The organism is Halobellus sp. MBLA0158 (assembly GCF_041477585.1).
GTDB classification, from domain to species: domain Archaea; phylum Halobacteriota; class Halobacteria; order Halobacteriales; family Haloferacaceae; genus Haloquadratum; species Haloquadratum rubicundus.
The window spans coordinates 443,932-555,806 of sequence record NZ_JBGNYA010000001.1; the positions used below are offsets into that span (position 1 = coordinate 443,932).

Consider the following 111,875-nt stretch of genomic DNA (forward strand, 5'->3'; position numbering starts at 1 on the left):
GGTTCTCCGAGCGTATCCTCGTCACGAGCGGTATGTACCACCCACCCTCGGTTTCGGAGACCGTCGGCAACCGGGATCCAGATACTCTCGTCGCAGTAGATCGGACGCATCAGGCGGATGCTGTCTCGGACGTCGTCGGTCGGAGCTCGTCGATGTGGTCGTAGTAGTACGCCAGTGCTCGGTGTACGTCAGCCAAGTCGAGATCCGGGTACAATTGGACGATCTCGTCTGGCTCGTATCCGCTGTGTTCGTACGCGACGGCGATGTCTTTCACGCGAATCCCCGTGCCTTCAATCGTCGGCTCACCGTCGCTGTGATCCGGATCTCGTACGATGCTCATACGCGTACTAGACCGTTCTCCGACTTGAAATAACGGGTCAGGGTGACGCGCCCTTCGACGCACTCACTCCGCGTCCGCGACGTTCGCGTTCCGCATCGCCGCGAGATCGGCCGCCAGCGCCTCCGCGATGGCCTTCGAGAGCCCCGGCGGGACGGCGTTGCCGACGACCTTCAACTGCGTGCTCTTGGGGCCCTGGAACACGTAGTCGTCGGGGAACGACTGGAGGATCGCGCACTCGCGGACGGTCCCCACGCGGTTCTCGACGGGGTGGATGAACGGCGCGTTGTGGTTCTCCTTGACCGTGATCGAGGGCTCGTCGCGGGGGAGCCGCCGCCAGCTGTCGCCGTAGCTCTCGTAGAGGCTCTCGCCGGGTTCGACCTCGGCGATCCGCTCCCGCATCTCCGCGGAGTGGTCGGTCTTGTCGTGGTTCGGCAGGCCCTCGATTTCTTTCTCTAGGAGAGCCTCCTCAACGGTCACGTACGGCTTCAGTTGTCGCCCGGTCAGCGTCGCCTGCTTCGAGGGGCCGTGGGTGCGCTCGGGGTAAGTGGGAAGGGAGCCGTCGCGACGCCCCTGGAAGATCACCCGGCGGCGGTTCTGCGGGACGCCGTAGTCGGCGGCGTTGAGCGTCTCGTAGGCGGGCTTCTCGTAGCCCGCGCGCTCGAAGCCCTCCAGGATCGCCCGGAGGGTGTCCCCGCCCTCCATCGACTTGATCCCGGGGACGTTCTCCATCACGAATGCGTCAGGCTCGACGAACTCGACGAAGTCGATGAACGTACCCACCAGGTAGTTCCGCTCGTCGTCGGGGTCGCGGTGGCCGGCGATGCTGAACCCCTTGCACGGCGGGCCGCCGATCACGACGTCGATCTCGTCCGCGTCGATCGGATGCGACTCGAAGAACTCTGCGGGCTCGACCGCCGAGAGGTCCGCCTGGATCGCCAGCGCGTCCTCGTGGTTGTGCTCGAACGTCGCGAGGAAGTCGGCCTCGACGTCGACGCCGGCGACGACGTCGTAGCCGGCCTGCAGGAACCCCTCCGAGAGGCCCCCGCCGCCGCAGAAGAGATCGAGCACGCGGATCGACGATCGATCGAGGTCTGTGTCCGGCATTCGCGGGTCTCTCCGAGTCTCGTCGCCGACCGTATTTAAAAATCGCGGGCCGGGAGTCCGGCCCGGAACGCTCGACCGATCGCGCCTCCGATTACTGTTCGGCGCGCTGTGCCGCGCACCGGTACCCCTCGTCGGTCTCTGCGAGTTCGCCTCGCTCGACCAACTCCGCCAGCGCGCGCTCGACCTCGGCCTCGCTCAGGCCGCTCCCTTCGAGGGTCTGGAGGACCTGGTCCTTCGAGAGGGCCACGAGGCGCTCGCCGTCGCAGTTCAGATCGACGATCTGTTGGACCAACTCCAGGGTGTTTTCGGATAGGTGCGTGGACACGGTGCGTTCTCGCTACCGAACCATCGGGGGCAGAGGATATAAATGATCGTACAATTATGAACTCGGGTTCCGTTTGTCGGTGTTCCCGCACAGTGGTCACTCTCGCCGTTTACCGCCGAACGCCATCCCCGGTGACGGCGTTCAGCGGCGAGAGACGAGGGTAATCACTGTCAGCCCTCCAGTTCCTCGTGGAGCGCCGCCCGCCACGCCTGCGGATTGTACCACCCGCAGCCGACACAGCCGATCTCGTCGTCGTACTCCTCGTCGCCCTCGTAGTAGTACTCGATCTCCAGGAACGGCGGGCGCGTGCCGGTCTCGACGCAGGACTCGCACTTGCGGCTCTTCAGGAGATTGTGCTTCCGCGAGAGGAGCTGGAAGTGCGCTTTCACCTCCGCGTCGCTCATCGACTCGTAGTCGAAGCTCTCGGACTCCTCCCAGCGGACCTCCGGAACCCGGTGGTCGACCTCCAGGGTCGTGCTCGGCGAGGAGCCGTCGAAGGCGTCGCGGTGGTCGTAGAGGTCGCGGACGCGCCGCTTGAACGAGTCCGGCATCTCCTGGCGGGTGATCGACTGCTGGGTCGGGAAGGGGTACTTGAGCTTCCGGTGGAACGTCGTCGCCTCGCAGGTCTCGCAGTGGCGGTAGTCGCCCTGGCCCTGCCCCGTGTTCTGGACGAACTCGAATCCCTCCTTGCGGAGCATCTGGATGTCCTTCGCGGGCTGGGAACTCGGGAGTTCGCAGGCCGAGCAGTGCCACTCGCAGTCCGCGAGCGTCTCGAAGGTCGCGGCGCGTTTGGTGCCCTCGTTCGAGGGGTTCCAGTCGCGCGTGGCGTACTCGTGGACGCGCTCGCCGAACTCCGTGAGCGCGTAGGTGTCGCCGTCGCGCTCGACGATCCCCTCGGACGCGAACTCGTTGAGGATCGCTTCGAGGTCGGCCTTCGCGCCCGCGTCGCCGCCGCCCGTCACCGTCTTGGTGCCGTCGGCGAGGGAGTCGAGCACCGCGCGTCGCTTCCGGTCTTCCCTGATCGACAGGATCAGGTCCGCCGTCGCCTCGTCCATCCCGGGCATACGCCTACCGATGCTCCGGGGAGTCAAAGGACTACGGGACGGCGGTCGCCCGTCTCACAGCGCGATCAACACGACCGCGACGACGGCGAGCGCCAGGCCGGCCAGGTTCGCGGCGCTGAGCGCGACGTCCAGATACAGGACGCCGACGACCACGGGGACGACGAAGTACAGCGCGGCAATCGCCGAGATGATCGCCATATTTCCTCGCGTGAGCGCGGCGTAGAAACTGATGCTGCCCGCGGCGAGAAACGCGCCCGACGCCAGCGCGAACGCGACGTCCGTGCGCGTGCCGGTGATCGGCCGCTTGGCCCAGAGCACGTAGACCCCGGCGATGGCGATGCTCGCCACGTACGACAGGAAGACGGCGTTGACCGCCGACACCGACCGCGTCGCGAAGCCGGCGGTCACCGCCCACCCGCCGAAAAGGAGCAGCGCCCCCAGCGCCAGCGCGATGCCGGTCGAGATCATACGTCGCTTCCCGTGTCCAGCGACCCGTCGATGGTCCGGTGGGGGTACGGGATCGTGATGCCCGCCTCCTCGAAGCGCTCGGTGACCGACTGGACGAACCGCCCGCGGATCCCCAGGAAGTCCGAGCCGCCGGGATCTTCGATCCAGATCCGGCTCTGCAGGCCGAAGGAGGCCTCGTTGATCTCGACGAGGCGCACCGACGGCGCCGGGTCGTCGAGGATCCCATCCCGGGCTTCGGCCTCCTCGACGATGATGTCCATCGCCTCGTCGATGTCGTCGCCGAGGCCGATCCGGAACGTGAACTTCAGGCGGAGCGTCCCGTTCTTGTCGTAGTTCTTGATCACGCCGTCTGTGAGCTGTGAGTTCGGGACGGTGAGGTGCTCGTTGTCGAAGGTCCGGACCCGGCTCACCCGCAGGCTGATGTCCTCGACGTAGCCGGAGTTGCCCTCCCACTCGATCCAGTCGCCCGTCCGGAACGGCTCGTCCGTGTAGATGAACACGCCCGCGACGAAGTTCTTCAGCACGTCCTGCATCGCGAACCCGATCGCCAGCGTCGCGGCGGCCGTCACCGTCGAGAGCGCCACCAGGATGTTCCCGAAGCCGGCGAAGGAGAAGGCGAGCCCGACGGCGACGAACACCAGGAGGCCGTAGACCACGAGCGTGAGGGGCTTTCGGACGTGCGGCTCGATCCCTCGCCTGTCGAGGAGTTTGGCGACAAGCGGGACGACGGCGAGCTTGCTGACGGCGTAGACCCCCAGGAACACCACGACGAAGACGACCGCCGAGGCGGCTGCGTTCGCGAGCTGCGTCGGGAGCCCCAGCTCCGCGAGCAGTTGGCTGAGAAAGCTATCGGGCCTCGCCGCCGTCTGGAGCGCGGTCGGCGTCATTCTGTCCCCCGCGCCGGGCGTGTCGCTGCCGCGGTCGTGACGTCTCGTGTCCCGAACATCTCACCCGGACTTCGGCCGGGAGACGTTTATTTCGTCGGCCGGCGGACGGCTCGCCCTCGCGAGCGGCGGCGCGGTTCGGGCCTCCGTTTCCCCTGAGTCCCCAGGGACTCATAGTGATTACTCTCGTCTCTTACCGCCGAACGCCACCCCCGGTAACGGCGTTCGGCGGTAAACAGTGAGAGTAATCACTATCAGTCGCCCGCCGTCCGCGCCCGCTGGCGCGCGGCCTCGACGCTCTCGCCGTCGCGCAGGACGGCGTCGACGAACAGCTCGCCCGCCTTGTACGACGAGCGCACCATCGGGCCCGACGCGCAGTAGAGGAAGCCGAGTTCCTCCTCGGCGACCCGCCGCCACGTCTCGAAGGCGTCGGGGTGGACGTACTCGAAGACGTCCAGGTGCGACCGCGAGGGCTGGAGGTACTGGCCGAGGGTCACGATGTCGACGTCCGCCTCTCGGAGGTCCGAGAGCGTCTGGTAGATCTCGTGGTCGTACTCGCCGAGGCCGAGCATCAGGCTCGTCTTGGTGTAGACGTCCGATTCCTCGGACACCTGTTCGAGCACCGACAGCGACTGCTCGTAGCCCGCGCGGCGGTCCCGGACGGGCCACTGGAGGCGCTCTACGGTCTCGACGTTGTGCGCGATCACGTCGGGGCCGGCGTCGACGATCTTCCGTACCAATCGGGGCTCGCCCTGGAAGTCGGGGATGAGCACCTCGACGAGGATGCCGGGATCCCGGTCCTTGATCTCGCGGATGGTCTCGGCGAAGTGCCCCGCGCCCTGGTCGGGCAGGTCGTCGCGGTCGACGGAGGTGAGCACGACGTAGTCCAGACCGATCTCGGCGACGGCGTCGGCGACGTTCGCGGGCTCGTCGGGGTCGAGCGCCTCCATCCCTCCCGTTTCGACGTCGCAGAAGTTACAGCCGCGCGAGCAGCGGTCGCCCATCAGCATGAACGTCGCCGTGCCGGGGCCGTTGCGGCCGCTCCAGCACTCGCCCATATTCGGGCAGTTCGCCTCCTCGCAGACCGTGTGGAGGTCCCGGTCCCGGAGCGTCTCCTTGATGTCGGTGAACCGACGCCCCGACGGCGGTCGCATCTTCAGCCAGTCCGGCTTCCGCCTGCCCGTGCCGCTCATACGCCCACCTTTGTGCGCCCGAGCAAAAGCCTGCGGGTGACGGGCCTCGCCTCGCCGCGGGGGTCGGGTCCGCCGTCGAGTCTGCGACCGCCCGGTCAGGCCGGCAGGTCCATCGCCACCGTCGTTCCGGAGCCGTCCGCCGCGATCAGTCGCAGGTCCCCGCCGCGCGCGTCCGCGACCCACTTGACGAGCCACAGCCCCAGCCCCGAGGCGTGCTGGAGCTGTGTGATCTCCCGGTTCTCGGCGACGACGGACCACTCCGTCTCGGGGATGCCCGGCCCGTCGTCGGTGACCGCGAACCGGATCGTTCCCTCGTCGGTGTCGGTGACCGCGACCTCGACGACCGAGTCCGGCTCGGGGGTCCCGTACTCGATCGCGTTTTCGACCAGTTCCCGCAGCGCGCTCTCGACCAGTTCGTCGTACCGGACGCGCGCCGCCACGTCGACGGCGACCCGAACGTCGACCGCGTCGGATCCGACCGTCGTGGCGACGAGCCGTCGGAGCCGCGATTCGGTCTCCTCGGGCGAGAGCCGGTCGCTCTCGGCGTCGCTGTTCCGGAGCACGCGCTGTATGGCCTGGGCCGTCTCGCTCGTGTCGACGAGCGACCGGCAGGCGCTTGCGATCTCGGTCGCGTGATCGACGAGCCGGTCGTCGTCGGCCTCGGACTTGATGAGGTCCGCCCGGCCCTGGATGACGTTGGTCCGGTTCCGGAGATTGTGCCGGAGGAGCCGATGCAGCACCTGGAGGTGCGTGCCCTGCCGCTTGACCTCCGTCACGTCGGTCAGCACGACGAACGCCCGTTCGACGTCGCCGCTCCTGTAGGGGACGCTCCGGAGCAGGTAGGCGTTCACCCCGCCGTCGGTCCGGGCGCGGACCTCGCGTTCGATCCCGGTCTCGCGCTCGCTGACGTCTTCGAGCGCGTCCCGGATCTCGGCCGGGAGGACCTCGCCGGCGTCGGCGAGCGGGACGCCCTCCAGGTCGTCGTCGGTCCCGTCGGTCAGGTCGACGAACGGCTCGTTGGCGGCGTGGATCTCCGCCTCCTCGCCCCCGAACGACAGATCGACGAGCGGGTCGGTCAGCGAGCCGAACAGTTCGGAAAACCGCGTGTGCTGACGGGACGCCTCCTCCTGTGCCAGGCGGAGTTCGCGGATGTTCTGGACGGTCCCGACCACGCCGTCCCCGCTGGGTTGGGCGATCGGCGTCGCCGAGATCCGGGCGGGGACCACGCCGCCGTCGCGGGTCTCCAGGCCCGTCTCGACGGCGTCGGAGTCACCCGAAAGCGAGACCAGCCGCTCGGCGACCGCGTCGTCGTCGAGGACGTCCGCGATGTTCGTTCCGACGAGCCGCGAGCGCGTCGTCCCGAGCGTCTCCGCCAGCGACTCAGTCACCAGCGTGAACGCGCCCTCGTCGTCGATGGTGAACAGCATATCGTCGACCGTCTCGACGAGCGCCTCGTACCGCCGCCGCTCCTGGTCGCGCTCGACGCGCTCGAACACCGATTCGGCGGTCGCGGTCAGCAGTTCGAGGAAGCGCCGCTCGTCCTCGCTGAATCCGTCCTCGTCCCGGTGGCCGACGCTGAGTACCCGCGAGTCGCCGATCGGGAGGTACATGCTCGCGTCGATCGGGGTGTCCGGGAGGTGGTCCTCGTCGGCGGCGGTGACGGTTCGCCCCTCCGTGAACGCCGTCCCGACGTGGCCCTCGTCGGCGTCGTAGCGCGGCCGCTCGCCCAGCGTCCCGGCGACGCCGTCGGACGCCGCGATCGGGACGAGCTCGTCGGTCGCCGCGTCGTGTTCGCGGACGACCGCGCCGTCGGTCTCGATGGTGTTGGCCGCGACGTCGACGACCCGCTCTGCGACCGCCGTGGTCGTCTCGGCGGCGACCATGTCCTGGGTGGCCTCCAGCAGATTGTTCAGGATCCGCTGGCGCCGACGCTGGCGGCTGATGTCCCGGAGGGTGCCCACGGTCCCGGAGAAGGAGCCGTCCTCCAGCGGCCGCAGCGTCATCCGGTCGGTACACGGGATCCGCTCGCCGTCTTTCGTGATCAGTTCGACGTCGAGCTTGGCGATCGAGATCTCCCGCTCCGCCGAATCGTCGGTCCCCCGCAGCAGTTCCCTGAGGGCGTCTTCGGCCTCCTCGACGGTCCGGTCGTCCTTGATCAGGTGGACCGACGAGCCCAGGAGCTCCTCGCGGTCGTAGCCGGTGATCTCGCAGAGCGCGTCGTTGACGAAGATGAACCGCCCCTCCTCGTCGAGGATGTAGACGGCGTCGCCGACGGTCTTCACCAGGTACTCGTACAGCGTCTGATCCGTCGCGCCCCGCCGCTTTGCGGTGATCTCGCGGACGTAGGCCGCCGCCCCGTCGTCGTCCGGGTAGATCGTGACCTCGAACCACCGGTCGTCGGGCGTCGTGACCTCCACTCGCGTCACCTCGCCCGTCTCTCGGGCCTCTCGGAGTTCGCCTCTGATCTGTTCGGCCGACGCGGGCGTGAGGACGTCCCACAGCGACGCCCCGACGGCGTCGGCGCCGTCGACGTCGAGGAACCCCGCCGCCGCGCTGTTGAGGTAGGTCACGGCGTCGTCGCCGTCCACCTCGATGATCCCGTCGTCGATACGCTCTAACGCCCGGACCGGGCCGCTGTCGGTGCCCACGGCTCGGTCCGGATCGGTGCCCGCGCCGCTCCCACCGACGCTTCCGAACGCGCGTTCGGCCTTCGCCGCGAGGAGCGCGGGGTCGTCTCCCGGCGTCCAGGTCAGGGCGTCGACCGCGCCGGCGTCGAGCGCCCGCGCGGCCGCCGCGGCGTCGGCCGACACCCAGACCGTCGGGCGATCGATGCGCTCCGGGACGGCGTCGGCGGCGAACACGATGGCTCCGGCATCTTTCCGAGAGGGCGAGTCGGCGCCGAACGCCGCGGCGTCGGCGAGTTCGCCGATGGCGAGTTCGGTCCTGGCCGCGAGCGTTTCCAGCACGGATTCGAGTTCGTCTCGTGTGGCGGTGTACTCGCCGTCCACGTACGGACGGACGGACAGAGCGTGCGTTTCCGAGACGGGAGACATTCGGTTTTGGGACCATCTCGGGACCGTTACTTCAACGTTGGTGCCGGCTTATCAGATGTGATCTTCTCGGGAGTTTTCGGCCGCTGCGGGGCCCGTTCTCCGGACCGACGGCCGGTGATTGCGACCGATTGTCATTACCCAAAAATGATTATGTTTTGCTCCCGTAGCCGCCGCAAATGCTCCACGCGAAGGGACCGCTCTGCACGGTCGACCTCTCCGACCGCACAGCGACCCGCACCGACATCGACGACCTCCTCGCCGAGACGATCGGCGGCCGGGCGACGGCGACGCACCTCGCTCACGATCGGATCCCGTTCGACGCCGACCCGTTCGGCCCGGAGAACCGCGCGTACCTCTCGACGGGGCCGCTCCAGCACTCGCGGATGAGCTTCACCGGGCGGATGAATATGACGGCGCTGTCGCCGCTGACCGACGGCCTCTGCTCGTCGAACGCGGGGGGCTACCTCTCGCGGAACTTCGGCGACACGGGGATCAGCGTGCTCGAACTGGTCGGCGAGAGCGACGACCTGCTGGCGGTCCACGTCCGCGACGACGGCGTGACCTTCGAGGAAGTGCCCGAACTGGAAGGGGCGCTCGTCCCCGAGGTGAGCGATTACGCCGAGGAACACTACGACCTCGGCCCGGAACACTGCGTCGCGATCGGTCCCGCGGGGGAGAACCTCGTGCGGTTCGCCAGCGTGATGACCTTCGACTCGCGGGCGTTCGGCCGCGGCGGCTTCGGCGCGGTCCTGGGTTCGAAGAACGTGAAACTGGTCACCTTCGAGGGCGACGCCCGCCCGCCGGTCGAGGTGCCCGAGGGCGTCGCCGCCGACGTCCACCGCGCGGCCGCCACCGCCGACGACTCGATGAAGCGCCAGGGGACCGCGGGCGGCACGGAGTTCATCAACGACAACTTCTCGCTGCCGACCCGGTACTTCGATGAGTACGAGTTCGAACACGCCGCCGCCATCGGCGGCAACGCCGTCGAGGCAAAGAAGTACGAGAAGGCGGCCTGCTCGCAGTGCGCTTTCGCGTGCAAGCTGCCGACCCGCGACGAGGAGGCCGGAGTCGAGACCGAGGGCCCCGAGTTCGAGACGATCTACTCCTTCGGGTCGAGCCAGGGCGTCGGCGACCTCGTCGAGGTGATGAAGGCGAACGAGCTCTGCGACCAGTACGGGATGGACACCATCTCCGCGGGCGTCACCGTCGCGGCCTACCTCGCCAGTGAGGACGAGTTCGGGAACGCCGAGCTCGCCCAAGACGTCACCGAACGGATCGCCCGCCGGGAGGGCGTCGGCGACCTGCTCGCGGAGGGCGTCCACCGCGTCCACGACGACCTCGGCGTCGCGGACATGACGATGAAGGGGATGGAGTTCGCCGCCCACGACGGGCGCGTCCTCCACGGGCTCGGCCTCCAGTACGCCGTCGCGAACCGCGGCGGCGACCACCTCTACGGCGAGATGATGGGCCTCACCTACGGCGGCGTCATCGAGGCCGAGGGGACGACAGACAAAGTGGGGACGCTCGTCGAACAGGAGAACTACTGCGCGTTCCGCGACTCCGCGATCGTCTGTGCGTTCTCGGGGCAGTACATCGACGAGGAGACCTTCGAGGCGCTGTTCGACGCCGACTACGACGACCTCCTCGACGTCGGCGCCGGCGTGATCGAGCGCGAGCGCCACTTCAACAACCGCCGCGGGTACGACCGCGCCGACGACGAACTCCCGTACGACCTCCCCGACGTCGACGCCGCCATTCGGGACTACTACGACGCGCGCGACTGGACCGACGAGGGAGTCGTGCCGGACGCCCGGTTCGGGGCCGGCGGGGCTCAGGCGCCCGCCGACGACTGAGCGCCGCAGTCTCCTCCACTCGCTCGCGCTTCGCTATCCGCCGTAGACGGCCGTCGTCACGCGCAGCACGTCGCCCTCCGACAGCGGCGTCTTCGTCCCCTCGTCGTGCTGGACGTGTCGGCCGTTCAGCGTCACCACGACGTCGCCGGCCAGGCCCTCGCCGTCCCGGAGCTCTCCCTCCAGCCCCGCGTACCGCGCTTCGAGCTCGCCGAGGAGTTCGCCGACGGTGTCGGCGTCGGTGTCGACGACGACCGTCTTTGTCCCGACGGGCTCGCGGAACGGCCCGAAGAAGCCGCACTCGACTCGCATACCGGCGCTTCGGTAGCGGGGGTAATGAGCGGTGGGGACGCGCGGACGAGACGGCCGACAGTCTGAGGTCCCGCGACTTCCGATCGTGCGTATGGCCGAGACGGTCCCGCTCACGGTCGTCGACGGCGACGCGGAGACGGTCGTCGAGGTCGAACGCGGCGCGAACCTCCGCGAGGCGCTCCGCGAGCGCGGCTTTTCGGTCTACGGGACGGTCTCGCGGCACGCCAACTGCGGCGGTCGTGGGCTCTGTGCGACCTGCACCGTCGAGGTCGATCCCGCGCCGGAGCCGACCCACTGGCACGACGCCGCCGCGGTCCGGTTCGGCTACCCCCGGCTCTCTTGCCAGATCACGGTCACGGAGCCGATGACGGTCAGGCTCCTCGACAAACGCGTGTGGGGACAGATCCTGCCGCGGCGGCGCGACGGGAGCGAGGACGGCGGCGACACGCCCGGTGGCGACTGAGTGCGTCGCGCGCGGCCCCCTCTGTGCCGATGGAGAAACGACTTTGCCGCCGGAGTTCCCCCTCCCAACTATGACTCGTCTCGCTCCCCGTTCTCTCGCTCCCGCCCCGAGGGGTTCCCCGGCCCGACCCGCTCGGAGGTGCGGCGCGTGAAGGTCGCCGAGGTCGTCCCGGAGTTCGCCGACGCCTTCGGCTTCGATGAGTTCAATCGGATGCAGCGGGAGGCCGCGCCGGCGATCCTCGAACGCGACGAGAACGTCGTCGCGGCCGCGCCGACCGCTTCCGGCAAGACGGCGCTCGCGGAGCTGGCGATCTGTCGCACGCTCGCCGACGGCGGCACCGCGCTCTTCGTCGCGCCCCTGCGCGCGCTCACGAACGAGAAGGAATCCGAGTGGGAGCGCTTCGAGGAACTCGGCTACTCGGTCTACGTCGTCACCGGCGAGCGCGATCTCAACCCCCGCCGCGCCGAGCGCGCGGACATCCTCGTGATGACGCCCGAGAAGACCGACTCCGCGACGCGGAAACACGACTCGGCGCGTTACTCCTTCGTCGCCGACGTCGACTGCGTCGTCATCGACGAGGTCCACCTGCTGGATTCGGACACCCGCGGCGGCGTGCTCGAAGTGACCGTCTCGCGACTCCGCCGGATCTGCGATCCCCGGATCGTGGCGCTGTCGGCGACGATGCCCAACATCGAGGACGTCGCGGCGTGGCTCGACGCGGCCCCGGAGACGACATTCGAGTTCGGCGACGAGTACCGCCCGGTCGACCTCCACGCGGGCGTGAAGACCTACTCCCACGGCGACAACGCCTTCGCCGACAAGTACCGGCGGCTCTACACTGCCTTGGATCTCGCCGAAGAGCACATCCGCGAGGACGGCCAGGCGCTCGTGTTCGTCTCCTCGCGGCAGGACGCCGTCCGCGCGGCCGGCAAATCGCGGGACGTCATCGCCGAGCGCGACATCCCGATGGGCGCCCGCGGCGACTACGACTTCCACACCGAGGCCAAGGAACTCGACGACGACGCGCTCGCGAAGGGCGTCCCCGACGGCGTCGCCTTCCACCACGCGGGGCTCTCGAAGGACGACCGCGACCGCGTCGAGTCGTGGTTCAAGGAGGGCAAGATCCAACTGCTCTTCTCGACGTCGACGCTCGCGTGGGGCGTGAACCTCCCCGCGCGCTGCGTCGTCATCCGCGACACGAAGTACCACGACCCGCTGGAAGGCGAGGTCGATATCTCGCCGCTCGACATCCTCCAGATGCTCGGGCGCGCGGGGCGGCCGGGCTACGATGACGTCGGCTACGGCTGGGTCGTCTGCGACCGCGCGGACGCCGACAAGTACCGGCGCCTGCTCCGGGACGGCAAGGAGATCGAGTCCCGACTCGCGGAGGACCTCGACTCCCACCTCAACGCCGAGATCGCGATGGGCACGATACGGGACCTCGACGACGTGCTCTCGTGGCTGGAGACGACGTTCTACTACCGGCGCGCGCAGTCGAAGCCCGACGAGTACGACTTCGCGCACCTCCGCGACCGGGTGCGGGAGACGCTGGAATCGCTCGTCGACCGCGGCTTCGTCGAGATGGGCGAGGACCTCTCGGTCGGCGGGACGGCGCTCGGCCGCCTCGCCTCGAAGTACTACCTCCGGCTCGAAACCGCAGAGCGCTTCCGCGACCTCTGCGCGCGGGAGACGATCGACGCTGACGGGGTCCTGGAGACGGTCGCGGGCGCCGCGGAGTTCCGCTCGGTCTCGGCCAGGCAGTCCGAGTCCGACGCCGTCGACGCGGTGCTCTCGGACGTCGCGACCGACTTAGAGGACGGCCCCCGGAAGGTGCTGGCGATCCTCCACGCCGGGATGCAGAACAGCACCCCCGCGGACCTGCGCTCGGACGCGTGGATCATCCGGCAGAACGCCCTCAGGCTCCTCTCGGCGCTCCGGGAGTTCCTCGCCGAGTTCGCGGGCCCGCGGGCGGCCAACCTCGCGCGCCGCGTCGAGGCCCGCGTCGAACACGGCGTCCCGCGGGAGGCGGTCGGGCTCACCGCCGTCGACGGCATCGGCCCCAACCGCGCGCGGACGCTCGCGACGGGCGGGCTCCGCAGTCCCGCGGACGTCGCCGACGCCGGCACCGACGAACTCGAACGGGCCGGGCTCTCGGCGGGCGTCGCCGAGCGCGTCGTCGAGAACGCCCGCTCGCACCCCGCGATCGACGTCTCCTGGGGCGACTTCCCCGACAGCGTCGCCGCCGGCGAGAACGAGCTGTGCGAGGTCGTCGTCCGCAACCGCGGCGGCGGCGCGGCGGTCGGCGTCCGCGTGACGGTCAACGACGTCGAGATGACGACGAAGGAGGCGTACCTCTCGGAGTCGCTTTCGGTCCCGGTCGGCGTCTTCGGCGCCGACGCCGACGAACTGGAGTACGCCGTCGAGGTGACGTTCCCCGAGGCGCCGCTGTATCCGGTGCGCGCGACGCGGACCGTCGCCGTCGAGTAGGAGCTACTCGCTCCCCAGGAAGACCCGCCTGAGTCCCTCGGGGCCGTCGGCGACGACCTCCGCGCGCGAGAGATCCAACTCCGCGTTGTGCGTCGTGCGGAACGCGACGGTGTAGGCGCCCGCCCGCACGGCGGCCTCGATGCCGTTGAGCGAGTCCTCGATCACGACGCAGTCGGCGGGCTCGGCGCCGAGTTCCGCGGCCGCGCGCTCGTAGATGTGCGGTTCGGGCTTCCCCGGCTCGTCGATGTCCTCGGCGCTCAGCACCAGATCGAGCGGGCCGAGATCGAACCGCTCGCGGACGATCGCGATCCACGACTGCGGCGCCGACGAGACGATCGCGAGCGGTCGGCCCTCGGCTCTGAGAGAATCGAACAGCGCCGGGATCCCCTCGGTCAGCCTCACGTCCTCGCCGTACAGCGACTCGGCGCGGTCCTGGTAGGCCGCGACGAACTCGTCCTTCGTCACGGTCGTCCCGTACTCCCGGTCGAGGTAGTCGTAGATTTCGTAATACGGCATCCCCGTCACCTCCTCGTGGGCGGGGTCGCCGCCCTCGATCGCCGCCGCGAAGACCCACTCGTCCTCGAAGCGGTGCCAGTACGTCTCCGAGTCGACGAGCACGCCGTCCATATCGAACAACACCGGGCCGTCGGGCAGTGCCGATCGACCGCCGCCGTCGCCGTCGTCTCCGTCGTCGCCTGCGTCCATACCCCCCGTCGCACGCCTTCGGACAAAGACCTTCGCGAGTGGGTTCTTGACCGAGGACGGGACCACCCCCGCCGTATGTCCGAGACGATCCGCGTCTTCGCCGGCGATTGCACGACGACCTTCGATGGCGCCCGCGACTGCGCCCGCACGCACCGCGGCCGCGTCGCGGTCGTGGTCAAGCCCGACCGCACCGTGCTGGTCCACGACGCCGACGGCTACCAGCCCGTGGCGTGGCTGACGCGCCCCGATTCCCTGACGGTCGAGACCGACTCCGGGGGCTTCGGCCTCGTCGCCCGCGCCGACGACCAGACCCTCCGCGTCGTCGCCAACGAATCTTCGGGCTGGGTCGAGTACCCGGTCACGGAGGCGGGCGTGCCGGTCGGCTCGCACCCGGAGACGGGCGAGCCGCTGGTCCGCGCGGGCGGCGCCGTGGTCGGTCTCGATTCGGATGCCAGATTCCCGCTCCCGGCGGGCGCGACCGTCCTCGACGACACCTGCGACGAGTGCGGTCTACCGACGATCCGCGCGGAGGCCGGCGACGCCTTCGAGCTCTGTCTCGACCGCTCGTGTGCGTCGCTCGACGACGCCGTCCGCGAGCGGTTCGACCGCGCGTGGACCTGTCCGGACTGCGGCTCGGACCTCCGGATCATCCGCCGGGGCGGCCGCCTGCTCGCCGGCTGCGACGCCTACCCGGACTGCGAGACGGCCTTTTCGATCCCCGCTGGCGTCGTCGTCGACGAGTGCGCCTGCGGGCTCCCGGTCTTCGAGACGGCGCGGGGCCGGCGATGTCTCGACGGGATCTGCGACCGCTTCGCGGGGTGATCCGGCCCACCCGCCGACCGCAGGCCCTATGTCCCCGCCGCGTCCGCTCTCGGGTATGGAGGGGACACTGGCCGACGGGGTGGTCCGCGTCGGCGGCGACGCCAGACAGCGGTTCTACGACTCCCGGGGCTACGGCCGGCCGCTCGACCGGAACCGCATCGAACTGGCGCCCGTCGAGGCCGCCCACCTGCTCGCGCGCGGCGACCTCGACGCCGTCGTGGACGACGAACGCGACGGCGACGGCGGCGCCTCGCGCCGCCTCGACTTCCGCGCGTACCTCGCCCGGACGGGCGCGACGCTCCGCTTCGCGGTCTACAAGGACCTCCGCGATCGGGGCTTCTACCTCTCGCCCGCCCGCGCGGAGTGGCCGGGCGTCGGCGGCGACGCGGCCGGCTCCGACGACGTCGACTTCGTCGTCTACCCCCGCGGGGAGGGCCCCTGGGACGACGAGATCGCCTACCGGATCCGGGTCGCGGGTGAGCGCGAGCCCGTCCGCGCGGACTCCCTCGGCGGCGTCACCCTCGCGGTCGTCGACGAGGACGGCGAGCTGACGTACTTCGAGACCGACCGCGAGCCCGACCTCGTCGCCGACGCGGAGGGGGAGCCCGCCCACGACGTTCCCGCAGGCAGCGATCGGACCGTCGCTCCCGACGCGGACGCCGAGCCGTCGCTCCCCGAGGGGGTCGCCGCCGACCTCCTCGGCGACCGCGTCGTCTGCTACGGCGACGCCGACGCGCTCTACGAGCGGCGGTTCTACGGCCAGCGGCTGTTCGGCCGCAACGCCGAGGAGGGGCCGATCCAGCTCTCGCTCGTCGAGGGCGCGTACCTCGCCCAGCGCGGCGTCGTCGACGCCGACCCCGCGGCCGTGGTCGCGCTCGGCCGGGAGGTCGAGGGCGAGCGCTTCGACCGCCGCTTGCGGACCTACGCGGACCTGCGGGACCGCGGCGTCGTCCCCAAGAGCGGCTTCAAGTTCGGGGCGGACTTCCGGGTGTACGCCGAGTTCACGGACGTCGACTCGCTCTCGCACTCGACGGACCTCGTGCGCGTGGTCGCGCCGGATCACGTCTTCTACCCGCGGGACCTCTCGCTCGACGTCCGGCTCGCCGGCGGGGTCCGGAAGCGAATGGTTTTTGCGCTCACCGCGGCCAACGGCGAGATAGACTGGCTCTCGGTTGCCCGACTCACCCCGTGAGCCACTCCCGCATATGACACGAGACCACGACGCTCCCGAGCGCGAGGCGGCGGACGACGAGCAGACGCGACCGGCGCGTCCGGACGGCGGCGCGGACGCCGACAGCGCCGCCGGCGCCGACGACGTCGCGCTCGACCCGTGGGGCTCTTCGACGATCGCCGACTACCGGAAGCTCTTCGAGGAGTTCGGCATCGGCGAGTTCGACGACGTCCTCGCGGAGGTCCCGAACCCCCACTACCTGATGCGCCGGGGCGTCATCTTCGGCCACCGCGACTACGAGCCCGTCGCCGAGGCGCTGCGCGAGGGCGAGGAGGCGGCCGTCCTCTCGGGCTTCATGCCGACCGGCGACCCCCACATCGGCCACAAGCTGGTCTTCGACGAGATCATCTGGCACCAAGAGCAGGGCGCCGACGCCTACGGGCTGATCGCCGACCTGGAGGCTCACTCGGCCCGCGGGATGAGCTGGGAGGAGATCGACGAGCACGCCCGCGATTACCTCCTCAGCCTGCTCGCGCTCGGCTTCGACCCCGAGGAGGGCGAGCTCTACCGCCAATCGGAAAACCGGGAGCTTCAGGACCTCGCCTTCGAGCTCGGCTCGAAGGCGAACTTCTCGGAGTTCCAGGGCATCTACGGCTTCGACGGCGAGACCAACGTCTCGCACATGCAGTCGGTCGTGACCCAGATGGCCGACATCCTCTATCCCCAGCTCGAAGAGCCCAAGCCGACGGTCATCCCCGTGGGCCCGGACCAGGATCCCCACGTCCGCTTCGCCCGCGACCTCGCGGCGCGGATGCGCTTCTTCGGCGTGACGGAGGCGTACGCGAGCTTCGAGCTCGACGACGCCGAGCGCGCGCTCGTCGGCGCCGTCTACGAGGAGCGCGAGGCCTACGCCGAAGAGCCCGACCGCCCGCGCTGTGAGGAGGCCGGCGCGTGGCTGGCCGAACTGGACGACGCGGACCTCGACGAACTCGGCGTCGTCGTCGACGACCGAGTGCGGGAGTCCGCCGTCGACAAACTCGACAACAGCGGGATGGAGCCGCTCCGTCCCCGCGTTCGCTTCCTCGATCTCAACGCGACCGACGAGGCCTTCGAGAGTCTGGTCGAGGCCATCGACGGCGAGAAGCGCCGCTACGACGAGCACGTCGACGCCTTCGATCTCGATCCCGAAGCGGCCGAAGAATTAGCGAGGGAGGTCGAACTCGACCACGGCGGCTACGGCTTCGTCCCGCCGTCGTCGATCTACCACCGATTCATGACCGGCCTCACTGGTGGAAAAATGTCGTCGTCGATTCCGGCCTCGCACATCTCCCTCCTGGACGACCCCGAGGAGGGCTACGACAAGGTGAAGGCCGCGACGACGGGCGGCCGCGACACCGCCGAAGAGCAGCGCGAACTCGGCGGGAAGGCCGACGAGTGTCCCGTCTACGAGCTCTACGCGTACCTGCTCGCGGGCGACGACGACGAGTTCGCGAAGGAAGTCTACGACGAGTGCGTCGGCGGCGAGCGCCTCTGCGGCGGCTGCAAGGAGCAGGCCGCCGAACTGATGCGGGAGTTCCTCGAAGACCACCAGGAGAAACGCGAGGAGGTCGAAGCACTCCTTGACGACCTGGACATCTCCCTGACGTCGTCGCGGCGGGGCGTCGCGCCGGGCGACGACTGACCGCGACCGATTCCGCTACTCGACCTCGCTACTCGACCTCGCTACTCGATCGAGAGGTCGCCGCCGGCCGCCTCGCTCGCGCCTTCCTTCCACTCGATCTCGAACTCGATGGAGAGTTCGCCGTTCCCCTCTGTGGGCCCCTCGCGCTCGGCCTTCACCTCGAAGGCCGCCGTCGCGGGCGGATCCATCGTGATCGACTGCCCGCCCGCGGAGAGGGTGATCGCCCCGCCCGACTCTAGCTTCTCGGCGACCTCGCGGAGGTACGACGCGATCGCCGCTCGGTCCTGGGTGCTCTCGGACTCGAAGAGGACTTCTTCCGGCATACGTCTCCCTTCGCCGCACAGGCCCATAAACGCGCGCTCGATTCACCGTGCTAACGATCCGCACGATTTCGCAACGGTTTTGTCGGCGGCGGGTCCACCCACGCGTATGCGCCACGGACCCGACTCCGCGCGCGGCGTCGCCCGCCGATCGACCGACTCCGACGGGTCCGGCTTCTTTTTCGGGACCGCCTGACGACGGCGGACCCGGGGCCGGGGGGCGCCGACGTCCCGGCCCGGCGAAACCGTCCGATCCGGTCTCCCTGGCAGCGAAGCCCGCGGTCTTCGGAACTGCTAACTGGCGGCCGCGCAGTAGACGCGACAACGACTCCCCGATATCCAGAATGAAGCTCCCCGAATCACAGGTCGCGGCGCTGAACGCCGCGAGCGCGACGGACGAGACGCCGATCGATCGACTCGCCGAGGAGGCGGGCCTGAAGCCCGAGACCGCGACGCAGGCGGTCTTCGAGCTCCGCGACGAGGGCCTGCTTGAGGTCACAGAACGCGAGTCGGTCGAGTACGAACTGACAGACGAGGGCGCCGAGTACGTCGAGTCGGGCCTCCCAGAGGTGCGGCTGTACCGCACCGCCGTCGAGGCCGGCACCGACGACGCCCCGGCGCAGATGGGCCGAATCATCGGTGCCTCGGGCCTTGAAGGCCCTGAGATCGACATCGCCCTGGCGAACTTCGGCCGGAAGGGCTACGGCGACATCGACAGCGGCGAGCTCTCGGCCGATCCCGACGCCGACGCGGACGACGACCCCGAGGCAGCCGCGCTGGCCGCGCTCGCGGAGGGCGGGGCCGTCGACGACGTCGATGCCGACGTCCTCGATCAGCTCGTCTCCCGGAATCTGCTGGACCGCCACGAGCGCGTCGTCCGGACGATCACACTAACCGACGCGGGCGTCACCGCGCTGATGGAGGGCATAGAGACCGCCGAGACGGTCGACCGGCTCACGCCCGAGATGCTCACCTCCGGCGAGTGGCAGGACGTGGAGTTCACCGAGTACAACGTCGAGGCCGACGCGCCCGAGGTCCGGGGCGGCAAGACCCACGTCCTCCGCCAGACGGCCGAGCGCGTGAAGGACGTCCTCGTCGGGATGGGCTTCCAGGAGATGGAGGGCCCCCACGCCGACGCGGACTTCTGGATCAACGACTGCTTGTTTATGCCGCAGGACCACCCCGCGCGGACCCACTGGGACCGCTTCGCGCTCGACGTGCCGCCGATCGAGCACCTCCCCGAGGACCTGGTCGACCGCGTCGAGTCCGCCCACCGCGAGGGCGTCGGCGAGGACGGCGACGGCTATCACTCGCCGTGGTCGGAGGACTTCGCCCGCGCGGTCGCGCTCCGCGGCCACACCACGTCGCTGTCGATGCGCTACCTCTCGGGGACGGAAGTCGGCGAACTCGAACCCCCGCAGCGGTACTTCTCCGTCGAGAAGGTCTACCGCAACGACACGCTGGACGCGACCCACCTGCTGGAGTTCTTCCAGATCGAGGGCTGGGTGATGGCTGAAAATCTTTCAGTCCGGGATCTGATGGGCACCTTCGTGGAGTTCTACGAGCAGTTCGGCATCACCGACATCCAGTTCAAACCGCACTACAACCCCTACACCGAGCCCTCCTTCGAGCTGTTCGGCAAGCACCCCACCACGGGCGAACTCATCGAGATCGGCAACTCCGGGATGTTCCGCGACGAGGTGCTCGAACCGCTCGGCGTCGAACACGACGTGATGGCGTGGGGCCTCGCCCTGGAACGACTGGCGATGCTGACCACCGGCGCCGAGGACATCCGCGATCTGCACGGCACGCTAGCTGATCTGGACTTCCTCCGCGGCGCGGAGGTGACCTACTGATGCCCGTCGTCGACATCGACCCCGACGAACTCCGCGAGCTGACCGGTCACGACGAGAAGGACGACGAAGAACTGAAATCGGACCTCTTCGGCCTCGGCCTGGAGTTCGAGGGCGAGACCGAAGACGGGCTCTTGCAGTTCGAGTTCGGGCCCGACAGGCTGGATCGCCTCTCGGTCGAGGGCGTCGCGCGCTCGCTGCGGTACCACTACGGCGACGACCGCGGCGTCCGGGTGCCCGACACCAACGACCCCGACTTCACCTACGTCGTCGACGAGGACGTCCCGGACGAGCGGCCGTACGTCACGGGCGCGATCGTCCGCGGCGTCGACCTCGACGAGCGGAGTCTGGACTCGCTGATCCAGCTCCAGGAGAAGCTCCACGCCACGATGGGCCGCAAGCGCGCGAAGGGCGCGATCGGCATCCACGATCTGGTCGCGATCAAGGGCGAGGTCCTCCGCGAGGACGCGTCGGGCAACTCCATCACCTACACCGGAATCGAGCCCGACGACGACACCTTCGTCCCGCTCGACAGCGACAGGGAGCTGACGCCCGCGGAGGTCTTGGAGGAACATCCGACCGGCGAGACCTACGCCGACATCGTCGCCGACTACGACCGCTACCCCGCGATCTACGACGAGCTCGGGCTGTTCTCGTTCCCGCCGGTCATCAACGGCCGCCGGACCGAGGTCTCGACGGACTCGACGGACTTGCTCGTCGAACTCACCGGCACCGACCAGTGGACGATCGACCGGATGTGCAACATCATCTGCTACGCGCTCTCGGCGCGCGGGGCGACGATCGAGGAGGTCGAAATCGAGTATGGGGATCGTACCCTGGTCCGCCCGGACTTCGAGGTCGAGACCAAGTCGGTGAGCCACGATCGCATCGAGACGATGCTCGGCGTCGACTTCGAGCCCCGAGAGGTGATCGATCTGTTCGAGCGCTCCGGGCTGGACGCCGTCGTCGCGGACGACGAGGGCGCGAACGCGGACGAGGGCGAATCCGGCGATGGCGACGCCGCTACCACCTACGACGTGTCGATCCCGCCGTACCGCGTCGACGTGCTCCACCCGCTCGACCTCGTCGACGACGTCGGCCGCGCGTACGGCTTCGACGAGATCGAACCCCGATACCCCGACATCGGGACGGTCGGTGGGCGCCACGAGCGCTCGCGCCTGGAGGCGGCGACCCGGAACACGCTCACCGGGCTGGGCTTCGAGGACCTCCTGAACTTCCATATGACCTCGGAGGAGGAGGCCTACGACCGGATGAACGTCGAGGCCGGGACCGAGTACCTCGGCGGCGGCGAGCCCGTCGAGATCACCGAGCCCTACAGCGAGGACTACACCATCCTCCGGCAGTGGGCGCTGCCCTCGCTTGTGATGGTCTTGGAGAACAACACCCACCGCGCCTACCCGCAGGACCTCGCGGAGGTCGGGCTCGTGGCCGAGCGCGACGACGACGTGAACACTCGCGTGCGCGAGCGCCGGCACGTCGCGGGCGTGCTCGCGCGCCACGACGCGACCTACGAGGACGCCAAGGCCCGCCTGCAGGCGATCTGCCGGGACTTCGACGTCGACCTCGCGACGCCGCCGACCGACCATCCCTCGTTCATCGACGGCCGCGTGGCCGCGGTCGAGATCGACGGCGAGGCGGTGGGCGTCGTGGGCGAGCTCCACCCCCGCGTCTTGGTCGAACACGACCTCGAACTGCCGGTGGCGGCCTTCGAGTTCGAGCTCGACGCGCTGGCGGACTGACCGCCTAATCGAGCCACTTAACAGCCCGCCCGCCGGTATTTCCGCCCAGGATGCCGAGCGGAGAATACGACCCCGACACCGTCGAGGCGAAGTGGCAAGACCGGTGGGTCGACGACGAGACCTACGCCTACGAGGGCGCCGCAGACCCCGACACCGCCTTCTCGATCGACTCGCCGCCGCCGACGGTATCGGGGAGCCTCCACTGGGGCCACGTCTACGGCTTCACGCTCCAGGACTTCGTCGCGCGCTTCAACCGGATGCGCGGCAAGGAGGTCTACTTCCCGTTCGGCTACGACGACAACGGCATCGCCTCCGAGCGCCTCGCCGAGGACGAACTCGACGTGCGCCACCAGGACTACGAGCGCCGGGAGTTCCAGCGGATGACCCAGGAGGTCTGCGCCGAGTACGAGGCCGAGTTCACAGAGAAGATGCAGGACCTCGGCATCTCGATCGACTGGAACCAGACCTACCAGACCATCTCGCCGGAGGTCCGGCGCATCTCCCAGCTCTCCTTCATCGACCTCTACGAGCAGGGTCGGGAGTACCGCCAGCGCGCGCCGGCGATCTGGTGTCCCGAGTGCGAGACGGCGATCTCGCAGGTCGAGACCGAAGACGACGAGCAGCCGAGTCACTTCCACGACATCGCCTTCGAGGTCGTCGGCAGCGGTGACGAGGACGAAGAGGCGTTCACCATCTCGACGACGCGGCCCGAACTCCTCCCCGCCTGCGTCGCGGTCTTCGTCCACCCCGACGACGACGAGAATCAGTACCTCGTCGGCGAGACCGCGCGGATCCCGCTGTTCGACCAGGAGGTCCCGATCCTCGAAGACGAGCGCGTCGATATGGAGACGGGCTCGGGCGTCGTGATGTGCTGTACCTTCGGCGACCAGACCGACATCGAGTGGTACCAGGCCCACGACCTCGACCTCCGGATCGCGATCGACGAGTCGGGGACGCTGACCGACGTCGCCGGCGAGTACGAGGGGCTCTCTTCGGAGGAGGCCCGCGAGGCCATCGTCGAGGACCTCGACGACGCGGGCGCGCTCTTGGACCGCTGGGAGATCACCCACACCGTGAACGTCCACGAGCGCTGCGGCACCGGGGTCGAGTTCCTCGTCAAGGACCAGTGGTACGTCGAACTGCTGGACAAGCGCGAGGAGTACCTCCAGGCCGGCCGGGAGATGGACTGGTACCCCGAGAAGATGTTTACCCGGTACCGAAACTGGATCGAGGGCCTCCAGTGGGACTGGTCGATCTCCCGCCAGCGCTCCTCGGGTATTCCGTTCCCGGTCTGGTACTGCGCCGAGTGCGACGAGCCGGTGCTGGCCGAGAAGGAGAACCTCCCGGTCGACCCGCTGAGCGACGAGCCGCCCGTCGACGCCTGTCCCGAGTGCGGCCACGATGAGTTCGAGCCCGAGGACGACGTCTTCGACACGTGGGCGACGTCGTCGCTGACGCCGCTGATCAACGCCGGGTGGGACTGGGACGGCGAGGCCGAGGAGTTCACCTTCGAGAACCCCGAGCTCTACCAGTTCGACCTCCGGCCGCAGGGCCACGACATCATCTCCTTTTGGCTCTTCCACACCGTCGTCAAGTGCTACGAGCACACCGGCGAGGTGCCGTTCGACAGCGTGATGATAAACGGGATGGTCCTCGACGAGAACCGCGAGAAGATGTCCAAGTCGAAGGGCAACATCGTCGCGCCCGACGAGGTCGTCTCGAAGTATCCGGTCGACGCGGCGCGCTACTGGGCCGCGGGCTCGGCCGTCGGCGACGACCTCCCCTACTCGGAGAAGGGCCTGCGGGCGGGCGAGAAGCTCCTCCGGAAGCTCTGGAACGCTTCCAAACTGGTCGAGAGCCTGACCGACGAGGCCCCCGAGGACTTCGACCACGACGACCTCGCGGCGCTGGACCGCTGGCTGCTGGCCGAACTCGACCGCGAGATCGAGCGGCTGACGGAGCGCTTCGCCGACCGGGAGTTCTCGAAGGCCCGCGACGGCCTGCGGGGCTTCTTCTGGCACACCTTCTGCGACGACTACCTGGAGATCGCGAAACAGCGCGTCCGCGACGGCGGCGATCCCTCTGCGGCCTACACGCTGGAGGTCGCCCACCGGCGGTTCCTCAAGCTCTTCGCGCCCATCCTCGCGCACGCGACCGAGGAGCTGTGGCACGATATGCACGGCGACGGGAGCGTCCATCGGACCGAGTGGCCCGAGCCGCTCGGCGTCGACGCCGACTTCGCGGCCGGCGAGACGGCGATGGCCGTCGTCGGCGCGCTCCGCAAGTACAAGAGCGACGAACAGCTGCCGATGAACGCCGCGCTCGACCGCGTCGAGATCTGGGGCGACGTCTCCGGGTTCGAAGACGACATCTCCGGCGTGATGCACGTCGAGGAGCTGGCGACCTTAGACGAGCGCCCGGCGGTCGAGTCGGTCGTCACCGGCGTCGACCTCGATTACTCGCTCGTCGGCCCGGAGTTCGGCAGCCAGGTGCCGGACATCGAGGCCGCGATCGAGGCGGGCGACTACGAGGTCGTCGACGGCGAACTCCACGCTGCGGGCGCCGAGCTCGGAGCGGAAATGTTCGAGATCGAAGAGGAGCGGCAGTACCTCGGCGAGGGCGAGATGGTCGAAGCCGGCGACGCCATCGTCGTCGTCCACAACGAGGCGTAACGGTCGCGCTCGACCCGTCGTTGGCTTTTACAGGTCCGCGCCGACCGCGTCCTTGATCCGGTCGAAGCCGTCCCGGTCCAGCAGTTCGAGCAGTTCCTCGTTGATGTCGCGTGCGAGCGTCGGGCCCTCGTAGACCAGGCCGGTGTAGAGCTGGACGAGGCTCGCGCCCGCACGGATCTTCGCGTACGCGCCCGCGGCGTCGGAGACCCCACCGACGCCGACGACGGGGGCGTCCGTGCGCTCGGCGACGAACCGCACCATCTCGGTCGCACGGTCCTCGATCGGCGCGCCCGAGAGCCCGCCCTTCTCGGCCCGGTTGGGGCTCCGGAGGCCCTCGGGCCGGTCGGTCGTCGTGTTGGTGGCGATGACGCCGTCGAGGTCGAAGTCGTCGACGACCGCGAGGGCGTCCTCGATCGCCGGCTCGGGGAGGTCCGGCGAGAGCTTCACCAGGAGGGGCGCGGCGCCGGCGTCGACGAGTTCGCCGAGGATCGCCTCTAGGGAGTCGCGGTTCTGGAGTTCGCGCATCCCCTCGCTGTTCGGACAGGAGACGTTGACCGCGAGGTAGTCGGCGCTGTCGGCCACCTGTTCGTACGTGTAACGGTAGTCCTCGGGAGCGTCGTCGGCGTCGGTCGCCTCCGAGAGCGCGACGTTGACGCCGACGGGGATCCCCGGATTGGGGCCGATCCGAAGCCGCTCGCCGACGGCGTCGGCGCCCTCGTTGTTGAGGCCCATCCGGTTGACGATCGCCCGGTCTTCGACGAGGCGGAACATCCGCGGACGGGGATTGCCGGGCTGTGCGCGGGCGGTGACGCCGCCGACCTCGACGTGGCCGAAGCCGAGCGCGCCGAGGACCGCGGGGAGTTCGGCGTTCTTGTCGAAGCCGGCGGCGACGCCGACCGGATTGGGAAAGGACTCGCCGAACGCCTCGACCCGCAGGCGGTCGTCGTCGACGGCGAGTCGCCGCCGGAGCGCGTCCTCGGCCGGGGTGTGCTGGACGGCTCGCAGTCCGCGGTGGACGAGCCGGTGGGCGGTCTCGGCGGGCAGCGAGAACAGAACTGGTCCGGCCGCGCGGTAGGCCGATCGGATCACGGCGTCGCCCACCCTCGGCTGTCGTCTCGCCGGTCTCCCCCTCGCGACCGGTCGGGCCCTCGGATCATCCCTCAGAAGTCGTGTTCGACGTCGTCGGGGTCGGCCTTCTGGATGATGATCTTGCCGTCCCGGACCCGAACGAACACCTCGTCGCCGATCTCCATCCCGGCCACGGCGAGTTCGTCCTCGTGGAGGTTCACGTGGACGTTGTGGTACTCGCCGTGTTCGTCTTTCGCGCCACTCGGGCTGAGCTTCTTTTTCCGAACCATCGGAGCTGTCTAGCCGAAGGTTCGCCGCAGGATATACATAAGTGTTGTTTACGCCCTGCCCATCTGATTCGTTCGATTGGGGGACGCTCGCCGCCGGACGCCGACCCGCCGCCGAACGATCGGGCCTCCTCCGTTCGGGATCTCCGCTCGACGGAGCGAGGATTCGAGCGCGAAAACCCCCGTACCGCAGTCCATTTTGCCGGTATATTTAAGCCAGACCATGTGTTTCCTTGACATAGAGGTACGAACAATGGTACGCGAGGACGGCAAGCGGAACTTCGTGATGCTCGAAGACGGCGAAAAGACCAAGCAGTTCACCGGTCGGATGCCGCGACAGGCGGCCCTGAAGGCGGCCCGTCGGCTCGAAGGCTACGAGTCCTACGGGTCCGAGGACGAGGCCAAGGAGGATCCGACGGAGATCAGACTGCTCGAACGAGGGACCGACCGAGTCCACATCTACGACGCCTGGGCCTGGCACGACAGCGCGCCGGACGACAAACCGGGGTGGATGCAGGACAACGAGGTGTCGACAGTCACTCGGGGCAACGTCTCGAAGCAGGGGATCGAACACATCGACAAGTAGCGTCGCCGTCGCGTCCGCGCGCTGGCCGCCCGCCGACGTAGGGCCGTCTCTCGCCAGCGTCGGAGACCGTCCCACCGGGTTCGACACCGCTTTGTCCGTCCCGCAGTAACGAATTTCCGCGCGGTTATCATCCGAGTAGACCGCACGCGCGACGCGTGGGATGACGGCTCGGCCTCCGACCGCGCGATATTCTGATGTCACGCCCGCGTGCGTGTGCAGTAACCTTCGTCGAGTCGCATCGTTCGACGCTCACCCTCTCGGTGTGAAATCGCATAACGAAGCGGGGACGGTTCGACGGCCTTTTATGTAACCCCGGCATTCGGATTAGTACGCGGAAGCCCGCCCGGGACGCCCCGGACGGGACCTCGCCGGAACGCACTCGCAGGGCGCGTCGGCGCCGCCGACTCGGAGACGGGTCGGGGCGATACGACGGGCTTAAGTGTTCGAGTCGGTTCCGGTTGAATGCGAACGACACACCGCGACTGGGCGCGGTTCGATCCCGTTCCCGATCGGACACGCCGACTTCGGTCGGCAGCGAGGTGGATCGGTGCCTTTATGGCTCCGAGCGACCTACGCTTACGTCCGCAAGAGATGAGGATTCCACCCCTGCGGTCCGCCGTACAGATGGGATCTGATGTTAGCCTTGGTGGTTCGGTGACACCTGTCTGGTCGATCCGAACCACACGGACCACGCAATGATATATGGTGATTCTCCCATCATCCGATGGGAAATCCCGCCACACCCCTCTCCCCGCACGGGGAGAGACCCATTCCGGTTGATCCTGCCGGAGGCCATTGCTATCGGAGTCCGATTTAGCCATGCTAGTCGCGCGAGTTCAGACTCGCGGCAAATAGCTCAGTAACACGTGGCCAAACTACCCTCTAGACACGGACAACCTCGGGAAACTGAGGCTAACCCGTGATACCGCTCTCACGCTGGAATGCCGAGAGCTGCAAACACTACGGTGCTAGAGGATGTGGCTGCGGCCGATTAGGTAGACGGTGGGGTAACGGCCCACCGTGCCCATAATCGGTACGGGTTGTGAGAGCAAGAGCCCGGAGACGGAATCTGAGACAAGATTCCGGGCCCTACGGGGCGCAGCAGGCGCGAAACCTTTACACTGCACGCAAGTGCGATAAGGGGACTCCGAGTGCGAGGGCATATCGTCCTCGCTTTTCAGCACCGTAGGGTGGTGCTGGAACAAGGACTGGGCAAGACCGGTGCCAGCCGCCGCGGTAATACCGGCAGTCCAAGTGATGGCCGATCTTATTGGGCCTAAAGCGTCCGTAGCCGGCCTCGAAAGTCCGTCGGGAAATCCACGCGCCCAACGCGTGGGCGTCCGGCGGAAACTCCGAGGCTTGGGACCGGAAGGCTCGAGGGGTACGTCCGGGGTAGGAGTGAAATCCCGTAATCCCGGACGGACCACCGATGGCGAAAGCACCTCGAGAAGACGGATCCGACGGTGAGGGACGAAAGCTAGGGTCTCGAACCGGATTAGATACCCGGGTAGTCCTAGCCGTAAACGATGTTCGCTAGGTGTGGCACTGGCTACGCGCCAGTGCTGTGCCGTAGGGAAGCCGAGAAGCGAACCGCCTGGGAAGTACGTCTGCAAGGATGAAACTTAAAGGAATTGGCGGGGGAGCACTACAACCGGAGGAGCCTGCGGTTTAATTGGACTCAACGCCGGACATCTCACCAGCTCCGACTACAGTGATGACGGTCAGGTTGATGACCTCGCCACGACGCTGTAGAGAGGAGGTGCATGGCCGCCGTCAGCTCGTACCGTGAGGCGTCCTGTTAAGTCAGGCAACGAGCGAGACCCGCACTCCTAATTGCCAGCAGCAGTCTCGACTGGCTGGGTACATTAGGAGGACTGCCAGTGCCAAACTGGAGGAAGGAACGGGCAACGGTAGGTCAGTATGCCCCGAATGAGCTGGGCTACACGCGGGCTACAATGGCCAAGACAATGGGTCGCAACCTCGAAAGAGGACGCTAATCTCCGAAACTTGGTCGTAGTTCGGATTGAGGGCTGAAACTCGCCCTCACGAAGCTGGATTCGGTAGTAGTCGCCTTTCACAAGAAGGCGGCGAATACGTCCCTGCTCCTTGCACACACCGCCCGTCAAAGCACCCGAGTGAGGTCCGGATGAGGCCATCTCACGATGGTCGAATCTGGGCTTCGCAAGGGGGCTTAAGTCGTAACAAGGTAGCCGTAGGGGAATCTGCGGCTGGATCACCTCCTACAGACCGAGACCAGGCCGACGCGCCTGGCTCACTTTCACTCATCGCGTGGATCGTGTACCAGATCGACCGGACAGGCACCTTAGAACCACCAAGGCTAACAGGGCCCGTAGCTCAGCGGTAGAGCACCTCCTTTGCAAGGAGGACGCCCTGGGTTCAAATCCCAGCGGGTCCATACTTGGGCGCTCATCATCGCGAAACACATCCCTTAAGTGGGAGACAGCGCGAGGATGAGATCCCAACGAACTGATGCACCATCCCGTGAAAGCGCGGATGGGAAGGGTTCGACGCACGCTCCGGCCGCCACCGGACGTGCAATGACGACCGTGTGTACGCGCGCAATCCAGACGCCCACTGAACCCGTTCACACGAACGGCTCGTGGACGTCACAGATCACTGTACCAGTATACTGTCCACTACGGACAGTCCGTCTGTCGGAAGACAGACACACCGCCTATCACTACGATAGGCACCTAACAGACGGTCTCGCCTACCCAGGCGAGACTGGTTCCAACGACACTCAATACCGTTGGCTACTGTACTGGCTGGTGGATGGCTCGGCTCGAGAGCCGACGACGGACGTGCCAAGCTGCGAAAAGCCCGAGGGAGTCGCACGGAGACTAAGAACTCGGGATCTCCGAATGGGAATCCCCACCGCAATTGCCTCGCGCAATGGGGAACGCTCCGAATTGAAACATCTCAGTAGGAGCAGGAACAAAAAGCAACCGCGATGTCGCTAGTAACCGCGAGTGAACACGACACAGTCCAAACCGAAGCCCTCACGGGCAATGTGGTGTTCGGACTGACCATAATGAGACACGCTCTCACGAGAAATCTCCTGGAACGGAGTGCGATACAGGGTGACAGCCCCGTATCGTGAGAGCGAGTCTCTGGGTCAGCTCCAGAGTAGCGAGGATTGGATATTCCTCGTGAACATCGCAGGCATCAACTGCGAAGACTAAACACTCCTCGAGACCGATAGCGAACAAGTAGCGTGAGCGAACGCTGAAAAGCACCCCGAACAGGGCGGTGCAATAGGGCCTGAACTCAGTCAGTGATAGAACGACGCGGCACAAAAGGTCCTCAAGAAAACGACCGTGGGGCGACCCACCAGTAGAAACCTGAGGAAGCCGGTGTCACGTCGTGCGTTTTGAAAAACGACCCAGGGAGTGCATCCCTATGGCAAGCCTAACTGGATCATCCAGGCAGGCGCAGGGAAACCGATATGGCCGCAGCACTTTGTGCCAGGGCCACCGTGTTCAAGCGCGGGGAGTCATAGTGATGCTACCCGAAACCGAGTGATCTACGCGCGGGCAAGGTGAAGCGTGGCGAAAGCTGCGTGGAGGCCTGCAAGAGTTGGTGTCCTACAATACCCTCTCGTGACCCGTGCGTAGGGGTGAAAGGCCCATCGAACTCGGCAACAGCTGGTTCCAGCCGAAACATGTCGAAGCATGACCTCGACCGAGGTAGTCTGCGAGGTAGAGCGACCGATTGGATGACCCGCCTCCGAGAGGAGTCGGCCATCCTGTCGAACTCCGAACTTGCAGACGCCGTAGACGTCGGGAATCCGGACTGCGGGGTAAGCCTGTGGTCCGTGAGGGAGACAACCCAGAGCCGGGTTAAGGTCCCCAAGTGTGGATTAAGTGCAACCGAAGGTGGTCTCGAGCCCTAAACAGCCGGGAGGTGAGCTTAGAAGCAGCTACCCTCTAAGAAAAGCGTAACAGCTTACCGGCCGAGGTTCGAGGCGCCCAAAATGATCGGGGCTCAAATCCACCACCGAGACCTGGCAACGCCCATCACAGGGCGACTTAGTAGGCTTGGCGTACTGATCGGGCGGAAGCTCGGGCGAGAGCTCGCGTGGACCGATTAGTAACGAAAATCCTGGTCACAGTAGCAGCGAGAGTCGGGTGCGAACCCCGACGGCCTAACGAGCAAGGGTTCCTCGGCACTGCCACTCAGCCGAGGGTTAGCCGGTCCTAAGTCCTACCGTAACTCGACTAGGACAATTGGCAAACTGGTTAATATTCCAGTGCCACCGTGCATCACGCCGACGCTTTGGGAAACAGCGAGCGGGGCCTTCGCCCCGTCGAATCGTGGAAGATCGTGGACGCCGTAACGGCAAGAAGCGATCGAATCGCGAGACAGCGCAAGTCGCTGGTACCGAGAGCCCGTGAAAAGGCGCACGGTGACCGTACCGAGATCCGACACAGGTGCTCAGGCAGCGAAAGCCAAGGCCTGTCGGGACCAACCGGCGTTAGGGAATTCGGCAAGTTAGTCCCGTACCTTCGGAAGAAGGGATGCCTGCTTTTCATCGAGCAGGTCGCAGTGACTCGGACGCTCCGACTGTGTAGTAACAACATAGGTGACCGCAAATCCGCAAGGACTCGTACGGTCACTGAATCCTGCCCAGTGCGGGTATCTGAACACCTCGTACAAGAGGACGAAGGACCCGTCAACGGCGGGGGTAACTATGACCCTCTTAAGGTAGCGTAGTACCTTGCCGCTTCAGTAGCGGCTTGCATGAATGGATCAACGAGAGCGTCACTGTCCCAACGCTGGGCCCGGTGAACTGTACGTTCCAGTGCGGAGTCTGGAGACCCCCAAGGGGAAGCGAAGACCCTATAGAGCTTTACTGCAGGCTGTCGCTGGGACGTGGTCGCTAACGTGCAGGATAGGTAGGAGTCATTACACAGGTACCCGCGCTAGCGGGCCACCGAGACACTCCTGAAATACTACCCGTTAGTGACTGCGACCCTCACTCCTGGCGGAGGACACCGGTAGCCGGGCAGTTTGACTGGGGCGGTACGCGCTCGAAAAGATATCGAGCGCGCCCAAAGATTTCCTCATCCGGGTCGGAAACCCGGAGAAGAGCGCAAGAGCAAACGGAAGTCTGACAGTGATCTTCCCAACGAGGATCGCTGACGCGAAAGCGTGGTCTAGCGAACCAACGAGGCTCCTGGATGGGGCCCGTTGATGACAGAAAAGCTACCTTAGGGATAACAGAGTCGTCACCCGCAAGAGCACATATCGACCGGGTGGCTTGCTACCTCGATGTCGGTTCCCTCCATCCTGCCTGTGCAGAAGCAGGCAAGGGTGAGGTTGTTCGCCTATTAAAGGAGGTCGTGAGCTGGGTTTAGACCGTCGTGAGACAGGTCGGCTGCTATCTATTGGGGGTGTATTGGTACCTGCGAGGAACGGTCGTATAGTACGAGAGGAACTACGACTGGGTGCCGCTGGTGTATCGGTTGTCCGAGAGGGCAGATGCCGAGCAGCCACGCACCACGGGGTAAGAGCTGAACGCATCTAAGCTCGAAACCCACCTCAAAAAGAGGTACCACCGAGGACACTCGTAGAAGACGAGTTCGATAGACTCGGGGTGTACGCACCGAGGCAACGAGGTGTGAGCCCGCGAGCACTAACAGTCCAAAGCCACACTCATATCGAGACTTGAGTGTCAGACAGAACCGCAACACGACTGGTACGTGAGACGCTCACGAACCACCGTGCGAGCGGGTTCAGGCGGTAACTGGATTGCGCGCACTACACACGGTCGAATCCATCGGACCGATCAGCGAGACGCCACCGACAGTGGTCGACGAACTGTTCGATACCGAGCAGTTCAAGATGGTTCGATTCCATCAGTCGGCTTGAAGGCGGCCAGAGCGGCAGGGAAACACCCGTACCCATCCCGAACACGGAAGTTAAGCCTGCCAGCGTGTCAGCAAGTACTGGAGTGAGCGATCCTCTGGGAACACTGACTCGCCGCCTCACCACTCATACTACACTCATCACACACCGAGAGCGACACGCTCGCCCAAACGAGCGGGACGCTCTCAACCCTCGATCATCACCATCCCATAGCCGCGGCTCTTCCCGTCGATCCCACGCCCACGGTGCTGCGTCGGACCGCTAGGCTTAAACGACGAAACGGAATAGAGAATACTGCGCCAAGGTGGCAGAGTCTGGCCGAACGCGTCCGCCTGCAGAGCGGATCATCGCCGGTTCAAATCCGGCCCTTGGCTTGTCTTTTGTCTGTGGATACGCCTAACTGGAAACGGCACAGGCGCGCTTTCCGGTAACTCGACCCACGCCGACTGTTTAAGTGTCCGTACTCACACGTTTCGACAGCACCGATGATCGTCCGCCCGCGGGTCTTCGACGACGCGTGGCCGCCCGACAAGTTGCAACACCGAGACGGCGCCGTCGAAGCCCTCTCGCGGGCATTCGATCCTGCGACCGCCGGCCGGGAGGCCCAGAGCGCCGTCGTTCACGGGCCCCGGGGCGTCGGGAAGACCGCCCTCGCCCGGCACGTCATCCGTCGCCTGGAGCGGCACGCGGGCGTGTCGGTCGTGCTGGTCGGCGCCCTCGGCGCGACGACCGAGTCGATCCTCCGACGGGTGATCGCGGCCGCTCCGGGACACGCCAATCCGTCCCGGAGTGCGACCGTCCAGGACCTCCGGTGGAAGCTTCGCAAACAGGTCGATCGACCGATCGTTCTCGTCCTCGACGAGGCGGAGGGGCTGTCGTCGACCGACGCGCTGGACCACCTGCTGGCGGTCGACCGACTGTCGATCGTCGGCATCGTCCGACGGGAGAACCGCTGGCTCGGCCGCCTCAGCGGGGGCGTTCGGCGCCGGATCGACGTCTCGGTCGGCCTCGATCGCTACCGCGTCGACGAACTCGTCGCGATCCTCCGCGCCCGCGCCGACAGGGGGCTGGCCGGCGACCCCGTCACCGACCGGCAACTGGCGTACGTCGCCGACGCGGTCGCCGGTATCGCGCGCCACGGCATCCAATCGTTGCGGGCCGCGGCCGCGCTCGCCGACGAACGCGAGCACCGGGAGATCCGGGATGCGGACATCGACGATGCCTTCGCTCGCGCTCGCGCCCGCATCCGGAATCTGAACCTCCGCTCCCTGCCGGTACACCACCGCCTCGTCTACGCGGTGATCCGCGAGGCCGGCGAGATCACAGAGAGCGAACTGGACGCGCGCTACGCCGACGTCGCCGACGCGGTGTATCGCGGGACGGGCCTCGATCCGATCGACACCCGCGGCCGACGGATGGCACTCCGGCGGCTCGAAGCCTACGACCTGATCGACAGGGACGATCGGACCTACCGCGTGAGCGACGAGTCGATTTCGACGGGGCTGCCACTCCCCGCGAAGGACCGGGAGTGAGGGGCAGAGCAGCGAAGAACTACCGAAGAGCCGCGTTCGTCCCGACGGCGACGGACCTCAGCGGCCCTGATCGACGAGTACCGACGTCGCGAACGCGCCGCGCTCCGGGGCGTCGAACGTCGGAATTCCGAGGTCTTCCATCCGCTTCCGATCGGGTTCGAGGGGCTCGTAGGGGCCGGCGACGGTGAAGACGATCGGCTTGTCGACCTCCTCGGCGAGCGCTTCGAGCTCCTCGATCGGATAGCCCAGCGAGTGCTCGAAGATCTCGTAGACCGAGACGATGTCGACGTTGTCGTCGCGGGCCACGGCGTCGATGACCTCGCCGAACTGGGGCATCGGCCGGCCCGTGTCCACGGGGTTCTCGTCGTAGGTGAAGCCCAAAAGCAGGTCGTCGAGGCGCTCGCGGGTCTCGGCGGTGAGGTCGGGGAAGGTCGCGCCGCGCTCTGCAAGATAGTCCGACATCATAATCCCGGGTCCGGCCTGTGCGGTGACGAGCCCGACGTTCGGACCGTCCGGCGTGGGCGACTTCGCGAGGACGCGGCTCGCATCGAGGAGCTCCGTCACCGAGTCGGCCATCACGCCGCCGTTATCGGTAAGGATCTCCTCGTAGCGCTCGTAGGATTGGTTCGGCGCGGCCGTGTGCGCCTCGACGAAGTCGTGCATCCGGTTGCCCGACTTGAGAGCGACGATCGGGGTGCTCGCGTCGGCGACGACCTCCTCGAACGCGTCGATCTCGGTGGTCCCCTCGATGTGGAGGCCGATCGCCTTCGTCTGTGGGTCCTCGTCGAGCATCGGGATGACGTCCGCGAAGTCCGTGTTCACGCGGTTGCCCAGCCCGTACATCCCTGAGATGCCGTACCCCTCGCGTTCCAACTGGAAGGTCGCCGTCACGCCGATCCCGCCGCTCTGTGCGACGACGGCGACGTCGCCCCGCTCGATCTCGTCGAAGCCGGGGACGAACGAACTGTAGATGTTCCTGTGCGGGATGATGTGGCCGGCCGTGTTCGGGCCCAGTACCGCGAGGTCGTGTTCCTCGGCGGTCTGTCGGATCTGCTCTTGTCGCTCCTGGCCCTCCTCGCCGGCCTCGGCGAATCCGCCGGCGAAGATGACCGCGGCGCCGACGCCGGCCTCCGCGCAGTCTTCGATGACGCCCGGCGTGGCCGGGGCCGGGACACAGCAGAGCGCGAGGTCGGCGTCGGTGTCGGCCACCGAGTCGACGAACTCGTAGCCGTAGACCTCGCCGTCGCCCGACGGATTGACCGGATAGACGGGCCCGTCGAACTCCTTCGCGTTCGCCATCGCGTCGTTGCCCAGTTTGCCCGGCGTCGCCGACGCGCCGATGACCGCGATGCTCTCCGGATCGAACAGGTCCGAGATTCCCATACGAAGTTGGTCGGACAAGAAAGCATATATACTTCGATGTCGGCCGCTGTCTGCGCCAGTGCTCTCGAATCCGAATCGCGGTGTCGGCCGCCGCGTACCGGCCGTACCGGCGCCGTCACCGGACCTCGTGGTTCGCGAAAACGGTAACCGTTATACGCCACGTGGCCAAATCCGGAGATATGCAACGACGCGCCGCGGCGATCTACGCCGCACTCTTCATCGTCATCGGGGCGGCCTCGTACTCGCTCATCGCGACGGCGCAGGCGCCGCACGTCGAGTTCGAGAATCCGGAGTACGAACTCGCACAGGGCGACCAGTTCCAGGTCGGCGGACAGACCTACACGGTCTCGTCGATCTCATCGTCCGAACAGGGCGGCGGCCACGGCACCGCGGCCACGACCGTGATCGAGGGCGAACTCCAGTACACCAACGAGTCCGCGCGCTACACCGTGGCCTGGGAGAACAACACGACCCAGGAGTTCGACGGCCAGCAGTGGCGCGTGCTCGTCGAGAACGCCTCGGACCCGACAGAGTTCACGCTGCGTGAGGACATCAACGAGTCCGCCATCCTCGCCGAGGACCCAGACGCCAGCAGCGAGCTGGTGACCCAGAACGGCACCCAGTACGTCGTGCTCAACGAGAGCGAACTCGTCCCGGCCGCCGAGTACTTCCCCGAGCCGGAGACGCGGAGCTACGCCGAGGGCGACACCGTCCAGTACGAGGGCAACGCCACGTCTGTCGACGCCGTGACGACGAGCGGCGTCACGCTGGCGTGGAACGCCCCCCGGACGAACAGCATCTCGGTCGGCAACGACGCGAACGTGACGCTCAGCGGCGAGACGTACCTCGCGCACTTCGCCGACGACTCGACGCTCCAGCTCACCCAGAACTTCGAGAGCTACCGCCAGCAGAACGCCGAGATCGATCAGTTCACGCTCCACAAGAACGGCCTCTGGGGCGTCAGCATCATCTCCTTCCTCACCGTGGTCTTCCTCGCCGGCTTCGCGTACCTTCCGTCGCGGTACTGACCCGCGCTCTCGTTTTCCGGCCATTCGCCGCCAGGCCGACGTTCTCCCGTCCGACGTCGTTCCCTAACAATGATCATAAATCGGTAGAATGATGTGTGCGGCTGTGTTCCACGCCGGTATGTCGATTCAGCGGCCGTCCGGCGTCGATTCGGAGTGGTGCCCCGACTGCGGCGAGGAGATGGCGTTCAGCGGCGTCCAGCCCGCGGGCTACGCACAGTTCTTCTGCGAGCAGTGTCGCTATCGGCGGGACACCTTCGTCGGCGAGGCGGCCGACTAATCGTCGTCGGACTCGGCACCGGTGACACCGGTGTCACTTCGATACTTAAGGCCGTGGCGGTGTTACGGTGCGTATGAGCGACGAGACGCCAGTCACCGCAGACCGGCCCGACAGCCCGATCCACACGACCGGGACCGACCACATCACGATCTGGGGGAGCAACGAGGAAGACACCGTCGCGTTCTACCGCGACCTCCTGGGGATGCCGCTCGTCCTCCGCCAGCCCAACCTCGACGACCCCTCGCAGACCCACCTCTTCTTCGATACCGGCGACGGCCGCATCCTGACGGTGTTCGTCGGCGACCGCGCCTCCAACCGCGGCCCCCAGCGCGGCGGCACCGGCTCGGTCCACCACCTCTGTTTCAGCGTCGCCCCCGAGGACTTCGAGGACGTCGCGCAGGCGCTCGACGACCACAACCGTCAGTACAACGTCTTCGACCGCGGGATCTTCTTTTCGCTCTACACCCACGACAACAACGGCCTCGTGATCGAACTGTCGACCGACAAGTACGACATCCCCGACGACCGCCGCGGCGAGGTGCTCGCGAAGGCTCAAGAGCTCCGCGTCGAAGACGGCGCCGACTACGCGCAGGACGAGCACATGAAGGCCGCCCTGGAGGAACTCGGCCTCGACGCGACCGCCTACGACCTCCCCGACGCGGCCTCGGGCGTCGGCGGCGTCGAGTGAGAACGGGCCCGATCGCTCACTCGCCGACCTCGACGAGCACCTTGATCGCCTCGCGCTCGTCCATCGCGCGGTAGCCCTCGGCGACGTTCTCCAGGTCGACGGTCTTCGTGAAGATCGGCGCGGGATCGAGCGTGCCTTGGAGGACGTCGGCCATCAGGTCCTCCGCGTACGCGCGGACGGGCGCGACGCCGCCCCGGAGGCCGATATTGTCGCCGAAGAACGAGAACAGATCGAGGCCGCCGTCGAGGCCGTGGGGGACGCCCACGTAGCCGACGGTGCCGCCCGGCCGGCAGACCTCGACGGCGGTCTCCATCGAGGAGGCGGCGCCGACGCACTCGGCGACGTGGTTCGCGCCGCCGTTCGTCAGCTCCAGGACGCGCTCTGTCGCGGCCTCGCCGCGCTCTCCGACGACGTCCGTGGCGCCGAACTCCTCGGCGAGCGCGAGCCGGTCCTCGTGGTGGCCGACGGCGACGATCCGCTCGGCGCCCAGGCGGCGCGCCGCGAGCACCGCACACAGCCCGACGGCGCCGTCGCCGACGACGACGCAGGTGTCGCCCGCCTCGACGCCGGCGCTGACGACCGCGTGGTGGCCCGTCCCCATCACGTCCGTGAGGGGTAACAGCGAGCGGAGCGCGTCCTCGTCGTCGGCGTAGCGGTCCGGTACGCGGACGAGCGTCCCGTCGGCGTGGGGACAGCGGATCTTCTCGCCCTGCGCGCCGCCGTTGTCGCCGCCCCAGCCGTCGCCGTTGACACAGGAGGTATGCAGGCCCTTCCGACAGAACTCACAGGTGCCGCAGCTCGCCTTGAACGGCGCGAAGACGCGGTCGCCCGGCTCGACCGAGCGGACGTCGTCGCCGACGGCCTCGACGATCCCCATCGGCTCGTGACCGATCAGGGATCCCGTCTCGCGGTCGCTGTCGCCGCGGTAGAACCACAGGTCCGACCCGCAGACCGCCGTGTGGGTCACGCGGACGACGGCGTCGGTCGGCTCGTCGAGTTCCGGTTCGGGCACGTCCTCGACCCGGACGTCGCGGGGGCCGTGATACACTGCTGCGCGCATACCGGGGCTCGGTCCGCCCGGCGCAAAAAGCCCGGGAAGGGGGTGCCGTTCGCCGGTGCCGCTCGGCGACTCGCGAGCCGCCGCGTCCGGATCCGGGCCGAAACGGTTATACGATAGTTTAGGTATACCTAAACTATGCCCGACATCGCCGCCGCCGTCGAGGACCTGACCGCCGCGCGGCGACGCGTCCGCGACGAGCACCGCGCGACAGAGAAGCAGCGCCGCGGGTTCGAGCAGTTCCGCCGGGTCGTCGTCGAGACCGACCCCGTCTCGGTCGGGGGCGCCGAGCGCGCGCTCTCGGCCGGCGAGGCGACGGCCGCGGCCGCGACGACCGACGACCGGTGCCGCCGGGTCCGCTCGGCCTTCGAAGAGCAGGTCGCCCCGCACGTCGACGGCGAGGCGGCCGCCGACGTCCGCACCGCGCTCGCCAGCGAACTGAGCGCGGAGGTCGCGATCGCGCTCGCCAGCGAGGGCGGCGGCAACCGCTTCACCGAGCCCCTCCAGCGCGCCATCCTCACCCACGTCGAACAGCGGCTCGCCGAGAGCGACGTGATGCTGCGGACGCTGGACCGCGAGCGCGCCTCCCTCGACGACGCCGTCGAGACGCTGAAGTCGGTCCGGGGGTCGCTGCCGGCGGCGGACGCCGCGACGGTGATCCTCGCGGACGACGAGACGCTGTGGAAGCGCCGCCGGCGGATCGAGTCCCTCGAAGCCGACCTCGAAGCGGCGATCGAGGCGCGCCAGTCGACGCTGGATTCGGTGACCGCGAGCGAGGTGAAGGCCGGGATCGGCCACGACACGGTCGTCGAGTACCTCTTCGGCGACCGCGAGACGACCTATCCCGCCCTCGACGCGCTCCTCCGGGGCGTCCGCGAGTGCCAGCGTCGTCGGGATCGCTTCGACGAGGCCCTCGACGACGAGACCTCGGGCCGCTGACTCGACGCGCCGTTCGGTCTGACGCCGTCGGGTGACCGATTGCGAATCGAAATTTTTGCTTACCGAGTCACGGCGTCGGTTCGTCGACCCGACTGCCCGTCGCGTCGGCCGCGGGCCACCGCTCCTCCTGGACGATCAGGTCGTAGAACGGGAGGTGGCGGTCGTAGCGCCGGAGGGTCGCCCGATACCGCTCGGCGGCCCGGGCGGCGCGTTCGGCCCGCGTCCGACTCGCGAAGCGCCGGCCGTCGATCGGCACCGGCCGCTCGCCGGTCCGCCCGCAGACGACGACGTAGTCGCCGCGGTCGCTCGCGAGGGCGTCGATCTGGTCGCTGAGTGCCGTGAGCGAAGGGGGTGTCATCGTGCGAGTGGAGTGGAGTAGAGAACGGGCTACTCGACCACGACCGTCCCGGTCATCCCGGCGGCCTCGTGGGGGATGCAGTAGTACTCGTGGCTCCCGGTGGTCTCGAAGGTGCGGACGTACGACTGGCCCGACTGGACGGCGCCCCGGCCCTCCTCCCAGCCGGACTCGGCGGCCGACTGCGACTCGAAGCCGCCCGAAGCCCAGTAGGTCGCGCCGTCGGGCAGGTCCTCCTCGTAGGCCGTCACCGAGTGGGGTTCGCCGGCGCTGTGGGCCCACGCCACTTTGTCGCCCTGCGAGACGGTGAGTTCGGCCGGCTCGAAGGCGACCGCCTGCATATCCACGACGTGGTCGGCGTCCTCGGGGACGCCCTCGACGACGTTCGGTCCGCCCTGGAGCGACGAGTCGCCGCCGCTCTCGCCCGATTCCGACCCGCCGCCGGAGAGGTCGAGATCGAGCGGGACGTCCTCGACGGCGTCGACGAGCGCGAACTGCCCGTACTGGGCGGCGTCGGCGAACGAGCCGGCGGCCACCGCGACGTCGCCGCCCTCGTCGAGCGCCGTGAGGTAGGCGTCGAGCCGCCTCTCGAACGTCTCGTAGGCGTTGTGGTCGGCCTCCTCGATGAGCTCGTGGACGCGCGCCTCCTCGAAGTGCGCGAAGGCGTCCTGCATCACGCGCCCCGCGGCGTCCGCGTTCGAGCCGCCGCCGCTGCCGACGATGGCGTACGCCGAGGCGACGGCCTCGGCGTTGAACGTCGTCGCGGGCGCGTAGACATCTTCGCCGTTGCCGGCGGCGTCGATGAGCGCCGACAGCGCGGCCTCGAAGGACTCGTAGCGCGACTCGTCGGCCGCCTCCAGGGCCTCGTGGTAGCCGCCCGCGCCGGCCTCGAAGTGCTGGAAGGCCTCTTGGCCGACGGCCCGGGCTCGCGCGTCGTCGCCGAGGGCGTCCACGGCCGACGCGTCGAAGCCGCGCGCGGCCAGGTACGCCGCCTCGGCGCCGCTCACCGTCGGCGTCGAGCCGGCCGCGGTCGCGAACTCCAGGAGCGTCGACTGCACGCCCTCGTAGTGGGTCGCGACGGCGTCGTCGTCGCCGGCGCCGAACGCGTCGATGAGGCCGCTGAGGTGCTCCTCCTCGAAGCTCGCGTACAGCTCCTCGCTCGTCGACTCCACCGTCTCGTGGACGTCGAGTTCGTTCTCCTCGAAGCGCGAGAAGAGGTCCTCGGCCGCGGACGCGGCGACGTCGCCCTCGCCGCGGCGGTAGCGCTCGCGGGCGTCGGCGAACCGCGCCCGGAAGAACGCCGCTTCCAGCAGCGGCGCGTTCGAGCCCGCGAGCGCCTCGATCCCAGCCACGAGGTTTGAGTCGACCGTCGCGAGCGCCTCGTCGGCGCCCTCGCTGTCGCCGGACTCGATCGCGGACTGGAGCGACGAGAGCCCGGACTCGAAGCCCTCGTAGGCCTCGCCGTCGGCCTCCTCCAGGGCCTCGTGGGCCCGCGCGCCCTCGAAGTGCGCGAAGACGTCCTGGACCATCGTCGCCGCCCGCTCGACCTCGCCGACCGCCGCGAGCCACCGGGCGTCGTGGACGCGCGCCCGGTAGATCGTCAGGCCCGCGGCGTGGGCGTAGTTCGTCGAAGGACCGCCGGCGCCGGCCAGCGCGGCGGCGTCCCAGCCGCGCGCCTGGAGCGCGGCGAGGTGGCCCGTTCCGGCGTGGGTCTCGCTCGGGGCCACGGCGTAGCTCCCGTCGACGGCAGCCGTGAACGCGGCCTTCGCCTCCGTGCGGACCCCCTCGGCGTCGCCATCCTCGGCCGCCGAAACGACCCCGTCGAGAGCGCTCTCGAAGCGGTCGTACGCGTCGTCCGCGGCGGATTCCAGGGCGTCCGAGACCGACGCGGCCTCGAAGCGGTTCCGGACCGCCTCCGCGACGTCCCCGGCGGCGGCGGTCTCGCCGACCGTCGCGGCCACCGCGGCGTTCCGGGCAGTGACGCCGAGCAACTGGAGGTCGAGCGCGTCGGCGGTGGCGCCGTCGACGACCGTCCGCTGGGCCGCCGAGAGCGCGGCGTCGGCGTTCGCGGCCGCCTCGCGGGCGCGTTCGAGGTCGCCCGCGGCGAGCCCCTCGGTGCGCAGCGCGCCGAGCGCACCCTCGAAGCCCTCGTAGTTCTCCTCGCCCGTCGATTCGAGCACCTCGTGAGCGCCGTAGGCGCCCGAGGCCCCCTCGAACCGGGCGAAGGTGTTCTGGACGACCCGCGCGCCCGACCCGGGCTCGCCGGCGACGCCGAGCGCGAGCGCGTCCCACACCCGGGCGCGGTAGGCGTTCCACTCCGCGGCGACGGCGGCGTGCGCGGTGATCCCCGCCGGACTCGACGCCGACGTCGATGTCGCGTCAGCGCTCCCGGTCTCGGATGCGGCTTCCGTTCCCGCCCCGTTCGTCTCTCGGCTGTTGCACCCTGCGAGGCCGAACGTGGCCAGCGCGGCCGCGCCGGCCGACAACAGATCGCGTCTTCGTGGAGCCATATTTTTAGGCTAGCCTAAAACAACTTAGTCGCTTCGAATTTTAGGCCGACCTAATCCTCGTCGAGCGCGCGGTGCGGGGCGATGTGCGGGCCGGTCGACGCCTCGCTGTCGACGCTGGCGTCGACGCGGAACACCTCCGAGAGGAGCTCCTCGGTGACGACCTCGCGCGGCGGCCCCCAGTCGTAGGGCTCGCCGTCCTTCATCGCCACGAGGTTGTCCGCGAAGCGCGCGGCCTGGCCGATGTCGTGGAGCACGACGCCGACGGTGACGCCCTGCTCGCGGTTGAGCGTCCGGATCACCTCCATCACCCGGAGCTGGTGGTGGAGATCGAGGTACGTCGTCGGCTCGTCTAAGAGGAGGACGTCCGTCTCCTGGGCCAGCACCATCGCGATCCACGCGAGCTGTTTCTGCCCGCCGCTGAGGTTCTTCATCTCCTTGTCGCGGAGGTGGTCGACGCCCGCCAGGTCGATCGCGCGCTCGACGGCCCGGCGGTCGTCGTCGTTGACGGACTCGAAGAAGCCGCGGTGGGGGTACCGGCCGTGGTACGCGAGCTCCTCGACGGTGAGGCTCGCCGGCGAGTCGTGCTCCTGGGAGAGGAGGCCGAGCCGCCGAGCGAGCTCCTTCGAATCGAGGGTCTGCACCGCCTCGCCGTCGATCCGGACCTGCCCCGCCTCGGGGGCGAGCTGGTCGGCCATCGTCTTCAAGAGCGTGCTCTTGCCGCTGCCGTTTGGGCCGACGAGCGCCGTCACCTCGCCCGCGGGCAGGAGGACGGTCTCGCACTCGACGACCGGCTCGTCGGTCGTGGGGTAGCCGATCGCGAGGCCCTCGCCGCGCAGTTCGACGGCCGGGCGGCGACCGGTCGATTCGGCGGCGTCGGGGTCGCGGTCGCTCTCGTTTACCCCTGTTCCACTGTCGCCGCCACCGTCGTCGTCGCGGCTGCTGTCAGCCGACGGGTCGCTCCCGGCGGGCTCGGTCGCGTCGCCGTCGGCCGCTGCCTCGCTCTCGGAGGCCGATCCGTCTTTCGCCGTCTCGTCCGTCCCGTTCGTCAGTCGATCGAGCGTCTTCCGCATCAGATCTCACCCAGCGCGTCCTGGCGCTGCATCAGGTAGAGGAAGTACGGTCCGCCGACGAGTCCCGTCACGATGCCGACGGGCACCTGCGTCGAGGACCCGACGAGCACTTCCAGGCCGAGCCGCGCGCCGACGTCGGCGGCGACCATCAGCGCGGGCCCGGCGAAGAGACAGCCGACGATCAGCTTCCGGTACTCGCTGCCGACGACGTTGCGGACCAGGTGCGGCACGATCAGCCCGACGAAGCCGACGATCCCGGCGACGGCGATGCTCGCGGCGGCCGCCAGCACCGCGATCCCCGAGAGCGCAAAGCGGACCCGCTCGACGGACATCCCGAGGGACTTCGCGGTGCTCTCGCCGAGGAGCAGGACGTTCAGCTGCCGCGCGCTCCCGAGCGCGAGCACCGTGGCGAGGATCGTCCACGGGAGCGCCATCCGGACCTGGGCCCAGTCGGTGCCGGTCAGCGAGCCCGTGGTCCACGCGATCGCGGACTGGACGACGCCGATGTCGCTCGCGAAGAAGAACAGCCCCGTCTGGAGCGACTGGAAGACGGTGCCGACGATCACGCCGGCCAGCACGAGCCTGACGGGCGAGGTCCCGTTCTTCCAGGCGATCGCGTAGACGACGAGGAAGGCGAGGGCCCCGCCGGCCGCCGCGACGAGCGGCAGGACCGTCGAGAGCCCCGAGAACACCACGAGCGTGAGCAGGATCGCCAGCCCGGCGCCCGAGGAGACCCCGAGGATGAACGGGCTCGCCAGCTCGTTCCGCGTGACGGCCTGGAAGATCGCCCCGGAGACCGCGAGGTTCATCCCCACGAGGACGGCGACGAACACCCGCGGCAGGCGGATGTTCCAGACGATGAGGCTCCGGCGGTTCATCTCCGGGAGCTCGGCGCCGAAGACGAACGCCTCCCACGCCCGCGGCTCGAAGAGCACCTCGGGGTTGAACACGGCGTGCCACGCCTGGAGCGCGGACATCGAGTAGGAGCCGAAGCTCACCTGGATCAGGCCGCCCGCGGCGACGACCGCCACGCTCGCGACACAGAGACTCAGCAGGGCGCCGTTGCCGTCGGCGAGCCACCGGCAGGTCGCGGACGCTCCGGTACCGGACCCGGCCCCCGATCCGGATTCGGCCTCCGACCCCGACCCGGAGTGCGCGCGTTCGGTCACGGCTCGAAGTCCCCGGTGACGATGTCGGCGACGCGCTGTCTGTCGAACAGCTCCTCGCCCCCGAACACGTCGGGGTACAGCCCGCGCGCGGCCGTTTCGAGCTGGAAGAGGTGGATGATCGGCCCCTGGTAGGTGAGACCGCCGTAGAACACTCTCCCCTCGCGCACGGCGGTGAGTTCGCTCGCGACGTCGTGGCTCTCCAGGTGCGAGACGACGTTCTCCTCGAAGTACGCGTCGGTGATCTCGCCTTGGATCCGCACGGCGATGGCGTCGGGATCGATCTCTAAGAGCGTCTCGTAGTCGATCGTGCCGCCGCCGGCCTGCGCGTCGGTGACGCCGTGGGCCGCGAGCGCGTCGTCGACCCCGAGGTCCCGCCACTGCTTCGACTGCGTGCCCTCGCCGATCAGGTAGGGGTAGAACGACTCCGGCGGCATCCCGGCGGGGTAGAGCACCGCGAGTTCGGGGGTCGCCGACGGGAGCCGCGACCGGACGTCCGCGAGGATCTCGTCGTGGTAGGCCGCGAACGCCTCGTAGCGCTCGCGCTCGTCGAACGCCTCGGCGAGCTTCTCGAAGGCCTCGTAGAGGGAGTAGTACCGATACGAGTGCCAGTCGTACACCCGCGTGAATCCGGTGTTGCCGAGGAACGGCGCGACGTTCTCGCGGATCTCCTCGACGTCGGCCTCGCTCCAGCCGAGTCGGTGGATTATGAAGTTCGGGTCGACGACGTGGAGGTCGGCGTCGAGTTCGTAGAACACCTCCTTGCCGGTGCCATCCTGCCAGAGCTGGGTGAGCGACTCCGCGTCGACGTCGACGCCGGGGAGGCCGTCGTAGTGGTGGGTCCCGAACCGCGCGCGGACGCCGATGCCGGCCAGGCCGTCGGCCTGGCCGAGCGCGACGCCCATATCCGCGTAGTCGCCGGTGTAGGGCACCCACCGCTCGGGGACGGACTCGAAGGCGACCTCGCCGACGGGCGCCATCCGCACCGAGTAGGACCCGCCGTTCGCGGACTCGGCCGAGTCGCTCGCGGCCGTCGACGGCGCGGTCGTGTCGGCGGCCGTCTCCTCGCCCGCGTCGGTCGCCGTCGAGTCGGCCGACGACGAGCCGCCCAGACAGCCCGAGAGGAGCCCGGCGGCGCCGACGAGGCTCCCGTACTTCAGGTACTCCCGCCGGGTCCGCCGCTCTCGCGCGGGATCGGGTCGCATCTCAGAACTCCCCGTTGACGACGTCCGCGACGCGCTGCCGGTCGAACAGCGCCTCGTCGACGTCGTAGAGCGTCCGCGCGAGCCGCTCTGTCACGACGAGGTTCGTGATCGGGCCCTGGTACAGCGGCCCCGCGCGGTAGACGTCGCCGTTCGCGACGGCGGTGAGTTCGCTCGCGACGTCGTGGCCTTCCATATACTGGACGACGGTGTTTTGGAACTCCTCGCCTGTCTTGGCCTCCTGGCCGCGGACTAGGAGCACCTCGGGGTCGACCTCCAGCAGCGTCTCGTAGTCGATGGCGCCGCGGCTGGAGTAGAAGTCCTTGACGTCGCTCGTCGCCAGCGCGTCCTTCACCTTCAGGTCGTTGAGGTGCTTGAAGCTCGTGCCCTCGTCGACGACGTACGGGTAGAACGTCTCGGGCTCGTCGCCGCCGCCCCAGACGACCGCGACCTCGGGGCGCTCGCTCCGGCCGGGGACGACCGGCGCCAGCGCGGACTGGAAGTCGGCGTGGATCTCCTCGAAGGCCGCGAAGCGCTCCCGCTCTTGGAACACGTCGGCGAGCTTCTCGAAGGCCTCATAGAGGGTGTAGTACCGGTAATCCGCGTGCCAGGGGTAGCTCCGCGAGAAGATGCTGTTGCCGAAGATCGGCCCGATCTGGGTCCGGAGCTCGTCGACGTCGCTTTCGGCCCACTTGCCGCGGTTCAGGAGGAAGTTCGGATCGAAGACGTGGACGTCGGCGTCGATCGCGTAGAACTGCTCTTTGCCGACGCCGCCGTCGCCCCACAGCTTCGCGATCCCGCTCTTGTCGACGCTCACGTCCGGGATCTCGTCGTAGTAGCGCGTGTGGTAGCGGCCGGGGAGCCAGACGCCCTTCGGGGCTTCCTGCCCCAGCGCGATGCCCATATCCGCCCAGCTGCCGTTGTTCGCGACCCACGTCTCCGGGACGGACTCGAAGGTGACCTCGCCGACCGGCTCGATCTCGACGGTGTAGGGCTCTGATGCGGCTGTCTCGGTCGCCGTCTGTGTCGCCGTCGCCGTCTCGCTCTCGGTGCCTGCGTCGGTCGAGGTGGCGTCCGATTCCGACTGCCCGCTGCATCCCGCGAACAGTCCGGCCGCCGCCACCCCGGCGCCGTACCGCAGATACTCCCGCCGCGTCGCGTCCGTCTCGTCGCTCCGATCGGATACCATACGTTTTAGGCCTCCCTAAACACTAAAGGCCTTTTCGAAGTTTGGGTGTGCCTAAAACGCGGCGGGCGGGCGATCGAAGCCCAAGAAATATATAGTCTACATAGAGAAAATAGTGCTACATATGAGTATGTTCGTCGAGAAACGGCATTCGATCGACCCGCTCGGGCGGTGACCGATGGCGCCGTTCAGTCCCGAATCCCTGCCGTTGGACGTCAACGTCCTCCACCTGTTCATCGCGGGCGCGCTGGGGATGCTGCTCGGCCTGGAGCGCGAGTGGTCGAACAAGGCCGCGGGCATCCGGACGTTCACGCTCACGAGCCTCGTGGGCGTCGCGGCCGCGACGATCGGGGAGACGGTCCTCCTCGCGCTCGGCGGCGTGCTCGTCCTCGTCCAGGGGCTCCTGCTCGGTGCTCGGGGCCTGCTCGCCGAGGCGCGCGGCGTGACCGACGACGCCGACGTCTCGGAGATGGGCGGCAGCCTCGCGCTGACGACCTCCACGTCGCTGCTGGTCGCTTACGCCGTCGGCGTGCTGGTCGGCAGCGACTACGTCCTCGTGGGCGTCGTCATCGCGATCACCTCCTCGTTCCTCCTGGTGCTCCGGCGGGAACTGCACTCCTTCGCGAATCAGCTCTCCCACCAGGAAGTCCGCGGCGCGGCCGAGTTCGCGATCATCGCCTTCGTCGTCTACCCGCTCCTGCCCGCCGGGCAGTACGGCCCGTGGAACGCCATTGACCCGCAGCTGGTCTGGATGCTCGTGATCGCGGTCAGCGCGATCGGCTTCGCGAACTACGCGATTATGCAGCGCTACGGCGGTCGCGGGATGCTCATCACGGGCTTTTTCGGCGGGCTCGTGAACTCCACCGCCGTCATCGGCGAGATCGCGAACCGCGCGAAACTGAACGTCGGAATGCTGGATCTGGCGGTCGCGACGATCCTCGTCGCCGACGCCGCGATGGCCGTCCGGAACCTCGTGATCGTCGTCGCGTTCGTCCCCCAGTCGGCGCTCAGCGTCGGGCTCCCGCTCGGGCTCATCGCCGTCGGCGGCGTGTTGCTGACGGGCTACGAGCGGAACTGGCGCGAGGAGTTCGATATCGACCTGGACTCGCCGTTCAGCAGCACGAACGCCCTGACGTTCGGCCTGCTGTTCCTCGCGGTGCTCGTGCTCACCGCGGGCGCCCAGCAGATGTTCGGCACCGCGGGCTTCCTCGTGACGAGCTTCCTCAGCGGCCTGCTGTCGAGCGGCACCACCACGACGACGGCGGTCTCGCTCGCGAGCACCGGCCAGATCACGCCCGCGGTCGCCGCCCGGGGCGTGCTCGCGGGGACGCTCGCGAGCATCCTCGTGAAGATCTGGCTCGCGATCGGGATCAACCGACAGCTCCTTCGTCCGGTTGTCATTCGGTCCGCATACCTCTCGATTCTGGGGCTCGTCGGCCTGCTCGGCGTGCAGGTGTTGTGATCTGAGCCTCGGAGGTGCCGCACAGCCGCGGCCCAGTCGCTGCCCGATCGTCGACCTCTCGAAAGCCATCGCCGTCGGAAACGACCTGCCGTCCTCCCGAGGGTCAGCGCTTGCGTCGCCCCGGTACTCCACGTCGCAGACGCTCAGCAGACGTTCGCGCCGATGAACCGCTGTGCGACGGCAAGCGCTTCCTCCGGCCGTTCGCTCTCGTTCGTGGAGGGCATCGTGAAACTCGGCCACGGTGCGGCGATTATAGTAGCGTTTGCAACTGATTGCTCGTCCGATCGCACGACAGCGTGCGATCGAGCGAGTGAAGACTTGCAAACGCTACTATAGCTCTGTCGGTGCTTCGCCAATCTCCGACGAGTCCGTGCCGAGCGGCGAACGGTGGTCGCGACGGGGTCGAACGCCCGGTCTATCCCGCCCGCTTCAGTATCTGGGGGGTCACGATCACTTCCAAGACCGCGATTCCGAGCGCGACCCAACGGATCGTGCCGTCGAGGAAGAAGTACGCGATACCTGCGATTATCAGGGCGTTGCTGATGCTCAGCCCGTACCGTACTACCGGGCTCTGAAACGGGGAGGGCATACACGAAACAGATAGGAGACGAACATATATGATTTTACTAATCGATGCGTTACCAAGAGAGCTTATTCGAGATAGATGAACGGATCCGACGGGACTCCCGCGAGCGAAGCGAGCGAGAGGTCGTCGGGGGAGTGAGGCCGAAGGCCGAACGGACCCGACGGGACTTGGAACCACGGTCGCTCATTGCGTTCGCTCCCTGATTCAAATCCCGCGGCTGTCGCTATTCTCCGCTCACTTCGTTCGCAGGAAAACGGACCCGACGGGATTTGAACCCATTCGTCCTAACGGACGAATAACCGCAGCCGGACCGCACACCCGCTCCCGTCTGTCGGTGGAGATGACCACCGATGGAACGAACCCCATACGACTCGCACAAGCTCGAACCGCTATCGCCCTCAGAAGGATTGGAGATGTTCCTATCTGAGAAATGTGACGACCTCGCTCAAAGCACTCTCCAGTCTTACCGTCGGCGTATTAACCACTTCATCAGATATTGTGAGACCCGCGATATCGACAATCTGAACAACCTGACGGGGCGCGATCTATACCGATTCCGTGTCTTCAGACGGGACGAGGGTGACTTAGCAAAGCCTTCTCTGAAGAGTCAACTCACCGCTGTCCGGTCCTTCATCAAGTTCGCTGAACGTATCGATGCCTGCCCCGAAGACCTGCATCGAGACGTCGTCTTACCTTCGATGAATCCTGGTGAGGACGTGCGTGACAACATCATCGCAGTCGAAGAAGCGCAGCAAATCATAGATTATCTCGATAAGTTCCACTACGCCTCTTACCGTCACGCTCTCTTTGCAACTGCGTGGGAGACACATCTACGCACAGGAACGCTTCACTCCCTCGACGTGAGTGACCTGCTGGTCGAAGAGCAGGCTCTCAGAATTGAGCATCGCCCGGATACTGGAACTCGATTGAAGAACGGTCGTCGGGCAAACCGTGTTATCGCTATCTCTTCAGATCTTGTGAGTATCCTAACTGACCACATTGAGCACGAGCGACCATCGATCGAAGACAAGTATGGTCGGAAACCTTTATTCGCCTCACAGCAGGGTCGGATGAGTAAGTCTAATCTTCGACAGACCTGCTATGCTGTAACTCGACCGTGCTTCTATACGGACGAGTGTCCCGCCGGCAGAGATCTTGACGACTGTCAGGCTACGAAGTATGAATATGCTACAAGTTGTCCAGACTCAGAGTCGCTACACGCGGTCAGACGGGGAGGAATAACCTATCGCCTCTCTGAGGACGTCCCTATGGAAGTCGTGAGCGATAGAGGAAATGTCTCTCGCCGTGTTCTCGAAGAGCACTACGATGCACGAGATGAGATGACTCGGATGGCGCAACGTAGGAAACATCTCAACCTTGACTGACTCTTTCCCATCGTAGAGAATACCGGTGGGGTGGTCCCTCTGTCACGAGAATTCTTTCTGGACTCCACTAACACATCTCAACACAGACTTTCTCTTCAACTCAATACGAGAAAATCTGTGACAGTTGTGACTCCCCACCGGTATTCACCGGGCGCGAGTGATACTTACGAATCCATTAGAGAGAAGCCGGTATAGACACGTTTTCGCTCACCATCGGAACGCCGCTGTTCGACAGAGGCGCCTTTCTTTTTCAGAGTAGAAGTGAACTTGTGTTTCGAGAACACCTCCATACTTTCCGACTTGGCGAACGACTCATAAGCGGAATAGGCCTCATCTTTCCCAACAGAGCCATCCGGTTCTCGGTCAAGGCGACGACTGATGAACCGCTCAACCGAGTTCCCATACGTCTCCCAGATGCGTCGATTATCTGAGGGTGTCGGCTCATTCGTAAACCGGCCCTGTTCTTCGAGACGCTGGTAACCCTCAATCGCCCAATTCAGGATACCTGCTAACTCCTGGTCAGCTGTGAGCTTCTCCGATAGTTTCGGGTCCTGCTCTTGTCGCGGGATGCGCTCAGGGAAGACCACGGTGAGCCACCGATTCCAGAACCCGTCATCCTCTGACGAGCGAGAAGGTGGCTGGTTTGCTGCGAAGATGTGCTTCGTTCGAGGCTCGAATCGGAACGGGTCCTGATTCTTGCGCTCTGCTCGAACAGGATTCCCTGCGGTGAGTTCCTTGATTTTCCCTGCGTTCTTGATGTCGGTCGAGTCAAGGTCGTGCCGAATGTTCACCATTCGACCGACTAACTCGGCCTCACCCCATCGCTGGTTGGCGAGATACTGCACCGAGAGGTTGACTGTACTATCAGCTCCGAATAGCGCCTGAAGCAGGTCGAGAAACACGCTCTTGCCTGCGTCGGTCGGTCCGAGCAAGAGGAGCGCTTTCTTGTGGTTTGTCTGAGGTTGAAGACAGTAGCCGACAAACTCCTGCAACTGCGGAATCTTCTCATCGGGACAGACGTCTTCGAGGAACTCGCGGAATTGAGGGCACTCCGCTTCAGGGTCGTACTCAACGGGCAACCGTGACCGGAAGTTGTAACCCGGACTGAAGTCCGACATCTCTCCTGTCTCGATGTCTACGACTCCGTTAGCGACACAGACAGATGAACCACTTTGACCGAATTTTTCGCGGTCGAGGAATCCACCGGCCTTGAGCCGTCCAATGATTTCCCGTGCCTCGCGCCCATTGTAGTGGAGTTCCAACATCTCCTCCAAACGAGCCTTCACGGTCTGCTCAGCGTCCGATTCATATACGCCCGTCTCGGGATTGTAGCAATACATTTGCTCGTTATCTGAGATTGTGATGAAGTCGTACTCCTTTCGGAGCAGACGGACAGCCAGATCACGGGCAGAGTCAGTCTGTCCCTTCTCCGAGTACAGGTCTTTCACCTGCTTCCAACTGTGGTCTGGTCCCTCTATGCTGACAGACCACGCCTCTGGAGTCTGCCAGAATTTGCTGAAGGCATCGGCATACTCATCGTCCAATTCAGTTATCAACTCAACGACCTCATCGGACTCAAGCGACTGTGCTTCGAGCCGGTCCTGCACTTCTCGGGCGTTAGCGTCTCCCACAGGATGGGCGATGATGCTCTTCTCGTCGGGCCAAATCCAGTCTGATGGTGACTCGATGATGGCCTCCACGATATTACCTTGTATGGCTGTCTGCTGACGCTCGTCGGGATGATCAGGTAGGTCGTATCCTGCCTCACGACCGGCCTCGAAGAGTTCAGCCCACTCTTGCGCCGTCAGGTCGCGGTTCTTCCAATCACCGCAACTGATGACGTCTTGCTCTATCCCGATAAGGTGGAGCGCGTTGCCAGCTACATCGTGCCGGAAACAGTGCCACGTCTCGCCACCTTCGAAGACTTTGAAGTTCGTGCCAGTTTCGGACCCGTGGTAGGGGTGACTGACCCGCTTATCCTCCGAAAATGACGAACTGAGTACGTCGAATACGTCGAGTTCGACATCGTTCGGTGGACTATTGGAAAACGTCTGTACTTCCGATGACTCGAGGGTATCATCTTCGGTGTGGCTCTGCAACCATTCCTCGAATTCGGACGGAGTGTTACAAGTCGTGGGAGTTACCGACAGATGGTCTCCCGTCATCGTGATGTACTGGCCGGAATCGTAGACTTCGATACAGTCAGTATCAATCCACCAGTCCGGTTCCTGCACATCCTTCAACCAAATGTGGAGGCCCGTCGCGGATGGCGATACTTCGGCGTAGGAGTCGCACTCGCGTAGTGCATCGATCACCCACTCCTCTGGCTCACCGGTCTCAGGGTTGCACACATCGTCAAAGTCGATGGCGAGGAATGGGTCATCTTCAGTGAGGACGAAACCAACTTGAAGTCCGACCTGATTCGAGGAGGCTTCAACAGCTTCCTCGAAACTGCCCCACGTCGTTGGGTCATTCGTTCGGGCCGTTCGGCCACTCCCGTTCGGTACTCGGGGGATCTTCCGCTTCCGGTCTCCATCTTCGACCCGCTCCCAACATACCCACTGGTCGAGGGCCTGCAACTCCTCAGGAACAGGATGTTCCGTTTCCTGTTCCTCATCGGATGGATCAGCCAAGCCTAGTTCCTCGTCCGTAATTCGGACTTCTCCACTCATTGGTGACCCTCGTAGAGAATCGTCCCATCGCTCAGACGTGCGGAACTCGCGTAGTTGACTGTCCAGTGACTGCTGTGCAGCTTGTCGAAATCATCGAACTCCTCTGACTCACCGGACTCAGATTCATCAACGACTCGAATACCGTTGAAGTGTGTGACTTTACCCTGCTCGGCAAAATCTTCGTGTGCGTAGCCGTGATGCTTCACGTAGTGGAAGCCTGGCTTCTCTTTGCTCATTGGTTCGTTCTGCTCATCGTTCGGTCGCGGACGGTACACCTGTCGCTCGTCGTGCGATTTGTTCGGGTTCATAGTCGGTCAAGCGCCCGGATCAGTTTTCGACCAGACGCATCTACACAAACGGGCCATTGATACTTAAATGACCTTTGCACTAGTAGTGCAACGCCCCACAAAAAAGATGAATTTAAATTTTGAAGAGGGAATAAAATACAATGATGCTCCAATTGGTGTAGAAAGAAAGCAAACAGAGTATTTGACTTCGAGTACCCCCGTCCAAATTAATCCAATATACCGACTCCCATCACAGCAGTCAAATAGTCTGTCGCGGAGGTCTGAATATGAGCGAGTCCTATCTGGTTGAGGTCAAAAAATCTGTTTTAGTCGAGACTTCTTTGACGCCTAAAGACTTCGACCCAGTGAGCAATCTTACACTTACTGACGATTTCGACGAACGGATTCTGATGGAGTTTACATCACCAGATGACGCGAGAGAGTGGATCAATACACTAAATCCAAAGCTATCTCATAGGGTTGGACGGCTTTCTATTTATGATACTCATCCTCAAGATGAATCTGAGGTAGATGCCTACCTTAGATTCAGTCCCCGACATTGACCGTACATAATTGCGGAAGATATCCTATAACCGAAGTACACCCTCAGGGACGACAGCAGAGTGCTGCGAGGTCGCTCGCAGCGATGTCTGAAGGACCAGTGCGGTAATCGGGAGGCTTCCCTTGACTCCAGTGATTGACTCCTCCTCAAAGTCGTTCGGAGCGATCTGTTGTCCATCTGTCCCTCGAAGCGATTCTACCTCGAAGTGTGGATGACGGAGTAGTCGTCGCATCAGACCAGCCTCTTCCGAGTAGACAGAGACGCGGTCATCGACCTTCGAGAAACTCATAGTCGTCTCTTTCTCGACAGAGTGAAGGGACGTATCTTCTTCAACTGCGTCAACCAGCTCACTCATCATCGTAATCTGGTCGCTCATCGATTGAGGTACCACGTCGGCGAATTCGACGGAGCCGACGTCGTTTCCGTTCAGCCTTCGATAACTCCTCGTGATCGATCTCATCAATAGGCGGAGCTTCTTCTTCGACGAGAGATTCGAGTGCTGCGATGATTCGTTTCTCATTGACTTTCTTCAACTGTGTTGCGAGATCATCATTGACGTCGACGTAGTAGCGAGTCATCGTTCTTCCACCTCATCAAGCAATTGTCCGATGACGTATCCGAGCGGGATACTTTCAGAGTATTCGTAATCGCGATACTTCTTCAACCGTGCGTGCTCCTCATCGGAGACACGCACTCTTTTATGTCTCACCATTTATATAATATATGCGTCGGATAACTTAAATGAAACAAGGATTCACCAGTTGTAGGATTACAGTGACAGAGGCTCATAGAGAGAATCAGCATTTTCCGGTTTGCGAGCCAATGACGGCACCATACGGGTAAATCCGTGGCACATTCGGTTAACGCAGTATAGTGGTCTCAGCCGCTTCTGGAATTAGATCCGAATAGGCGGCTCTGTATAAAAAACCATTTATAAAATATTTAAAATAAAACTATTTGGGCAGAATATTGAATCACTCACCGGGACGGGAAAGTTCTATAGGGTCTTCTCGACTGGTTTGGTCTATGACCGAGTATATGCTCAAATCGTATAGGTTAGAAAATTACAAGTCCATCAAAAACTCGCCCGATATTGATTTGAACGGGCTAACACTCATTTTGGGTCCAAATAGTTCTGGGAAGACAAATATACTTGAGTCTTTGATTTTATTAAAACAATCTCTTGACCAAGGAGATATTAGCTTAACACTCAATGGAGATTATATTGACTTAGGAGAATATAGAGATATTGTCCATATGAAGGACCCTTCTGAGAGGATTGGATACAGGTTCACTTTTCGAAGAGATTCAACAGAGGGTGACGAAGATGTAGAATACGAGTGCCCTATCTGCCACAAAGAATACCTTAGATACGAGGGGCATTATACAAATCATTTAGCCGATGAACATCCACAATTTTGGGAAATTTGTGGTGGAAAATATGGAGAAGATATAAAAAAGTATGAAGACTTCCTCATTTCTGATATGAATGTTGAGATATACCACAAATATAATGAAGAGGTTAAGTCAAGTATGTTTGACGAATTGCGATTTGTTAATCCTCCACCGTTCTCTGGTCTATTCCTCTCTGAACTACGAATACAGGCTACAGAATCCGGATTTACTGTAACTGCCGACGATATTGAAGGAAGGAGAATATTAGAGATCTCGGTCAGAGAAGAGGAGTTGGATGCTGACTATCCAGATGATTTATCTGGCCTAATAAGATTGATTAGAAGAATAGCATTTCTCTATGTCGGAGGGTCTGATGACGATAACAGGCTTCCTTGGCAGTATAGGTACGAAATCAGTAAGAGCGGCGAAAACGGGTCTTTCCCAGACATATACAAACACTCTGAACAACTTGCTGAAATATACGATAGCGTTTACCAACAAGGAATAGAATACGCTAAAAATTATGAGGACAGCATTCAGGCCCTCGCAGCCGGTCTATTAGGTCGAACCAGTTCAATCGCAAGGAGTCAACTGGAGCCAATAAAGATTCTTAGCGAGTCATTAGATGAGCTGGTGCATATTGGTCCACTCAGAAGGAATCCTCAAAGAATATATTTCGGAAGTGGTGGGAGGCCAGGTCAGCTTTACTCTCAAGGAGAAAATATAGAAGATATGATATTTAAGGCTCAACAGAGCGGTGAGTCTCAATTAATAGAGAAGACGAACCAGTGGTTATCTGATTGTGGATTTGATGTTCAATTAGGAATATCTGAGGTTGGATTCGGTGATTTATACCAGTTAGTGGTGGAAGAAGATGGTCTCTCGATAAATTTAGCTGATTCTGGGTTTGGATTGTCCCAGACTTTGCCAATTATTGTTAGAGCTGTGAATATGGACTTAAAAAGAGAGCAAGAGCAGGAGCGCTCCAATATGACCCGCTGGGTCCCACCCCGTTCAAGACAAGTTCAAAATAGGTTTATGATGTTAATTGAACAGCCGGAGATTCATCTTAATCCACGAATAGAAGCTGATATAGGTGACTTTTTCATCGATATTATTGAGAGCGACATAGATTTGATTATTGAAACTCATTCTGAACACCTCCTAAATCGAATACAGAGAAGAGTCGCAGATGATACCATTGAAGATGACCGTGTATCTATATATTTCGTTTCAAAACCGGAGGAAGAGAGCGATATCGAGGAAATTATTATGGATTCAAATGGGAGATTTGACAATTGGCCAGCCGGATTCTTCCAGGACGATTTTGAGGAAGCAATTGAAATCTTGAAAGAATCACTACCAAACTCTGAGACTATTCAATAATGCCTGACTCAGCAGCCGTAGATACGAATATATTGGTTCACGCGTCAGACGGTGATATCGACGCTGACCAGTATATGGAATCTCTCTATATTTTAGTACGCCTTCTTGAAGATAATTTATTTGCGCTGGCTATCGACAATGAATATGAAATATTAGATGAATATCGACAGAATTTGGATTCAATCAACACAGACCACTGCAATGCACTCCAGGAATTTATTCAGCGACAAGTCTACCAGAAACAGGGTGAAGAAGGGGTAGCTATTCATATTCCAATCCCAGAGAGCCAAGTTTCGGAATTAGATGAAATGGGCTTCCATAGCTCAGATATGAAATTTGTTCGAATTGCTCCTGCTACAGGAATGGAAATCATCGCCAGTTCTGATGGACGTTCCTTTTTAGAAGATGAGTATAAAGATTGGATAGAGAGTAATTTAGATGTTAATGTCCACGATACTTCAGAATTCAAAGAATATTTAGACGATTTATAAGCACGGAGGAATTGAGATTGGTCCTCATTCTCACTTATTATCTTGTAGTTAGAGAAGCACCTCCCACGCAGTTTGAACATACGCAGACCCACCTCGACGAACGTAGACATCTGAATACCGAGGGAGTTTAACAGGTGTCACGACAATTGTTCTGTACACCCTGCTACACAGTATTGGAGTTTCTCCTCCGACTCAATCGACCACAAGCCGTGACAGTAGGTACACCCACCGGTAATCAGGCGACCATCTCGTCCGAGGATTGCTGTTTACCGACTTGTCCCTCATCGGTAGAATAGCACAGTCGGACGAGTGGAAAGTTCTGACATAGAATCAACACGAACCATACCGCTCCTTTTCATCCAAACCGTCCATAATTAGGATGTATGAGCTTTCTACCAAGGAATTAAGTTTCCCCACCGTATCAAACATTGCAGAACGCAACACGCTGTCGGGTGCTCCGGAACTGGGAACCCCTCCGTGAACTACACTATACTACCTCAAAGGACCACACTTCACCAATATCGTCTATCCGGAATGTATACTCCCCGGAATCAGATGGAGCAGTAACAGTTCCCGATTCCCGAGTTCTCGTTTCTCCTGCTGGAATTGTTAGTTCGAATTGTGTATCCTCATAAGTGTACCATTCTGAACGATCTCTTTTCACAGATAGGGTAGAGACAATACTACTATCTCGGTTTGCGGTGTTCTCTAATTCCAGACTATAGCTGTACGACTCGTCTGGCTGGAGTGACTCTGGCCCACTATATGAAATCAGTTTGGCCTCTCCGTCACCTAATGGTGAATTTAAACTAAACTCCCCGATTGTTTTGGATGAGACTTTTCCACTAATGTTGTCCTTGATTATGACCTCCGCCTCATATTCACCAAGATCCCAGCCTTCGGTTTCAAAATCGAAGGCTCCTTCCCACTCTTGATACCCTTCTCCGTCTACTAATTGTTGATCTTCGCTTGAGGTTTGAGCAACCCTTGTGCCAGAGGAATCGAAAATTCTCGCTTGTTTCGTTATGTCGTGCTCGCCGTCGTGGACTTGAACGCTGTACCTGTAGCCGATAACAATAGAAGCACCTCGGCCAGCTCCTTCGATAGATCTCGCTGTAACATCCCCGAATTCCTGCCACTCTGATACAAGATTTACATTAGAAACTACGGGCTTTAGCGAGGTTGGTGTTGAACTTCTTGTCGGAGTTGAGGTTTCTATCGGTGAGGGCGTCGGGGTGTTCTCAGCAGTATCTTCTGTCTCCTCTTCACTTTGAGAATCTCCTAAACATCCAGCCAGAAGAGCTAATGATGTGCCCGTGATAACCTCTCTTCGCTTCATAATACCATCTTAACAGGTGGTGGCTTATGATTTTGCCTAACACCATCTCCTCTATCCATAGCGGCAATCAATAGAAGTCAAAGATTTTTGACGACCGCTCATTTTTATGCGGAATATGAAATCCTCTGTGCTACTGGAGCAACTTGCTGATGACTTCGCTTCAATAATCTCTTCTATTGATACAGAGGCAGAACACGATCGATGGCAAGCAGGTATCGGCCCCTTCGAGGAAGAGCGACAAATCGAGATGCTCCGAGATGCTCTCGAAGGAGACATCAGCTACTCCATCGAGACGGAAGCGCCGTATCTTGATGGAGGACAACGTGTTGACCTCTTCATCGAGAGCGAGGAGACAGCGATTCCGGTCGAGGCGAAGCTCCTCCGCTTCCGTTACGACAATGGGAATATTGACCCGAACAGTTTTGCGAAGGTTTTCAGCCCCTTCCCCGAACGGACCACGTCGACCCTCCTCACAGACGCTCAAAAGCTCCACGAGGCAGGCTTTGAGGAGAGTGGCGGACTGCTTGGACTCTACTACGAGCCCGCAGACGAGTCATATGAGCGGATGAGTCCCGAAGCTGTCGCGGAAAAGTTCGCTCTCGATGTCGACTATTGGTATGAATTCGAGGTTGAGCTGAGGAACATCGCTCACTTCGAGGGACTGCGTCACCCTGTGCATCAACAGGGAGCCATCATAACGTGGGAGATTATCGAATGACCCGAGAAATCGGTCTCGTCAGTTGCGTCAAGACCAAGCGAGACGAGCCTGCAATGCCGAAGGAACTCTACACCTCCGACTACTTCGAGAAGATGCATTTCTACGCCGAACAGTATCACGACGACTGGTGGATACTCTCGGCCAAACACGGTCTCCTTGACCCAGACGGAGAGCCTATCGAACCATACGACGAAACACTCAGTGGCGCGAGAGTGGCGACAAAGCGAGAGTGGGCCGAGAGGGTAGCTGGCCAGTTAGACGAGGAAGGCTTGCTTTCGGACGACGTGACGCTCGTTCTCCACGCGGGCAAGGACTACTACGAAGAATTGCTCCCACTCATCGAAGACAGAGGGGTTTCTGTCGAGATACCGACTGAGGGCTTACGAATTGGGAAGACGAAGGCTTGGTACAAGGAACGGATATGACGGAAGCTGATTTCTACGCTCTCGACTGGCTTGACCTCAACTGGTCCGAGTGGAAACCACTCGACGCAGACTCGTTCTCGGGGGTGCCCAAAGAAGCGGGACTGTACCGTATCCGCCATCGGGAAAACGAACGCGACCACCTCGAATATATCGGTGAGTCCGGTGATACACGAAGACGGATTCAGAGCCTCGCCAGAGGAACCTACGCAGAGGAGATGCCCTACCGTGACCCACATACTGCGGCTCCCTGCCTCTGGGCAGTTCGAGATGACGTTGGCTCTGCGCTCGAAGTCTCACACACGACTTCGCCAAAGGCACAAGACGAGCAACATCGTAAAGGCATAGAGGCGGCTCTCATCGCCCTCCACCGACGCGAGACGAACCGTAGCCCGACAGCGAACTTCGGTCGAATCATCGACGGCTACAAGCAATCTTCATACAGCTACAACGATCCTGCGTACAAGGGTGGCCGTCTCGAATCGGGTGAGGAGGAACCTAATTCTGCGAGTGGCATCGAGCCTCCAGACTGGCAGAACTGGTGTGAACCACTCGCCCGAGACTGGATGGGCCTCGACTGGTCGGAGCCGTACCGACTTGCAGAACGCCTCGACGCCGACCCACCTGACACGGGGGTCTATCGTATCTGGTACGAGGGGCAGGCTTCGACCTTGGCATACATCGGGGAATCCAGCAATATCTCTTCACGTCTCTACAACCACGAGCAGACCTTCGGAGAGAACACGCTCTTTGCCTACGCTAAGCGGAGTGATCTCAATGCCCCGCACAAGCGCGCGGAAGTAGAAACTGACCTCATCGGAGCCTACTACCTCGAAATCGGGGAAGCACCGCTCGTGCAGTTTGGATATTCGGGAAACAATCCTCCGTGACCACCGATAATTGGATACCGGGGTTGGTGCTGTCACAACAATTTTTCGGATCCACTTTTGCCACACACATAGTATCAACAGTTCTCTTCGATTCAATTGATTGAGACCTGTGACAGTTGGTACACCCCACCGGTATTCAGTTGATTATGTTGTTCAGTTCTATTGTATACTGAGTTGCTTCCCGCGGGTAGAGTTGTGCGATCAAGCTATCGGTGAGTCCCATTCCTATCGACAGCGTATTCTGACCCTGTAGAGTAACTAAATATATCTCAGATCATATCTTGTCCAGTAGGTCAGACTTCTTTTCCGCAAATTCCTCATCGTTAACGACGCCTTGATCATGTAGTGCTTTTAACTGTTCAAGCTGTTCCAGCGGATCTGGTTCGGAGTTTTTCGCTTGAACAGTATTGGGTTGCTTTGCCTCGGACATCTTCTCGCGAATGAAGCGGGTTATCTCACGGAGTTCATCTTTCCCAGGCTCATGCGCCTCAATATGGTAGGTTTGACCTGGTGTCTGAAGCGTAAGACGCTTGTTTACCAGTCCTGTGTCCATATCGACGCTCGTGATGTTTGAATATGGAACCGATCTTTCATCATTACCGAGGAACTGCGGCACTTTCACCGCGACTCGACGGTCGGTAACCACTGCGCGGACGTAGCCTCTTGTCCCTGACTTTCGGCTGCGGTCGTCGCCAAACAGTGACCCACCTGCTCCAGAACCTTCCACGTCAACCGTCGATCCCCTTGTCAAGAAATGGACGACCTCATCGTCATCAAGGATGTCGACTATCTTCTTTAGTCGATCAGGCGTTACATAGCTTCCACACGGTTTGTCGCTTTCGGGCAGTCGTTCATCTAGAGAGAGTTGTTTCTTATCAGTACTCTCATTCCAGAGCGCTCCAAAATCCGAAATCGGCGTCAGATAATTTTCACCATTCGCCTCACCGGCAGAATCAGCCTTATCTCGAATGTATTCCGCGGCATCTTCCAGTTCTCCTTTATTCTGACTGACGTACATATCATACTCTGCTCTCTCCGTAACGATGGTTAACTTTGATTTTGTAAGGCCAGTCTTGCTCCGAGCATCTTCCACCATCTCATATGATGCTGCCATCGCTTCGTTACCGTTAGCGAAAAAAATAATTCGTTGGTCTGTTATAAGACAGAGACTCCGATTCTCATTAGTTACACCGCTCCCTACGGCCTCCCCGTTTTTTTGAATCCCTTTGCTTACGTTGAAAAAGAAATGGTGCGGCTGCTCATCCTCTTTTAGCACCTCAAGAAGGGGCTTTACTGTGAGGTAGTCACTTTCCAAGCGCTTTGTCGTCACCGTGAGAACATCACTTGTAACGCTATCACCACGGGCGCTTGACGCCAAAGTGTCGGCTTCCCCACCGTCTCCACCGCTTCCGAATAAACCCATATCATCTCGTATTGTCCTTACTACTTAATTGTCACTTGTGTTATTATCACTGGTCAGACCTGGATATGAAAGATTCGAGTATTGTGTGTCGTGTCGCTCGTGAAAACCCTCACCTGTTGATGGTCCCAACAAGGCCAAAAACAACCATCGAAAGAACTAGATGGCTACAGTCAGTAGTTCTTCGTACCGACAGACGGGAGCATCCTGCGTCTCGTCACATCCGCTCGGTGGAACTGTGGACGGTTTGAGCAATAAATGCCTATCGCACAATTCCATCGCTGTGCAGTGATTCCGAAACGAGACGTACGAGAACGGACCCGACGGGATTTGAACCCGCGACATCCTGGTCCGGAACCAGGGACTCTGTCCACTGAGCTACGGGCCCTCGAACACGAGTAGACCGTCGGGTGGTTTAACCGTTGTGAACGGAGGAAAGCGGGGTCGAAAGGAAAGGCGATGTCGATCGTCTCAGGGCGCCTCGCCCGTCTCGATCGTGAAGTCCGCGCGGGGGTACGCGACGCAGGTGAGGGTGTAGCCCTCGTCGAGTTCGGCGTCGTCGAGCATCTGTTGGTTGTCGTGCTCGACGTAGTCCTCGGAGTTGCCGCCGGACGTGATCTGGCCGGCACAGGAGACACACTGCCCCTGGCGGCAGGCGTAGGGGAGATCCCAGCCGTGGTCTTCGCCCTGATCGAGGATCGGCTCGTTGTTCGCGAGCTCGATCGTCTCGCCCTGCTTGGCGAACTCGACCTCGTAGTACTCGATCTCGTCTTCGGGGATGTCGGCGGGACTCGATTCCTCGGCCTCGCCGCCCTCTTCGAGTTCGGCGCCCTCCTCGCCGCCGGCGACCGCTCCCGCGGGCGCCGCGCCGCCGCCGATGGATCGGTTCATCGGCTCCGGGAAGTCCGTCTCCGGCAGGGTGCTCGCGCGCTCGTCGAGCACCTCCTGGGAGATATCACCGGTGGGCGTCCACCCGGTGCCGCGGGCGTAGTGAAGCGCAACCGCGAGAAGCGTCAGGGTCACCCCGAGACCCAGCCCCACGAAGTTGATTTCGACCATATCGGCGGTATGAAGTCGGGGGTTAAGGAAATTGTGATTGCCGCGCCGCCGCTCCGGCGCCGTTCGCGGATCTCACTCCTCGCGCCGCTGTACTTCGTGGCGGCCGAAGCCGTAGCGCAGGCGGTTCGCGAGCCGCCGGCTGAACCGTCCGTCGTCGGCGCGGCTGCCGAAGCGCTCGGCGAGCGCCTGGTAGATGAGCGGGACCGGCACCTCCTGTTCGAGCGCCTCCTGGACGGTCCAGGTGCCGGTCGACCCGCCCGCGACGTGGTCGGCGACGTCGCCGAGGTCGGTACCCTCCTCGCGGAAGGCCTCCTCGCAGAGTTCGAGCAGCCACGAGCGGATGACCGCGCCGTTGTTCCAGGTGCGGGCGACCGACTCCAGGTCGAGGTCGTAGCGGCCGTCCGCCAGGAGCTCGAAGCCCTCGCCGTAGGCCTGCATCAGGGCGTACTCGACGCCGTTGTGGACCATCTTGACGTAGTGGCCCGAGCCGCTCTCGCCCATCCTGTCGTGGCCGTCGGGGCCGGTCGCGACGGCGTCGAAGACGGGCGTCATCGCCTCGTAGGCCCACTCGGGCCCGCCGATCATCAGCGAGAAGCCGAGTTCGGCGCCCGCGGGGCCGCCGGAGGTCCCGCAGTCGAGGTAGGCCGCGTCGGTCGAGTCGGCCCGCCGGACCGACGCCTCGAAGTGGGAGTTGCCGCCGTCGACGACGACGTCTTCGGGGCCCAGGTGCGGTTTGAGTTCTTCCAGGGTCGCGTCGACGGCCTCGCCGGCCGGCACCATCAGCCAGATCCGCTTGTCGTCGCCGAGCCGATCGGTGAGGTCGTCGAGGTCCTCCGCGGGCGTCGCGCCCGCGTCGGCGGCGGTCGCGACCGCCTCCGCGTCGAGGTCGAACGCCACCACGTCGTGTCCGGCTTCGAGAACGCGGTCGACGACGATCTGTCCCATCCGGCCGAGCCCGACTACGCCCAGTTGCATACGAGCGCCTCCAGTCGCGGGCGGCGTAGTGATTGCGGTTTGCCGGCGGTGCGCTGGTGTGGTTGCCGATGCCAGCGGCTCAGAGCCGACCCACGAGCGCGTCGGCGAGGCGGCCGGCCGCGTCCGGGTCGGCCCGGAAGAACAGTTCGGGCTCGACGAGTTCGACCTCGATCAGCCGGAACGTGCCGTCCCGCTCGATGCCGTCGACGCGGGCGTACAGCGGACGCTCGCCGTTCAGTTCGGCGGTAACGGCCTCGACGACCCGGCGTCCCTGTGCTTTGATCTCCGCGCGCGGGGACGCGGCCGCGACACGTCCGCCGTGTTCTGACTGGACCCGGAAATCGCCGCGTTCCGGCTCCTTGCGGACCGCGTGGCTGTACTCGCCGTCGAAGTAGACCAGCGACAGTTCGCCGCGGACGATCTCCGGGGCGTACCGCTGGATCAGGACGTCCCGCCGCGCGAGGAGGTCCGAAAGCCAGTCCTGCTCGGCGTCGGCGTCGCCCTTCGGGATCCGTTTCGTCTCAAACGCGCCCGCGCTCACGGCGGGCTTGACGACCGCTTCGTCCCACCCGCGCGCGTCGAACACGTCCGCGAGCGCGACGTCGGTCCCGCGCTCGACGTACTCGGTTTCGAGCACTGGGATCCCTCGCTCGGCCAGATCCCGGAGGTAGCGCTTGTGGCCGTTCCACCGCAGCGTCGCCGGCGGATTCCACACCGCAGACGAGGCGGTATCGAGCCGGTCGACCCACGCCGCGAATGCTTCCGGATGCCGGTAGTAGTCCCAGATCGAGCGGACCACGACCGCGTCGTAGTCGCCCCACGCGACCGACTCGTCGGACCAGACGACGGGCTCGGGATCGGCTCCGCGGTCGCGGAGCGCGGCGACGAAGTCCGCGTCGTCGTCGATGAGCGAGGGCAGATCCGCGGAGGTAGCGAGGGCGATGTCGGTCACGACCGCACTCGCACGCGTCGGGCGATAAGCGTTTTTCACTGCGCTCGCGAGGGGACGTATGGACGAACGCATTCGCGAACACGCCGAGCTGTTGGTCGACTGGAGCGCCCGAATCGAAGCCGGGGACGACGTCGTCCTCAGCGTCGAGGAGGACGCCCACGACCTCGCGGTCGCCGTCGCCGAGGTGCTCGGCGAGCGCGGCGCGAACGTCGTGACGACCTACGACTCCGCGGAGGTCTCCCGCGCGTACCTGCGCGCCCACGACGACGACTTCGAGGCGCCGGACCACGAACTGGCGCTCTACGAGAACGCCGATTCGGTGCTGGCGTTGCGCGGCGGCCGCAACACCTACGCGACCGCGGACGTCGACGGCGAGACCCGGCAGGCGGTCTCGCGGGCGAAACAGCCCGTCCGGGAGGCGCGCCTCGCGACCGACTGGGTGCTGACAGTCCACCCCACCCGCTCGCTCGCCCAGCAGGCCGGGATGTCCTACGAGGCGTATCGGGACTTCGTCTACGACGCCGTCCTCCGCGACTGGGAGTCGCTGGCCGAGGAGATGCAGGAACTGAAGGAGATCCTCGACGCCGCCAGCGAGGTCCGACTGGTCTCGGCCGGGACCGACCTCACGATGTCGATCGAGGGCCGAACGGCCGTCAACTCCGCCGCCTCGGTCGCCTACGACTCCCATAATCTCCCCTCCGGCGAGGTCTTCACCGCGCCCGCCGACACCGAGGGGACGGTCCACTTCGACGTGCCGATGACGATCGAGGGCTCGCGCGTGCGCGACGTGACGCTCGAATTCGCGGACGGCGAGGTCGTCGACTACGCGGCCGACGTCGGCGAGGCGGCGATCGCGGACGTCCTCGACACCGACGAGGGGGCCCGTCGCCTCGGCGAACTCGGGATCGGGATGAACCGCGGCATCGACCGCGTCACCGAGAACATCCTCTTCGACGAGAAGATGGGCGATACGGTACATCTCGCGCTCGGGCGCGCGTACGAGGCCTGTCTGCCCGAGGGCGAGTCGGGCAACGACTCGGCCGTCCACGTCGACCTCATCACCGACGTGAGCGAGGACTCGCGGATCGAAGTCGACGGCGAGGTCGTCCAGCGGAACGGCCGCTTCCGCTGGGAGGACGGCTTCGAGTCCGCGTAGGCGCTCTGGCGCCGCTGGAGCGTTTCGAGGGAGTCGCTTTCGACGTACTTTTTATCGGCGGCCGTCTCGCCTTCCGTATGGCTGAATTCAAAGTCGTCGTCTCCGACGAGACCGGAGACACCCAGCAGTTCGAGGTCGACGGACAGGACGCGAACCGATTCCTCGGTCGCGAGCTCGGCGACGAGGTCGACGGCGGCGCCGTCGGCCTCGACGGCTACACGCTCGAACTCACCGGCGGCTCCGACGAAGCGGGCCGTCCGATGCGCGCCGACGTCGCCGGCGCGAACCTGAAGGAGCTCCTCCTCGAAGGCGGGGTCGGTTACAACCCCTCCCGCGACGGCGAGCGCAAGCGCATCACCGTCCGGGGCCGGCAGGTCTCCGAGGCGACCGCGCAGGTGAACGCCTCGCTCGTCGACGGCACGTTCGGCGACGACGAAGACGAGACCGAAGCCGAGGACGAAGCGGAAGCGGCCGAGGACGACGCCGACGAGGCTGACGCCGACGAAGACGAAGACGAAGACGAAGACACCGAAGAGTAGCTCACTCGACCGTGGCCGAGCGCGTCCCGAGCGATCACGACTCCGTGACCTCCTTCCGGGCGAGCGTCGCCCGCAGCGGCGGGACTCGCCGTCCCTGCCTCCGGCTCCCCGACGACGCCGCGGTCGCAGAGGGTGACGTCGTCCGCCTGCTGCTCGACGGCACCACTACCTTTGCCCGGGTGAGCGCCGACTCCCGCGGCCTCCTCGTCCGCGGCGCCTACGACAACGAGCGACTGGCCCGCGAGCCCCGCGAGGGCGAGAACCGCCTCGTCGAGTGGTGCGAGCGCCACGACCGCGGCCCCGACGACGCCGTCGAACTCGACGAACTCGATCCCGGCTACTGCTACGGCCTCCGCGAGCCCGGCGACCGCGTGGTCTACGACGTCCCGGCCCGTCCGAACGAGTCGCTCCGGGACATCGCCTCTTCCTTCCGCGACTGACCTGGCTCGCCCCGTCCGCGTGAGTAAGTCTTACCACCGCTCCGTCGCTCCTTCGGGTATGAGTCAGGTTCCCGAGCGCGACGCCATCGACCCCGAGTACAAGTGGGACCTCACGGACATCTACCCGGACGACGAGGCCTGGGAGGCGGCCTACGAGGCCGTTTCCGACCGCGTCGACGAGCTCCGCGAGTACGAGGGCCACGTGACCGACGACCCCGAGACGCTGCTGGAGCTGCTCGAACTCCGCGAGGAGATCCTCCGGGAGGTCTCGAAGGTCACGAGCTACGCGAGCCTCCGGAGCGCCGAGGACACCCGGAATCAGGAGTACCAGGCGCTCCAGGCGAAGGCCGAGTCGCTGTCGTCGTCGGCGCGCTCTGCGGTCAGCTACCTCGATCCCGAGATTCAGGAGTTCGACGAGGACGAGGTCGAGGCGTTCATCGACGCCGAGCCCGCCCTCGCCGCGTACGAACACTACTTCGACGACGTGTTGCGGACGAAGCCCCACACCCGCTCGGCGGAGGTCGAAGAGCTCCTGGCCGAACTCGGGGAGATCGCGGGCGCGTCCTCCGACATCTACGGGATGCTCTCGAACGCGGATATGACGTTCCCGACCGTCGAGCGCCCGGACGGCGAATCGGTGGAGATCACCCAGGGCAACTTCACGAAGCTCCAGAAGCACCCCGACCGCGACTTCCGCCGCGAGGTCTACGAGTCCTTCTACGAGGAGTGGGCCGACGTCCGCAACGCCGTCGGCACGTCGCTGAAGAACAGCGTGAAGAAGGACGTGAAGTACGCCCGAGCGCGGAACTACGACACCGCCCGCCAGGCCGCCCTCGACGGGCCGAACGTCCCGGTCGAGGTCTACGACACGCTCGTCGAGACGGTCCGGGACAACCTCGACAGCCTCCACCGCCACGCCGAACTCAAGCGGGAGGCCCTCGGCTTCGATGACCTCCGGATGTGGGACCTGTATATGTCGCTGACGGGCGACGAGGGACCGGAGATCCCCTACGAGCGGGCGACCGAGTACATCGTCGAGTCGGTGGCGCCGCTCGGCGAGGCCTATCAGTCGCGCGTCCGCGAGGGGCTCGACGCCCGATGGGTCGACGTCTACGAGAACCGCGGGAAGCGCTCGGGGGCCTTCTCGGCGGGCACCTACGACACCCAGCCGTTCATCCTGATGAACTACCAGGACGACATCTCCTCGATGTTCACGCTGGCGCACGAGCTGGGCCACTCGCTGCACTCCGAACTCGCGAAGGACGCCCAGCCGTGGCAGTACGCCGACTATACGATCTTCGTCGCGGAGGTCGCCTCGACGGTCAACGAGACGCTCCTCACGCATCACCTCCTGGAGACCGTCGAGGACGACGATCTCCGGATGCACGTCCTCGACGAGTACCTGGAGCGGTTCCGCTCGACGCTCTTCCGACAGACGATGTTCGCGGACTTCGAGCTCCGGATCCACGAGATCGCCGAGGACGACGGCGCCCTCACGCCCGACCGCTTCGACGAGCTCTACCGCGACCTGAAGGGGGAGTTCTACGCGCCCGCGGAACTGGACGACCACATCGCCCGCGAGTGGATGCGGATTCCGCACTTCTACTACAACTACTACGTCTACCAGTACGCGACGGGCATCTCGGCGGCGGTCGCGATCGTCGATCGGATCCTCGACGACGGCGAGGACGCGGCCGACGCCTACCGCGAGGCGCTGGCGCTCGGCGGCTCGGAGTACCCGATGGACGTGCTCCGGACCGCCGGCGTCGAGATGACCGACTCGGCGCCGATCGAGTCGGCCATCTCGGTGTACGACGACTACCTCGACCGGATGGCCGAACTGCTCTGAGGTCGCGATCCTAAGAGGGTCGCCCCCAACCCAAGCGGTAAGCCGCTCGCGTCCCCCGATCCGGTATGGACCCGCACCACGCCGCACGCGAGCGCGCGGCGTCGCTGCCGCTCGATGCCCTTTCGACGCGGCTCGCCGGCGACGTCGTCGTGCCGACCGACGACGGCTACGACGAGGCGCGCCGCGTCTGGAACGGGATGGTGAACGCCTACCCGATGGTCATCGCGTACTGCCGGTCGGCCGACGACGTCGTCGACTGCGTCGCCTTCGCTCGCGACCACGGTCTCTCCGTGTCGGTTCGGAGCGGCGGTCACAGCGTCTCGGGGGCGTCCGTCGCGGGGGACCTCGTCGTCGACTGCTCGCGGATGGAGTGGGTCCGCGTCGACCCCGACGCGCGGACGGCACGGGTCGGCCCGGGGGCGACGTGGGGGACGGTCGACCGCGCGACGCAGTCGGTCGGACTCGCGACGCCCGGCGGTGTCTACTCCGAGACGGGCGTCGCGGGGCTCACGCTCGGCGGCGGCACCGGCTACCTCTCGCCGAAGCACGGATTCACGGCTGACAATCTCCGTGCCGTCGACGTCGTCACCGGATCGGGCGAGCGCATCACCGCGGACGCAGAGCGCAACGCGGATCTCCTCTGGGCCGCCCGCGGCGGCGGCACCGTCGGCGTCGTCACGGCCTTCGAGTTCGAGCTCCACCCGCTCGATCACGACATCGCCTACGCCGAGTCGTGGCTGCCGCTCGACGAGGCGGACGCGACGCTCGCCGCGTACCGCTCGTATCAGCGGACCGCGCCCGCCGAGTCCTGCATCTTCCCGTACTTCGATACGGTGCCATCGACGGCCGCGTTCCCGAGCGAGCGACGCGGCGACCCGGCGTTGGTCCTCGCGGGCGTCTACGCCGGCGCGCCGGAACACGCTCGCGAGGGGCTCGGCCCCGTTGTCGACCACGACGCGGCGTTCGCGTCGTCGTTCGAGACGATGTCGTACCTGGAGCTCCAGACGATGATGGACGACGACTTCCCCGCGGGCCGGCGCTACTACTGGAAGTCGGTCCCGCTCGCGACGCTCGAAGACGGGGCTATCGAGACGTTGCGGGACGCGGCCGAGCGTGCGCCCTCGTCGCTGTCGACGATCGTCCTCTGGCCGATGCACGGCGCAGTCTCGGAGGCCGAGGCCGACACGAGCCCCGTCGTCGGTCGCGACGCGGCGGTCGTCGCGAACGTCGAGGCCGCGTGGGACGATCCGCTGGCGACCGAGCGGACCGTCGAATGGGTTCGCGAGACCTGTCGGGAACTCCGGGCGGATGCGTCGCTCGCGGGAACGCTTCCGAACTTCGCGGGCGGCAGCGACCCCGACGCCGACGACGTGTACGCGGGGAACGCGGCGCGGCTTCGGGAGGTCCGGGAGCGGTACGATCCGGACGGGATCTTCACTCACGAGCGCGAGTGAGCGGAGCGACAGCTAGTGGTGGCGTCGTATGGCGAACAGTCGGCACCTGATTTCCGAACCGCTCCCCGCGCCGACGTGCCGAGCGACCGCGGCCCGACGCGGAGCGTCTCTCAGATCACGGCGGCGTTGGCCGCGGCTTCGCACATAAACGCCCGCCTCCGACTCGTCGTGAAGGCGGGATCCGGACCGCCCGGCAGAGCCGTAGCCGACAGTATAAGTGAACCGACGCCCAATCCGATGGTATGAATCATCGGACACTGGGCGATTCCGACGTGGAAGTGAGCGAAGTCGGGTTCGGCGCGTGGGTCGTTGGCACCGACTGGTGGGGCGATCGGACTCGGGACGACGCGATCGGGATGCTCCACCACGCGATCGAGGAGGGCATCACCTACTTCGACACCGGCGACGTGTACGGCCACGGCGAGAGCGAGGAGGTCCTCGGCGAGGCCCTCGCGGACTACCGCGAGGAGGTCACCGTCGCCACGAAGGTCGGCTACGACTTCTACAATCACCCGCAGGCCGGCCACGGCGAACTCCCGAAGGAGATCACCGGCGAGTGGATCCGTTCGGCGACCGAAAAGAGCCTCGATCGGCTGGATATGGAGTACGTCGACGTCCTCCAGCTGCACAACGCCAACGTCGACGAGGTCGACGAGGACGTGCTCGAAACCCTCGACGAGCTCCGCGAGGAGGGCCTCGTCCGCGCGGTCGGCTGGGCGCTCGGCCCCTCGATCGGCTGGCTCGCCGAGGGAGATATGGCGATCGAAGCGGAGTTCGACTCCGTCCAGCTGGTCTGGAACCTCTTCGAGCAGGAGGTCGGCAACCACTTCCTGGAGACCATCGAGGAGACGGGCTCTTCCACGAGCCTGATCCCCCGCGTGCCCCACTCGTCGGGCCTCCTGAACGAACAGGTGACGCCCGAGACCGGTCACGACCTCGACGACCACCGCGGCTTCCGCCCCGACGCCTGGTACGAGACGGGCTGGGAGAAGATCGAGTCCCTCCGCTTCCTCGAACGCGACGGCGAGCGCACGATGGGTCAGGCCGCCATCGCGTATCTCCTCTCCCACGATCCGGTCGCGACCGTGACGCCGACCTTCCACACGAAGGAGGACATCACCGCGTGGGCGGCCGCCTCGGAGGTCCCGAAGCTCACAGACGAGGAGTTGGCCCGCGTCGCCGACCTCTACGAGACGAACTTCGGCGTCGACCGCGACGACGGGATGGACGAGCTCCGCTCGTCGGTCGGCGGCGAGGACATCCGGGCGGCGGGTATCGACAAGCGGGCGACGAGCGGCCCGCGGAACACGGCCTCGTCGGACTGACGTGCGCGGTTTCACTCCGAGCCGACGCGCGGCGTTCGCCGCGCTGACGGCGGTCGCCCACCTCGCGCTGACCGCGTGGGTCCGCCGCGACGCCCGCGAGCGCGGGACGGACCCGTTCCCCTGGGACGTCCTGACGCTCTTGACCGGCGTCGCCGGCGCACTCGCGTACCGCCGGCGCCGCTGAGCGTCGACGCGAACGCTGCGTCGGGGGACGCCCCCACCGAACTTACTTTTCCTCCGACACACAACTCGGCGCTATGACGGTCCTCCACCGCCTCGGAACGCGGCTCTCCGCGTACGTCGCCGCCGTCGCGCGGAGCCCTCCCCTGTTCGGCCTCGTCGTCGGGCTCTGGATCGCCGTGCTGTCGGCGTTCACGCTCGCGAATCCGCTGATAGCGTTCCTCGTCACCGCCCCGACCGCGATGCTCTTCTGGTACGGCGTGCTGTACGCGTCCGACCGCCTCCGCGGCACCGACGCCGGCGAGTCGACGCCGTTAGCGTCGGCGGACACGCAGCGATCCGAGGCCGACTCGGCCTCTGGACGGCTGGGCGGGCTCTTCGGCGGCGACGACCGCGACGACGCCCCGACCGAAGAGCGCGCGATCCAGCGCCTCCGCACCCGGTACGCCGAGGGCGAGATCGACCACGAGGAGTTCGAGCGCCGCCTGGAGGCGCTCGTCGAGACCGAGGGACTGCTCGACGGGTCGGGCGACGACCGCGCTGCAGACCGCGAGCGATCGGTCGCCCGCGAGCGCTGAGTACCCCTCCGTTTCGCTTCGAAACCACGCGACGGCGACGCGTCTGACGCTGGAGTCGCAGCCGACGAAGAACGGTTCGCTGAGGGTTACGCCAGGAAGACGTGTCGCGGCCGGTCCGCGAGGACGTCGCGACCCCACTTGACGGTCTCGCTGAACTCCTCGGAGCGGAAGAACGCCATCGCGTTCTCGCGGGCGTCCCACTGGCTGGCGATGAACATGTCGTTCTCGTCTTCGACGTTCACCATCAGGTCCGTGTCCTGGTGGCCCTCCATTTCGGCGAGGAGGCCCTCGACCTCGTCGAACGTCTCGTGGAAGTCCTCGCGGAACTCCGGTTTCACCGTGTAGAACATCCCCATCGTCCCGAAGCCCGAGCCGGACTCCTCGCCGGCGCGGGCGACGATCCCGGGGAGGTCCGAGAGGAATCCCGCCGCGGTTTCGGCGGCCGACTGGGTGTCCCAGATGCTCACGACGGCGCTGCGGTCACGGTTTCGGGCCTCGTAGACGGCCGTCTTGACGTGCGTGCCGTAGTGCTCGAAGTTGCCCCGGAGCCCTTCGACCTCGTCGAACAGCTCGTCGGTCTCGGCCTCCGAGTAGAGGACCGTCGCGTAGACGTCCTCGCCGTGGGGCTGGCCGGCGTAGATGTCCATATCCGCCAGCGCCTCGCGGATGTCGACGTCCTCGTCGTCGGCGTCGTCGGCGTCGGCGGAGTCGTCGCCGTGGGCGTGCTCGTGGTCGCCGCCGTGCCCGTGTGCGTCGCCCGAACCGTGCTCGTGTCCGTGACCGTGGCCCTCACCGTGCGGGTGGCCGGACTCGTCGCCGTCGCTCGTCGGCACGGTTTCGCCCTCCAGGTACGCGCCGAGGTCCGCGGGCGGGAAGCGCCGGCCGACGTAGAACTGGCCGAACTCCCCGTACTTCGAGGAGACCTCGTCGAAGCGCATGTCGTAGACGATGTCCTTGATGTGTGTCGGCTCGTCCGAAAAGAGCGTCACGCCCCACTCGTAGTCGTCGAAGCCGACCGACGAGGAGATGACCTGCTTGATCTTTCCGGCGTAGGCCTTGCCGGTCTCGGCGTGGGTCTCCATCATGTCCGCGCGCTCTTCGAAGTCGAGGTCGTACCAGTTGTGCTCCTCCCCGCGGCGCTTCGACATCGGGTAGAAGGAGACGTACTCGCCGTCGGGGATGTCGGGCGTCAGTTTGCCCTCCATGTACTCCCGGAGCCGGTCCTCGACCGACTCGGGGTCCTCGAAGTACTCCGGCGTGGAGTACCCCGAGATCTCGGTCACGGAGACGTATGAGGTCGGCTGTGCTGTGAACGCTGCGAGAGCGGTCTGCTCGAACTGGCGCTCCGCCCTGGAGAGGTCGTCGAGCGTCGGCCGGAAGTGGACGACGAGCAGGTCGGCCTTGTGGCCGAGGACCGAGAAGACGGCCGAGTCGCCCTCCTCGGCGTCTGTGACCTCCTCGTGGCGGCGGAGGTATTCGGTCCCCTCTGCGATCGCGCGGTCCCGCTCGTGCTCGGGCGCGTCGCGCCACCCGTCCCAGTCGACGGTGCGGAAGTCGTGCAGCACGAACCAGCCCTCGTCTGTCGGTGGGGCCTCAGGCATAGGATCCGGTAGGGACGCCTCCCGTATGGGCGTTGCGAGTCGTTCTCGGGCCGCGGGAATCGAACCGCTCGACGGCGGCCGCGACTACCCGCCGAGGACCGTCGGCCCGAAGACCAACAGCAGCAGCGAGGCCAGCATCGTCAGGCCGATCCCGGTCGTGATCGTGGTCACGACCCGGTCCCGGTCCGCGATGGGCAGCCGGGAGACGACCGCCTCGACGCTCGCCCGGAGGATCCGACCGCCGTCGAGCGGGTAGCCCGGGATGCAGTTGAACAGACCCAACTGGAGGTTGATCCAGGCCGTCCAGAAGGCGACGTTCGCGAGCAGGAACACGCCCGATCCGAGGAAGCCGAGCGGCCCGGCGACGGCGTAGAAGTTGGACACGCTCCCGGTGAAGCCGGGGAAGTTCGGGATGCCCAGGACGAGCGACGCGAGCGGCAGCACGAGGGAGACGTACACCGTCGCCAGCGGCGACTCGCCGATCGCGCCCGACAGGCCGGAGGCGTCGGGGCCGCCGTCGCCGCCGAGGAGTTCGAGGTACGTGCCGGCGGGGTAGGACTGCACGCCGAAGTCGGTGAGGAGCAGCCCGCTCGTCCCCGGGAAGATGTTGACGCCGAGGAAGCCGTTGCCGTCCTGTGGGTTCTCCCCGAGCGTCACGTCGTAGGTCTCGACCGAGCCGTCGTGATAGACCTCCACCGGGACCGTCTCGCCCGGCGCGGTCCCGTCGAGGACGCGAGTGAGCTCCGTCGAGGAGACCACGCGCCGGCCGTCGATCGCGGTCACGATCACGCCCGGCTCAGTCGGCGCGCCGGCCTGCGCGAGGGGCCCGTCCGCGACGACGCGGGTCAGGTAGGCGCCGACCGGGATCGTGACGGTCCCGCGGTCGGTCGTGAGCCGCGCGAAGCGGTCCTCGCCGACGGCCTCGGCGAAGCCGGTGCGGGTGTAGACCGCCGTGCCGTTCACCCGCGTGACGCCGATCGGATCGCTCCCGACGCTGATGTTCGCCGGGTTGCCGGCGACCGAGCCCGCGACGATCAGCGACCGCTCGACGTCGACCGTCCGACGCGCGCGGTCGGCGGCGCTCTCGCCGCCGTCGACTTCGACCGTGACGGTCCGCGCGTCGGTGCCGAGCAGGGCGGCGTCGAGCGAACTCTCGTTGCCGACCGGCACGCCCCCGACGGCGGTGATCCGATCGCCCTGTCCGATGCCCGCCTCCGCGGCCGGCGAGCCGTCGTAGGCGCCCTGCACGGCCATCCCGGAGGCGACGCCGATGCTCCCGATGATCGGCCCGAAGAGCAGGGCGAACGCGACGAAGGTGACGAAGAAGTTGTTCGTGACGCCCGCGGCGAACATCCGCGTCCGGCCGCCCCTGTCGGCGTTCCGCTGGCTCTCCTCGTCCGGCTGGACGAACGCGCCGAGCGGAATGATGGTGAAGAGGAAGACTCCCATCGACTCGATGTCGATGTCCTCGACGCGACAGAGGATCCCGTGGCCGCCCTCGTGGACGACGAGGCCGACGAGCAGACCGAAGACGATCTCCGGCGCGACAGACAGCGGCAGGAAGTCGTTGACGCCGGGGATGACGAGGAAGTTCTGCGGCTGATTCACCTGCGAGGGCGCCGGGGGGTTCCGCGCGATGGCGATCCCCTGGACGAGCAGGAAGAGGAACATCCCCGCCATGATGACGAGCGCGGCGCCGACGCCGAGGTTCGTCCACGCGCGCCAGAAGCGCTTCGGCGTCGCGATCCAGTCGATGAAGTCGCGGCCGCGCTTGGTGTGTATGGTCGTGAACGGCCCGCGGATCCGCACCGAGTCCGGGAGCAGGCCGCGCTGTGAGAGGAAAAACGTCGCCATCGAGTACGCGGCGAGGCCGACGAGTACCCACAGAAGCGTGTTCATCGTCCGATTCGAAGTGGCGGGCGCGGAAATGTGTTATTACCCACCTCGTCCTGGGGACGGCTCCCGCCCACTCCGCTCGCGACGGTCGAGCGTGCTATGCGGAGCGGCGTACAGCCCCGAACGGCAGTCTTACGGTCTCCGACGGAGCAGAGGAGCGACAGCCGAGCCCGTCACACGTCGAATCCGTTCCGCCTGAGCGCTTCCGCCAGCTCGCCGTCGGGCTCTGCGGAGAACTCGACCAGCGACGACTCCGGCCGCGTCGTCGTGTACAGATCGGAGTCGATGTTGTCCGGAATCTCGTTCGCGTGCGTCTTATCGACGACTGCAACCGTTATCTTCGGTCCCGTGTTCGCGTCTTTCGACTCACTCATCGATCGGATATACGGGCGAGGGACGTTTGGCCTTTGGCATTCGGGTGTGGGATCCAGCGACGCGCCGGCCTGCTTCCTAAGTGGCTCCAGACGGGAACTGGGCGATGCGATGGACGAAGCACTCGAAGTCGTCGACGTCGTGGCCGACTCGGGGCTGGAAGGCGTCGTGACCTGGCTGCTGCGTCTGCTCGGACTCGTCGCCCTCGTCGCGGGCGTCGGGCTCTGGCTCCTCACCGAGATGGGGCTGCTCTGGCTTCCGGCCCTCCTGATCCTCGTCGGACTCGTCCTGCTCGTCGCGCCCAGCATCCTCCTCGTGGTGGCGGAATTCGCGTAGGTCCGATTGAGGAGTCGACCGACGACTCGACGAACGGACGACCCGACGACCCGACGAACAACCCTTTTGCCGATGCCGACCCACACCTCGTAGATGTTCGACAGCCGCTCCTACGAGGTCCGCCAGCGCATCTCGATCGGGAACAAGTACCGGATCTACGAGGGCGATTCACCCATCCTCGAATCCGCACAGAAGAAGCTCCGGCTCAAGGAGGACTTCCGCTTCACCGACCCGGAGACCGGGACAGAGCGCTACCGCGTGAAGGCCGACAGTGTGCTCGACATCGCCGCCGCCTACGACATCGTCGACTCGCAGACCGGCGAGCGCGTGGGCGCGGTCAAGCGCGAGGCCGTCTCGTTTTTCAAACACGAGTACTCCCTGCTGGGCCCCGACGGCGACCTCGTGGCGACGATCCGCGAGGACAACGTCCCGCTGGCGATCGCGCGCCGGCTGCTCACGACGCTGATCCCCTTCTCCTACGAGATCGTCACGCCGGAGGGCGACACCGTCGGCGAGGCGAACGGGGCGTTCTCGCTCCGCGACAGGTACTCGATCGACCTCTTCGACGACGCGCTCGATCCGCGGCTCGCCGTGGTCGGGATGGTCGTCATCGACGCGATCGAGGAGAACTAACCCACCCTTTTCTCGACCAAAAAACGGCCGCTCGGCTCGCACCGCGAGCCTCGCGGTACGACCGCTGGAGACTCCGCAACCGCACCGCTTCTGCACCGCTCCGACGACGCCCCGTTATCCTTCGCGCCGCAACCGCGTCACCACGAACTCCGTGTCGAGTTCCCCGAGGAACTCCCCGAGGCGCGGCCCCTGCGGCTGGTCGAAGAAGAGCCGGTAGCCCGCCTCGAAGAAGTCGCCGACATCGACGTCGTGCCGACGCGCGGTCTCGTACATCTCCCCTTGGATCTCCTCGCCGTCGTGGCCGGCTTCGACGAAGTCCGCGAGGTCGGAGAGCGCGGCCGCGACGTCGCCGTCGACCTCGGAGAAGTCGACGTCGGGCAGCTCCTCTTGGATCCGGTAGTTGTACTCGTTGTCCAGGCGCTCGGCCCACGCGCGCGCCCGGTCGACCCGTTCGAGGGCCTCCTCGATCGCCCACTCGGGGGTGTCGTCGTCGACGTAGCCCTCGTTTCTGGCCATCTCGATCCGGAGGTCGCGGTCGTCTGTCATCCCCAGGACGGCCGCGAACGTGTAGGGAAGGCGGATCCGATCCTCGCGCACCTCGTCGACGACGAACGGGTACGCCCGCTCGGCGAACGCCGAGAGCGTCTCGTCGTCGACGTCGCCGAAGTACGCCCGCTCGAAGCGGTCGAAGTCGTCGACCAACTGATCGAGTCTGGAGATATCGAGGTCGCGGGCCTTCCGCGGATTGAGCACGAAGAAGTACCGGAGGACCTCCGGTTCGAGGAGGTCGAGCATCTCCGCGACGGTGACGATGTTGCCCTGCGACGAGGAGAGCGCCTCGCCGTTGAGCGTGAACCACTCGTAGACCATCGGGACCGGCGGCTCGATCCCGAGGACGTTGCGGGCGATGTCCTGGCCGGAGGGCCACGACCCCTCGGCGTGGTCCTTGCCGAACGGCTCGAAGTCGACGCCGAGCACCTGCCACTGGGCGGGCCACTCGAAGCGCCAGGGCAGTTTGCCCTCGCGGAAGGTCGCGGTGCCCTCGTGGCCGCAGCCCTCGATGGTCTCGTCGCCGACGGTCATATCGGTGCAGACGTACTCGACCGTCCGCGAGTCGAGGTCGACCGACGTCACCGTCTCGGTGATCTTCCCGCACTCCGCACAGATCGGATTGAAGGGGACGTAGTCCTCGTCGACCTTCGACTGGTATTCGGAGAGCACGTCCCGCGCCTCGTCGGCGTGTTCGAGCACGTGCGCGACGACGTCCTCGAAGGTGCCGTCCTCGTAGAGATCCGTGTTCGAGACCATCTCGACGGGGACCCCGAGGCGGTCGGCGTCGGCCTTCAGGAGCGCCGCGAAGTGCGCGGCGTAGGAGTCGGACTCGCCGAAGGGGTCCGGGATGTCGGTGTAGGGTTTCCCCAGGTTCCGCCCGAGCGCGCCGGCGTCGACGTCGCCGAGGCCGACGATCTCGCCGTCGACGTCCGCGAGCTTCCGGGGGAGCTTCCGGAGCGGGTCGCGGTCGTCGCTCGTGAACACCTGCCGGACCTCGTGGCCGCGCTCGCGGAGCACCTCGGCGACGAAGTACCCGCGGATGATCTCGTTGAAGTTCCCGAGGTGGGCGACGCCGGAGGGCGAGACGCCGCCCTTGATGACGATCGGCTCGTCGGGCTCGCGGGCCTCGATCTCGTCGGCGACCGCCTCGGCCCAGAAGTCGCGCTTCGATTCGCCCGCCGGCTCCGCGTCCGCCGTCTCGTCACTCATCGCCCACCCAGTAGCTCGGTTCGTCGTCGCTTCCCGCGGGCACGATGTCGGTCCCGCCGTGGTCGCCCCGGAGCACCGCGTCGGCGATCCGCTCGGGGTCGGTCCCGTCGAGGACGACCGTCCGCATCTCCGCGCGCTCGATGAGCTTCGCCGCGAGCAGGTCGACGGGCGCGGAGGCGCCCGCGTCGCGGCTCATCGGCGCGATCACGTCGACGAGTTCGCCCGCCGTCAGCCGCTCGTACTTCTCGGCGCCGTCGTCGGCGCTCGGGTCGGCGCTGTAGACGCCGTCGACGCTCGTGGCGTAGATGAGGAGATCCGCGTCGACGTACTCCGCGAGCGCGGCCGCGACCGCGTCGGTGGTCTGGCCGGGCATAATGCCGCCCATCACCGAAATGTCGCCGTGGCGGAGGGCGTCGCCGGCCTCCTCGTAGTCGTGGGCGACCTTCGGATCGACCTGCGAGCCGAGGGCGGCGATCAGGAGCCGCGCGTTGATCCGCGTGACGTCGATGCCGATCTGGTCGAGCTGGACCTCGTTGGCGCCGAGTTCGCGGGCCGCTCCGATGTAGTCGCGGGCGACGCCGCCGCCGCCGACGACGGCGCCGATCTCGCAGCCCTCGTCCGCGAGCCGTTCGACGACCGCTGCGTGGCCCTCGACCCGGCGGGCGTCGAGGTCCGGCGCGAGCACGCTCCCACCGATGGAGACGACGACTCTCATTGCCCCGTCGTTGCCGCGAACCGGGCTTAAGGGTTGTCAACCGCGTATGCCGGCGCGTCGCCGGCGGTCGTCCGACCGTCGTCGCGCGGCCCGCCGTCTCGTCCACTCGCCCGTCCGACAGTGTAAAGCCGATCGCCGCCCCGACACGGGAGTATGCAGGTACTCGGAGTCGTCGGCGCCGGCGCGTCGACCCTGTGCGAGCGCGTCGCGCCCCACCTCGACGGCCGTGTCGCCGTGGTCGAACGCCGCGCGGGCGACGCCGACGGCGACTCGTCGGCCGCGCCCGAGACGGATGCCAACCATCCCGACGGCGTCGATACCGCTTACGCGCTCGGTGACGGATCGTGGAGCGCCGCCGGCGGCGACCGCTCGCTGGACGACGTGCTCGACGACCTCGCCCCGACGTACGACCACGCGCTGCTCGTCGGCTTTCCGGACGCCGCGTTCCCGACGGTCGCGCTGGGCGACGCCACGGCCTCGAACGTCGCTCTCGACGCCGCCGACGCCGACGCGGTCGACGTCGAATCCGTCCTGGAGACGATCGCCGACGCCGAGCCCCACGTCACGCTCGAAGCGCTCGTCGAGCAGGTGAAGGCCTCCCCCCGGGCCGACCGCGCCGGCGCGATCGCGACGTTCACCGGCCGGGTCCGGACCAAGGACGGCGAAGAGGACCCCGAGACGCTCGAACTGACCTTCGAGAAGTACGAGGGCGTCGCCGAAGAGCGGATGCGGGAGATCGAGTCCGAACTGATGGAGCGCGACGGCGTCCAGGAGGTCGTCTGCTTCCACCGCACCGGCACCCTTCAGTCGGGCGAGGACATCGTCTTCGTCGTCGTCCTCGCCGGCCACCGCGAGGAGGCCTTCGAGACCGTCTCGGACGGCATCAACCGCCTGAAGGACGAGGTCCCGATCTTCAAGCGCGAGACCACGGTCGAAGAGGACTTCTGGGTCCACGACCGCCAGTAATCGGCCGCGATTCCGCCTCTCGATCGATTTCTTCTCGCCGGATTCGACTCCGCGCGCTGTGATTTCTCGTCGCCACCGCGGCCGTCTCGTGCGGAATCTGCCTCGAATTGGGCCGTTTCACCGGGATATAAATTCATTCTTTATTCTGTGAACTAAAGACTTAGAAGACGATATAAAACGTAAAAACGAATTTGAACTGCTTCTAAACGATCCGAACGATCACGGTTTACCGGTGAATCGAGCCGAATTCCTCCCAACGTTCCTCCCTTTATATACTCCCCCGACGACAAGCGGGGAGCGAGGTGACACAGATGAGCGCAACCACGACACCCTCCACCGAGACTGCCGCCGACGACGTACCCAAAGAAGAGCGCTTGAAGTCCTTCCTCCTGGAGAAGGCCCAGGACGGGGAGATGTACTTCAAGTCCAAGTTCATCGCCGAGGAGGTCGGTCTCTCGCCCAAGGAGATCGGCGCCCTGATGGTGAAGCTCAAGGACTCCGCCTCGGAACTCACCGTCGAGAAGTGGTCGTACACGAGCGCGACCACTTGGCGAGTCGAACCCGCCGACGCGGCGTAAGCGCTCATCGCCCCTGAATTGGTCCGCGCGACCGCCGCGTCGTCTCCGAACCGCCCGCCGAACTGACTTCCTCCCCGTTTCCACGCCCGTAGCGACGCCTCCGCCCCCGCCGTGCGTCGCCTCTGTCGGGGAGTTTATCCGACTGTGCGCCCTACCGGCGTTCGATGGATTCCCCCGATTCGGTGGCCGGACCGCCGGTCGACGCCCTCCGATCGGTGTTCCACCTCCAGGAGACCAGACGCGACGGGGACCGGGTGGTCTTCTACGGCGAGTCGCTCGTCCCCGAGCAGATGCTCCTCCGCGAGGTGTGGGGGGCGTTCCGCGAGGCCGGCTACGAGATACAGGTCTCGACGACCCGCGGCCCCCGCGACGACGTCGTCGTCGCCCGGCCGACGGCGAACGGCGTCGACGGGATCCCCTGGAAGAACCTCGTGCTCTTTTCGGCGACGATCGTCTCGACGCTCCTGGTCGGGGCGCTTACGTGGTACTACATTCCGCTCTCGGACCTCCTCGCGGATCCCCTCCTGGTGCTCCGCGCCTGGCCGTTCACGGTCGCGATCCTGGGCGTCCTCGCGACGCACGAACTCGGCCACTACGTGATGGGGCGCTACCACGGCGTCGACGTCTCCCTGCCCTACGTGATCCCCTTCATCTTCCCGTTCGGCACGCTCGGCGCGATCATCCGGATGCGCGGGCAGATGCCCGACCGCGAGACGCTCTTCGACATCGGCGTGGCCGGGCCGCTGGCCGGGCTGGCCGCGACGATCGTGGTCACCGCGGTCGGCCTCTCGCTGCCGCCGATCGAGGTCCCGCCGTGGGCGCTCCGGGGTTCCGGCCAGGTGATCGTCTTCAACAATCCGCCGCTGTTGAACCTCCTCGCGTCGCTGCTGGGCGAGCCGACAGAGTACGCCGACCCGAGCGTCGCCGTCAATCCGGTGATCATCGGCGGCTGGGTCGGGATGTTCTTCACCGTCCTCAATCTCCTCCCCGTCGGACAGCTGGACGGCGGCCACATCCTCCGGGCGATGCTCGGTGAGTCCCAGGAGCGCGTCGCGGCGGTCGTCCCCGCGGCCCTCTTCGGCATCGCGGCGTACCTCCACTACGGTCTCGGCTACGCGCTGAACGAGTCGGTCGGCCTCTGGGCGTTCTGGGGGCTGCTCTCGGCGTTCATCGCGTTCAAGGGCCCCGCGAACCCGATCGACGATTCGCCGCTCGATGCGCCCCGGCTGGTCGTCGGCGTCCTCACCTTCGCGCTCGGGGCGCTCTGCTTCCTGCTCGTCCCGGTCGAAGTGATGGCTGCATAGCCGGGCTTTCGAGTCCCGGGCGAATCACCTCGTCTCGGACTCACTCGTGGGTGTAGCCCTCGTCGGCGAGCGGCTCGCCGTCCATCCGGACGCCCTCGCTCGCCTCCGTGACCGTCCCGATCGCCGAGAGCGGCACCGGCGAGGCGGCGCGCGCGTCGCCGAGGCTCGCCCGCGGGAGCGCACAGACGAGTTCGAAGTCCTCGCCGACGCCCGTCGCCATTCGCTTCCGGTCCGCCGCGTCGGTCGCGTACTCCTCTACCGCGTCGTGGACCGGAATCCGGTCCCACGAGACGTCGAAACCGACCTCCGAGGCCTCCGCGAGCTGGTGGAGCGACCGCGCGAGGCCGTCCGAGGAGTCCATCATCGCGGTCGCGTGCGGCGCGAGCGCCTGTCCGGCCGCGACCCGCGGCGGGAACCGAAAGAGGTCGTTGCCGCGGTCGACGTCGTCGGCCTCGAACGCCCGGAGCGCCGCGGCGGTCCGACCCACGGTCCCAGTGACGCAGACGACGTTGCCGGGCTCCGCTCCCGACCGGCGGACCGGCGCGTCGGTCTCGCCGAGGGCGGTCGACGCGACCGTGAACTCCGTCCCGGTGTCGAGGTCGCCGCCGACGTACTCGGCGCCGACGGCGTCGCAGACGTCCACCGCGCCCTCGACGAACGCGTCGAGTTCCTCCTCCACGAGGCTCGGAGCGGCGTAGGCGGCGACTGCGGCGGTCGCGTCGGCGCCCATCGCGGCCACGTCCGACAGCGACGCGCCGACGGAGCGCCAGCCGGCGGTGTAGCGGGTCGTCCCCGCCGGGAAGTCGGTCGCCTCGTGGAGCATATCGGTCGTCACCACGAGGCCGTCGACGACGGCGGCGTCGTCGCCGGCGGCGGGGAGCGCGGCCGCGAGTCGCCGGAGCGCCGAGCGTTCGTCCATACCCGCGATCCGGCCCCGTCGGGCAAAAAGCCGACGTCACGCTGGCGCGGGCGGCGGACCAGCCCTCGCGCGTTCGCGAGCGGCAACGGTTCGCACACTGCCGCCGGTTTCGATGGCTTGATGGCCGGAAGGGCCGAGGTCCGGATATGGTCCGCGAGAACCTCCGAGCGACGGTCCTCGGGTTCGTCGCGGCCGTCGGCGTCTTCGCGCTCCTGTTCTACTTCGCGGGCGTCGACGACCTCGTGGCCACGCTTCGGGACGCGGACCCGCAGTACCTCGTCTTCGTGCTCCTCGCGACGCTCGCGTGGCTGGCGGCCTGGAGCCTCTCGCTGAACACGGTGCTCGACGTGCTCGGCGTCGAACTCTCCTACGTCTCGTCGTTCCTGGTCTTCGCCGGCGCGACGTTCTCGAACAACATCACCCCCTTCGGACAGGCCGGCGGCGAGCCCGTGACGGCGTACCTCATCTCCCGCGCCGCCGACGCCGAGTACGAGCGGAGCCTCGCGGCCATCGCCAGCGTCGACACGCTGAACTTCGTCCCCTCGATCACGATCGCGCTCGTCGGCGCGGGCTACTTCGCCACCGAGGTCGCGCTCAGCACGAACGAGAACATCCTGGCCGCCATCGGCGCCGTGGTCGCGCTCGCGGTGCTCGTGCCCGGCCTCGTCTACGCCGGCTGGCGCCGCCGCTACCGGCTCGAAGCCCGCGTCGTCAGCGCGCTCACGCCGCTGATCCGCTCGCTCGCCGACCGGCTCCCGCGCGTGTCGGTCCCGACGCCCGAGGGGATCGAGCGCCGGATCAACGGCTTCTTCCGGGCGATCGAGCGCGTCGCCTCCAACCCCCGGGGGCTGGCGCTGGCGCTCGGCGCGTCGGCGGCGGGCTGGCTCTGTCAGATGCTCGCGCTCTGGCTCGCGTTCGGCGCCATCGGCGTCGACGTGCGGCTCTCGGTCGCGCTCGTCGTCGTCCCGATCGCCGCGATCGCGGGCGTGACACCGCTTCCCGGCGGGGCCGGCGGGATCGAGACCGTGCTCGTAGTCCTGCTCTTGGCCGCGCCGCTCCCTACCATCACCGAACCGATCGCCGTCGCCGCCGTCGTCATCTTCCGCGGCGCGATCTACTGGGTGCCGACGATCCTCGGCGGCGCGGTCGTCGCCTGGATCGGCTCCGGGCTCGGCATCGGCGCCGGTCCCGAGTAGGTCGAACGCGACGGCGGCGGCTCCGCGACGAGTCCGCGATCGGTTCTCGCCGGACCCCCGAGAGTGCCTCTCACGCCCCGTAGCGCCGATACGATGGCTTTAAACGACGCCGTCGGGAATTGGTCCCTATGGTAAGTGTCTACGACGTTCCGGCCGACGCCCTCATCGAGGACGTCGCCGACCGGCTCGCGGACCGAATCGAGGAGCCCGACTGGATCGACTTCGCCAAGACCGGCCAGACCAAGGAACTGCCGCCCCAGCAGGACGACTTCTGGTACGTCCGCGCGGCGTCGCTCCTCCGCAAGGTCGCAAAGGAGGGCCCGATCGGCGTCGACCGCCTCTCGACGGAGTACGGCGGCCGCAAGCGTGGCTCGAACCGCTACAAGGTCTCGGGCAACAGCTCCGGCACCGGGAGCAAGAAGGTCATCCGGAAGGCGCTCCAGCAGCTCGAAGAGGAGGGCCTCGTCGAGACCGCGAAGGGCCAGGGCCGCCGCATCACCGCCGAGGGCCAGAGCTTCCTCGACAACGCCGCCGCCGACGTCCTCGACGAGCTCGACCGGCCGGAACTCGAACGCTACGCGTAACCTCGATCCGCGCGTCGATATCAGCCGCCTCCCGACGACGTAACCGTTTTTAGCACTGCGACGGAATTTCACACCGATGAGTGGATCCCCCGACGACGACCGACTGGAGGAACTGCGCGAACAGAAGATGCAGGAGCTCCGCGAGCAGGCCCAGGGCGGACAGGGCGGGCAGGACCGCGAGGCCGCCCAGGAAGCCGCACGCGAGCAGGCGGAGGCCAAACAGGAGGCGATGCTGAAGCAGTATCTCACCGACGGCGCCCGCCAGCGGCTCAACGCCGTCGAGATGTCGAAGCCCGACTTCGCGGAGAAGGTGAAAAAGCAGGTCCTCGCCTTGGCCCAGAGCGGCCGCATCCAGGGCCGCATCGACGAAGACCAGATGCGCGACCTGCTCAAGGAACTGCAGCCCGAGTCGAAGAGCTTCGACATCCGGCGCCGATAGCGGACCCGTGGACCTCGCGCTCCTCTTCAGCGGCGGCAAGGACTCGACGCTCGCGGGGTTGTTCCTCGATTCCTTCTACGACGTGCGGCTGGTGACGGGCCGCTTCGGCGTCACCGACGACTGGGAGCACGCGGCGGCGGCCGCCGACCGGCTCGGCTACCCCTTCGAGGCCGTCGACCTCGACCGCGACGTCGCCGAGGAGGCGGCGGCGCGGATGCGCGAGGACGGCTACCCCCGAAACGGGATCCAGCGCGTCCACGAGCACGCCCTCGAACGCGCCGCCGACCTCGACGTCGACGCCGTCGCCGACGGCACCCGCCGGGACGACCGCGTCCCCACCGTCTCGCGCGCCCAGGCCCAGAGCCTCGAAGACCGCCACGGCGTCGACTACCTCTCGCCGCTGGCCGGCCTGGGCCGCCACGCCGTCGACCGCCTCGTCGACGAGAACTTAGACGTCGAGACCGGCCCCTCCGCGGAGATCCCGAAGGGCGACTACGAGGCCGAACTCCGCGAACTGATCGCCCGCGAGGGCGGCCGCGAGGCCGTCGATCGGGTGTTCCCGGACCACGAGCAGTCGTACGTCCGCGGGTTCGCCGACGACTGACCGCCGGCGGCGACCGCCTCCGCTCCGGCGCTTCGCCCCGCGTTTTCGATCCGAATCCGAACCCCTTTCTCCCGGCGTCTTCGACCTCCGCTCGTGTTCTCGCTCGGCCCCGGCGTCGCCTACTCCGTCGTCGCCGCCTTCGTCTGGGGGACGTACATCTTCGTTCTGAAGCGCTACTTCCGCGGGTATCCCGGAACCGTCCTCACCGCTGGCATCAACGCCGCCGCGGTCGCGTGGTACCTCCCGCTCGTGACGCTGCGGTCGCGGGCTCTGCGGACGGCCCCGGACCCCGCGTCGCTCGGCGCCGCCGCGCTAGCCGATCCTTTCGGGACCGCCGTCCTCGTCGCGACCGTCCTCTCGACCGCGGCGGCGTTCCTGGCGTTCCTGCGGGCGATCGACGTCGGCGAGGTGTCCTACGTGGCGCCGATCAGCAAGATCGTCCCCGTCTTCGTGCTCCCGATCGAGGTGCTCTTTCTCCACCAGCGGCTGACCCCGTTGCAGGTCGCGGGCGTCGTCGTCGCCACACTCGCGGTCTACGTCGCGAACTACCGCTCGGGACCGCTCCTGGCTCCGCTCCGCAAGGCGGCGTCCTCGCGGGCGGCACAGCTGGCGCTCGCGAGCGCGGCGTGCTACGCGATCAGCGACGTGGGAAAGCGCGTCGTCCTCCAGGAGCTGTCCGTTCCGCTGTCGCTGTGGGTGCCGACCGTCTTGGGCGGCGTGCTGCTCGTCGTGCTCCCGCTGGCCGCCCGCGAGTGGGTCCCGCTCCGGGGCGACCTCCCGAAGTTCGTGCTGGCCGGTGCTGGCGTCGCGCTCGGCGAGCACGTGACCGCGCTGGCGTTCTCGGCCGCGCCGGCGTCGGTCGCCTCGCCCATCATCAACACCCAGGCCGTCGTCGCGGTCGTCCTCGGTGGGCTCGTCCTCCGCGAGGAGGCGTTCGGCACGCGGCTCGTCGCCGCCGGGCTGGCGGTCGCGGGCGTGGGGCTCATCGCGGTGTAGTCACGCGGCTTCAACAGTTTCAAGCGCGACACCGCCGAAACCCGGCGTATGTACGACCGACTCAAGGGCTTTCGCGACTTCTACCCCGAGGAGATGGCCCCGCGGCGGGAGGTCATCGACACGCTGGAGGCGACCGCCGCCCGCTACGGCTTCCGCGAGATCTCGACGCCCGCGCTGGAGCGCACCGAGATGTACGTCGACAAGAGCGGCGAGGAGATCGTCGAAGAGCTGTACGCCTTCGAGGACAAGGGCGGCCGCGAGGTGTCGCTGACGCCGGAGCTGACGCCGACGGTCGCCCGGATGGTCGTCGCCAAACAGCAGGAGCTCTCCAAGCCGATCAAGTGGGTCTCGACCCGCCCGTTCTGGCGCTTCGAGCAGGTCCAACAAGGGAGATTCAGGGAGTTCTACCAGACCAACGTCGACATCTTCGGCTCCGCGGAGCCGGAGGCCGACGCCGAGATCCTGGCGTTCGCGGCCGACGCGCTCACCGACCTCGGCCTGACGGGCGAGGACTTCGAGTTCCGGGTCTCCCACCGGGACATCCTCAGCGGGCTCCTCGACGCCTTCGACGCCGAGGTCGACACCCGCGACGCGATCCGCGCGGTCGACAAGCGCGCCAAGGTCGGAGAGACCGAGTACCTGGGCCTGCTCTCCGATGCGGGCCTCTCCTACGACCAGGCCCGGGAGTTCGACGACCTCGTCGCGACCGGCGACCTCGACGCGATCGCCGAGTTCGGCGGCGACGACGTCGCGGCGGCCGTCGGAAACCTGGAGAACGTCCTCGCGGCGGCCGAGGACTTCGGCGCCCGCGAGTACTGCGAGGTGTCGCTGACGACCGCACGCGGCCTCGATTACTACACGGGCGTCGTCTTCGAGTGCTTCGACTCGACGGGCGAGATCTCCAGATCCGTGTTCGGCGGCGGCCGCTACGACGACCTCATCGAGAGCTTCGGCGGCCAGCCCACGCCCGCGGTCGGCGTCGCGCCCGGCCTCGCGCCGCTTTCCCTCCTGTGTCAGCGCGCCGGCGTCTGGCCCGAGGAGGCGCTCGCGACCGACTACTACGTCCTCACGGTCGGCGACACCCGCGACGTGGCGTCCCGGATCGCCCGCGACCTCCGCGCCGCGGGCAACGTCGTCGAGGTGGACGTCTCCGGCCGGAGCTTCGGCGCGCAGATGGGCTACGCCGACAGCATCAACGCCGAGACGGTCGTGATCGTCGGCGAGCAGGATCTCGCGAACGGCGAGGTGACGGTGAAGGACATGGCCTCCGGCGACCAGACCACTGCCCCCGTCGAGGAGTTCCCCGGCGACCGCGACGCGCCGACCTACGACGACCTCGCGTAGGCGATGGGCACTGACACGGACTCCGATATCGATGTCGACCCCGACGCCGATGCCGACACCGACGCTCGTCCCGACTCGGAGTACCGGATGCGCGCCTTCCGCGTCGCCTACGACGGCCGTCCGTTCTACGGCTTCCAGCGCCAGCCCTCGGTCCCGACCGTCGAGGACGCGATCTTCGACGCGCTCGACGACCTCGGCGTCTTCGACCGCGAGAGCGCCCACCGGCCGGACGGCTACGCCGCGGCCGGCCGGACCGACGCGGGCGTCTCCGCGCTCGCCCAGACGGTCGCTTTCCGCTGTCCCGAGTGGTGTACGCCGCGCGCGCTGAACGGCGAACTCCCGGCGGACGTCCGGGCGTGGGCCGCCGCAGAGGCCCCCGCGGAGTTCCACGCGACCCACGACGCCGAGCGCAGAACGTACGTCTACGACCTCTACGGACCGACTCTCGACGACGAACGCGTCGACGCGGCGGCCGCGGCGCTGTCGGGCCAACACGACTTTCACAACCTCACGCCCGACGACGCGGGCACCGAACGCGAGGTCGCGATCCGGGCCGAGCGCGACGGCGACTTCGTGACGCTCCGAGTCGCGGCCGGCGGTTTCCCCCGCAATCTCGTCCGGCGACTCGCTTCGGTCATCCGGTGCGTCGGGAGCGGCGAGCGGGGGACCGCGTGGGTCGACGACCTGCTCGGCCCCGAGGCGCTCAACGGCCCCGACGGGGTGCCGCCGGCGCCGCCCGAACCGCTGCTGCTCGCCGACGTCGACTATCCGGGGCTGGCGTTCGACCGCGACGACCGGGCCGCGACGAGCGCGGCCGCGGTCTTCTCGGCGCGACGGCGCGACCATCTCGTCCGCGCCCGCGTGGCCGGTCGAGTGGCCGACGGAGTCGGAGAGGGCGAGACGTCGCCGGAACGCCCCGACTGAAGAACGACCCGGCTGAACAGTTATCACCGGCGTTGGCGAAACGCCCGTATGGTTCCCTCCCCGCCGCCCACCGCACAGCCCCACCGCGACGCCGCCTACCGCTTCGCCGTCGGCGCGGCGTACTTCGCGGTCATCTCCGGGCTCGGCTCGCTCGCGGCCGTGCTCTTCGGCCCGTTCGGCGTCGTCGTGAGCGTCCTCGTCTCGCTCGTCGGCGTCTACTACGGCGGCATCGAGGTCGCACGCGGCGTCGATATCGTGGTCAGATACGCGATGCGCGAATCCGGCGGTGAGAGCGAGCCGGCGGACGGTGGGCCACAGGAGCCGGACTCGGCGGAGTGACCTACCAGCCGTCGAACTTGTCGCGCCGGTAGAGGTCGATCTCGTGGACGGTCGAGCGGTCCTGCGCGGCGGCGAAGGCGATGGCCTCGGCGACCTCCTCGGGCTCTGTCACCTCGCCGGGCTCGAAGCGCTCCTCGAAGGTCTCGCCGGACTCGCTGCCGAACTCGGTTCGGACCTCGGTGGGGTTGACGACGCTGACGCCGATCCCGTCCGAGCCGACCTGTCCCTCGACGCTGTGGGCGAAGCCGCGGACCCACCATTTCGTCGCCGCGTAGACCGGATTGAACGGCCGGGGGTACTGGCCGGCGAAACTGCCGACGAAGACGAGGTTGCCCTCGGTCTCCCGGAGGTGCGGGATCGCCGCCCGGGTTGCGAAGAAGTAGCCGTCGGCGTTCGTCTCCATCATCAGGCGGTAGTCCTCGGTCGAGAGCTCCTCGACGTCGCTGCCGACGCCGACGCCGACGTTGTTCACGAGGACGTCGAGGCGGCCGAACGTCTCGACGGTCTCTGCGACCATCGCCTCGACCTGGTCCTCCTCGCGGACGTCCGTCGGGACGACGAGCGTCTCGACGCCGTGCGCGGCTTCGAGGTCGTCGGCGAGGGCGTCGAGCCGCTCGCGACGCCGCGCCGCGACTGCGACGTCCGCGCCCTCGCGGGCGAGCGCGTGCGCCGTCTCTTCGCCGATTCCCGAGCTGGCCCCCGTGACGAGGGCGACGCTGTCCTGGAGTGTCACGTCCGAGTGGTCTCGACCGAGCGCCTTGAGTCCTCGGCCCGTCGAGCCCTCGCCCGCGGTTCTCTCCGACTCAGTCGCGACGCAGCCGTTCGAGGAGCCCCGTCAGCCGGTCGATCGAACTGCTCGTGAGGATGTCCAGCAGCCGCTCGCTCCGGTCGTACATCGTTCGGAGGGACTCGATCCGTTCGAGGTCCGCCTGCGCCTGCTCGTCGTCGACGCCGTCGAGGCGGTCGGCGGCCGAATCGAGCGCCCGCGTCATCACGTCGATCTCGCGGCGGACCTCGTGCTGGAGGAACTTCTGGACCACGTGCCAGAAGTCCGTCTCGGCCTCGTAGAACGCCTTCTTCCCCTCGCCCGGGACCGACCGCCGGTGGACGAGGTGGAGTCGGTTCAGCTTCTGCATCGCGGTGCTGACCGTCGACTTGGCGTACCCGCTCTCTTCGACCAGTTCGTCGAGCGAGAGCGGTTCGTTCTCGAAGAAGAGGACGCCGTAGAGCCGGCCGTAGCTCTGATTCAGACCGTACACCTCCGCGCTCCGCTCTAGGGCCTGGATGACTTCCTCGCGCGCCTGTTCGACCGGGTCGTCGCGGGCCGTGCCGGCGTCGTCGGCACCTTCGTTCATAATATTCGGTAACTCCCGAAAATACTAAATCTTATCGAACAGAATATTCGGAACACACCGAATATGATGAATACAGTCTCCGCGGGATCGTCCCGCACGCGGCGGATCGATGCCCTCCCGAGCGCCGGAGGTGAACCCCGATGAAGCGGCTCGCTCTGGCCCTCCTGCTCGTCGGCTCGCTGTTCTCGGTCGGGGCGGCGGCCGAGGTCCGCGGCAGCCCCGAACTGCACGCCTCCCTCCCGGACGACACCGTGGTCCCCGGGTCGGAGACGACTCTCCGCGTCACCGTCACCAACGACGGTACGCTCCGGAGCGGCGAACGCCCGGCTCTCGACGAGATGGCCACGACGGCCCGGGGCGTCGACGTCTCGCTCGACGCCGGCGGCGCGCCGATCGAGATCGACACCGGGAGTCGATCGATCGGCCGGCTCCGCGCGGGCGACCAGGCGCGAATCGGCTTCGACGTCACCGTTCCGGAGGACGCGGCGCCGGGAACGTACGCGCTCGATCTCACCGCGACCTACGAGTACTACGGGACGATCGACACCGGCGGCACCGACACTCGCTACGTCGAGCGGACCAGGACCCGGCACTTCGACCTCAGCGTCGAGGTCGACGACCGGGCGGCGTTCGCGGTCGTCGCCACCGACGCCGACGTCCGCGTCGGCTCCGTCGGGACGGTGAACGTGACGATGCGGAACGTCGGCTCGGAGGCGGCCAACGCGACGCGCGTCCGGCTCGCCTCCGAGGCCCCGGCGCTCCGGTTCGGCGGCACCGCCGAGGCCAGCCGCTTCGCGGGCGACTGGGCCCCCGGAGAGACGCGCACGCTCTCGTACCAGGTCGCCGCCGCGCCCGACGCCGCCGTCGAGCGGCACGCAGTCACCGCTGTCGCGACCTTCGAGGATGACGACGGCGTCGCCGTCGAATCCGACCGACTCGGCCTCGGCGTGGTTCCCCGCCCCGAGCAGACGTTCCGCGTCGTCGCCACCGAGCGCGACGTCGCGGTCGGCGAGGACGGCACCGTCTCGCTGACGCTCCGCAACGACGGTCCCCTGGCGGTGACCGACGCGACCGTCACGGTCGGATCGCCCCGTCACCTCCGCGTGGCCGGCGGGGCGAACGCCACGCGCTTCCTCGGCGACTGGGCCCCCGGCGAACGCCGGACCGTCACGTACGAGCTTCGGGCCACGGAGGCGGCCGAGCCGCGGAACTACTCGCTTCCGGTCTCGGTCGGCTACCGCGACGCCGACGGCGACCGGGCGACAGAGCGCGTCGGCCCGGTCGGCGTGCGACCCGCGGCCGAGCCGACGACGCTCGCCGTCGAGCCGGTGAACGCCACCCTCGGCATCGACGCCGCGAACGCCGTCCGGGTCCGCGTGCGGAACGTCGGCGACGAGCGGCTCACCGACGTCCGCGCCCGACTGGCCGTCGAGGATCCCTACGAGAGCGACAACCCGACGAGCTACGTCGACTCCCTGGCGCCGGGCGAGAGCACGACGATGACCTTCGAGCTGACGACCCCCGAGGACGGTGTCCCCACGCGCGATGCGATCCCGCTCGCGGTGACCGCCGACACGCCCGACGACGAGCGCGTCACCTACGACGGGTACTACGTCCCGGTCACGATCTCGGACGCCGGCGGTGCGACCCGACTTCTCCCGATCGTCGGCGTCGGCGCGGCGGCCCTCGCCGCTCTCGGCGGCGCGTGGTGGTGGTACGAGCGATGATCGGGGGCGCCGCCGACTCACCGAAGCGTAAATCCGGCGGAGAGTCCGGATCGGACGAGTCCGGTGGACCCAACGCGGAGGTCGTCCTCCGGGGGTCCGACCTGGCGAAGACTTACTCCTCTAAGCTCCCCTTCGGCCGCGATATCGAGGTGCTGACCGGCGCGAGCGTCGCCATCCGGCGCGGCGAGGTCGTCGGCATCGTGGGCGGCAACGGCTCGGGCAAGTCGACGCTGATGAAGATCCTGGTGGGCGCGCTCGACGCCGACGACGGCTCCGTGACGGTCAACGGACGCATCGGCTGGTGCCCCCAGGACGAACTGCTGTACGACCGGCTCACCGTCGCGGAGACCTTCCGGCTGTTCGGCGAGGGCTACGGGATGGACCGTTCGGAGATCGAAGCCGCCCGCGACCGCCTCGCCGAGACGCTGGACTTCGAGGCGTTCCTCGACTACCGGATCGACCGGCTCTCGGGCGGCAATCGCCAGAAGGTGAACCTCTCGATCGCCCTGATGCACGACCCCGACGTGCTCCTCTTAGACGAGCCCTACACGGGCTTCGACTGGGAGACCTACCTCGCCTTCTGGGACCTCACCGAAGAGCTCAGAGAGCGCGGGACGGCGGTGGCGATCATCTCGCACCTGATCAACGAACAGGAGCGGTTCGATCGCATCCTCGAACTCGCCGACGGCACGCTCAGCGACGTGACGGACCAGGGATCGAGCCAGGCCGGCGCGGAGGGGATACGATGACGGCGGACGCCCGCGCGGGCGAGCGACTGCGGGTCGGCCTCGGCGCGGCGATCAGGGAGTTCGTCCGCGAGCCGATCAACCTCGCCCTCATCCTCGCGCTGCCGCCGGTCGTCATCACGAGCTACGAGTCGGTGCTGTCGGCGTTCCCGCGGCTCCCGTATATGACGACGGACCCGGAGGCGCTCGGCGCCACCGCCGGAGCGCTCTTCGTCGCCGCGTTCCTCCCGGGCGTGATCGGGCTCTTTCAGGTGATCAGCGCCCAGCGCGCCGACGAGCGGCTCTCGCTCGCGGGCTTTCCGACGCCGGTGCTCTTCGCCTCCCGGCTGGCCGCGGTCTGTCTCGCCGCCGTCGTCACCGCCGCGCTCTCGCTGGCCGTGCTGGCGACGAGCACCGAGGTCGAGTCCCTCGCGTTGGGGTTCCTGACGCTGGCGTTCGTCGGCGGACTCTACGGGCTCGTCGGGATGCTGATCGGGACGGTCCTCCCCCGCGAACTCGAAGGGTCGCTGGCGCTGATCTTCGTCGTCGACGTCGACGAGGCGCTCGCGAGCGGCGTGATGGCGACCGACGCGGCGGCGACGAAGCTCTTCCCGCTCCACTACCCGCATCAGGTGTTCCGAGCCGCGGTCGACGGCCGAGCCCCGGACCTCGTCGACCTCGTCGCCGCCGGCACCTACGGCCTCGTCGTCCTCGCTACGACCGTCCTCGTCTACACCGTGCTCGCCGGTGCCGGGGGTGAGACGAGATGAGCACGCTCCGGACGGCCTTCGAGATGGGCGTCCGCGAGTACGCGCGGACGCCGGTCCTGCTCGCGCTCTTGGCGTTCCTCCCGGTATACCTGATTCTGGTCTTCGCCTGGGTAATGCCGGAGAGCCGAGCCGCGGTCGAGGTCCCCGTTCAGGGCGCGATGTCCGTCGAGATGGCGACGCTCACGACGGTCCTGACGACGCCGATGGCCGCCGCGTTCGTCGGCGGGGCGGCCGGGCTGTTCCTGATGCAGTCCGCGAGCGCAGTCGACGGCCGGCTCGCGCTCGTCGGCGCCGACGCCTCCGAGATCGTCGCCGCCCGCGCCGGCGTCTTGGTGCTCGCGGCCGCCGCGGGCAGCGTCGTCTCCGTCGGCGTCCTGTCGACGGTCGCGTCGGTCGAGCGCGGCCTGTGGTACCTGCTCGCGACCTTCCTCGTCGGTCTGCTGTACGGCGGCGTCGGGGCGCTCGTCGGCCTCGCGCTGAACCGGCTCGCGGGGATCTACGTCCTGATGTTCGGCCCGTTCCTCGACCTGTTTCTCGCCCAGAGCCCGCTGACCGACGAGACGCACGTCCTCGCGCCGCTTCTCCCCGGCCACTTCCCGATGAAACTGGCCTTCGACGCCGCGCTGACCGCGCGCGTGAGGCCGGCGAATCTGTGGTTCAGTCTCGCATACCTAACCGTCCTCGCCCTCGTGGTCGGCGCGGCCTTCAGGCGCGCGATACGCGTCGACTGATAGTGATTACACTCGTCCCTTACCGCCGAACGCCACCCCAGTGACGGCGTTCGGCAGTAAACAGTGAGAGTAATTACTATGACCCGAGTCTCTCAGGGGCTCGATGCCGTCGACCTCAAGCTTTATGATATGTCTCCCGAGATACACCTGTATGGGACTCGCGCGAGGCGTTCGACAGGTATACAGGGGATACGGCATCGCCGCGGTCGTCTGGGCCGGCTGGTCGCTCGTCTGGATCGCGACCGACATCCGGATGGACCCCGCGACTATCGGCTACGGGTGGCTCACCATCGCGGCGGTCGGATTCGTCCTGGGCGTCACGATGACCGGGATGCGCGTCCACGGCGACTTCCAGCTCTTCCGGGTCGCCGAGAACCGCCGGCACATTCGACGGTTCAACGACCACTCGCTGAGCGGGGCGCCGCTGAATCTCTACGCCGGGCTGCTCGCCGTGTGGGCCGTTCTCACGGTGGCGTGGGTGACCGGGGCGATCACCGCGGTCGGAACGGCGCTCATCGGCTACGGCTGGCTCGCGATCGCGCTGTACGGCGGCGTCCTCACCCTCGGCCTGGCGGTCGAACACAAACAGCAGCTCCTCGATGCGGTCGACGACGTCGCGCCGATCGCGACCAACTGATAGCGATCACTCTCACTGTTTACCGCGAACGCCACTCCCGGTGACGGCGTTCGGTGCTAAGAAACGAGAGTAATCACTTGAGCCGTCGGCCCTACCTCAGTACTCGTCGCCGTCGATCAGCAGTTGTTCCGTCGGCGAGCGGTCGAACTGGTAGACGCGGACGTCCGAAAACAGCAGTAGCGTCCCCAGGATGACCCAGACGCTTCCGATCGCCGCCGCCCAACCCCAGCTGGTGAACACCCCCACGGCGTAGTGCAGAAGCCACGTCCCGACGCCGAATCCGACGAGGAGCACCCCGGCGGAGACGCTGGTTTCCGCGTGCGACGATTTCTTGTCACTCATACCACCTCGTAGGTCGGACTCCCTGTTATATGCTCGCCCTTGATTATCACACACGATATCTGAATCCGAGAAATCAGTAATTCACCTAAATTCCGCACTATGGGGCTATATTGACGCAGTATATTCTCATCTCTGGATATCACAGCTGAAACAGAACGCGTCGGTGTGATCGCTCACTTCACGACCGTCACGGGGACGGTCGCCTTCTCGACCAGTCCCTTGGCGACGCTTCCCACGATCTCGACGCGGCCCGAAAGCCCGCGGTGGCCGACGATGATGCCGTCGATCGCCTCCTCGTCGGCGTACTCGACGATGCTCTCGACCGGGTCGCCGTAGAGGAGCGTCGTCTCGACGTCCACGTCGGCGTCGGCCGCCCGTTCCCGGGCGTCGTCGAGGACCTCTTGGCCCCGGCGCTCGGCGACCTCGATGTCCTCGGTGTAGATCCGCTCGCCCACCTCGGAGTGGGTCGGCGCCTCCGCTTCGGCGTCCTCGACGAGCACGCGCGGCTCGACCGCGTACGCGACGACGAGGGACGCGTCGGCCCGCTCACCGACGTCGAGCGCGTGTTCGAGCGCCTCGGTACTCGACTCCGAACCGTCGACGGCGACGAGGTACTGCATCACTCCTCGGACTTGGACCGGAAGCGGTATAGTAGTTAGTCACAGCACAGACGAGCGCCGGATGACTGCCGGCCGATACGCCGGGCAGTCGGAGAGCGGCGATCAGTAGAGCAGTTGGCTGCAGGTCCCACAGAGGTTCTCCTCTTTGACGTCGACCTCGCGGACCGTCGGGGAGAACGACATCACGCACTTGCTGTTGTCGCAGTGCTCCAGGCCGAGAGTGTGGCCGATCTCGTGGACGACCTCCTTGCGGACCCGGTCGGCGAACACCTCCGACTGAGGCTTGGTCGTGATTCCGCCGTCCGAGGACGTCTGGAGCCGGTGGGTGGAGATCACGGAGCCGTTGCCGTTCAGGTACGCGAGGCCGAAGACGTAGTTCCGCCGCCGGTAGTAGAGGTCCTGGGAGGTGATGCCGATGTTCTTCTCGCCCGTCCCGACCCGGCTCGCCAGCTCGATGAACTGCTCGGCCCGGTACTGATTCCGGCTCCGGTCGAACGCGCCGTCGGGGATCGACTGCTCCTCCTGCACCGTCACGTCGCAATCGTAGACCCCTCGAAGCGCGGCCGAGGCCTCGCGCTTGACCTGCGCGGAGAGGTCCCCGATCGGCACGATGTCGACGAGCATAGCAGGGCTTATGGGGGGTGGACTGATAAATATCCCGCCGTGAATACGCCGCGTGAGAACGCCCTCGTCGGCCGATTTTCGACCTACGGGTCGGCCGTCGAGATCGGCGTCGGTCGCCGTCCCGACGTCGCGGTCGCGCTCGCCGAGGCGGGGGTCGACGTCACCGTCACCGACGTCGCCGCGGCCGACGAACTGGGAGTTCCGTCGTCGCTCCGATTCGTCCGCGACGACGTCGTCGCCGCCGGCGAGCGCGACCACCCCGGCGAGTCCTACGAGGCCGCCCTGGTCTACGGGCTGAATCTCCCGCCGGAGCTCCACCGCCCAACACGAAACGTCGCCCGCGCGGTCGACGCCGACTTCCTGTTCACGACGCTCGGTTACGACTCGCCGGCGATTCCCGTAGACACCGAGTCGCTCCCCGAAGGCGAGACGCTGTACGTCGCCCGCGAGGGCGTGTAAGTCCGGTCCAATTGTACCGATAGTACCAATTCTCGAATGCCGAAAAAGCCGACCTGGCGGGCGCTCCGGGACGAAGCGGCGTTACTCGATGTCGATCCGGTGGGACTCGTCGTCGTCGACGACGAGCTTGGGGAGCGACACGGTGAGGACGCCGTTGTTGTAGCCCGCCGAGGCGCCGTCGGGGCGTACCTCACCGGGGAGTCGGATCGAGCGGTGCGCCGACTGCGAGCGGCGCTCGCGGTGGACGTAGTGGTCGCGTTCGTCGGCCTCGTCGGCCTCGCGCGCGGCCTCGATCGTCAGCATCCGGTCGTCGACCGTGATCTCGATGTCGTCCTTCTCGTAGCCCGGGAGGTCGACGACCGCGACGAACGCCTCGGGCTCCTCGCGGAGGTCGATCGCCATCTCGCGGCCGAACGATCGGGGGCCGTCGAGCTGGCTGCTCATCTCCTCGAACTGTCGGGACATCCGCGCGAAGAGGTCATCGAACGCGAATTCGTCGAAACCGGGGGAACGCTTCATCATTGTAAATTCACCGACCACCAGGAGGCGCGCTGAGATAATAAATACAGACGGACGTATGCGCGCAGATCGCACGCTCGGGCGCCGAAAGTGCCGGATTCTGGACTTCAGTCGACGACGTGCTGGCGGTCGTAGGAGCCGAGCCGCTTCACCCACCCGTCGGCGGCGATCTCTTCGACCTCTTCGAGCGCCTCCTTCGCGCGGTCCTCGTAGAGGCCGGCCTCGAAGTCGATGTGGAAGAGGTAGTCGCCGAGGCGGTTGCCGCTCGGGCGCGATTCGATCCGCGAGAGATTGATGTCCCGCTCGGCGAACGCTTCCAGCAGTTCGAGGAGGAGCCCCGGATAGTTCGCGTTCGGGTAGACGACGACCGTCGACTTGCCGCCGCCCTGCGAGCGCTCGCTGGCGGGCGCGACGACGAAAAAGCGCGTCGAGTTCGAAGAGCGGTCCTGGATGTCCTCGGCGACGACGACGAGGTCGTCGCCGGCGTTGCCGGGGTGGCCGATCCCGGCGACGGTGGGGTCATCGCGGGCGTACTCGACGCCCTTCGCGGTGCTCGTGACCGCCTCCAGGTCGACGTCGGGGTACTCGCGTTCGAGGTACGAGCGGCACTGCGCGAGCGCCTGGGAGTGGGAGGCGACCGTCTCGAAGTTGGGGGACTGCGCGAGGAGGGCGTGGCGGATCGGCGTGACGATCTCCTGGGTCACGGCGATGTCGGAGTCGGCGATGGCGTCGAGCGTCTCGGTGACGCTGCCCTCGATGCTGTTTTCGATGGGCACGACGCCCCGCTCGAACTTCCCGGCGTCGACGGCGGCCACGATCGCCGAGACCGACTCGCGGAAGACCACGTCGTCGGAGACGGCGCTGGCGGCGCGGTGGGAGTACGTTCCTTCGGGGCCCAGCGTGACTACCTGCATAGGGCCGTCTACTCCGAGGGATCCTAAAAGCCCGTCGGGGACGCGCCCCGCCGCTCCGGCGGCGTGGGACGGTTACCGCTCGGCGCAGTACTCGACGAAGTTCCGCAGGATCCGCAGGCCGGTCTCGCCGGACTTCTCGGGGTGGAACTGCGTGCCGAAGACGTTGCCCGCCTCGTTGGCGATCACCGCCGGGAACGACACGCCGTAGTCGGCGGTCGCCACCACGGCGTCGGGGTCGTCCGGCTCGGCGTAGTAGGAGTGGACGAAGTAGGCGTACTCCCCGTCGACTCCCTCGACGATCGGGTGCTCGCGCTCGATACGCAGTTCGTTCCAGCCCATGTGCGGCACCTTCCGGTCGCGCTCGAACCGGACGTTCGTCCCGGGGACGAAATCGAGCCCCTCCACTTGGCCCTGGCCGGCGTGGTCGGCCTCCTCGCTCGTGGTGAGGAGCATCTGCATCCCGAGGCAGATCCCGAAGATCGGCTGGCCCCGGTCGGCGGCGGCGGCGAGCGGTTCGCGGAAGGGCCCCGCGTTCTCCATCCCCTCGCTGAACGCGCCCACGCCCGGGAGCACGATCCCGTCGGCGGCCGCGAAGTCGTCGGGGTCGTCGGTGATCTCGACCGCGGCGCCGGCGCGTTCGAGCCCGCGCTGTGCGCTACGGAGGTTTCCGAGTCCGTAGTCGACGAGGACGACCTCCGCTACCGTCTGAGCGCTCATACGACCACTTCGAGGGGGCGGGTGAAATCGCTTCCGACACTCTCGATTACCTCCCGGATCACTGTTGATTTTATTCGTCACTGTTTGGCTATATATTGTGGAATCAGAATCTTTATGCGGCTGATACAGTAGTTCCATATGATCGTATGACGAAACGACGTGCGTTTCTCAAGTCCGCGGGGGCCGTCGGGGTCGCCGGACTCATCGCTGGGTGTAGCGGCGGTTCGAGTGGCGGCGGAAGTACCGAATCCGATGGAGAGACCGATACGGCGACGGCGACACAGACCGCGACGCCGGCCGCGGGGATGACCTTCGGCGGCGACGACACGGTCAACTTCGGCATCTCGCCGTCGGTCCCCCAGGAGGACCTTGAGGTCCAGTACGCGCCCTTCATGGACCACATCGGGAGCTACCTACGGGAAAACCACGACGTTCCCGAGGGTCTGGCGGTCGAAGGGACCGTCGGCAGCAACTACAGCGCCATCATCCAGTCGCTCGGCCAGGGCACGACCGACATCGCCGAGACCGGACCGTTCGCGGCCGCGCTCGGCGTGAAGACCGGCAACGCGGAGATCATCCTCCAGCGGTACGGCTACGGCAGCTGGGAGTACACGAGCATCATCGCCACTCCCAACGACAGCGACATCACGGAGCTGTCGGACCTCTCGGGCAAGACCGTCGCCTTCTCCGACCGGCTGTCGACGAGCGGCTGCCTGTACCCCCTGTACAGCATGTCCACGCAGGGCGGCCTCGACGTCGGCGAGCTCCCCGAAGGGAACGGCTCGCAGGCCGAGTTCGACGCGCGGTTCGCCGGCGGCCACGTCGGGTCCTACACCCTCCTCGAACAGGGCCAGGTCGACGCCGCCGCGATGGGCGGCTTCGTCCGCGACACAAGCACCGGGCCCGCGCCCGAGGACTGGCAGGAGGTCGCTACGACCCTCCACGAGGACAACGGGCTGCCGCGCGCCCCGCTCGTCGTCTCGCCGGAACTGAGCGACGAGGCCAAGACCGCCTTGCAGCAGTCGATCCTCGAAGGGCCCGACAGCATCTACTACGGCCAGGACGGCGAGGACGGCACCGACGACGACCTCTGGTTCGGCGACGTCCGCGAGGCCTCCCAGGACCGCTACCAGTCCGTCATCGACGTTGCGAACGAACTCGGCGTCGGCACCGACATCTTCGAGTAATCGCTCGACCCGGCCGCCCGGCTACATCCGCGTCGTTTTTCGGGCCACCGGGCCTCCATCCACCCACCACTGACAGATGCCCACAATCGAATTCGAGAACGTCACCAAAGTATACGGGGAAGACACCGTCGCGCTGGACGACGTGTCGTTCACCATCTCGGAAGGCGAGTTCGTCATCCTGCTCGGGCCGTCGGGAGCGGGCAAGTCGACGATGCTCCGGGTGCTGAACGGCCTCACGGATCCGACCGAGGGAACGGTCCGGATCGGCGGCGCGGAGATCTCCGGGAACCGGAGCGAGGTCGGGATGGTGTTCCAGGAACACTACCTCATCGAGAGCAAGAGCGCCTTCGGCAACGCCCTCACGGGGGCGCTGTCCCGAAACGGCCTGCTGCGTAGCCTCCTCGGTCTGCACTCGGACCACGACAAGACCACCGCCCTGGAGTCGCTCCAGACCGTCGGGCTGCTCGACGAGGCCGGCCAACGCGCGGAGTCGATGAGCGGCGGCCAAAAGCAGCGGGTCGGGATCGCCCGTGCGCTCGTCCAGGAGCCCGAGATCCTGCTCGCCGACGAGCCGGTCGCCAGCCTCGACCCGAAGGCCGCCCGCGAGGTGATGCGCTATCTCAAGAAGGCCGCGACCGAACAGGACCTCACAACGGTGACGAGTCTCCACCAGGTGAACATCGCCCGCGAGTTCGGCGACCGCTTCCTCGGGATCCGCGACGGCGAAGTGATCTTCGACGGCGACGCCGACGACCTCACGATGGAAGAGATGGACCGAATCTACTACGGCGGCGAGGCCGGCGACGAGTCGCTCAAGAACGACCCGACGGGCACCGATTCGGTGCCGTCCGGAGCGCCCGGAGCGAACGCCGCCGCCGACGGAGGTGACGGAACGTGAGCTCCGAATCCGCCGGCTCCGCCGGCTCCGACGTCCGGGAGAAGCTCCGCTCGCTGGACCGGCTGCGGCGCCTCCGCTATCTGCTGTGGCTGGCGATCCTCGGCGCCGTCGTCGGCGTGACCTACTGGGGATTCGGCTTCATCGGCTTCCAGGCCGGCGTGGTCGCCGGGCGGTTCCCCGCGATGTACGACTTCATCGCGCAGGGCTTCTTCCCGCCCGATTTCCAGAACTTCACCATCTACACGAAGGACAACGACATCACCGGGCTCCAGGCGATCCCGGCGAGCTTCCGGAACTGGGGCGCGCCGATCTTCCAGAGCTTCGGCTCGCCGCGGCTGTCGCTCGTGAAGGCCAGCCTGGTGACGCTGCTGCTCGGCTTTATGGGCACCGTGCTCGCGTTCCCCGGGGCGCTGATCCTCGGCGTCCTGGGGAGCGAACGCGTCACGCCGTTTCCCTTCAACTTCATCTTCCGCGGCACGCTGAGCGCGATCCGCGCGATCCCCGCGATCGTCTGGATCTTCCTCTACATCCCGATCGGCCCGCCGAGCCAGATCACCGCGGTGCTGGCGATCGGCACCGACAGCATCGGGAACCTCGGCCGCCTGTTCACCGACGACCTCGAAGAGATCGACGAGGGGCCGATCGAGGCCATCCGATCGACCGGCGCGTCGGGCACACAGACGGTGAGCTTCGGGATGCTGAGTCAGGTGTCGCGCTCGTTCATCGCCTGGACGCTGTACATCCTGGAGATCAACACCCGGATCGCCATCTCGCTCGGCGTCGTCGGCGCCGGCGGCCTCGGGCTGATGATCCGGAACAGCCAGGACCTCTTCCAGTTCAGACAGACCGCCGCGGGCCTGATCATGGTGTTCATCGTCGTCCTCGGGATCGAGCTGATCTCCTCGCGGATCCGGGCTCGGCTCCGCCCCGGCGAACACTCCGGCAAGGGCCTCGTCGAGGCCGTACGCGACCTCTTCGACCCGAAGAAGTGGCTCGGCGTCGGAAAGCCCCGCGACTAGAACTCTCCGAGGCTCGACTGCCCGCCGCCGCCCTCTCCGACGCCGGCGATGTCGGCGGCGCGGGCGATCGTCTCGAAGAACGTCTCGCGCTGACTCCCGTCGTAGAGGGTCGCCGCCGGGTGGACGGAGATCACGGTCCGGTAGCTCCGGTCGCCGACCCGAGCGTCGACGACGTCGCCCGCCTCGTTCGTGACGGCCACCGACCGGTCCAGCAGGTGCTCTGAGGGCACCTTCCCGAGCGTCACGAGCAGTTCCGGATCGACGGCGTCGAGTTCGCGTTCGAGGTGACCGCGGCAGTTCGCGAGCTCGCCGCTCCTGGGATCGCGGTTCTCCGGCGGGCGACAGCGCACGCAGTTCGTGATCCGGACGTCGGCGCGGGCGAGCCCGGCGTCTCGGAGGGCCTCGTCGAGGACGCTCCCGGAGCGTCCCACGAACGGCTCGCCCTCCGCGTCCTCGTTGGCGCCGGGCGCCTCGCCGAGGAACACCAGCTCGGCGTCGTCGGGGCCGACCCCGTTGACGATCCGCGAGCGCGACGCGACCAGGTCGGGACACCGCTCGCAGGCCGCGACGTCGGGCCCGTCGGTCCGCACGGTCGCGTCCCCGCCGTCGGCGTCGCCGCCTCCATCCTGGGTCATATCGGAGAGGCGACCGGGCGCGACTTACCCGTGACGGTCCTCGCCGTCTTCGTCTCCCTCGCGGTCGTCGCGGGCGCGCCACTCCCGGGCCCCGCGGGCGGCGAGGCGCGCGACCCGCAGAGGCTCGGGGCGACCGCCCGCGGGCGTGAAGCCGCGGACGACACGCTCGGCGTCGTCACCGTCGAGCCCGAGGCTCCGCACGAACACCATCTCGCCGTTCACCTCCATCTCCCGGCGCGGCGGCAACCCCTCGTAGACGCCGAGCCGCGCGTCGCGCGCGTCGCCGTCGAAGTGCTCGCGGAGCGCGGTCTCGAGCCCCGGGCTGTCCTCGTAGGAGACGGCACAGACCGGCCGGTCGGCGGCGTCGACGACCGCCTCAAGGTCGACGAGGTTGAACCACGCGGGCGCGACGCCCGAGAGCAACACGTACTGGACGTCCTCGCGGGCCGTTCGATCGACGACGTCGCAGACGGCGTCGGTGGCGTCGAGACCGCCGACGGTCGCCGTCGCGAACCCGACGCCGTCGACCGTCCGGTCGGCGCGGACGACCGCGCCGCAGAAGACACAGCGGCCGCTGGCCTCGTCGGTCGACTCCGCGATGCCGAGCGCTCGCGTGCCCGGCTTCACCTGCGAGTCAGCCCCCGCCGGCCGCGCCGACGTTCCGCTGTCGGCCCCGCCGTTCGTCCGGCGACGGCGACACCCCCGGTCGCGCGGTTCGGGTCGTCACTCCTCTTTGATGTCTTTGAGCCGATCCAGGAGTTCGTCGTTCGATGCCCCGATTTCGAACTCTACGTCTCCCCGGTGGTCCGCCTGGGAGGTAGCGACGCCGTCGTCGTCTTCGAGATCGGTATCGAAGTCCTGGTTCTCTTGTTCGGACTCGTCGTAGCTCCCAAATCCCATACACGGATAGATACCGTCGGCAGCGGTAAAAAACACACGCAGGTCCGAGACCGAATCCGGTGACTGGGAGGCCCCGCCGACCGCGCCGCCAGAGCCTTTTTCGCCGCGGCTTCGAATCGGGAGGTATGGAGATCCACACCGTCACCGAGAGCGCCGAGGAGTTCACCTGCAACGCGTACCTGCTCGCCGGCGAGTCGTCCGCGCTGGTCGATGCGGGCACGATGCCGGGCGTCGAGGACGTCGTCGCCGACCACGTCGACGACCTCGACGCGGTGGTCCTGACACACCAGCACCGCGATCACGTGGGCGAACTGGACGCCGTTCTCGATCGGTTCGACGCCGACCTCTACGCCTACGGCGACCACCCGCGCCGAACCGCGGCGCTGGAAGACGGACAGACGATCGAGCTTGCGGGCGAGGCCTACGAGGTCGTCCACACGCCCGGCCACGCCGACGACCACGTGTCGCTCGTCGGCGAGACGCGCGTCTTCAGCGGCGACGTCGTCGTCTACAACGACGGCGCCTTCGACGACGGGAGCTTCGGCCGGACGGATATGCCCGGCCAGTCCCGCGAGGAGCTCATCGAGAGCCTCCGGCGGCTGCTGGACCGGCTGCCGGAGACGGTGGAGGCGCTGTACGCGGGCCACGGCGACGTCTACCGCGCGGACCCGGTGGGCGAAGCAGACTCCGTCCGCGACGTGATCGAGCGCGCGCTCGACCGCGCCGAGCGCCGGGAGCCGAAGTACCCCGACGAGTAGCGCGGCTCTCCGCCCGTGTCCCCGCTTCAGCGAGCGACGGTCGTCGGCGTCAGCGACGGATCGCCCGCCGGAGGCGGCCGCCCCTCGCCCTAAATATTATTTTCGTTCACTACAAACCGGCTGGCGATGCCGACATGCGAGAACTGCGGCTCGTTCGTCACCGCGGAGTACGTCCGGGTGTTCGCCCCGAACGGGATGGAGAACCCGCGCGTCTGCCCCAACTGCGAGGACAAGGTCCGCGACGGGGCCGACGTCCGAGAGGCCCGAGCGACGCGACACTGACGCGGCGGCGGATTCCAGCCTCCTTTTACCGCTCCGCGCCGTCTCGACCCTATGAGCAAACTCGAGGCGTTCCTCGCGGGCGAGCGCCACGACGACGTCGCGCTGTTCCTCACGGAGTCGTACCTCGACAGCCAGCACAAGCTCCCGAAGATGGGCGAGACCGTCGAGAACGGCTACGTGCTCGTGGTCCCGGGCGACGACGGCCGGCGGGCGTTCTCCGCGGGCACCGGGATGGACGCGATGGAGTTCGCCCGCGGCGCGATGGAACGGCGGGGCCACATCTCCCGATCGCTGGACGGCGGCGAGTGTCCGGCGCGGGAGGACGGCGACGCCGGAGACGAGGCCGACGCTGACGGGGCGGACGCTCACGAGGTGGAGTTCATCTTCGCCTTCTCGGAGGCGCAAAACGAGGAGGTCGGCGGCCTCTACGAGCGCGGCGACGTGGTCCACGCGTATGCACACTGCGCCTGCGGCGCGAGCTACTCGGACAAGTGGGTCGTCGGCGCGGAGGGAGAGACGGGCGTCCAGCCCGGCGAGTCCGAGCCGGCCGAAGCGGAGTAAGAGCGAACAGCCGACACGGCCGCTCCCGCGCCGACGTGTCGGGCAACCGCGTCCCGGCGCGGGACTGGCGTCAAACCACACCGCGGCTGGCCGCGTGTTCGTATATAAGGGTTCGCGCCGTCGCTCTTGTTCCGTCTTCGCTCTTATTCCGCGGACGACTCGTCGCTTTCGACGTCGGCTTCGCTCTCTTCTTCGGCTTCGCTTTCGACGTCGGCCGCGACTTCTTCGAACGCCCGGAGGATCACCCGCTTCGCGGTCGCGCCCTGGGTCGTCCAGTGGTGGGCGTAATCGAGCATATCGTCGTAGATCTCGGGCTTGCAGCCCGCGGCGCGCGGGTGGCCGCCGCCGTTGACCTTCCGGGCGACCTCGTGGGCGCGCTCGAACCCCTCGGAGCCGCGGATGCTCGCGCTCCCGGCGGGCTTGACGATCACGGCCCCGTCGGCGCCCTCCTCGCGCAGCGCCTCGGCGACCTCGTTCTGCGAGCACCGGCCGTAGGTGACGCCGATCGTCCAGGGGCCGACCGACTTCAGTTCCGCGCGGGCGACGGCGGCCTCGATCAGCTGCTGTTTTTCGACCCGCCGGAGTTCGATGTACTCTTCGACGACCTCGGGGAGGTCGACGCCGAAGACGCCGACGACGGTGACGTACTCCTCGGGGTCTGTCCAGTAGGCGTAATCCGCGAGGTCGTCGCTCCGTGGGTCTTCCTTCAGCCAGAGGTCGTGGTCGCGGGTGACGGCCGCGAGTTCGGTCCACCGCTCGTCGAAGTCGTAGTCGAGTTCGCGGAGCGTCACGTCGGTCGAGCACTCCTCGTCGGACGCGCCGACGACGAGGTCGGCGCCGGTCTCGCGGACCTTTTCGGCCGTTTCGTCGTCCCACTGGTGGTGGTCGTACCAGGCGACCGACGCCGCCAGGTCGGAGACGGCGGCGAGCTCGTCTTCGATCCACGCGTACTCGTCGGGACAGATGTCGCAGACGTAGAGGTCGATCCCCGCGGCCGCGTACTCGGCGACGTGTTCGAGCGCCTCGTCCAGCGAATATGGCCCCGCGCCGACGAGCGCGACCGTCGAGCGCGCGGCCGCCTCGTCCGTCTCCTCCTCGTCTTCGTCGCTCTCATCGTCGAGGGGCTCGTCGCGCTCCCAGCGCTCGACGCGGTCTGTCACCGACTCCTCGAACGTCGCCCACTCCAGGGTGGCGTCGTACATCTCCCGAACGAGCGCGACACAGCCCAGCCCGTCGGCGTCGGTGTCGGCGACGACGACCGCCTCCGCGCCGTCGACCGCCTCGGCGATCCGCTCTTCGGTCCGGTCTTCGTCCAGGGAGTCCGGGTAGAAGAAGCCCGTCCCCGGAAGCTGTGACTTCCGCGGGAGCGAGAGGCTCGCGCTGTCGATGAGTTCGTCTTCCATACCCCCGACGACGGGAGCCGCGGTGAAAACCGACGTGGTTCCGCGGGCGCGTCCGCCGGCCCTGTCGGTCAGCCCGCCTGCTCGGGCGTCCCGATCAGCTCCTCGTCGCTCTCGTCGGTGGCGAGCTGTCGGACCGTGAGCACCGGCACCGGACACGTCCGGACCACGCGCTCGGCGACCGATCCGATGAGGAATCGGTTCTCGCCGTGTCGGCCGCGGGTCCCCATCGCGACGACGTCGGCGTCGACCTCGCGGGCGTACTCGTCGATCACGGAGGGCGGGTGGCCCTCCTCGATCGCGCCGGTCACCTCGCGATCGGTCGACTCGCGGACCTCCGCGATCGCTTCCGTGCCCCGGTCTTCGAGCGCCTCGGCCATCTCGTCGCGGAGCCGCTCCGGCGACGAGGCCACGTCGCCCTCGTCGATGACATAGAGGCAGTGGACCGCCGCGTCGAAGCGGTCGGCGAGGTCCAGCGCCACGTCGACGGCCCGCCTGACGCTCTCGGAGCCGTCGGTCGCGATGACGATGGTCTCGAACATACCCCCGGATTCGCCGGGGTCCGGGATAAATCCCCGCGGGCCGCGGCGGTCGGGAGCGGGCGCGCCGATAGTATGTGGATTTTTGCCGCCGGGCGTCACAGAGGGGAGTATGACTGACCGCCGGCCGCTGTCCGTCGACCTCGTGCTCGTCCCGGTGGACGCGAGCGACGAGTCGACGGAGGCGGTAACGTACGCGACCGCGATCGCCGACGAGTACGACGCGGGCGTCCACGTCGTCCACGTGCTCGGCGAGGACGTCGTCAAGGCCATCGAGGAGGGACGCGTCGACGACGAGGCGGTCGCCGCCGACGGCGAGGCGATAATGGAGTCCGCCGAGTCGATCGCCGCCGAGCAGGGCGTCGAGCTCTCGACTTCGGTCGCCTACGGCTTCTCGACGAAGATGAAGCTCCGTCATCCGGGAAGCGTCGTCCTCGACACCGCAGAGGAGCTGTCGGCGGACTTCCTCGTCGTCCCGCGCGAGCCGCTGTCGGGCGATCCCGGCGAGGTGCTCGCGAAGGCCGCCGAGTACGTGCTCCTGTATGCGAGCCAGCCCGTGCTGTCGGTCTGAGCGGTCGATTCTGCCTTCCCGTCATCCCCCCTCGTCGCGCCCGTCGGCCAGTCGGATCGCCATCTCCAGCTCGAAGCTCTCGGAGTCGCTGACCTCGAAGCCGATCTTCTTGTAGAGGCCGACCGCGGGGCTGTTCCACCGCTCGACGGTGAGCCACACCTTCTCGACGCCCTGTTCGGCCCCGTAGCCCAGCAGGGTCTTCATCAGGCGCGTGCCGATCCCCGCCTCCTGGTACTTCTGGAGGACGAAGATCGCGAGCTCGTAGGCGTCCTGGTCGGGCACGAGCGTCGCGTGGCCCGCGGCGTCGTCGCCGTCCCACGCGATGACGTTGAGGCAGTCGCCGCTCAGGATGTTGTCGAGCCACTCGCGGATGCGTCGCTCCTGGCTCGGCGGGATGCCCTGGGCGCGGTCCGCCGGGTCGAACGCCACGTACATCGACGCGAGCGCCTCGTACTCCGCGTCGCTTCCGTCGTACGCGCGGATCTCGATGTCGCGGCCCTCGCGGTCCTCGAAGGTCAGGGGCGGTCCCTCGAACGGCCCGGCCACCACGTCGGGGAACAGACGGTCTCGGGTCATCGGACGAGCGTCACGCTGACGTGGGAGTTCAGGAGGACGAACTCGGCCGTACTGCCCAGTTGGATCTTCCCCATCGGACTGGTCGTGCCGCCGCCGATGACGATCCGGTCGAAGCCCTCCGATTCGGCGATGTCGACCAGTTCGCTCCCGGCGTCGGCGTCCAGGTACCTGATCTCCGCGGTGAGGCCCCGCTCGTCGAGGGCCTGCTGTACGTCGGCTTCGATGTCGTCGACCGACCGCTCGCCGTCGTCGTCGATGATCGCAACCGTCAGATCGTCGCCCGCCTCGACCGCGCGCTCGGCAGTCCGCTCTAGCGCCTGGAGGGAGTCGTCGCCGGCGCCGAGTCCCAGCAGAATTCTCATACGCCGGATGTCGACGGCGGAGTAGAAAAATCGTCGGGTACGAACTACGGCGAGGCGTCGGACTCTATGGGGCTCGCTTCCCGTTCGATCTCGTGGACCGTCAGATCGTCGTCGAAGGTGAGCGTGATCGAATCGCCCTCGTACGCGTAGGTGACGGTCACGCGCCAGGGATCCTCCGAACGGATCCGTGGGCGCTGGACCTCGATCGGGACTTTCAGCATCAGGTGCTCTCGGAGGTCGATGCCCCGTCGGTGACAGAACGACACCACCGCCGGGTGTAGATAGCCGGCGTACTCGACGCCCGTCGTGAGAAACCAGTGACAGACGGTACAGTTGAAGCGGATCACCGGCTCCGACTCGGTGGCGTCGTCGACGTCCGAGCCTCGGTACGGGTAGTCGAATCCGGTGTCCACCGATCCCCCGCAGTACAGACAGTACCCCTGAGTCAGCGCGAAGTTCTCCGACCACATCTGCTTCCGCATCCCCTCCCGGAGCGACTCCGGCCGCTCGGGATCGAACGCGCTCGGTCGGAGGGGCGAGCCCTCGATCACGACGTCGCAGTGTTCGCACTCGCCGTACACGCGGTGGTCCTCGTACCGGATCGACAGCGGCTTCCCGCACTCCTCGTGGTCGAGGTCCAACTCGAACGGGCCGACCGCCGGGCTCCCGCTGAGAACGCCCGATCGGACGAACTGGTAGATCCGGAGGCCCCGGAGTGTCAGCCGGTAGCCCTCCTCGGTCCGCTCGACGTACCCCTGTTCGCGGAGCTTGTCGAGGTGATAGGTGGTCTGTCCGCTGTCGGACAGGCCGATCTGCTCCATCAGTTCGGAGAACCGTCGGGTGCCGTACCGCCCGTCTCGGACGACCGCCCCGAGGCTCGCGATGATCCGGAGCCGGGTCTCGTTGGCGACCGCCTTGAGCGCTTCGTCGTCGAGTCCGACGTGGTCCGGCGGTTGTCGGCTCACGCTCGGGCCTCGTCGCCGAGACGGAAAACGATTCTGTCAGTGGGGGTTCTCGCTCGGGAACGATCGCCGTCGCTGTCGTCTTCGTCGACGCCGTCGGGACGGGCCGCAGGCTGCGTGTACGAAAGGTGCGCGACCGTCGCCGGTGCAGAGGCACAAACACCGGACGACGCCCGGCCGAGTTACCACCCCGGCGTATTATTTCACTCGACGCGAGTTGAAAAACCCGCGGTGAAATTTTCTTCACAAACGGCGCCGACACGAATCCGACCGTGTCGTGATGCGGTTTCGCCCCGGCGACAGAACGCTTTTTGCCGTCGGCGCGACACGCGGCAGTATGGACGACGACGCCGAGGCGCCGACGCCGGACGCGCCGCGGGCCGACGAGGACGTGGACCGCCCGGCCGAGGGGAGCGACGCCGGCGGCGGCGAGACCGACCGCGACGGCGACGGCTCGTCGAGTGCGCGCGATCGCTCCAACACCGACGGGCCCTCGGACGCCGGCGACTCCTCTGAGGTCGGCGACGTCGCCGCCGGCGATGCGGCGGCCGACACCGACGCCGATGCCGACGACGCGGCCGGCACAGCCCCCGAGGACGGGACGCCGGCCGACGTGCGGAAGTACGCCCGGTTCAAGAAGGTCGACGGCGCGCAGTACGACCGCGTCAACGACTTCCTCCGGGACCGCACGTACATCACCGCCCGCGAGTGGGCGATCGCCCGCCTGTGTGCGGACTTCCGGACCGAGACCGGCGTCGAGATGACCAAGATCGGCGAGAATCTCCCCGAACTGGTCCCCTTTATGACCGACACCTACACGCCGCAGGCGGTCAATCAGGCCCGCTCGTCGTTCGAGGACAAGATCCGAAAGTCGGGCGCGACGTTCCTCTACGGCGCGATGTCGGGCTTTTTCACCGCCGAGGAGCTCGACGAGATGATGTACGAGGTCACAGAGATCGCGAAATTCTTACTCGAGGTCGAAGGCGTCGACCTCTCCGTCGAGGAGGAACTGGAGGCCGAAGAGCGGATCTCGAGCGTGATGCGGGAAGTCCGGGAAGCGAGCGCCGACCTGCGGGCCGAAGAACTCACCGAAGACGGCGACGACGCGTAATCGGGGCCGCATCCTCCGTCGGCAGTCCGTCCGGCATCGAATCGCCGATCGATCGGCGATCGATTGTCGACCGATCGTCGAGTAATTCTCCGCCGACTGACGTATCTACTCGCTGTCTCTTCGGGATCCGTTTCTGGACGTCTCCCGACTCACTCGCGTATAACCCCACGTTGTCGAATCTGACCCGATCGAATC

At 66.3% G+C, this 111,875-nt stretch carries 111 protein-coding genes, 3 tRNA genes and 3 rRNA genes (1 of these 117 running past the window's edge); 63 read left to right on the plus strand and 54 right to left on the minus strand.

What is annotated here, in order from left to right; all coding sequences use genetic code 11:
* The 9 genes from OS889_RS02235 to OS889_RS02275 all read right to left on the minus strand — a co-directional run.
* Positions 1-110, minus strand: the start of a protein-coding gene (locus OS889_RS02235; protein WP_372386894.1) for a DUF5615 family PIN-like protein. Its footprint begins 214 nt before the window's first position; only the first 110 of its 324 coding nucleotides appear in the window; it begins with the start codon at positions 108-110; its stop codon lies beyond the left edge, outside the window.
* Positions 110-340, minus strand: a complete 231-nt coding sequence (locus tag OS889_RS02240; protein ID WP_372386897.1) for a DUF433 domain-containing protein — start codon at positions 338-340, stop codon at positions 110-112. The genes OS889_RS02235 and OS889_RS02240 overlap by 1 nt, the downstream gene beginning before the upstream one ends.
* A 63-nt stretch (positions 341-403) precedes the next feature.
* Positions 404-1,444 carry a DNA cytosine methyltransferase gene (locus OS889_RS02245; RefSeq protein ID WP_372386899.1) on the minus strand — a complete coding sequence of 347 codons (1,041 nt, stop codon included), beginning with the start codon at positions 1,442-1,444 and terminating at the stop codon, positions 404-406.
* Between the two features lie 91 nt (positions 1,445-1,535).
* Positions 1,536-1,769 (minus strand): hypothetical protein, encoded by a 234-nt coding sequence (locus OS889_RS02250; protein WP_372386900.1) that lies wholly within the window; start codon positions 1,767-1,769, stop codon positions 1,536-1,538.
* A 170-nt stretch (positions 1,770-1,939) separates the two neighbouring features.
* Positions 1,940-2,833, minus strand: coding sequence for an NlaIII/IceA1 family type II restriction endonuclease (locus OS889_RS02255; RefSeq protein WP_372386902.1), 894 nt, complete (start codon positions 2,831-2,833; stop codon positions 1,940-1,942).
* A gap of 54 nt (positions 2,834-2,887) precedes the next feature.
* Positions 2,888-3,301, minus strand: coding sequence for an EamA family transporter (locus tag OS889_RS02260; RefSeq protein WP_372386904.1), 414 nt, complete (start codon positions 3,299-3,301; stop codon positions 2,888-2,890).
* On the minus strand, positions 3,298-4,188 hold the full coding sequence (locus OS889_RS02265; protein ID WP_372386906.1) for a mechanosensitive ion channel family protein: 891 nt from the start codon (positions 4,186-4,188) through the stop codon (positions 3,298-3,300). The genes OS889_RS02260 and OS889_RS02265 overlap by 4 nt, the downstream gene beginning before the upstream one ends.
* Positions 4,189-4,439: 251 nt before the next feature.
* Positions 4,440-5,378 (minus strand): lipoyl synthase, encoded by a 939-nt coding sequence (lipA, locus tag OS889_RS02270; RefSeq protein ID WP_372386907.1) that lies wholly within the window; start codon positions 5,376-5,378, stop codon positions 4,440-4,442.
* Between the two features lie 95 nt (positions 5,379-5,473).
* A complete protein-coding gene (locus OS889_RS02275; RefSeq protein WP_372386909.1) occupies positions 5,474-8,431 on the minus strand; it encodes a PAS domain S-box protein in 2,958 nt (985 codons plus the stop codon).
* Between the two features lie 176 nt (positions 8,432-8,607).
* Here OS889_RS02275 and OS889_RS02280 point away from each other — a divergent pair, with 176 nt between their 5' ends.
* Complete coding sequence (locus tag OS889_RS02280) at positions 8,608-10,284, plus strand: aldehyde ferredoxin oxidoreductase C-terminal domain-containing protein (RefSeq protein WP_372386911.1); 1,677 nt, start codon at positions 8,608-8,610, stop codon at positions 10,282-10,284.
* Positions 10,285-10,317: 33 nt separating this feature from the next.
* On the opposite strand, the gene OS889_RS02285 is transcribed toward OS889_RS02280, so the two are convergent.
* Positions 10,318-10,593: a ubiquitin-like small modifier protein 1 gene (locus OS889_RS02285; RefSeq protein WP_372386913.1), complete on the minus strand. Its 276-nt coding sequence runs from the start codon at positions 10,591-10,593 to the stop codon at positions 10,318-10,320.
* A gap of 91 nt (positions 10,594-10,684) precedes the next feature.
* On the opposite strand from OS889_RS02285, the gene OS889_RS02290 reads away from it, so the two are divergent.
* Positions 10,685-11,056, plus strand: a complete 372-nt coding sequence (locus OS889_RS02290) for a 2Fe-2S iron-sulfur cluster-binding protein (RefSeq protein WP_372386914.1) — start codon at positions 10,685-10,687, stop codon at positions 11,054-11,056.
* A 147-nt stretch (positions 11,057-11,203) separates the two neighbouring features.
* Complete coding sequence (locus tag OS889_RS02295) at positions 11,204-13,543, plus strand: DEAD/DEAH box helicase (protein WP_372386916.1); 2,340 nt, start codon at positions 11,204-11,206, stop codon at positions 13,541-13,543.
* 3 nt (positions 13,544-13,546) lie between these two features.
* Here OS889_RS02295 and OS889_RS02300 read toward each other — a convergent pair whose 3' ends face one another.
* Positions 13,547-14,170 (minus strand): HAD family hydrolase, encoded by a 624-nt coding sequence (locus OS889_RS02300; protein ID WP_372391521.1) that lies wholly within the window; start codon positions 14,168-14,170, stop codon positions 13,547-13,549.
* 153 nt (positions 14,171-14,323) lie between these two features.
* Between OS889_RS02300 and OS889_RS02305 the strand changes: the two genes are divergently transcribed.
* From OS889_RS02305 to OS889_RS02315, 3 genes are read left to right on the plus strand one after another with little or no spacing between them, the layout of a single operon-like run.
* The gene (locus tag OS889_RS02305) at positions 14,324-15,070 is read left to right on the plus strand and encodes a DUF91 domain-containing protein (protein WP_372386918.1); all 747 of its coding nucleotides are present in this window, start codon (positions 14,324-14,326) and stop codon (positions 15,068-15,070) included.
* Positions 15,071-15,125: 55 nt separating this feature from the next.
* On the plus strand, positions 15,126-16,262 hold the full coding sequence (gene endA, locus OS889_RS02310; protein WP_372386920.1) for a tRNA-intron lyase: 1,137 nt from the start codon (positions 15,126-15,128) through the stop codon (positions 16,260-16,262).
* A gap of 13 nt (positions 16,263-16,275) precedes the next feature.
* Positions 16,276-17,922, plus strand: a complete 1,647-nt coding sequence (locus tag OS889_RS02315) for a tryptophan--tRNA ligase (RefSeq protein WP_372386921.1) — start codon at positions 16,276-16,278, stop codon at positions 17,920-17,922.
* Between the two features lie 41 nt (positions 17,923-17,963).
* Here OS889_RS02315 and OS889_RS02320 read toward each other — a convergent pair whose 3' ends face one another.
* On the minus strand, positions 17,964-18,245 hold the full coding sequence (locus OS889_RS02320; protein WP_372386923.1) for an amphi-Trp domain-containing protein: 282 nt from the start codon (positions 18,243-18,245) through the stop codon (positions 17,964-17,966).
* Positions 18,246-18,586: 341 nt separating this feature from the next.
* On the opposite strand from OS889_RS02320, the gene pheS reads away from it, so the two are divergent.
* Genes pheS through OS889_RS02335 form a run of 3 tightly spaced genes read left to right on the plus strand, consistent with a single transcriptional unit; the run spans position 18,587 to position 24,527 of the window.
* On the plus strand, positions 18,587-20,098 hold the full coding sequence (gene pheS, locus OS889_RS02325) for a phenylalanine--tRNA ligase subunit alpha (RefSeq protein ID WP_372386925.1): 1,512 nt from the start codon (positions 18,587-18,589) through the stop codon (positions 20,096-20,098).
* Positions 20,098-21,855, plus strand: a complete 1,758-nt coding sequence (gene pheT, locus OS889_RS02330; protein ID WP_372386926.1) for a phenylalanine--tRNA ligase subunit beta — start codon at positions 20,098-20,100, stop codon at positions 21,853-21,855. Before pheS ends, pheT begins: the two co-directional genes overlap by 1 nt.
* Before the next feature lie 50 nt (positions 21,856-21,905).
* Positions 21,906-24,527 (plus strand): valine--tRNA ligase, encoded by a 2,622-nt coding sequence (locus OS889_RS02335; RefSeq protein ID WP_372386928.1) that lies wholly within the window; start codon positions 21,906-21,908, stop codon positions 24,525-24,527.
* Positions 24,528-24,554: 27 nt separating this feature from the next.
* Here the strand turns inward: OS889_RS02335 and OS889_RS02340 are convergent, their stop codons facing one another.
* Positions 24,555-25,628, minus strand: a complete 1,074-nt coding sequence (locus OS889_RS02340) for a quinone-dependent dihydroorotate dehydrogenase (RefSeq protein WP_372386930.1) — start codon at positions 25,626-25,628, stop codon at positions 24,555-24,557.
* Positions 25,629-25,687: 59 nt separating this feature from the next.
* Entirely contained in the window at positions 25,688-25,885 is a 198-nt protein-coding gene (locus OS889_RS02345) for a hypothetical protein (protein ID WP_372386932.1), read from the minus strand.
* A 250-nt stretch (positions 25,886-26,135) separates the two neighbouring features.
* Here OS889_RS02345 and OS889_RS02350 point away from each other — a divergent pair, with 250 nt between their 5' ends.
* From OS889_RS02350 to OS889_RS02380, 7 genes are all read left to right on the plus strand, one after another.
* Complete coding sequence (locus tag OS889_RS02350) at positions 26,136-26,468, plus strand: non-histone chromosomal MC1 family protein (protein ID WP_372386934.1); 333 nt, start codon at positions 26,136-26,138, stop codon at positions 26,466-26,468.
* 769 nt (positions 26,469-27,237) lie between these two features.
* Positions 27,238-28,710: ribosomal RNA gene (locus tag OS889_RS02355) — 16S ribosomal RNA — on the plus strand.
* 102 nt (positions 28,711-28,812) lie between these two features.
* Positions 28,813-28,884: transfer RNA gene (locus OS889_RS02360), tRNA-Ala, on the plus strand.
* Between the two features lie 349 nt (positions 28,885-29,233).
* Positions 29,234-32,147 (plus strand): 23S ribosomal RNA (locus OS889_RS02365).
* A 211-nt stretch (positions 32,148-32,358) separates the two neighbouring features.
* Positions 32,359-32,480, plus strand: a 5S ribosomal RNA gene (gene rrf / locus OS889_RS02370).
* The 16S, 23S and 5S rRNA genes sit together here with 2 tRNA genes alongside, the layout of an rRNA operon.
* A gap of 175 nt (positions 32,481-32,655) precedes the next feature.
* Positions 32,656-32,731, plus strand: a tRNA-Cys gene (locus OS889_RS02375).
* A gap of 111 nt (positions 32,732-32,842) precedes the next feature.
* A complete protein-coding gene (locus OS889_RS02380; RefSeq protein WP_372386935.1) occupies positions 32,843-33,889 on the plus strand; it encodes a Cdc6/Cdc18 family protein in 1,047 nt (348 codons plus the stop codon).
* Between the two features lie 57 nt (positions 33,890-33,946).
* Here OS889_RS02380 and OS889_RS02385 read toward each other — a convergent pair whose 3' ends face one another.
* Entirely contained in the window at positions 33,947-35,272 is a 1,326-nt protein-coding gene (locus OS889_RS02385; protein ID WP_372386936.1) for a CoA-binding protein, read from the minus strand.
* A gap of 179 nt (positions 35,273-35,451) precedes the next feature.
* On the opposite strand from OS889_RS02385, the gene OS889_RS02390 reads away from it, so the two are divergent.
* From OS889_RS02390 to OS889_RS02400, 3 genes are all read left to right on the plus strand, one after another.
* A complete protein-coding gene (locus OS889_RS02390) occupies positions 35,452-36,300 on the plus strand; it encodes a DUF8231 family protein (RefSeq protein ID WP_372386937.1) in 849 nt (282 codons plus the stop codon).
* Between the two features lie 118 nt (positions 36,301-36,418).
* Complete coding sequence (locus OS889_RS02395) at positions 36,419-36,577, plus strand: HVO_2142 family zinc finger protein (RefSeq protein WP_372386939.1); 159 nt, start codon at positions 36,419-36,421, stop codon at positions 36,575-36,577.
* Positions 36,578-36,650: 73 nt separating this feature from the next.
* Positions 36,651-37,265 (plus strand): VOC family protein, encoded by a 615-nt coding sequence (locus tag OS889_RS02400; RefSeq protein ID WP_372386941.1) that lies wholly within the window; start codon positions 36,651-36,653, stop codon positions 37,263-37,265.
* Positions 37,266-37,281: 16 nt separating this feature from the next.
* On the opposite strand, the gene OS889_RS02405 is transcribed toward OS889_RS02400, so the two are convergent.
* Complete coding sequence (locus tag OS889_RS02405) at positions 37,282-38,325, minus strand: zinc-dependent alcohol dehydrogenase family protein (RefSeq protein WP_372386943.1); 1,044 nt, start codon at positions 38,323-38,325, stop codon at positions 37,282-37,284.
* A 135-nt stretch (positions 38,326-38,460) separates the two neighbouring features.
* Here OS889_RS02405 and OS889_RS02410 point away from each other — a divergent pair, with 135 nt between their 5' ends.
* Entirely contained in the window at positions 38,461-39,261 is an 801-nt protein-coding gene (locus OS889_RS02410; RefSeq protein WP_372386945.1) for a DUF7260 family protein, read from the plus strand.
* A 67-nt stretch (positions 39,262-39,328) separates the two neighbouring features.
* On the opposite strand, the gene OS889_RS02415 is transcribed toward OS889_RS02410, so the two are convergent.
* From OS889_RS02415 to OS889_RS02440, 6 genes are all read right to left on the minus strand, one after another.
* Positions 39,329-39,619, minus strand: a complete 291-nt coding sequence (locus OS889_RS02415) for a DUF7552 domain-containing protein (protein WP_372386946.1) — start codon at positions 39,617-39,619, stop codon at positions 39,329-39,331.
* A 29-nt stretch (positions 39,620-39,648) separates the two neighbouring features.
* Positions 39,649-42,126 (minus strand): DUF5059 domain-containing protein, encoded by a 2,478-nt coding sequence (locus tag OS889_RS02420; RefSeq protein ID WP_372386948.1) that lies wholly within the window; start codon positions 42,124-42,126, stop codon positions 39,649-39,651.
* 50 nt (positions 42,127-42,176) lie between these two features.
* On the minus strand, positions 42,177-43,196 hold the full coding sequence (locus OS889_RS02425) for an ABC transporter ATP-binding protein (RefSeq protein ID WP_372386949.1): 1,020 nt from the start codon (positions 43,194-43,196) through the stop codon (positions 42,177-42,179).
* Entirely contained in the window at positions 43,196-44,251 is a 1,056-nt protein-coding gene (locus OS889_RS02430; RefSeq protein ID WP_372391524.1) for a FecCD family ABC transporter permease, read from the minus strand. Before OS889_RS02430 ends, OS889_RS02425 begins: the two co-directional genes overlap by 1 nt.
* A 110-nt stretch (positions 44,252-44,361) precedes the next feature.
* Positions 44,362-45,567, minus strand: a complete 1,206-nt coding sequence (locus tag OS889_RS02435; RefSeq protein ID WP_372386951.1) for an ABC transporter substrate-binding protein — start codon at positions 45,565-45,567, stop codon at positions 44,362-44,364.
* Between the two features lies 1 nt (position 45,568).
* Entirely contained in the window at positions 45,569-46,753 is a 1,185-nt protein-coding gene (locus OS889_RS02440; protein ID WP_372386953.1) for an ABC transporter substrate-binding protein, read from the minus strand.
* Between the two features lie 175 nt (positions 46,754-46,928).
* On the opposite strand from OS889_RS02440, the gene OS889_RS02445 reads away from it, so the two are divergent.
* The gene (locus tag OS889_RS02445; RefSeq protein WP_372386954.1) at positions 46,929-48,212 is read left to right on the plus strand and encodes an MgtC/SapB family protein; all 1,284 of its coding nucleotides are present in this window, start codon (positions 46,929-46,931) and stop codon (positions 48,210-48,212) included.
* 415 nt (positions 48,213-48,627) lie between these two features.
* On the opposite strand, the gene OS889_RS02450 is transcribed toward OS889_RS02445, so the two are convergent.
* Positions 48,628-48,801, minus strand: a complete 174-nt coding sequence (locus OS889_RS02450; protein ID WP_372386956.1) for a hypothetical protein — start codon at positions 48,799-48,801, stop codon at positions 48,628-48,630.
* Positions 48,802-49,148: 347 nt separating this feature from the next.
* Between OS889_RS02450 and OS889_RS02455 the strand changes: the two genes are divergently transcribed.
* Entirely contained in the window at positions 49,149-50,183 is a 1,035-nt protein-coding gene (locus OS889_RS02455) for a tyrosine-type recombinase/integrase (RefSeq protein ID WP_372386958.1), read from the plus strand.
* Positions 50,184-50,347: 164 nt separating this feature from the next.
* Here OS889_RS02455 and OS889_RS02460 read toward each other — a convergent pair whose 3' ends face one another.
* Together OS889_RS02460 and OS889_RS02465 are read right to left on the minus strand one after the other, a co-directional pair.
* Positions 50,348-52,855: a phage/plasmid primase, P4 family gene (locus OS889_RS02460; protein WP_372386960.1), complete on the minus strand. Its 2,508-nt coding sequence runs from the start codon at positions 52,853-52,855 to the stop codon at positions 50,348-50,350.
* The gene (locus OS889_RS02465) at positions 52,852-53,163 is read right to left on the minus strand and encodes a hypothetical protein (protein WP_372386962.1); all 312 of its coding nucleotides are present in this window, start codon (positions 53,161-53,163) and stop codon (positions 52,852-52,854) included. Before OS889_RS02465 ends, OS889_RS02460 begins: the two co-directional genes overlap by 4 nt.
* Before the next feature lie 266 nt (positions 53,164-53,429).
* Here OS889_RS02465 and OS889_RS02470 point away from each other — a divergent pair, with 266 nt between their 5' ends.
* The gene (locus tag OS889_RS02470; protein ID WP_372386964.1) at positions 53,430-53,705 is read left to right on the plus strand and encodes a DUF8081 domain-containing protein; all 276 of its coding nucleotides are present in this window, start codon (positions 53,430-53,432) and stop codon (positions 53,703-53,705) included.
* Positions 53,706-53,729: 24 nt separating this feature from the next.
* Here the strand turns inward: OS889_RS02470 and OS889_RS02475 are convergent, their stop codons facing one another.
* Positions 53,730-54,224, minus strand: coding sequence for a hypothetical protein (locus OS889_RS02475; RefSeq protein ID WP_372386966.1), 495 nt, complete (start codon positions 54,222-54,224; stop codon positions 53,730-53,732).
* A gap of 506 nt (positions 54,225-54,730) precedes the next feature.
* Between OS889_RS02475 and OS889_RS02480 the strand changes: the two genes are divergently transcribed.
* Positions 54,731-56,485 carry an AAA family ATPase gene (locus OS889_RS02480; RefSeq protein ID WP_372386968.1) on the plus strand — a complete coding sequence of 585 codons (1,755 nt, stop codon included), beginning with the start codon at positions 54,731-54,733 and terminating at the stop codon, positions 56,483-56,485.
* Positions 56,485-56,976, plus strand: a complete 492-nt coding sequence (locus OS889_RS02485) for a hypothetical protein (RefSeq protein WP_372386970.1) — start codon at positions 56,485-56,487, stop codon at positions 56,974-56,976. The genes OS889_RS02480 and OS889_RS02485 overlap by 1 nt, the downstream gene beginning before the upstream one ends.
* Before the next feature lie 487 nt (positions 56,977-57,463).
* Here the strand turns inward: OS889_RS02485 and OS889_RS02490 are convergent, their stop codons facing one another.
* The gene (locus OS889_RS02490) at positions 57,464-58,315 is read right to left on the minus strand and encodes a COG1470 family protein (protein ID WP_372386971.1); all 852 of its coding nucleotides are present in this window, start codon (positions 58,313-58,315) and stop codon (positions 57,464-57,466) included.
* Positions 58,316-58,430: 115 nt separating this feature from the next.
* On the opposite strand from OS889_RS02490, the gene OS889_RS02495 reads away from it, so the two are divergent.
* From OS889_RS02495 to OS889_RS02505, 3 genes are read left to right on the plus strand one after another with little or no spacing between them, the layout of a single operon-like run.
* Entirely contained in the window at positions 58,431-59,033 is a 603-nt protein-coding gene (locus tag OS889_RS02495) for a transcriptional regulator (RefSeq protein ID WP_372386973.1), read from the plus strand.
* Positions 59,030-59,458, plus strand: a complete 429-nt coding sequence (locus OS889_RS02500) for a DUF6884 domain-containing protein (protein WP_372386975.1) — start codon at positions 59,030-59,032, stop codon at positions 59,456-59,458. The genes OS889_RS02495 and OS889_RS02500 overlap by 4 nt, the downstream gene beginning before the upstream one ends.
* Positions 59,455-60,345, plus strand: coding sequence for a GIY-YIG nuclease family protein (locus OS889_RS02505; protein ID WP_372386977.1), 891 nt, complete (start codon positions 59,455-59,457; stop codon positions 60,343-60,345). The genes OS889_RS02500 and OS889_RS02505 overlap by 4 nt, the downstream gene beginning before the upstream one ends.
* 274 nt (positions 60,346-60,619) lie before the next feature.
* Here the strand turns inward: OS889_RS02505 and OS889_RS02510 are convergent, their stop codons facing one another.
* The 5 genes from OS889_RS02510 to OS889_RS02530 all read right to left on the minus strand — a co-directional run bounded on the left by OS889_RS02510 (position 60,620) and on the right by OS889_RS02530 (position 64,751).
* Positions 60,620-61,768, minus strand: coding sequence for a PH domain-containing protein (locus tag OS889_RS02510; RefSeq protein WP_372386979.1), 1,149 nt, complete (start codon positions 61,766-61,768; stop codon positions 60,620-60,622).
* A gap of 312 nt (positions 61,769-62,080) precedes the next feature.
* Positions 62,081-62,153, minus strand: a tRNA-Arg gene (locus tag OS889_RS02515).
* A gap of 83 nt (positions 62,154-62,236) precedes the next feature.
* Complete coding sequence (locus OS889_RS02520) at positions 62,237-62,824, minus strand: 2Fe-2S iron-sulfur cluster-binding protein (protein WP_372386981.1); 588 nt, start codon at positions 62,822-62,824, stop codon at positions 62,237-62,239.
* Positions 62,825-62,896: 72 nt separating this feature from the next.
* Positions 62,897-63,799 (minus strand): phosphogluconate dehydrogenase (NAD(+)-dependent, decarboxylating), encoded by a 903-nt coding sequence (gnd, locus tag OS889_RS02525; protein ID WP_372386983.1) that lies wholly within the window; start codon positions 63,797-63,799, stop codon positions 62,897-62,899.
* 79 nt (positions 63,800-63,878) lie between these two features.
* Positions 63,879-64,751: an ATP-grasp domain-containing protein gene (locus OS889_RS02530; protein ID WP_372386985.1), complete on the minus strand. Its 873-nt coding sequence runs from the start codon at positions 64,749-64,751 to the stop codon at positions 63,879-63,881.
* Between the two features lie 58 nt (positions 64,752-64,809).
* On the opposite strand from OS889_RS02530, the gene OS889_RS02535 reads away from it, so the two are divergent.
* From OS889_RS02535 to OS889_RS02570, 8 genes are all read left to right on the plus strand, one after another.
* Positions 64,810-65,907, plus strand: coding sequence for an aminopeptidase (locus tag OS889_RS02535; protein ID WP_372386987.1), 1,098 nt, complete (start codon positions 64,810-64,812; stop codon positions 65,905-65,907).
* Positions 65,908-65,984: 77 nt separating this feature from the next.
* Positions 65,985-66,446, plus strand: coding sequence for a 30S ribosomal protein S6e (locus tag OS889_RS02540; protein WP_372386989.1), 462 nt, complete (start codon positions 65,985-65,987; stop codon positions 66,444-66,446).
* 11 nt (positions 66,447-66,457) lie between these two features.
* Positions 66,458-66,886, plus strand: coding sequence for a DUF7112 family protein (locus OS889_RS02545; protein ID WP_372386991.1), 429 nt, complete (start codon positions 66,458-66,460; stop codon positions 66,884-66,886).
* A 58-nt stretch (positions 66,887-66,944) separates the two neighbouring features.
* Positions 66,945-68,735, plus strand: a complete 1,791-nt coding sequence (gene pepF, locus OS889_RS02550; protein ID WP_372386992.1) for an oligoendopeptidase F — start codon at positions 66,945-66,947, stop codon at positions 68,733-68,735.
* A gap of 65 nt (positions 68,736-68,800) precedes the next feature.
* Positions 68,801-70,189 carry an FAD-binding oxidoreductase gene (locus tag OS889_RS02555; protein WP_372386995.1) on the plus strand — a complete coding sequence of 463 codons (1,389 nt, stop codon included), beginning with the start codon at positions 68,801-68,803 and terminating at the stop codon, positions 70,187-70,189.
* Between the two features lie 242 nt (positions 70,190-70,431).
* Positions 70,432-71,514 carry an aldo/keto reductase gene (locus OS889_RS02560; RefSeq protein WP_372386997.1) on the plus strand — a complete coding sequence of 361 codons (1,083 nt, stop codon included), beginning with the start codon at positions 70,432-70,434 and terminating at the stop codon, positions 71,512-71,514.
* Between the two features lies 1 nt (position 71,515).
* Entirely contained in the window at positions 71,516-71,698 is a 183-nt protein-coding gene (locus OS889_RS02565; protein WP_372386998.1) for a hypothetical protein, read from the plus strand.
* Positions 71,699-71,771: 73 nt separating this feature from the next.
* Positions 71,772-72,272, plus strand: coding sequence for an SHOCT domain-containing protein (locus tag OS889_RS02570; RefSeq protein WP_372387000.1), 501 nt, complete (start codon positions 71,772-71,774; stop codon positions 72,270-72,272).
* Positions 72,273-72,358: 86 nt separating this feature from the next.
* Here OS889_RS02570 and OS889_RS02575 read toward each other — a convergent pair whose 3' ends face one another.
* The 3 genes from OS889_RS02575 to OS889_RS02585 form a co-directional block, all read right to left on the minus strand.
* A complete protein-coding gene (locus OS889_RS02575; RefSeq protein ID WP_372387002.1) occupies positions 72,359-73,873 on the minus strand; it encodes a heme-binding protein in 1,515 nt (504 codons plus the stop codon).
* Between the two features lie 84 nt (positions 73,874-73,957).
* Positions 73,958-75,772 carry a site-2 protease family protein gene (locus OS889_RS02580; protein WP_372387004.1) on the minus strand — a complete coding sequence of 605 codons (1,815 nt, stop codon included), beginning with the start codon at positions 75,770-75,772 and terminating at the stop codon, positions 73,958-73,960.
* A 170-nt stretch (positions 75,773-75,942) separates the two neighbouring features.
* Entirely contained in the window at positions 75,943-76,143 is a 201-nt protein-coding gene (locus OS889_RS02585) for a hypothetical protein (protein WP_372387005.1), read from the minus strand.
* Between the two features lie 109 nt (positions 76,144-76,252).
* Here OS889_RS02585 and OS889_RS02590 point away from each other — a divergent pair, with 109 nt between their 5' ends.
* Both OS889_RS02590 and OS889_RS02595 read left to right on the plus strand, forming a co-directional pair.
* Positions 76,253-76,477, plus strand: coding sequence for a hypothetical protein (locus tag OS889_RS02590; protein WP_372387007.1), 225 nt, complete (start codon positions 76,253-76,255; stop codon positions 76,475-76,477).
* Positions 76,478-76,570: 93 nt separating this feature from the next.
* Positions 76,571-77,110: an LURP-one-related family protein gene (locus tag OS889_RS02595; RefSeq protein WP_372387009.1), complete on the plus strand. Its 540-nt coding sequence runs from the start codon at positions 76,571-76,573 to the stop codon at positions 77,108-77,110.
* Positions 77,111-77,224: 114 nt separating this feature from the next.
* Here OS889_RS02595 and lysS read toward each other — a convergent pair whose 3' ends face one another.
* Both lysS and pyrH read right to left on the minus strand, forming a co-directional pair.
* On the minus strand, positions 77,225-78,871 hold the full coding sequence (gene lysS / locus OS889_RS02600) for a lysine--tRNA ligase (RefSeq protein ID WP_372387011.1): 1,647 nt from the start codon (positions 78,869-78,871) through the stop codon (positions 77,225-77,227).
* Positions 78,864-79,586, minus strand: coding sequence for a UMP kinase (pyrH, locus tag OS889_RS02605; protein WP_372387012.1), 723 nt, complete (start codon positions 79,584-79,586; stop codon positions 78,864-78,866). The genes lysS and pyrH overlap by 8 nt, the downstream gene beginning before the upstream one ends.
* Positions 79,587-79,739: 153 nt before the next feature.
* Between pyrH and OS889_RS02610 the strand changes: the two genes are divergently transcribed.
* The 3 genes from OS889_RS02610 (at position 79,740) to OS889_RS02620 (ending at position 82,434) form a co-directional block, all read left to right on the plus strand.
* The gene (locus OS889_RS02610) at positions 79,740-80,552 is read left to right on the plus strand and encodes a molybdopterin synthase (RefSeq protein ID WP_372387014.1); all 813 of its coding nucleotides are present in this window, start codon (positions 79,740-79,742) and stop codon (positions 80,550-80,552) included.
* 311 nt (positions 80,553-80,863) lie between these two features.
* A complete protein-coding gene (locus OS889_RS02615) occupies positions 80,864-81,130 on the plus strand; it encodes a DUF7123 family protein (RefSeq protein WP_372387015.1) in 267 nt (88 codons plus the stop codon).
* 164 nt (positions 81,131-81,294) lie between these two features.
* Positions 81,295-82,434 (plus strand): site-2 protease family protein, encoded by a 1,140-nt coding sequence (locus tag OS889_RS02620; RefSeq protein ID WP_372387017.1) that lies wholly within the window; start codon positions 81,295-81,297, stop codon positions 82,432-82,434.
* A gap of 40 nt (positions 82,435-82,474) precedes the next feature.
* Here the strand turns inward: OS889_RS02620 and thiL are convergent, their stop codons facing one another.
* Positions 82,475-83,353, minus strand: coding sequence for a thiamine-phosphate kinase (gene thiL, locus OS889_RS02625; protein ID WP_372387019.1), 879 nt, complete (start codon positions 83,351-83,353; stop codon positions 82,475-82,477).
* 146 nt (positions 83,354-83,499) lie between these two features.
* On the opposite strand from thiL, the gene OS889_RS02630 reads away from it, so the two are divergent.
* The 8 genes from OS889_RS02630 (at position 83,500) to OS889_RS02665 (ending at position 89,779) form a co-directional block, all read left to right on the plus strand.
* Entirely contained in the window at positions 83,500-84,549 is a 1,050-nt protein-coding gene (locus OS889_RS02630; protein ID WP_372387021.1) for a lysylphosphatidylglycerol synthase transmembrane domain-containing protein, read from the plus strand.
* Positions 84,550-84,677: 128 nt separating this feature from the next.
* A complete protein-coding gene (locus tag OS889_RS02635; RefSeq protein ID WP_372387022.1) occupies positions 84,678-85,133 on the plus strand; it encodes a 30S ribosomal protein S19e in 456 nt (151 codons plus the stop codon).
* A 76-nt stretch (positions 85,134-85,209) separates the two neighbouring features.
* Entirely contained in the window at positions 85,210-85,572 is a 363-nt protein-coding gene (locus tag OS889_RS02640; RefSeq protein ID WP_372387024.1) for a DNA-binding protein, read from the plus strand.
* Between the two features lie 7 nt (positions 85,573-85,579).
* Entirely contained in the window at positions 85,580-86,176 is a 597-nt protein-coding gene (locus OS889_RS02645; protein WP_372387026.1) for a DUF7411 family protein, read from the plus strand.
* A 93-nt stretch (positions 86,177-86,269) separates the two neighbouring features.
* Complete coding sequence (locus OS889_RS02650; protein WP_372387028.1) at positions 86,270-87,172, plus strand: EamA family transporter; 903 nt, start codon at positions 86,270-86,272, stop codon at positions 87,170-87,172.
* Positions 87,173-87,220: 48 nt separating this feature from the next.
* Positions 87,221-88,516, plus strand: coding sequence for a histidine--tRNA ligase (gene hisS / locus OS889_RS02655; RefSeq protein WP_372387030.1), 1,296 nt, complete (start codon positions 87,221-87,223; stop codon positions 88,514-88,516).
* An 87-nt stretch (positions 88,517-88,603) separates the two neighbouring features.
* Positions 88,604-89,440: a tRNA pseudouridine(38-40) synthase TruA gene (truA, locus tag OS889_RS02660; RefSeq protein WP_372391526.1), complete on the plus strand. Its 837-nt coding sequence runs from the start codon at positions 88,604-88,606 to the stop codon at positions 89,438-89,440.
* A 48-nt stretch (positions 89,441-89,488) separates the two neighbouring features.
* Positions 89,489-89,779 carry a hypothetical protein gene (locus tag OS889_RS02665; RefSeq protein ID WP_372387032.1) on the plus strand — a complete coding sequence of 97 codons (291 nt, stop codon included), beginning with the start codon at positions 89,489-89,491 and terminating at the stop codon, positions 89,777-89,779.
* A 1-nt stretch (position 89,780) separates the two neighbouring features.
* Here the strand turns inward: OS889_RS02665 and OS889_RS02670 are convergent, their stop codons facing one another.
* Both OS889_RS02670 and OS889_RS02675 read right to left on the minus strand, forming a co-directional pair.
* On the minus strand, positions 89,781-90,512 hold the full coding sequence (locus OS889_RS02670) for an SDR family oxidoreductase (RefSeq protein ID WP_372387034.1): 732 nt from the start codon (positions 90,510-90,512) through the stop codon (positions 89,781-89,783).
* A gap of 70 nt (positions 90,513-90,582) precedes the next feature.
* Entirely contained in the window at positions 90,583-91,134 is a 552-nt protein-coding gene (locus tag OS889_RS02675) for a GbsR/MarR family transcriptional regulator (protein WP_372387036.1), read from the minus strand.
* Positions 91,135-91,274: 140 nt separating this feature from the next.
* On the opposite strand from OS889_RS02675, the gene OS889_RS02680 reads away from it, so the two are divergent.
* From OS889_RS02680 to OS889_RS02700, 5 genes are all read left to right on the plus strand, one after another.
* Entirely contained in the window at positions 91,275-92,861 is a 1,587-nt protein-coding gene (locus OS889_RS02680; RefSeq protein WP_372387038.1) for a COG1361 S-layer family protein, read from the plus strand.
* Positions 92,858-93,610, plus strand: a complete 753-nt coding sequence (locus OS889_RS02685; protein WP_372387040.1) for an ABC transporter ATP-binding protein — start codon at positions 92,858-92,860, stop codon at positions 93,608-93,610. Before OS889_RS02680 ends, OS889_RS02685 begins: the two co-directional genes overlap by 4 nt.
* The gene (locus tag OS889_RS02690; protein WP_372387041.1) at positions 93,607-94,356 is read left to right on the plus strand and encodes a hypothetical protein; all 750 of its coding nucleotides are present in this window, start codon (positions 93,607-93,609) and stop codon (positions 94,354-94,356) included. The genes OS889_RS02685 and OS889_RS02690 overlap by 4 nt, the downstream gene beginning before the upstream one ends.
* Complete coding sequence (locus OS889_RS02695; RefSeq protein WP_372387043.1) at positions 94,353-95,087, plus strand: hypothetical protein; 735 nt, start codon at positions 94,353-94,355, stop codon at positions 95,085-95,087. The genes OS889_RS02690 and OS889_RS02695 overlap by 4 nt, the downstream gene beginning before the upstream one ends.
* A gap of 151 nt (positions 95,088-95,238) precedes the next feature.
* Entirely contained in the window at positions 95,239-95,724 is a 486-nt protein-coding gene (locus OS889_RS02700) for a hypothetical protein (RefSeq protein WP_372387045.1), read from the plus strand.
* 96 nt (positions 95,725-95,820) lie between these two features.
* Here the strand turns inward: OS889_RS02700 and OS889_RS02705 are convergent, their stop codons facing one another.
* The 3 genes from OS889_RS02705 to OS889_RS02715 form a co-directional block, all read right to left on the minus strand.
* A complete protein-coding gene (locus tag OS889_RS02705) occupies positions 95,821-96,066 on the minus strand; it encodes a hypothetical protein (RefSeq protein WP_372387047.1) in 246 nt (81 codons plus the stop codon).
* A gap of 173 nt (positions 96,067-96,239) precedes the next feature.
* The gene (locus OS889_RS02710) at positions 96,240-96,686 is read right to left on the minus strand and encodes a universal stress protein (RefSeq protein ID WP_372387049.1); all 447 of its coding nucleotides are present in this window, start codon (positions 96,684-96,686) and stop codon (positions 96,240-96,242) included.
* Between the two features lie 102 nt (positions 96,687-96,788).
* Positions 96,789-97,310, minus strand: coding sequence for an archaemetzincin family Zn-dependent metalloprotease (locus tag OS889_RS02715; protein WP_103993131.1), 522 nt, complete (start codon positions 97,308-97,310; stop codon positions 96,789-96,791).
* A 39-nt stretch (positions 97,311-97,349) separates the two neighbouring features.
* Between OS889_RS02715 and OS889_RS02720 the strand changes: the two genes are divergently transcribed.
* On the plus strand, positions 97,350-97,769 hold the full coding sequence (locus tag OS889_RS02720; RefSeq protein WP_372387051.1) for a UPF0146 family protein: 420 nt from the start codon (positions 97,350-97,352) through the stop codon (positions 97,767-97,769).
* Positions 97,770-97,850: 81 nt separating this feature from the next.
* Here OS889_RS02720 and OS889_RS02725 read toward each other — a convergent pair whose 3' ends face one another.
* The 3 genes from OS889_RS02725 to hisH form a co-directional block, all read right to left on the minus strand.
* Positions 97,851-98,291, minus strand: coding sequence for an Hsp20/alpha crystallin family protein (locus tag OS889_RS02725; protein WP_372387052.1), 441 nt, complete (start codon positions 98,289-98,291; stop codon positions 97,851-97,853).
* Between the two features lie 104 nt (positions 98,292-98,395).
* Positions 98,396-99,202 (minus strand): prephenate dehydratase, encoded by an 807-nt coding sequence (gene pheA, locus OS889_RS02730; RefSeq protein WP_372387054.1) that lies wholly within the window; start codon positions 99,200-99,202, stop codon positions 98,396-98,398.
* Positions 99,203-99,274: 72 nt separating this feature from the next.
* Complete coding sequence (hisH, locus tag OS889_RS02735) at positions 99,275-99,919, minus strand: imidazole glycerol phosphate synthase subunit HisH (RefSeq protein ID WP_372387056.1); 645 nt, start codon at positions 99,917-99,919, stop codon at positions 99,275-99,277.
* A 146-nt stretch (positions 99,920-100,065) separates the two neighbouring features.
* Between hisH and phnD the strand changes: the two genes are divergently transcribed.
* From phnD to OS889_RS02750, 3 genes are all read left to right on the plus strand, one after another.
* A complete protein-coding gene (gene phnD, locus OS889_RS02740) occupies positions 100,066-101,106 on the plus strand; it encodes a phosphate/phosphite/phosphonate ABC transporter substrate-binding protein (RefSeq protein ID WP_372387057.1) in 1,041 nt (346 codons plus the stop codon).
* Between the two features lie 76 nt (positions 101,107-101,182).
* Entirely contained in the window at positions 101,183-102,004 is an 822-nt protein-coding gene (gene phnC / locus OS889_RS02745; RefSeq protein WP_372387059.1) for a phosphonate ABC transporter ATP-binding protein, read from the plus strand.
* Entirely contained in the window at positions 102,001-103,023 is a 1,023-nt protein-coding gene (locus OS889_RS02750) for a PhnE/PtxC family ABC transporter permease (RefSeq protein WP_372387061.1), read from the plus strand. The genes phnC and OS889_RS02750 overlap by 4 nt, the downstream gene beginning before the upstream one ends.
* Here OS889_RS02750 and OS889_RS02755 read toward each other — a convergent pair.
* The 3 genes from OS889_RS02755 to OS889_RS02765 all read right to left on the minus strand — a co-directional run bounded on the left by OS889_RS02755 (position 103,020) and on the right by OS889_RS02765 (position 104,558).
* Positions 103,020-103,658, minus strand: coding sequence for a uracil-DNA glycosylase (locus OS889_RS02755; protein ID WP_372387063.1), 639 nt, complete (start codon positions 103,656-103,658; stop codon positions 103,020-103,022). The two genes, OS889_RS02750 and OS889_RS02755, sit on opposite strands and share 4 nt — an antisense overlap.
* Before the next feature lie 24 nt (positions 103,659-103,682).
* Positions 103,683-104,285, minus strand: coding sequence for an endonuclease dU (locus OS889_RS02760; RefSeq protein WP_372387065.1), 603 nt, complete (start codon positions 104,283-104,285; stop codon positions 103,683-103,685).
* Between the two features lie 96 nt (positions 104,286-104,381).
* Positions 104,382-104,558 (minus strand): DUF5786 family protein, encoded by a 177-nt coding sequence (locus OS889_RS02765; protein ID WP_372387066.1) that lies wholly within the window; start codon positions 104,556-104,558, stop codon positions 104,382-104,384.
* Between the two features lie 125 nt (positions 104,559-104,683).
* Here OS889_RS02765 and OS889_RS02770 point away from each other — a divergent pair, with 125 nt between their 5' ends.
* The 3 genes from OS889_RS02770 to OS889_RS02780 all read left to right on the plus strand — a co-directional run bounded on the left by OS889_RS02770 (position 104,684) and on the right by OS889_RS02780 (position 106,159).
* Positions 104,684-105,316, plus strand: a complete 633-nt coding sequence (locus OS889_RS02770; protein ID WP_372387067.1) for an MBL fold metallo-hydrolase — start codon at positions 104,684-104,686, stop codon at positions 105,314-105,316.
* Positions 105,317-105,442: 126 nt separating this feature from the next.
* On the plus strand, positions 105,443-105,598 hold the full coding sequence (locus OS889_RS02775; RefSeq protein ID WP_372387069.1) for a DUF7563 family protein: 156 nt from the start codon (positions 105,443-105,445) through the stop codon (positions 105,596-105,598).
* 51 nt (positions 105,599-105,649) lie between these two features.
* Positions 105,650-106,159 carry a DUF5807 family protein gene (locus OS889_RS02780; RefSeq protein ID WP_372387071.1) on the plus strand — a complete coding sequence of 170 codons (510 nt, stop codon included), beginning with the start codon at positions 105,650-105,652 and terminating at the stop codon, positions 106,157-106,159.
* A 143-nt stretch (positions 106,160-106,302) separates the two neighbouring features.
* On the opposite strand, the gene OS889_RS02785 is transcribed toward OS889_RS02780, so the two are convergent.
* Complete coding sequence (locus OS889_RS02785) at positions 106,303-107,562, minus strand: DHH family phosphoesterase (RefSeq protein WP_372387073.1); 1,260 nt, start codon at positions 107,560-107,562, stop codon at positions 106,303-106,305.
* 68 nt (positions 107,563-107,630) lie between these two features.
* On the minus strand, positions 107,631-108,101 hold the full coding sequence (locus OS889_RS02790) for a universal stress protein (protein WP_372387074.1): 471 nt from the start codon (positions 108,099-108,101) through the stop codon (positions 107,631-107,633).
* Between the two features lie 109 nt (positions 108,102-108,210).
* Between OS889_RS02790 and OS889_RS02795 the strand changes: the two genes are divergently transcribed.
* Positions 108,211-108,669: a universal stress protein gene (locus OS889_RS02795; RefSeq protein ID WP_372387076.1), complete on the plus strand. Its 459-nt coding sequence runs from the start codon at positions 108,211-108,213 to the stop codon at positions 108,667-108,669.
* Between the two features lie 21 nt (positions 108,670-108,690).
* Here the strand turns inward: OS889_RS02795 and OS889_RS02800 are convergent, their stop codons facing one another.
* The 3 genes from OS889_RS02800 to OS889_RS02810 are packed head-to-tail and all read right to left on the minus strand — an operon-like array spanning position 108,691 to position 110,572.
* Positions 108,691-109,245: a GNAT family N-acetyltransferase gene (locus tag OS889_RS02800; RefSeq protein ID WP_372387077.1), complete on the minus strand. Its 555-nt coding sequence runs from the start codon at positions 109,243-109,245 to the stop codon at positions 108,691-108,693.
* Complete coding sequence (locus OS889_RS02805) at positions 109,242-109,607, minus strand: universal stress protein (RefSeq protein ID WP_372387079.1); 366 nt, start codon at positions 109,605-109,607, stop codon at positions 109,242-109,244. Before OS889_RS02805 ends, OS889_RS02800 begins: the two co-directional genes overlap by 4 nt.
* A gap of 44 nt (positions 109,608-109,651) precedes the next feature.
* Positions 109,652-110,572, minus strand: coding sequence for a winged helix-turn-helix domain-containing protein (locus OS889_RS02810; RefSeq protein WP_372387081.1), 921 nt, complete (start codon positions 110,570-110,572; stop codon positions 109,652-109,654).
* A 334-nt stretch (positions 110,573-110,906) separates the two neighbouring features.
* Here OS889_RS02810 and OS889_RS02815 point away from each other — a divergent pair, with 334 nt between their 5' ends.
* Positions 110,907-111,680 (plus strand): DUF5806 family protein, encoded by a 774-nt coding sequence (locus OS889_RS02815; protein ID WP_372387083.1) that lies wholly within the window; start codon positions 110,907-110,909, stop codon positions 111,678-111,680.
* Positions 111,681-111,875: the final 195 nt, after the last annotated feature.

Coding starts and splice junctions, on each gene's coding strand:
- OS889_RS02510 (WP_372386979.1), bottom strand. CDS start 61,768: ATGGGTTTATTCGGAAGCGGTGGAGACGGTGGGGAAGCCGACACTTTG.
- phnC (WP_372387059.1), top strand. CDS start 101,183: ATGCCCACAATCGAATTCGAGAACGTCACCAAAGTATACGGGGAAGAC.
- lipA (WP_372386907.1), bottom strand. CDS start 5,378: ATGAGCGGCACGGGCAGGCGGAAGCCGGACTGGCTGAAGATGCGACCG.
- OS889_RS02410 (WP_372386945.1), top strand. CDS start 38,461: ATGCCCGACATCGCCGCCGCCGTCGAGGACCTGACCGCCGCGCGGCGA.
- OS889_RS02425 (WP_372386949.1), bottom strand. CDS start 43,196: ATGCGGAAGACGCTCGATCGACTGACGAACGGGACGGACGAGACGGCG.
- OS889_RS02620 (WP_372387017.1), top strand. CDS start 81,295: ATGGATTCCCCCGATTCGGTGGCCGGACCGCCGGTCGACGCCCTCCGA.
- OS889_RS02765 (WP_372387066.1), bottom strand. CDS start 104,558: ATGGGATTTGGGAGCTACGACGAGTCCGAACAAGAGAACCAGGACTTC.
- OS889_RS02815 (WP_372387083.1), top strand. CDS start 110,907: ATGGACGACGACGCCGAGGCGCCGACGCCGGACGCGCCGCGGGCCGAC.
- hisH (WP_372387056.1), bottom strand. CDS start 99,919: ATGAGCGCTCAGACGGTAGCGGAGGTCGTCCTCGTCGACTACGGACTC.
- OS889_RS02755 (WP_372387063.1), bottom strand. CDS start 103,658: ATGACCCAGGATGGAGGCGGCGACGCCGACGGCGGGGACGCGACCGTG.
- OS889_RS02300 (WP_372391521.1), bottom strand. CDS start 14,170: ATGGACGGCGTGCTCGTCGACTCGGAGACGTACTGGCACCGCTTCGAG.
- OS889_RS02805 (WP_372387079.1), bottom strand. CDS start 109,607: ATGAGAATTCTGCTGGGACTCGGCGCCGGCGACGACTCCCTCCAGGCG.
- OS889_RS02685 (WP_372387040.1), top strand. CDS start 92,858: ATGATCGGGGGCGCCGCCGACTCACCGAAGCGTAAATCCGGCGGAGAG.
- OS889_RS02585 (WP_372387005.1), bottom strand. CDS start 76,143: ATGAGTGAGTCGAAAGACGCGAACACGGGACCGAAGATAACGGTTGCA.
- OS889_RS02680 (WP_372387038.1), top strand. CDS start 91,275: ATGAAGCGGCTCGCTCTGGCCCTCCTGCTCGTCGGCTCGCTGTTCTCG.
- OS889_RS02555 (WP_372386995.1), top strand. CDS start 68,801: ATGGACCCGCACCACGCCGCACGCGAGCGCGCGGCGTCGCTGCCGCTC.
- pepF (WP_372386992.1), top strand. CDS start 66,945: ATGAGTCAGGTTCCCGAGCGCGACGCCATCGACCCCGAGTACAAGTGG.
- OS889_RS02490 (WP_372386971.1), bottom strand. CDS start 58,315: ATGAAGCGAAGAGAGGTTATCACGGGCACATCATTAGCTCTTCTGGCT.
- OS889_RS02590 (WP_372387007.1), top strand. CDS start 76,253: ATGGACGAAGCACTCGAAGTCGTCGACGTCGTGGCCGACTCGGGGCTG.
- OS889_RS02505 (WP_372386977.1), top strand. CDS start 59,455: ATGACGGAAGCTGATTTCTACGCTCTCGACTGGCTTGACCTCAACTGG.
- OS889_RS02790 (WP_372387074.1), bottom strand. CDS start 108,101: ATGTTCGAGACCATCGTCATCGCGACCGACGGCTCCGAGAGCGTCAGG.
- OS889_RS02450 (WP_372386956.1), bottom strand. CDS start 48,801: ATGCCCTCCCCGTTTCAGAGCCCGGTAGTACGGTACGGGCTGAGCATC.
- OS889_RS02285 (WP_372386913.1), bottom strand. CDS start 10,593: ATGCGAGTCGAGTGCGGCTTCTTCGGGCCGTTCCGCGAGCCCGTCGGG.
- OS889_RS02785 (WP_372387073.1), bottom strand. CDS start 107,562: ATGGAAGACGAACTCATCGACAGCGCGAGCCTCTCGCTCCCGCGGAAG.
- phnD (WP_372387057.1), top strand. CDS start 100,066: ATGACGAAACGACGTGCGTTTCTCAAGTCCGCGGGGGCCGTCGGGGTC.
- OS889_RS02460 (WP_372386960.1), bottom strand. CDS start 52,855: ATGAGTGGAGAAGTCCGAATTACGGACGAGGAACTAGGCTTGGCTGAT.
- OS889_RS02795 (WP_372387076.1), top strand. CDS start 108,211: ATGACTGACCGCCGGCCGCTGTCCGTCGACCTCGTGCTCGTCCCGGTG.
- OS889_RS02455 (WP_372386958.1), top strand. CDS start 49,149: ATGGAACGAACCCCATACGACTCGCACAAGCTCGAACCGCTATCGCCC.
- OS889_RS02280 (WP_372386911.1), top strand. CDS start 8,608: ATGCTCCACGCGAAGGGACCGCTCTGCACGGTCGACCTCTCCGACCGC.
- OS889_RS02255 (WP_372386902.1), bottom strand. CDS start 2,833: ATGCCCGGGATGGACGAGGCGACGGCGGACCTGATCCTGTCGATCAGG.
- OS889_RS02290 (WP_372386914.1), top strand. CDS start 10,685: ATGGCCGAGACGGTCCCGCTCACGGTCGTCGACGGCGACGCGGAGACG.
- OS889_RS02265 (WP_372386906.1), bottom strand. CDS start 4,188: ATGACGCCGACCGCGCTCCAGACGGCGGCGAGGCCCGATAGCTTTCTC.
- OS889_RS02640 (WP_372387024.1), top strand. CDS start 85,210: ATGAGTGGATCCCCCGACGACGACCGACTGGAGGAACTGCGCGAACAG.
- OS889_RS02615 (WP_372387015.1), top strand. CDS start 80,864: ATGAGCGCAACCACGACACCCTCCACCGAGACTGCCGCCGACGACGTA.
- OS889_RS02465 (WP_372386962.1), bottom strand. CDS start 53,163: ATGAACCCGAACAAATCGCACGACGAGCGACAGGTGTACCGTCCGCGA.
- OS889_RS02630 (WP_372387021.1), top strand. CDS start 83,500: ATGGTCCGCGAGAACCTCCGAGCGACGGTCCTCGGGTTCGTCGCGGCC.
- OS889_RS02485 (WP_372386970.1), top strand. CDS start 56,485: ATGCCTGACTCAGCAGCCGTAGATACGAATATATTGGTTCACGCGTCA.
- OS889_RS02260 (WP_372386904.1), bottom strand. CDS start 3,301: ATGATCTCGACCGGCATCGCGCTGGCGCTGGGGGCGCTGCTCCTTTTC.
- OS889_RS02305 (WP_372386918.1), top strand. CDS start 14,324: ATGTCCGAGACGATCCGCGTCTTCGCCGGCGATTGCACGACGACCTTC.
- OS889_RS02575 (WP_372387002.1), bottom strand. CDS start 73,873: ATGCCTGAGGCCCCACCGACAGACGAGGGCTGGTTCGTGCTGCACGAC.
- endA (WP_372386920.1), top strand. CDS start 15,126: ATGGAGGGGACACTGGCCGACGGGGTGGTCCGCGTCGGCGGCGACGCC.
- OS889_RS02400 (WP_372386941.1), top strand. CDS start 36,651: ATGAGCGACGAGACGCCAGTCACCGCAGACCGGCCCGACAGCCCGATC.
- OS889_RS02445 (WP_372386954.1), top strand. CDS start 46,929: ATGGCGCCGTTCAGTCCCGAATCCCTGCCGTTGGACGTCAACGTCCTC.
- OS889_RS02570 (WP_372387000.1), top strand. CDS start 71,772: ATGACGGTCCTCCACCGCCTCGGAACGCGGCTCTCCGCGTACGTCGCC.
- OS889_RS02635 (WP_372387022.1), top strand. CDS start 84,678: ATGGTAAGTGTCTACGACGTTCCGGCCGACGCCCTCATCGAGGACGTC.
- OS889_RS02780 (WP_372387071.1), top strand. CDS start 105,650: ATGAGCAAACTCGAGGCGTTCCTCGCGGGCGAGCGCCACGACGACGTC.
- OS889_RS02350 (WP_372386934.1), top strand. CDS start 26,136: ATGGTACGCGAGGACGGCAAGCGGAACTTCGTGATGCTCGAAGACGGC.
- pheT (WP_372386926.1), top strand. CDS start 20,098: ATGCCCGTCGTCGACATCGACCCCGACGAACTCCGCGAGCTGACCGGT.
- OS889_RS02705 (WP_372387047.1), bottom strand. CDS start 96,066: ATGAGTGACAAGAAATCGTCGCACGCGGAAACCAGCGTCTCCGCCGGG.
- OS889_RS02700 (WP_372387045.1), top strand. CDS start 95,239: ATGGGACTCGCGCGAGGCGTTCGACAGGTATACAGGGGATACGGCATC.
- OS889_RS02390 (WP_372386937.1), top strand. CDS start 35,452: ATGCAACGACGCGCCGCGGCGATCTACGCCGCACTCTTCATCGTCATC.
- OS889_RS02610 (WP_372387014.1), top strand. CDS start 79,740: ATGCAGGTACTCGGAGTCGTCGGCGCCGGCGCGTCGACCCTGTGCGAG.
- OS889_RS02345 (WP_372386932.1), bottom strand. CDS start 25,885: ATGGTTCGGAAAAAGAAGCTCAGCCCGAGTGGCGCGAAAGACGAACAC.
- OS889_RS02520 (WP_372386981.1), bottom strand. CDS start 62,824: ATGGTCGAAATCAACTTCGTGGGGCTGGGTCTCGGGGTGACCCTGACG.
- OS889_RS02240 (WP_372386897.1), bottom strand. CDS start 340: ATGAGCATCGTACGAGATCCGGATCACAGCGACGGTGAGCCGACGATT.
- OS889_RS02535 (WP_372386987.1), top strand. CDS start 64,810: ATGGACGAACGCATTCGCGAACACGCCGAGCTGTTGGTCGACTGGAGC.
- OS889_RS02395 (WP_372386939.1), top strand. CDS start 36,419: ATGTCGATTCAGCGGCCGTCCGGCGTCGATTCGGAGTGGTGCCCCGAC.
- OS889_RS02440 (WP_372386953.1), bottom strand. CDS start 46,753: ATGGTATCCGATCGGAGCGACGAGACGGACGCGACGCGGCGGGAGTAT.
- OS889_RS02245 (WP_372386899.1), bottom strand. CDS start 1,444: ATGCCGGACACAGACCTCGATCGATCGTCGATCCGCGTGCTCGATCTC.
- pyrH (WP_372387012.1), bottom strand. CDS start 79,586: ATGAGAGTCGTCGTCTCCATCGGTGGGAGCGTGCTCGCGCCGGACCTC.
- OS889_RS02690 (WP_372387041.1), top strand. CDS start 93,607: ATGACGGCGGACGCCCGCGCGGGCGAGCGACTGCGGGTCGGCCTCGGC.
- OS889_RS02665 (WP_372387032.1), top strand. CDS start 89,489: ATGGTTCCCTCCCCGCCGCCCACCGCACAGCCCCACCGCGACGCCGCC.
- OS889_RS02335 (WP_372386928.1), top strand. CDS start 21,906: ATGCCGAGCGGAGAATACGACCCCGACACCGTCGAGGCGAAGTGGCAA.
- thiL (WP_372387019.1), bottom strand. CDS start 83,353: ATGGACGAACGCTCGGCGCTCCGGCGACTCGCGGCCGCGCTCCCCGCC.
- OS889_RS02435 (WP_372386951.1), bottom strand. CDS start 45,567: ATGCGACCCGATCCCGCGCGAGAGCGGCGGACCCGGCGGGAGTACCTG.
- OS889_RS02580 (WP_372387004.1), bottom strand. CDS start 75,772: ATGAACACGCTTCTGTGGGTACTCGTCGGCCTCGCCGCGTACTCGATG.
- hisS (WP_372387030.1), top strand. CDS start 87,221: ATGTACGACCGACTCAAGGGCTTTCGCGACTTCTACCCCGAGGAGATG.
- gnd (WP_372386983.1), bottom strand. CDS start 63,799: ATGCAACTGGGCGTAGTCGGGCTCGGCCGGATGGGACAGATCGTCGTC.
- OS889_RS02725 (WP_372387052.1), bottom strand. CDS start 98,291: ATGATGAAGCGTTCCCCCGGTTTCGACGAATTCGCGTTCGATGACCTC.
- OS889_RS02695 (WP_372387043.1), top strand. CDS start 94,353: ATGAGCACGCTCCGGACGGCCTTCGAGATGGGCGTCCGCGAGTACGCG.
- OS889_RS02420 (WP_372386948.1), bottom strand. CDS start 42,126: ATGGCTCCACGAAGACGCGATCTGTTGTCGGCCGGCGCGGCCGCGCTG.
- OS889_RS02275 (WP_372386909.1), bottom strand. CDS start 8,431: ATGTCTCCCGTCTCGGAAACGCACGCTCTGTCCGTCCGTCCGTACGTG.
- OS889_RS02315 (WP_372386921.1), top strand. CDS start 16,276: ATGACACGAGACCACGACGCTCCCGAGCGCGAGGCGGCGGACGACGAG.
- OS889_RS02540 (WP_372386989.1), top strand. CDS start 65,985: ATGGCTGAATTCAAAGTCGTCGTCTCCGACGAGACCGGAGACACCCAG.
- OS889_RS02495 (WP_372386973.1), top strand. CDS start 58,431: ATGAAATCCTCTGTGCTACTGGAGCAACTTGCTGATGACTTCGCTTCA.
- OS889_RS02715 (WP_103993131.1), bottom strand. CDS start 97,310: ATGCTCGTCGACATCGTGCCGATCGGGGACCTCTCCGCGCAGGTCAAG.
- OS889_RS02320 (WP_372386923.1), bottom strand. CDS start 18,245: ATGCCGGAAGAAGTCCTCTTCGAGTCCGAGAGCACCCAGGACCGAGCG.
- OS889_RS02475 (WP_372386966.1), bottom strand. CDS start 54,224: ATGAGAAACGAATCATCGCAGCACTCGAATCTCTCGTCGAAGAAGAAG.
- OS889_RS02415 (WP_372386946.1), bottom strand. CDS start 39,619: ATGACACCCCCTTCGCTCACGGCACTCAGCGACCAGATCGACGCCCTC.
- OS889_RS02480 (WP_372386968.1), top strand. CDS start 54,731: ATGACCGAGTATATGCTCAAATCGTATAGGTTAGAAAATTACAAGTCC.
- pheA (WP_372387054.1), bottom strand. CDS start 99,202: ATGCAGGTAGTCACGCTGGGCCCCGAAGGAACGTACTCCCACCGCGCC.
- OS889_RS02775 (WP_372387069.1), top strand. CDS start 105,443: ATGCCGACATGCGAGAACTGCGGCTCGTTCGTCACCGCGGAGTACGTC.
- OS889_RS02675 (WP_372387036.1), bottom strand. CDS start 91,134: ATGAACGAAGGTGCCGACGACGCCGGCACGGCCCGCGACGACCCGGTC.
- OS889_RS02560 (WP_372386997.1), top strand. CDS start 70,432: ATGAATCATCGGACACTGGGCGATTCCGACGTGGAAGTGAGCGAAGTC.
- OS889_RS02385 (WP_372386936.1), bottom strand. CDS start 35,272: ATGGGAATCTCGGACCTGTTCGATCCGGAGAGCATCGCGGTCATCGGC.
- OS889_RS02710 (WP_372387049.1), bottom strand. CDS start 96,686: ATGCAGTACCTCGTCGCCGTCGACGGTTCGGAGTCGAGTACCGAGGCG.
- OS889_RS02405 (WP_372386943.1), bottom strand. CDS start 38,325: ATGCGCGCAGCAGTGTATCACGGCCCCCGCGACGTCCGGGTCGAGGAC.
- OS889_RS02380 (WP_372386935.1), top strand. CDS start 32,843: ATGATCGTCCGCCCGCGGGTCTTCGACGACGCGTGGCCGCCCGACAAG.
- OS889_RS02595 (WP_372387009.1), top strand. CDS start 76,571: ATGTTCGACAGCCGCTCCTACGAGGTCCGCCAGCGCATCTCGATCGGG.
- lysS (WP_372387011.1), bottom strand. CDS start 78,871: ATGAGTGACGAGACGGCGGACGCGGAGCCGGCGGGCGAATCGAAGCGC.
- pheS (WP_372386925.1), top strand. CDS start 18,587: ATGAAGCTCCCCGAATCACAGGTCGCGGCGCTGAACGCCGCGAGCGCG.
- OS889_RS02470 (WP_372386964.1), top strand. CDS start 53,430: ATGAGCGAGTCCTATCTGGTTGAGGTCAAAAAATCTGTTTTAGTCGAG.
- OS889_RS02770 (WP_372387067.1), top strand. CDS start 104,684: ATGGAGATCCACACCGTCACCGAGAGCGCCGAGGAGTTCACCTGCAAC.
- truA (WP_372391526.1), top strand. CDS start 88,604: ATGCGCGCCTTCCGCGTCGCCTACGACGGCCGTCCGTTCTACGGCTTC.
- OS889_RS02800 (WP_372387077.1), bottom strand. CDS start 109,245: ATGACCCGAGACCGTCTGTTCCCCGACGTGGTGGCCGGGCCGTTCGAG.
- OS889_RS02500 (WP_372386975.1), top strand. CDS start 59,030: ATGACCCGAGAAATCGGTCTCGTCAGTTGCGTCAAGACCAAGCGAGAC.